Raw genomic sequence first — 100,701 nt, 5'->3', positions numbered from 1 at the left:
CGAAACCGCTAAAAATATGCTATTCACCTACATGAACTATTTTTCCTAAATGATTGGTTCTGACTTTAATAATCTTCGAAAGTGGTTCTAAACTTTTTATTTGATGGTAAGTTATACCCTTCATTACTTTATTCTCGGTCGCTATTGTCTCTAAATGATGCTTAAATTTAAAGTCTCTTATTGTATTATTACCATACCTAACAACAGATAGTGTTTGCACCCTAAACAAATTAGGACTTATCAAACAATAGTTATCCGTATTTAACAAGTCCACCTCATTAGGATTAAAGTCATCCGATGGAAAAACAAACATCTCGTTTTGTTTCATGGTAAACAGAAACGACCAACCTTTTTCATGTTCCGTTTTTATAATGGGAACACCTGCATTAACCCGAGCGACAGCCTCGTAAAACGAAACTACTTCTTCCTGTAGATTCCCTTTTTCATCTTTGTAAATAGCGACATGATGGTTGTTACCGGTATTAACAAAGTCAACCGGCACATTTTGACCATTATCATCAGTAATTGGCTTTCCTAAATGGTCGCTTTTTACATGTAACGCTTCTGCATTATTAATACCTGAAATAGTTACCCTCTTTATAGCAATACCTTTTTCTTTGTTTAACCAGATTGGGTTCTTATCTAGATTTGAAAAGGCTTCTTTTGTATTTCCTCCAAATGCCTCAAGTCTTTTCTTCAATAAATTCTGAATTCCCTTGTCGATTACTTTATCAATTTTTAAATCAGGAGTAATATCTTTTCTGATTGTATATTGCTTATCAAGCCATACCAGCTTTACTTTTTCGGGCACCTTGGTATTGTTAGCACATACAACCGGATTCTTTTTAAGACTGTTCTTACCTCCAAAAGCTTTCTTGGGGTCATTGCCATTTCCCGCCAACCTTTTCAACAAAGCTTCACGATAGATTTTATTGGCAACCATTGCAATAGTATCAGCATCAAACTTAGTACCTACAGCCACTTCTTTTGTTTGGTATTTAAGTGATTTACCGTAAACAGTTTCCAGATGTAACTGCCCACGGGGAGTCAATGCAGTTTGTACAATATCACTACCTTTTATTTTATTTTTATTTCGGGTAACCACCTTGTTTTTGGCCTTATGCGAAATAAGAATATTGTTTAAATGCTCCCTGGCTTGGGTTCTGAAGTGAGGCATCGGCAAATTAAACTTCTTTTTCCCATTCTCATCACGGCAAAGCTCTTTTTTCTCAATGGCTATAATATTACCATGCTTTTTATGATGTTCGTTTTTTCGAGCATGTAAATTATTCAAATATTGAATATGATTGTGCTTAGTAAAGGCAACCGTTAAAGCATCCATAGCATGATGCCGATGGTCGTTACGCTTAGTCCAGTCTTTAATGCGCTCTATCTTTTTACCATCTCTGTTTTCATGAACCTCTGTTAATCCTAATGCTTTGTATTTATCGAGATTCAATTCTTTCATGGTATTTATCAATCCCCAATCTTCTCGTAAGGTATCGGTAATACTACCTGTTGTTGAAACTACCGTACGACACAGCTCCTGCAACATTTCTTTTGCTTTCTTTGCTATGTACTGGCTTTCCCGTAGATCACGTTCAATAAAGCCTTCACCTATTTCATCACTTGTTTTTAAAAGCTTTTGATATTTTGCCTTACTTATCTCGTTTAGCTTATATAAATTATCCACCCTGTTTTTATAGTTTTCCAAAGCCGCTTCTCCAAAATTATCCAATACAAAATCATAGGCTGTTTCATCACTCTTATCGATATTAGCTTGACGGAATTCAAGCGTTTTATTAGAAAAACTATCGTCGTACAATCGTGCTTTAGGGATTATATGCTCTATATCTATTTCTTTTGAAAAGAGCTTTTCGGGCGAAATATACTGATTGGTATAAAGCGTTTTAAAACCTTGGCTTTTTAGCTCCTGATATAGCCTGTACCTGATAATATCATTTCGGGTAGGATTGGCTATACTAAATTCATTCTGCAACTTCTTTCTTATAGACTCATGCTCAATTTTAGCTTTATTGATATTTTGAGTCATCTCGGCTCTTTCCTTGGCATTTTTCTTTAATTCCCTTGCCAGTTCAATTCTTATTTCATCTGGTTTGCCCAATTCTTCGTCATCAATAATGGCATTGATAACATTAACCATTTGATTCAATATCTTTTCCACAACAGGATTACGCAGCGAGTTTTTAGGTAGCAACTCCAATCTATCTTTCAGCTTACGCTGTTCGTTCTCGTCTTTGGTTAACGATTTAGAGTGATTATACCCCGACAAGGCACAAGCTTCGCTATAATTGTTTTCTTTTATATAAGGGAATATTTTGCGAATAGATTTGGTAGACAGGCTTCCATAGTCGTCTTGTAAATCTATATTAATCAGATATTGGGCATGTTCCTTTTTAAACCCGAATTTCTCTTCTAACTTTTTGTACAAAGAATCATTCCCAGTATTGGAATTATCTCCTTCGTAGGAATATAACAAATGCCAAAGTTGATAAAATGGTTGATTCACAAATACTTTCCCATCCAACTCAGCGTTAAAACTTAGTATTTCGGTTCTTATACCTAATGACGAAAAAATAGAAAACACTACATTTTTTATTTCTGACGCACTTAATTTATTAAAATCGAGAGTATCATTTCCTTCGTGACGTAAAATAGACTGGTACGTTTCGTAAAATGCCTGATTGGTTTTATTACCCTCAAGCATTCTATAATTTAAATCCCACTTTTTAGGGTTATCAGTTATTAAGTCAAGCGCTTGAGCCTTTGACAAACCACCCCTAATATTAAGCTCATCAAAAAGAAGTTGTTTTTGCTCTTGATTTAGGTTTAGTATCTCTTTGGTTTCTTTATTTTTTGCTTCAACATTGGCGAGAATCTGCCATATTTTAAACTCCTGAAACAAAGGAGATGATTTGGGTGCAACACGCATCCCTATCGTTTTAACTTTCTTCTTTCCTTCAATTTCAACCTCAATCTGTTTACTTTCAAACTCACAGAAACTAATCAAGCCTTTTTGGGACTTTAACCTACGCTGATAAAAAATAATCGTATCTCTAATATCAGATTTTAACGTTTCTGTTAATTCAGAATGAAATTGTTTCTGCGTTTCCCAAATTCTTTCAAATTCATCTAAATAATCCTGACGATAAAACACCTGACTTTTCAATCGTGTATGAGGATTTTGTTGTATCTGGTGAAATAAGTTCTGTCCAACCGTTTCTTTATTAAAATACAGTTCCTTACTACGATCGCTGATGGCTCCCAAATAACCACTCGATTTATTCAAATCGTTATTGATTTCTGTTAGTACATAAGCCACTTCACTTAATTCTAACCTGTTATTCACCGCCTGACTTCTCCAAGTATACGCAGTAAATTTCTTACCTTCTCGCGTTCCCTTATTATCTGCTGTATAAATATTTTTTATGGCCAAGAATCTCTTACGTGTATTTTGCATCCCTTGACCTTCTATAGCCTTATAAAGCTCATTGCTTAATACTTCAGGATAATGCTCTTTTTGAAAATTCCATATTTCATCAAACTCAGCCTTTAAATCGGAACGATAAAAATCAGGCATTACTTTTTTACCCTTTTGCAACAGTCCCAGGCAAAACTGTCCCGGCGTCTGCCTATTTTCATAAAGCTGCATAGCCACCTCCATACCATCAATCACAGCACCTTCATCCTCACTTTTGGCTTTACGACTACTCTTATATCCTCTTTTTTTATTGATTGCCAATAAAACCCTTGCTAACTCTTCTTTCTCGATTCTTTCAGTAGCCGCCTTTGCTCTTAACTCTAAAGTTTGATGAGTAGTAAACCTTCCATACTCTGTTAGAATGGTATCTTCATTTATCAGTCTCGCATCAGTCAATAACTTAATCAACTCATCCCTTCTTTGCTGGTATCTATCCAAATTCCTACGAGCCCCACGCTTTAAAGTTCTGTCTGCATTAACCGTAACACTCTTCCCTTTCTCAAAATCTTGCTGTTCATCTGTAGTAAGTGGGTTTACTCTGACGCCTAACCTAATTATTTTCGATTCCTCATTTTTGTTTTCTGCTTCGTTAACAAAGGCCCACCCAATAGATGTGGTACCCAGATCTAAACCTAATATTTTCTTCATTACTTATATACATTTAGAGTTAGTCGCAATAATTATTATGACTAATGTAATAAAACTTAAGCAATTATTTAGGCAAATATGGTATTGAATTATTGTAAGGCCATATTTGGATAAGAAAATTGTAACAACTACATTTGAGATACAATTTGAAGCAATTCACAATAAGGATTATTCCGTTGTGAAAACATTTAAAGCGGCCTTAACGGGTCGCTTTTGTTTGTTATGTAGACCACACCTTTCAACTTTTAAACTTCTCAACTTACAATTCACCAATCCAACAGTTTATCGATTTAACATTTTCTCTATCTTTACTCAAAACTCACAGCATGCACACTAAGTCACTTTCCAATTACCTTATACAAAAAGCTTCGGGCGAGCAGGTTTATTTCGAAGGGCATAAGCTGGTGGATTCATTGGTGCGTTCGGGTGCCAGCGAGCCTCTGGCCAAACAGATTTTACAAGCTATCAGCCTGGAATTGCACGATGGCATGTTGACAAGAGATATTTATACCAAAGCTTACCGCATGCTGCAAAAGCAGGAGCGAAAAACAGCCGTTAACTACCGTTTAAAACAAGCTGTATTGCAACTGGGGCCGTCGGGTTATCCTTTTGAGCAGTTTGTGGGCGAGTTGTTTAAAGCCCGCGGTTTCAAGGTTGAAGTGGGCAAACTGGTCAATGGCTATAGTGTAAGGCATGAAATTGATGTGGTGGCCACCACTGAGCACAAGCATATTTTTGTTGAGTGTAAATTTCATAATTACCAGGGAACCAAAACCAATGTTAAAGTGCCCATGTACATTCGCTCTCGCTTTGATGATTTAAACCGCGTCCGTCATTTTGACGAGCAATTGAAAAACACCAATACGCAAGGCTGGATCATTACCAACACTCGCTTTACAGAAGATGCCATTAAGTTTGGCCGCGATTATGGTTTAACACTTCTGGGCTGGGATTATCCTGAAAAAGGGAACCTTAAAGACTGGATTGAACTGGAAAACCTCCACCCTATTACCTGCCTGTCAACCATCACCCGTAAGGAGAAAACAGCATTGTTAACCAAAGGTATTGTCATGTGCCACGATTTATACAATAAACTCAACAATAGGGTGACTCTACCCATTAAACCACGCAACCAGCGAGCATGCAAAAGAGAGTTGAGAGATTTTATTGAATAAAATCAGAGTTGAGTTAGACATATCATATCAACTTATCAACGGTTCAAATTACAACTTCAGTTCAAACTGTCCTCCAACTTTTTCAAATCCTACTCTCTGCAAATATTTAATGTGCATTTCGTTGTTTGAATGTGCATTCAATTGAGTTAGGCCTTTATCTACCATCAGCTGTCTGAATTTCTTTAGAAGGTATTTACCGGTTTTATAATCGCGATACTGCGGGGTGACATAATCCAATAACACTTCTGCTGTTCCGTTTTTATTATCCGACAACAACATAACACCGGCTACATTCATATCGCGCACCGCCATAAGTATTTGCGACGATTCAGCCTGCTCTGTTTTAAAATCCGGAAAGAACCGTTGAATATCCTTTTTATGATAATTTAGAAACAAATGTAAGTATCCATCGGGCTTTTCGGACCAGATGCCTTCAAATACTTCTTTTTTAAACAGAAGCGAACGCAAATAGTAAATATTGAACAAACAAATAACAAAGTTCATAATACCAACGGGCAATGCTCCTATGTAAAAACCATAAAACGAGAATATGGCTGACCCAATCAGGTTAAATATTCGCAGCTTAACAATGGATGAGAGGCTTAATGAAATCAGTACAATGGTTGAAGCAATATAGCCTATCCATTCGATAAGCGGTAATTCAAAATAGATGGTATTCATAAATTAGGTTTTAGCGCGTGGTGCCAACTGCACTGTGCTCAGTTAAAAAATGGGCAACGAATTTAGTAAAATAATTGGGTTTAGAAAGCCTATTATTTACGTATTTGCTTAATTGTTGATTTGGAAGGTTACCGATTATTACTCCCTATCCCCGCACTTGTTCTCTTTATTCTCAAATACAAAATACTACAACTCATTTATTTTCCATTCTTCTCCAATGAGCGCAGAAATAAGAAGATGCTGGAACCTGTGAGCATCATAAAAATGATACCAATAATAATAAAAGCCTGGGCTAAGGTTAAACGGTCGGTCATATACCCAAACAAAGGCGCTAGTATAGAAAAGTTGGCACGAATGATAAGGCTTCGTAAAGACAGTACTGTCGCCCGAATATCGGATGATGTAATGCGGTTGATATAATCCTTCAACACAGGTGTGGCAATGCCTCTTGAGAAATAAAAGAACACCAGCACTGGCAATACATATAACGAATGGAGCAAGCCAGCTGCTATAAAAGCACCGGTTATGACCAATGTCGTTCCCCACACGGTTGATTTAGGCCGTAGCTTTTGTTCTATTTTATAGGCAAATAAAGTGGTCATGCCTACAACCAGATTCAAGACCGTACTGGCCGAACCAATATGAATCTCACGAAAACCAATTTCCTTTAAATAAAGCGGATAAACCCAGGCCATGGTGAGTGTGGCCGAACCAATGATGGACGAATAGATGATATTATACCGTAAGCTCTTATTCTCAATCATGGCATATTTCACCACATTCCAAATATCTTTCCAGGTGGCTTTTTGTGTGCGCGTATAGAGCTGTGGTTCTACCAGCATAAAAGCGGCCGGCACAGCAATAAAAGCGATTCCTGTTTGAAAAAAGAAAGGGGTGCGTAAACTGATTTCGGCTAATGCTCCTCCCATAAAACCGGCGATAGCTTCACTAAAGTTACCAACAGAGAAATTACGCCCTTCGTATTTCAGGTAATCGTTTTCGCGTCCATCGGCCTTTAAACTGTCGTATAACAAGGCTGAATCGGCTCCACTAATAAAACTTTGCCCAACGCCCAGAATCAGCTCAGCAGCTAAAAAAGCGTAGAAACCTGAAGTGAAAGAGTAAATAGCAAAACCCAAAGTGCCCAATATACTTCCGATGATTAAAGTACGTTTTCGCCCCAGCACATCAGCCGCATAACCCGACGGAATTTCAAATACAACAATGGCAATACTGTAAATGGCTTTTAGCTGAAACGACTCCTCAACGGTAAAACCTAAATCCTGGAAAAAAAGCAGCAGGATAGGCATGGTTAGCATAAACCATTTGGCTATTTTAATCAGGTAAAGCTTTGTAATATTGCCAGCGTACATATTTAATGGTTAATTGTAAATGATTAATGGTCAATTTATCTTGCGTCTTGAATCTTATATCTTCCGTCCCCTATCCTTTCGCATTTACTTTTATTTTCTTCTCCGAATAGATCATTAATAGTATAGCGAATATCAACAACACAATACCAACAGCATAGGTAACACTGAACCCGTACCATTCATAAAGTTTAATGCCGATGATTGGCGCAAACAAGGCTCTGAAACCTGTTAAAAACAAATGGACTGATTGGTAATCGGCCGCCTCGTGTGGCTTACAAAAATAGCTACTGCCAATACCCCACAAAATAGGCATACTTCCCATAAACACGCCGTTAAAGAATAGGGCCACCAAAAACAGGTAGTAAATCTTATAGTTCCACACCTCAAAGTAATAGGGAAAATACTCGGTTAAGGCCGTAAACACGATAAAAAGCATCAAGGAGCCAAACGTTAATATACCAAAACGGCGCGGGTCACGGCTACCTATCAGCTTGCCAAATAACGGCAATAACACAATCGCCACCAGGTTAAACAAAATGTTATAAAAGGCTACCGTTGGATAGTTAACATCCAGTGCTTCTTTATAGAAAATGGTTACCACCGCATGCGTACTCATCCAGGCAAAACCATAGAGGATAAAACCTATCTCTAAATGACGGAAGGGTTTGTTATTTCTCAGTATCTCCAAAATTCGCCTGAACGAATCGCCCACTGCATGCCAGATAGGTTTGGTGATCGTCTCAGCTTTTTGAATAAATTCAATCTTTGTGAGCTGGTAAACAGATATCACACCTAAGACCCCCACGACCGGGTAGAAAAGCTTGTATGAATTAGGATTAAGGTGCAGCAACTCACCCACTAAAAAGGTAGATAATAGCACGCACACTTTATTGAAGGTGGTGGCATAGCCAAAGAGTTTTCCAAACAACTCGTGCCGGTAATTGCCTTTCAAGTATTGATTGATTGAAGGCACCACGGCTATCTTAGAGGTGTGAAATAGTAAAAAGACGGTTAAAAAAATCAGGTGATAAATGGGCTCTAAGCCGTTCTCTCCGGTAACATTGGGGAAGAAGGCGAAACCAACCAGTGGAAGGCGCGTGATAATGCCGGTTATGCGTAAAAAGCGTTGACGATTCGAAAAACGACGCATCACTTCATTGGCCAGCATGGCAAACAAAAACACCACCATGCTAAACTGAAATAAAAAGGCCAACTGCACATTAGAACCTTTCAGCGATTTAATAAAGATAAACTCATTCAGAATCAATGCACCACTGGCAATCCCATCAATACTGCTGTAAAACAAATGCAAGCGTAAAGTGCGCGCTTCATTGCCAGTGAGTCCTTTAAATAGCTTCATAGCGCGCAAAGATACATTGATTTTGGGGATTTGAAGAATTTAAAAAATCCGATGCTCGGAGTCCGGTGAGGGTTTACTGTTTGGGGTTCTGGGTTTGGGGTTCAAGGTTCAAAACCCGAAACCAGAAACCGGTAACTCAAAACTGGAAACCGAAACTCTAAACTACTAGCATCTAATACTCCATCTCCAGCACCAGGTAGTCCAATCCCGGTATAATAAGCTCGACACCAGTACTGATTATCTCTTCGCTCCCGGCCGTCACATTCCTGGCACTATTCAAGTCTTTAAAGTCAATTTTTACCGGACGAGGAATACCCAATGTTTCTAATGCATGGGCAGGAAATTGCACAGAAGCCTTTTGTTCTGCAGTGTCAAAATTAGCTACAATCAATAGTTTTTGCTGCTTGCTATAACGCAAAAATGCATACAGTTTATCCGAATTAAACGCATCATTATCTGAATTATGCCACATTACATCATAGAATAAGCCTTCTGTAATGGCCGATTCTGCACACAACATATTAATATTAATATATTCCTGTCGCAATAGGCGCTGGTTCGCCGATAATAAAGCCCCATCAAACAAACCATTATTCATCCATTTCTGATGCTCGGGCATATGCCAATAATCAAAAATGGTGGTTCTGCCATCGTCACCACTATACCCTGTTGGCCCCTCGCCTATCTCACCCACTTCCTGACCGTTATAAATCATCAATGGTCCCTGGTGCATAAAGGCAGATACGGCCATACCCGGTATTGCCCGCTGTGGATCGCCCGCAATAAACCGCGATGCCAGCCGCTGCTCATCATGGTTCTCCAAAAAGCGCAACATATTCCTGTCTAATCCGTCTAATTGCTGCCAGCATTCTGAAATATCTTTTGCAGAACGATGGCCTCTTATTACCCCTACCAATGTATCGTAGAGGCCAACCTTATCATATAAGTAATCAAACTTCCCTTGTCGAATGTAAGCGCTGTACAACTTCGGATTGTATACTTCACCAATAAAAATCAACCACGGAAAGGCGTGTTTAATTTGTGGTATGACCCAATTCCAGAATTCAACCGGCACCATCTCTACCATGTCACAGCGGAAACCATCAACACCTTTTCCTGCCCAATAGTGCAAAACATGTTTCATCTTCAACCAGGTATCAGGAATGGGCTCAAAATATTTTTTGCCTCCCGCTGAATAGTCTATACCGTAGTTAAGCTTTACGGTCTCGTACCAATCGTTGATACCGGGAGAAGAGGTAAACTGATCGTTACCGGTTGCTCTAGCCACTTTTTCCTCATACGTCACACCAGGGAAACGGCTTTTTATCTCATCGGACAATTGCAGGGATTTACCTGGCAGGTAATAGAAATTATTTTTCACATCAAACAATTTTGATGTATCATCATCAACACCAAAATCGTTCAGTTCTTCCGGTTTGGCGTCTGAAGCATACTCTCGCGCCAGGTGATTGGGCACAAAATCAATTATTACTTTTAAACCTGTTTTATGCGTGCGGTCAATTAAAGCCTCAAATTCATCCATACGGGTAGCGACATCTTCGGCCAAATCAGGATCAACATCGTAATAGTCTTTTATGGCATAGGGCGAACCCGCTTTCCCTTTTATTACCAGCGGATTACCAGACGGGATACTATTTTCCGGATAGCCTTCAACGACAGCATGTTCAATCACACCGGTATACCACAGGTGCGTAATGCCCATTTTTTTTAGTTCACGCAAGCCCGAGTTGTTAATATCGATAAACTTACCGCTTCCATTCTCACTTCTACTTCCATCAACCTTCATTTGGGTTGTTTTATTCCCAAATAATCGCGGAAAAAGCTGATACACTATTACTTTTTGACTTTGCATATTAAAATAAGCTTTTGGGTGGTGTATGTTTTAGAACAAGCGCTGTTCGGTTCGGCAAATACAAATGCACACGATGCCTGCTCGACATTTGTGCTTCGGGTCGTGTGTAATAATCAATACTTTCATCAACCCGATTGAAACCACCAAAAGCAGCATCATCAGAGTTGAGAATAATATTGTATTTACCAGCTGCAGCAGGTATTCCATAAAAAGTAAACGACTCTGTTGGGTTTAGGTTGAATACAAATAGTAGGTTCTTTCGACGTATGGCGAGTACCTGATCTCCATCATTTGCTTCCAAACAATCAATATGAGCTTCGTTAATAAACTGCTCATGGTGCTGCAAGGCAATCATGGCTTTATCAAATGCATCAAGCAATACAAATCGCAACTCCGGGTTATCGACCAAACTCCACTGGCGACGGGCATATTTGTAGGACCAGTTGTTGCCCTCACGCGGAAAGTCGATCCACTCGGGATGGCCAAATTCATTGCCCATGAAATTAAGGTAACCATTGCCGGCACAGCAAAATGTTAATAAACGAATGATTTTATGCAGTGCAATACCTCTATCGATGGACAAGCTTGTATCGTTTTTGCTCATGGCCCAATACATGTCTGCACCTACCAGTCGGAATATGATCGTTTGATCACCCACTAAAGCCTGGTCGTGCGACTCAGCATAACTAATGGTTTTCTCTTCAGTCCGTTTGTTCGATAATTCGTAGAAAATATGGCCTACTGACCATTCTTCATCTTTTTGCTCTTTAATCAGCTTAATCCAGAAGTCAGGAGTTCCCATGGCCAGGCGGTAATCAAAACCTATTCCTCCTTGTTCGATTGGAGTTGCCAGCCCCGGATAACCACTCATCTCTTCGGCTATGCTAATGCTGTTTTGATTACATTGCTTCATTAGCTTATTGGCCAGCAGTAAATAAGTCAAAGCATCTTCATCCTGACCACCATCAAAATATTGCTTATAATCGGTAAAACTGCGCTCCAGGCCGTGGTCGAGGTACAACATACTGGTGACTCCATCGAAACGATAGCCATCGAAATGAAATTCCTCCAGCCAATATTTGACATTGGACAACAACAGGTGTAAAACTTCATGTTTGGCATAGTTATAACACAACGAATCCCATGCCACATGCTCTCTACGTTCATTATCATGAAAAAACTGGTAGGGCGAACCATCGAACAAGCCGATGCCTTCCAACTCGTTTTTAACCGCGTGCGAATGCACAATATCCATTATCACAGCTATGCCCATACCATGAGCCGTATCAATCAATTCTTTTAATTCATCGGGCGTACCAAAGCGTGATGAGGGAGCAAACAAACTGGATACATGATAACCAAAAGAACCATAGTAAGGATGCTCCTGTATGGCCATCAACTGAATGGTATTATAACCTGCTTTTTTAACACGAGGTAAAGTCTCTGCAGTAAATTCGTTGTACGTTCCAACACCCTCTTTTTCGGTGGCCATACCAATATGTGCCTCATAAATAAGTGGTACTTCTACCTTTTTTCGCTGGTTATCGTTCTTCCATTCATAGGGCTTATCCGGATTCCATAGTTGTGCTGTAAACAATTTAGTTGTTTCGTCCTGCTTTAATCGCGTAGCCCAAACCGGAATACGTTCTCCACTGCCATTGGGCCAAACGACCTTTAACTTGTATAGCATTTGATGTGAGATAACACCTTTGCCAACATGTAATTCAAATACATCGTTTTCGATCCTATTAAACAGGAAAGATTCATCTTCTTCCCAATTGGAAAAATCTCCAATCAGATAAATAGCGGAAGCATGTGGAGCCCATTCGCGAATTACCCAACCATCAGCATCGAGATGCAAACCAAAATACTGATAACCATTGGCAAAGTCATACAAAGAAGTATCGATCAGTTTATCTTCTTTTTCTAAAGCAGCTTTAACTCGGTTATCTATTGTGGCTCTATACGGTTCAAGAAAGGCATCAATTTTAGCGATATGATTTGGCATAAGCATATTAATTCAAAGGATTTGAATTGCTGAAAGGGTATGATAAATATACGATTAATATTAATTGGTTTCAGAGCTTTTGTGTTAAAGAATTTTGAATAAAAAGAAAAGCCCTCATCAAACCAATGATGAGGGCCTTAACTTTAATATTATATCACCCTAAAAGTGGAAATACAACGAAAAAGATAAGTTTGTTGCATCTAATCCCAGAAACGAGGTACTAATATCTTCTAAAGCATCACTATCATAGTTTCTACTATAGAAAGATAATAACGGAGTAGCCGCTGCTAATGACCATTTTGGAGTAAACCAATACTGCACTCCAGGCCTCACTTGTATTTGAAACATGCTATAATCATCATTTCCACCAAATGCTACAGCTCCATCTGCAAAGAATTTAAAATTATCTGTTATACCCATGTAATAGCGGAAATAGGGTTCAACCATCCAATCATCATCTGTTAGGATTAAATTAGCTCCAAGTCCCATATTTTCATTAAACATCATTCCCCATTGCGGGCTTAGGTTCCAACCATCAGCATCACCACCATTTAAACCAAAACCACCACCAATCCACATTCCTTTGCTTTCTTTTTCTTGAGCTCCGGCAATCACTACAACCATTGCCATCATCATAATCATTAAAACTTTTCTCATAACTTATACTTTTCTTGGTCAATTAATAGGTTCGTTATTTGTCTTTTGTTCCGTTGAGCAAAATTCACTGCAATTTATGTGAAAAAAAACCTATTAGTCAACAGTAAAAATTAATTGTTCATTATCAAAGCATGAAATATTCACTTTGAATTATTGTCTAATCAAAAAAAAAGCGCCGTAATGCTATCATTACGGCGCTTGATTTATTTAACTTCAAATCTGATTATTCCACTAAATCGTACCCTAAATCTTTTCCTTTCTTAACAGCTGGCACACCATCGTGCATCCACACTGGCATTGGCTCTCCTTTAAGGTAGTGATTAAAGAACTGCATCATACGAATGCTTAAATCCTTAGAATTAGCTCTTCGCGTCAGGTTGTGTTCTTCATCGTTATACACCAACATCCAAACTGGTTTTTCCAAACGACGAAGGGCCATGTAATACTCAATACCCTGATACCAAGGCACCGCACCATCATTATCGTTATGCATCATTAGCAGAGGTGTTTCCACCTGAGGAGCAAAGAATACAGGTGAGTTTTCGATGTACTTACTGGTTTTATCCCATAAAGTACCTCCAATACGGCTTTGAGTTCTTTCGTACTGAAACTGTCGGCTCATACCTGTTCCCCAGCGAATACCGCCATAGGCACTGGTCATGTTACTAACCGGGGCTCCAGCCATTCCGGCTTTAAACAGGTTGGTACGCGTTACCAAATAAGCTACCTGGTAGCCACCCCAGCTTTGTCCCTGGATACCCATGTTTTCACGGTCTATAAATTCGTAACGATCGGCCATGGCCAAACAACCACTTACAATGGCTTCATAAGCGCACAAACCAGGATCACCATCGCGGTAGAAGATATCCGGCACAAAAATAACGTATCCATTAGAAGCATAGAAATTCCAGTTAACCGTTGAACGACTTGGAGCTGGTGAGCGATAGCCGTGCAGGTTATCAGAATAGCGCTCGTAGAAATACGATACCATCGGATATTTCTTATTAGGATCCATATTTTCAGGTGTGATCAATAAGCCCTGGTGTTTCAATCCATCTGAAGCAATCCAGTCAACCAATTCAATATTACCCCAAATGTAGTCCTTCTGCTGTGGATTGGTATTACTAATTACTTTCGAATCGTTTAAGTTCCCACTACAAATGAGCAACTCCGGATATTGAGTGTAGGTTGACTTGCGCCATGCCATCACATCGGCATTTTTAGCTTTAATTGGAGCATAAACACGGTAATCACCCATCATGATTTCTGTAATGGTATTACCTGACAAATAGGAGAAACCAGCTTGTTTGTTGACATCGTTAAAAGTCTCCAATAGTAATTTTGAACCTAAGTCGATGTACTTTTCTTCTTTATCCAACTTTACATAGCGATACTCGGTGGTATTTTTTCTGCCTTCACCGTTTGTCAGGCATACAGCGTTGGCCTTTCCTGTTAAATCTAACTTCCATAAATCGTAACGGTCGGCAACAATTACAAATTTACCATCAGCAGAAAATCCTTCAATACCATAGGCATTAGCTTCATTTGGCGTATCATGCAATTCATCGGCAAAAACTACATTGGTTCCTTTAGAAATCAAGCGCTTAGTAGCTGTTTTGATATCAACAGAGTAATACGCATCCTCGGTCGGATTGTAGTAAACAGCCCATTGACCATTTTCAGATATTTCTACTTCACCAGACTGATCTTTTAGTAGCAACTTGCGCTCTCCGGTTGTCACATTAACCGTATAATAGTCGGTTGTCCAACGTCCCGAAAAAGTACGTGCCCAGCGATAAGGCGTATTATCTGTACCAATAGCAATATTGCCATTACCCTTTTCTAATAAGCGGATAGATTTCAAACTTTCACCGCCCAATTGTACCACACGCTTTTTCTTGATGTGATACACGCAATCGTAAGTTGGATCTTTCTCTCGCTTCAGATTTTTTTTCTGCATTGGCTGAATATCCAAATCTTTCCAGTTCCAGATATCAACGTGTGTTTTTTCATCAGTTGTTAAAGTATCTTTGGGTTCTTCAGCCGGACGCTTACCTGCTTCAAAAAACAAGCGCTCACCATTTTTAGAAAAGCTCAAACTTCCTTTTGTACGAGCCGACCATTCGGCAGGCATAGCAGCATGCATGGTATCAATAATCATTTGGGGCGCTTTCATCTTCAAACCCAAATGATACAAACGATAGACTTTTGTTTCAGCAGTATCAGGCGAAAAGAAGAAAGCACATTGCTGGCCATCGTAGGCAGTGGCAATTTTCTCAATCTTACCAATTTCTTTAAAAAGCGTATCAACAGTAAAGGTTGTTGGGTTAAATTTCAGCACCTTCGACACTTCAGTTGTATCGCCAACACTTTGCACTACATAAGCAGCCGAACCATCTTCGGCCAATACATAATGATTCACTTTTTCGAGATACAGACTATCCTTGCTTGAAGGACGGTAAAATACAAGCGGCTTGCCTTTCGACTTGAATGACTTTTTCTTCTTGTCTTTACCCTCTTTTTCCTTTTTCTCTTCCTTCTTCTCTTCTTCGGCCTCCTCTTCTACCTTTGTGGTATCTTTAGGCTCTTCTTTCTTTTTGGCTTCTTTTTCGAGCATATAAGCCAACCAGTCGCCACCTTTTTTAGGGGCACTCCATTTATTTATTCCCGCTATGGTAGTGATTTCTCCAGTGGTCAAATGGCGAATAAACAAACTATCCTTCGGCATTTTGTCCTTCTTCGTTTTCTTTAATTTTAAAGCACGAACTGAATCAGCCTGAGCCTCAACACGAAAAGCTAAAAACTGATTACTCTCAGAGAAAACAGGCGATTTACCACGTGGAATTGAATCCAGCTCTCCTGTCTTTACATTGTATAAGTATAGATAGCTATCGCCTTTTTGCGGTTTGATAACGTAAGATACAAACGCACCATCATTGGATATCGAATATCCCCTGTCAATTGATTTCCACCCGTCATAAACGGAAGCATCCAGTTTCTTTTTTTCATCGGCTACCGATGGGCTGATTATCAACCAACTCATCATTGCCATTAAGGTTATTTTCACTAATGATTTATACATGATAACGAATTATTTAAGGCTTTGAAGATAAGAAAAAAACACAGAGAAGTAAGAGGAAATACACTCCTGAATAATTCAATAAAACATTCGATTAATCAATGAATATATTGTAATCACAATCTGAAAGGCTTCGTTAATCAAATGTCTCAAATTAATAGATAATATGTATTTATTTTTACGAATAAGATTTGACAAATCTTGTAATCAAAGCACCCTAAAATGACTATTTTGAATCAACTAATTTTGCCAAGTCGGTTTTGGTATATTTTTTTGCCAGGTATTTTCATATTGTTTTGTGGTAACTCTGCTCCTGCCCAAACAAAAAGCAAATCAGAGCTGATTTGTGACACCATCCGATTAACACTTAACGAGGCTAGTAATGATACAGCCAAGCTGCATGCCGCTTTAACTAAAATAAGACGGTGCAGGCGAAAAATTGGCAATAACTACGAACCTTTTTTAGAAGATTTTATACTTAAAGCCAGCCATGCAGACTATCAGTATGGCTTAATGAAAGCCTATGATTTCCTGGGACTTCAGAAGCGATACAACGAGTCGTATGATGAAGCGATTATGCTCCACCAGCGCTCCTTGGAAATCGCCAAATTACTGGGTGACACTCTACAAATGTGCTACAACTATAACAACCTGGGACAAGCCTATCGCAAGCAGGATTTAAACATCCTGGCGTTGCCCTATTTCCATAAAGCACTAGCGATGCAGGAGCTTCTGGGCAACGACAAATCAGCTTCTTTTACACACAATACTTTAGGCGCCACTTATCTCGCTCAAAACGAACTTGACAAAGCCAGTTATCATCTTGAAAAATCAAACCAGATAGCAGAACGTCGAAATGACAAACGAACCATGGCCTTTAACTATGGTATGTTAGGTGAAATACAACTGATGAGAAATGAACCTGATGAAGCCTTACCTCTGTTCGAAAAAGCATTAATCATAAAAGAAGAACTTAACTACGATAAAGGCATTGCTGTCACCTTGCACCTGATGGCGCAGGCTTATTATCAAAAAGGAGATTACAAAAAAGCTGAATCAATATTTAACCAGGCCATTGCTATTCATAGGCGTTATAAAAATAAACGTTACTTGTCGCTTTGTTATGCTTACATAGGTAAAATTCAAATAGCTCAACAAAAATACTCTCAGGCCGAAAAATCCTTGACTAAAGCGAAGGATATGGCAAATGATGTTCACTCAATTGAGCAATTGGTACTCATCCATGAGGCGTTTACTCAGTTGTACAAAACAAGTGATAACTGGCCCCTGGCCTACACCCATCTCAAGGCAAGTAATGCGTGGAAAGACAGTTTGAATGCAGCTAAATACCAAAAACAAATTCAGAACCTTGAAATAGACTATCAGACGCAGCAAAAAGAGCAGCAAATTGAAATACTTTCATCGGCCAATGAAATAAAGACACAACGCATCCGTCTGGGCATTGCTATCATCGCCTTACTGTTAATAAGTCTGGCTTTTGTGTTTTACATGCTATCGGTACGCAAAAAAAACGCCCAACAACAAGAAGAGAAACTTCGTCAGCAGTTATTGAAATCACAGATGAATCCGCACTTTATTTTTAATGCGCTAGGCAGCATCCAAAACTACATGTACAGGAACAAACCCGAAACAGCAGCTCGTTACATGGGCAACTTTGCCAAACTAACACGCTCTATTCTTAACAATTCGAGCAATGATAAAATTACTTTGGATGAAGAAATTGAAACCCTGACGCACTACCTGGAATTAGAGCAAATGCGCATGAAAGACACTTTTCAATATCAAATAAACTTCTCTGAAGACCTGGAAACAGAATTGATACATGTTCCGCCCATGCTCCTTCAGCCATTTATTGAGAACTCCATCAAACACGGTATTAAAAACATGCATGAAGGGGCGCTAATAACCCTGTCATTCTCGGAAACAGATGACTTTATTTGTGCCAACATTGAAGATAATGGCATTGGCATCAATCAATCCGCTAATAGCAATAATAAACTACATAAATCGCTGGCTACTGAGATATTTAAGCAACGGATGGCAATAATTAAAAACAACTATCCGGCATTACCACAACCGGTTATTAAAGATTTAAGCGACGAAAACAAAAGTGGAACGCTGGTAACAGTTTACCTGCCAATATTAAATTAAGTATGATTAAAGCAGTTATAATAGACGATGATGCCCAAATGCGAGAGCTAAACGCCCGCTTGTTAAAAGATAACTTCCCACACGTAAACATTGTAGGTGAAGCAGATGGTGTTGAAGCTGGCATTCAACTCATTACTAATGAACAACCCAATCTTGTTTTGCTTGATATCGAAATTAAGGGTGGTACAGGTTTTAATGTTTTACAACAAGTAAAGCCATACAACTTTAAAGTTATTTTCATCACTGGATTTAATGACTTTGCCATTAAAGCTTTTAAGTTTAGTGCCATCGACTACATTCTTAAACCTGTTAACGAATTTGAGTTTACCCAAGCTATCGAGAGGGCTTTATCGCAAATAAACGCAGACGAAGCAGAACAACAATACGATACCTTTCTGGACCATTACGAAAAGAAAACACAAAGCAAAAAGATAGTTTTAAGAACAGCTGAAGCCATGCACCTGGTAGATATTGCCAGCATTATGTATTGCAAAAGTGACAACAGCTACACCACTTTTGAGCTAGAAGATGGCAACAGTATCATTGTTTCCAAGCCAATGAAAGAATACGCGGCTTTATTGGAAGAATACCATTTTGTGCGACCTCATCAGTCTTTTCTGGTCAACCTGCATTTTATTAAAAAAATTGATAAAAGTGACGGTGGTTTTGTAATTCTGAACAACAAAAAAGAAATTCCCGTTTCAGCACGACGTAAGCAGACATTGCTTAATTCACTTGAAAACATCCACTAACCCATGCATATTCCTGAATAAAGCAGACACTTTCAAAGCCATAGGCTACGCATTCAAATGCCAGTCTTAACGCAGCTTTCAGAACTTTAATTTTGAGCCATAATTAAACGTAATCTTTAAAATGAGTTCAAAATGAAACAATTATTCTTATTAATTGGCTTAGTTACAATGGTGTCGATAGCTTCGGCACAGGAATCAAAAATTATGGCAGGTGGTGGCCTTACTTATGCTACGGACATCGACAACATTGGTATCAACATTAAAGGCCTCTACATGATTAACGAAACCTGGGAGGCCGATGGTGGTTTCACCTATTTTTTCGAAAAAAACAATATGAACTACTCGGCGCTCGATTTCAACGGACACTATGTATTTATGAACAATGAAGGAACTTGCCTTTATGGTTTAGCCGGTATTAATATTACTTTCTACAAGTTCGATTATGGCAACGCTGTTAGCAGTGCTTATAATGAGTATGTCGATGAATACAGTGAATACGCTGAATACATTGGTTATGAAGGTTATTCTCCATTAGGCTTAACTGGAGAATCGAAAGGAAGCGAATTTGGCTTTAACATTGGAGCTGGTGGTCGTATGCCAATAAGCGATGCTTTATTTTTAACCGGAGAAGTTAAATACACATTAGGCGATTTGGATTACTTCAGCATTAATGCAGGAATTATGTACCAGTTCTAAACTATTCAATTTATAGTTGCAAGCCACTCCGAAATATCAGAGTGGCTTTTTTATGCTCCACTGATTATCTGCGACACTCAGTGGACAAAACTTTGCTTGCAAAGCAAGCCTCTTAGTTAGTTGTTATTTAATGCCCAATCTTAAAAAATAAACGGAAAATCCATTTGCTAATACTATTCTTACAGGAATCTCTTTTGTTATAAAAGAATATTACCATAATTATTAATGTATCCCTTTTTTACCAATGAATGCCATCTTTAATTACAACGTTTTATATGTTGGTAGATACGTGTTAAATAGTTTCAGTTTATGATTATACTTTAAATAACAAAAGCCGGAGTCTCCTCCGGCTTGCCCATTCCCACAACATGAAGCAGTTATTTAAAACTGCATCTTCTTTTCTATTTCCAATAACTCGTTTTTCGATAGATCGGGCACACCTACAATGGTTATATACATGTCGTATTTAGGATATTCAACGACCAAAGCTGTTCCATCATCATCTGTTTCGCCATAAAAACATTTGTGTCCGCTTGAAGTGAAGGCTTCAAAGCTATCGTGTTCACCAGGTTCTGCATTCTGGCGCGAAGTAGCCACCACCATTAAAGCGCCCAGGCCTTTCATAAAGTTTGCAGCATGAATACCTTCCATCGAGTTGGTTCCTAAACATTTATAACCAGGATGAGAAAAACTGTTAATCACACTTTTAAACTTCTCAAACGAATAGTTGACCGGCACCATCGCTTCATCTTCCTCCTCATCGTCATCGCCCATATTCATTTCCATTGCACCAAACATCCCTTGTGACATGGCATTTAAGTTGTCGTACTTAACATCTTTAGGTGCAGAGAACTTACTTGCCGAAACACTTGTTCCCGGTTTAAAATCAATGTATTTCTCATTGGCTTCGATGCCCATTATTTTGGCTTCTGTTTTTAGAGCAATGCCTTTATAAATCCATGATTTGGCCCCCATCACCGTAAACACTTCGCAGTTGTAGTTACCCACCTTTTCCTGTCCCAGTCTTTGACCGCCCATACCTTCGAGCACACTATTCGCAAATTCTTCCTGCTCCTTTTCGCTCATTAAATTGGCAAACTCCTGCGCATCCTGATAGCCAGGCACGGTACCCGTTGTGCCGGTTCCTTCGATATAATCGCGCACCCAATAGCGATCGTTAACCAAAATGGTGAGCATATGCTTTTTTTCTTCGCTCTTCATACCAAATAGCTTGGTTACACTGGTTGATTTTTCAAGCTCAGAGGTTTTATTGCCGTAATTGTCCCACCAAATTTCTTTGGTGCCCGTTGTGTTTCCAGTTAACTCAAGCTTGATATAACCCGATTTAATCGCATAACGCTTAGCTTGCTGTCCATTGGCACCGATTCCGATTAAAATCAATGCAATAATTAATAAGTTTCTCATAATTATAAGTTGAAGTTGATTTTAAGATTTATAGTGGTAGCTTGTTGGCTTTTTCAATATTCATGATATGACTGTCAGCGTTTAACGACACGATATATCCTTTTTTATCGCCAAAAGACTCGTCGCGCACAAAGAGCCATTGCCCCTCTTGCTGTATGCATTGAATATGTTTTTGTGCAAAAGTTCCAGGAGGGTAAAGCGTATTTAAAGCATCCTGAAACAAAATGGCATCCTGTTCATTAGCGATGGTAAATTGGGGTGGTATTAATTCCAGCAACTGAGCCTCCGTTTTTAAAACATCATACTGACCATTGTGCGAAAAAGCAATAAAATGGTCTTCCATGCGGCTGTATTCATCCATATGAATCTGCTCGGTAATGGAGTAAAAACAGGCATCAAAAACCTCATTTAAAGCATTGGATTGCAGCTTCGTTTTGATATATGAAGTAAGATTGTTGTAATGCTCTTTAATGCCTGCCATCATTTCATCACTTACTGTTTGCGGCTTTTGCGTGCAAGGCTCTTTTACATTATAGAAAAAAACTTTCCCCTTACCCTTGGCTGCCAGATAAGTAGAATTCATTCCGAGCAAGGTTCTCAGCTCATCCCGATTAGCCAAACTGCTATAATAGTCAGCCAATCCTGGCCGTGTCGCTATTGAAAAGCCCGAATGAGGAAAACCTGTTTGGTCATAAGCCGCTTTAGCCCAATTATAATCTGCATTCGAAATCGTTAACCCGGGCATACGGTTCTCATCTTTCTTAGTTGACATCACCATACGTGAGTCATAGGTTCCTATTTGCTCACTGATTTGTCCTGCTTCATTTCGGCAATATACCGGGCAAGTATCATCATCACTCAACTCACTTTCGCGCATAACGATGCACGCCTTGTTGGCATCTGATGCAAATAACAGACGTAGGTTTGCATCTTCAGAAAAAGGCTCAAAACACTTTGTTTGCACATTAAAAACACGTGGCTGTTTGGTAAATGGGTTGCCCGACAGATACATTTTAATTCGCACCAAAGCTGCAGACGGCATCGTTATATCTTCCGTTTCTTCGTAAACCCTTACAATCCTATCCTTTTTGTACGAAAAGGCATAAATGGCATCAAACAATGGGCGTCGTTGCCCTTCTTTTTGTTTGGCAGTCAATATGTATATCATTCCATCGTCGCAAGGCAAGAGTTGGGTAATCTTCTTATCTGGCAAAGGGGCATTAAAAGTTTGAAGGCACTTCTTCTCTTCTATATGATAGAATGCCAACTGATTTCGTTCGCCATTATTGATGATAGCAATAGCCATTGGTTCGTCATTTATCAAACTCAGGTTCAAGCAATCATCAATACTAACTATCGGATAGTTTTTTTGTGCGCTCACCATGAATGACAGGTACAGCAGAAGCACAATTGTATATAAGTTTCTCATGGCATTAAAGTGTAAGATTATCGGAATAGGTTATTGTCTGAATTTTGCCATCTGCGTCAAGCGCAACAGTATAACCTCGCTTTTCGCCAAACCACTCGTTTTGAATCAAAATCCAGTGGTTCTCTTTTTGAAGCAGGCTTTGCTCCCGTCCGCTTCCTTCATCCAACAAAAGGGTCAAAGATGCTTGTAAACGCTTTGCATCCTGCTCATTTTTAATCACAAATGAAGTATTCAGGTAAGGCATAAGTTCTGAAGCCCCAACAACTTCAACCAGGTCATCTGTGGTTTTCACAAATAAAGCTTCGGTATATGCTCCATTACCTTTAAACTGAGGCATCCTTTTCACCTTGTAAAATTGGGCACTGAACACTTGCTTAATGGCTGAAGAACTTAACTCATCAGCTTCAAAAATAACTTGCTTATTAATCAATTGGTCGAGCGCTGCATTTTCTTCTTCTGACAATTGAGCCTGCGCCAGTGCCAAACAAGTCAGTGCCGTTATCAATAAAAATAGTCGTTTCATGTTGTAAATATTATACCTGATTAACTCTCAAGCAGTGCTCCTAATAAGTTACCACTCGATTCTTTTTTACTATTATTGCCACTGGTTGATAACTGACCAATTAGTTTACGTATTGGCATTGACTGAATCCAAACTTTTCCATGACCGCTAAGGGTTGCCAAAAACAAGCCTTCGCCACCAAAAAGCATAGATTTCATGTTACCGGCTTTTTCGATGCTAAAATTGATACCTTCCTGAAAACCTACAACACATCCGGTATCGATGCGCAAAGTTTCGCCATTAAGTTCGTGTTCAATTAATGTTCCTCCGGCATGAATAAAGGCTTTACCATCGCCACTAATCTTTTGCAGGATAAAACCTTCACCGCCAAAAAATCCGGCTCCCAGTTTCTGATTAATGTGCATACTGATTTTCGTTCCTAAGGCTGCACATAAAAAAGCATCGCGCTGCACAATAACAGAGCCTCCCAACTGATTTAAATCCAAAGGAACAATCGTTCCCGGATACGGTGCTGCAAAGGCCACCTGACTTTTACCACTTCCGCGATGTGTAAAATGTGTGATAAAAATAGATTCGCCGGTAATTTTACGTGCTGCGGCCGAAAACAATTTACCCATCAAGCCTTTATCCGGTTCAGAGCCATCTCCCAACTTCGCTTCAAAATGAATGCCCTCTTTCATATACAGCATTGCTCCTGCTTCGGCTATAACGGTTTCTTGTGGGTCCAATTCAATTTCAACAAACTGGATATCGTGTCCTTTAATTTGATAATCAATTTCGTGTGACTGCATTTTTCTCTATGTTTTAGGTTAATATTAATCGAAATACGCGCTTGATACTATTCAAAACCATTAGCCCTGCTATTACGCAGAAACTTAATGGCGCATACAGGAGGAGGTTGATCCAAAAACTTTTCCCAGGTTGCAAAACCGAACTGGCTGGCAGTTCTGGGTCGTAATACACTTCAACAGAAGCACCAACAGGATAGGCTTTTACTTTTTTCTTAACCGATGACTGCACACTTGTAGAACCATCCATCAGGCTAATCTGCTTGCCGGTATAGTCTTTTCCTGAAACGGTATATGTATAACGTATATCTGGTGAATACATGGTATTTCCTTCCGAGGATCGGGATGTCTTGATATTGGCGTAGGTTATTTCACCTGATACAACCGGCCATTGCTCGGATGCCTCTGCATCTTCAACAATAGGCTTTGTAACATGTTGATAAGCAAACCATCCAGCGACACCAAAAATAATGGCAAACATAAATGTGCTTAATATGGAGGATTGTCGTTTCATAATACACTGATTCGTTTAACAAGTTTGATAATTATCACTTCGTTTTGGGGTCCTTTAGTTGGTTATTCACCGCCATCGCGACTCCGCTCGATGATCAGGTACGATGGAGAAACATGGGGAACAGCTTGGCTCTGCTGCCTTTTCTCAAATTACTCACTACGTTCGTCATTCGTTCCTCGTTCGGCAAAGCCCAAGCAAGCTTGGCTCTGCGCTCACTTCCTCACGAATTCAACCCGGCGATTATTCGCTTTTCCTTCCGGGGTAGTATTGTTGTCTAATGGTTGACTTTCGCCAAATCCTTTGCTGGACAAACGATCGACTGAGATACCCATCGCCACCAACTGCTGCATTACAACTTTAGCGCGTTGCTCTGACAGACTTTGGTTTTTATTATCGTCACCATCGCTGTCGGTATGGCCTTCCACACTGAATTTTAAGTCTGGTTGCTTTTGCATTAATTGGCATATCTTGTTAATTGGGCCCATACTCTCAGGCTTTAAAGTGGCTTTGTTGCTGTCAAAACGAATACCATTACAAATAATCTTTCCATCTTGCATTACACGGTCGTAATACTTAACACCACCTTTGGCTATACGCACATTTTTGACAAAATAACCGAGCCCTTCGCCGTGGTTCGCAAAATAGGCATTTAGCGTAAACCCTGTCGGGTTTGCTTCGTAGCGTGGAATATTAATCAGACGAACATCGTCCATGTACATTTTCAGCTTGCCTTTGGTGAATGCTATTGATATGTGCATCCATCTGCTTTTGTCTTGCCAGGTATAATCCAAATCCGGATGTTTAGCCTCAAAATCGCCACAAGAGATGTAGTTATAACCTATTGTAATCTCTTTATTGTCATTAGCACGTTGGTTTTTAGTATCGTAAAGTTGACAGAAAAAACGGTTGGAGCCGGCTGCCCTGTACAAATCAAACTCGATGGTAAATACATCGGGCAAATAATCCTCTTTGGCATTTTTCAGGTAAGGCATAATTCTCGGATTGCCATCAATAAACAAAATCACATTTTCTCCGTTAACATCAGCTATTTCGGTTTGCCCACTATCGGTATCCCATCGGCTGGGAAATTCACCATTTTCTTCCATAATATCTGGCCCATCAGTGAAAATAACCTCGTCACCCGGCACAAAATCAAACTTACTCCAGCTCACATTTATAGTTGCAGGAGCCGTAGTTCCATCGCCGGTAGTAAACGTACCACCTCCGCCAGGCATATATTGGCCGCTTGAGCTTTGTCCCACATATTTCCAACTATAGGTTGTATTCGGGAGTAGATTTTTGCATGTAAATTCACCTTTACCCGGGCCTCCAATCATTTTCATCGGATTCGTTTCTCCTTCTTCCAGATAAAGTTCATAGCCCTTCGCTTTAAAATCACTGCTATTCATTGCCTGCCATTTTAAAGTTACAGGAAGAGGCACATCAGTTGCACCTTCAGGAGGGTAGATGCCATGTTGTGCAAACAACTGTTCAGCGTCTTTTCCTTGTACAGAATTGGCAGAACTACCTGTGCTATTTGCACTCGTGTTATTGCTTTCTGATGATGTACTTTTTTTCTTTTTCTTTTTGCCAAATAAGCTGCCAATGCCTTCTTCAATCTTGTCAAAACCTTTATCAACACCTTCCTCAATATGATTATTGGCCCGATTGGTCCCTTGACGTTTTGCTACTTGTTTGGGGTCGTTCACTTGCGCATTGACACTTGCTACCAATAAAAGAAAAGCAGCCAGTGCCGTTGAAGATATAATTTGCTTCATAGTTGTAGGTTTTAATTTATAAAACAAATGTATAGAAGTAACGTGCCTCCTATTATTACAACTTTGAAGTCGTGACTATGGAATTTGTATTCGTAGTGATTGGCCTAGAAAACGTATTAACCTTAGTTCGATATAAAATTAATTCATTATTAATCGATTTATGGTTCGATTTTATATGCTCCACATTGATAAGAAAGGACGGATGAGAGCGAACAAAGCGTTTGTCAGTCAATAAAGCTTCCACCTTTTTTATAGAGACCGAAACTGTTATAGATTGCCCATCATGCAAATAGAAGGTAGTAAGGAATTTTCACTTTTACAATAAATGAGTTCTTCCAGGTTGACGATGTAAAATAATCGTAGGTAGAAAGCAAAAGTTTATCATCGACTTGTTTTATTGAAATAGTTTGTGTTAAAAGTATATTCCAATTTAGCAATGAAAATGGCTTAGTGCTTCGATGAATTTGAATAGTAGCTACTTTGCTTTGAGTTCGTTGGGTACATAATATAAAAAAAGAGGTTACCCGAAGGTAACCTCTACAATATTATTCGAAAAACTATTAGGCACCTAAAGTAGCTACCATAACAGCTTTAATAGTATGCATACGGTTTTCAGCCTGATCAAATACGATTGAAGCAGGAGATTCGAACACATCCTCAGTCACTTCCATACCGTCTAAACCAAACTTCTGGAAAATTTCTTCTCCAACTTTTGTTTCACGGTTGTGGAATGCAGGTAGACAGTGTAAGAACTTACAAGCTGGGTTACCAGTTGCTTCCATCGTTTCTTTGTTGATTTGGTATGGCTTCAACAGCTCAATACGCTCTTTCCATACTTCATCAGCTTCTCCCATCGATACCCAAACGTCAGTATATAGGAAGTCACATCCTGCAACACCTTCTTTCACATCATCAGTGATAGTGATCGTTGCTCCTGATTGTTCAGCTATCTCCTGGCACTGCTTTACTAAGTCAGCATCTGGCTGTAATGAAGCCGGACCTACGATGCGAACATCCATTCCCATAATAGCACCACCCACTAATAATGAGTTAGCCATATTATTACGTGCATCGCCAAGGTAAGCATATGATACCTGGTTTAATGGTACACTACTATGCTCCATCATGGTTAAGAAGTCAGCCAAAATCTGTGTTGGGTGAAATTCGTCAGTTAAACCGTTCCAAACAGGCACTCCAGCGTACTCAGCCAACTCTTCAACAATAGCCTGACCGTAACCGCGGTACTCGATACCATCGTACATACGACCTAATACACGAGCCGTATCTTTCATTGACTCTTTGTGTCCAATCTGCGAACCTGAAGGTCCAAGGTAAGTAACGTGTGCTCCCTGATCGTGAGCTGCTACTTCAAAAGCACATCTTGTACGAGTAGATGACTTTTCAAAAATCAGAGCAATGTTTTTACCTGTCATACGAGGCTGCTCAATACCAGCATATTTAGCTGCTTTTAAGTCCTGCGACAATTTCAATAAAAACTTAATTTCTTCCTGTGAGAAATCTAACAACTTCAGGAAGTTCCGATTTTTAAGATTGAATGCCATAATTCTGTGTTTTATTTATTGTTACTAATTACTTATTGTATTTCTTTAAATCAGCTTCTTCATACTCAGCTGTAATCTTAGTACCGTAAGCCTTATCTTCTAATTTTGTGGCTTCGGTAATCACACTCATATCGCCGCCGCCTTCAACAAATTGCAGTGCAGCGTTAATTTTGGGTGCCATGCTACCTTCGCCAAAAGTACCGGCCTCCATATACTTTTTGGTATCCTCTACGTTTAAGAACTCCAACACCTTTTGATCAGGCTCGCCAAAGTTAGTATAAACAAATGGTACATCCGTTAAAATATAGAAACGATCTGCATTAATTTGACGTGCCAGTAATGAGTTAGCTAAATCTTTGTCGATAACAGCTTCTATCGGACGGATATCACCCTTCTCGTCGGTATAAACAGGTACTCCTCCTCCACCAACAGCAATAATGATGGTTCCCTGGCGAGCATTTTTTTCAATTACTTCCCAGTTACCAACTGTTTTTGGCTGTGGCGATGGTACCACACGACGGTATCCGCTGGTTGTTTTCTTTTCTTCTTTAAATGTCCACCCTTTTTCGGTCGATAGCTTATCCGCTTCCTCTTTACTGACAATCTTTCCTATTCGTTTGGTTGGATTTTTAAAGGCTTCATCTTCCGGATCTACCTCAACGGTAGTCATCAGGGTTAATACGTTGCGGTCAATACCATGCTTGCGCATCACATTTTTTAAGGAGCGTTCAATCATGTACCCGATTCCACCTTGTGAATCGGCGACACATACATCTAACGGCATCTGAGGAATATTATACATTTGCTCGCCTGCATCGTTACGCATCACAATGTTACCAACTTGTGGTCCGTTACCGTGTGAGATAACAATATTGTAGCCTTCCTTTAATAGAAATACGATGTTTTCTAAGGTATCTGTCGTATTTTGCTCTTGCTCTTCAATAGTACCAATCTGGTTGTCACGCAACAGAGCATTTCCTCCAAGTGCAATAACTGCTAATTTGCCCATGGTTTTCTAGATTTTAGTTACTTGGTTTATAAATAATAGGTCTTCGTTTTGCGATATAACAAACTTTAATTGATTTAATACATGATTATTATCATTCCTTTGGTATAACCTGTTATTAAGCATATTTCAGAGCTTTCAAATTAAAAGTACCTATCATTCAGTCACCCAAAATCCTGATTAATTATTGCCCTTAATTTTTTGCCACTATCTTTTTTTTGACCAACTACAGCTTTTATGCTATAAACAGTTATTGTGGCTCTTTGATTAATTATTACTTTTGGCTCATTGCTTTTTTAAGGCAAGAACAAACTAAATCACCATGCGATATTTAATTTTTGGTCTGCTTCTTACATCTCTGATGACAGCTTGCCGGATAGGCGAACCATCAAGAAAAGATGAAGGGGTGATTACATACAAAGTATTATATCCGGAGGAAGTTCAAAAAAGAGGATTTGCTGCTTTTTTGCCTACCAAAATGATTAGCACTTTTAAAGGCAAAGATTATAAGGTGTCAATAAAAGGTGATTTGAGTTTGTATCAACTCGACTATATTTCAAAATTTAATGGAGATAGCACTACCACTCTTTTCCGCATCTTTGACAAACGGATGTACCACGACCATGATAAAGGAGAGTACCTATTTTTATTTGAACGGGTTGACGAAACACGCCTGGAGTTTATTGAAGGACAAACTAAGACTATTGCCGGGATAGAATGTAAGAAAGCCATTGTGCATTTTAGCAACCCTGACCTACGCAATATTATTGTTTATTATACCGAATCTATCAACATCTGTCGCCCTAAGGAAAATAGCCCCTTCGATGATATCCCTGGAGCTTTAATGGAGTTTGAACTCAACTTCAGAGGCCTTGAACTTAGGTGCATAGCTGAAGATGTTCAGATTAAGAAAATCAATTCTAAATCGTTTATTGTTCCTGATAACTACACACAAAGCAACCATGGTGAAATAGACGAATTGGTTAGTTCACTTATTCAGTAACTGTTAGTTTCCATATTGGTTTCTAGTCAGGCAATAACGGATCTAATTTCTAAAAACTAAGCAAGTATTGACTTTATTGGTGGGGGTTTTATTATTTTTGTCTCTAAACACGACCTCTGACAATCAAACAATATATGGCTAAGAAGAAAACCAAGACCAAATCAAAAAAAACTACATTTAAAGAAAAATACGACAGTTGGCGTAATAATCTAAAGGATTTTAAGTTCCGCTTCATATCAGGAATAGCAACCATTGGTATTGCCTTTTATTTTCTGCTGGCATTCTTTTCTTTTTTATTTACCGGTTTTGCCGATAAAAGCAAGTTTGACATCAGTTTTTGGGAACTTTTCAAAAATTCTGATATAACTGTCGAAAACTGGACAGGTAAACATGGTGCTTACCTGGCCGACCTTTTCATTAATCAAGGCATTGGTATCGCTGCATTTGCCATTGTGTTATTATTGTTTGTGATTGGCTTCCGTTTATTAGGGGCGCGCATTTTGCCGCTTCGTAAAGCAATAGCACACTGTATTATTATTAGTTTATGGCTATCAATAACATTAGGATTTATATTCATCAGCTCTATCAACGATCAGTATCTGCTGTTGGGTGGTGCACACGGCTACTTTATGAGCAAATGGCTGACAGCTTCTATTGGAGGTGTAGGAACAGTTATTCTGCTAATAGTTAGTTTAGTCACCTACCTGTCTGTCACTTTTGAGTCTTTTTACCGAATGGTTAGTCGTCCATTAGATAAAAACAAAGAAGAAGAAGAAGCGTTTGTTGACAAACCAGAAGAAACAGCGACCGAAACTGAAGCTGCAATCAGTCAACCTGAGGCAACAGAAGAAGAAACACTGTCATTCGATAAAGAAATAGAAGTAGAAATAAATAGTCCTGAACCAATTGAAGAACCAATCGCTGCATCTGAAGCTGAGAAAGGTTCGACGTTAGAGTTTTCGCCAACTGTAGATGCTCCTGTTAATGATGAGCCCAACCTGGACTTGACCATAGAAAAAAGTGAGGAAGAAGAAATCCTTGAATCAATCGGTAATGAACCTCTTGGCGATTATGATCCAACCTTAGATTTATCATCTTACCAACTTCCTAACATTGAATTATTAGACGACCACAGTGCCGACAATGCCGAAGTTTCGATGGAAGAATTGGAATCGAACAAAAACCGCATTGTTAAGACCCTTGAGGATTATAAAATTCAGATTAAAAACATTAAAGCCACAGTTGGTCCCACTGTCACCCTATATGAAATTGTGCCTGCACCGGGTGTTCGCATTTCCAAAATCAAAAACCTGGAGGATGACATTGCGCTATCATTAGCTGCTCTAGGTATTCGCATCATTGCTCCTATTCCAGGCCGTGGGACCATCGGTATTGAGGTTCCCAACTCAGAACCAGAGGTGGTGGCCATGCGCTCGATTATCAATGCAAAAAAATTCCAGAATACGAAGTATGAACTACCAATTGCCTTAGGTAAAACTATTTCGAATGAAACCTTTGTGATCGACTTAGCCAAAGCACCACACATGCTGGTGGCCGGTGCTACAGGACAAGGTAAGTCGGTTGGTTTAAATGCTATCATTTCATCTTTGCTCTATAAAAAGCATCCATCGCAACTAAAATTTGTAATGGTTGACCCTAAAAAGGTAGAGCTGAATATTTATTCGAAAATTGAGAAACACTTCCTGGCTAAAATGCCGGATGAAGAAGATCCGATTATCACCGATGTACAAAAGGTAGTAAATACACTTAACTCCCTGGCTATTGAAATGGACAATCGTTACGAGTTACTTAAAACAGCACATGCTCGTAACATTAAAGAGTACAACCATAAGTTTGTTAAACGTCAGCTTAATCCGGAAAAAGGACACCGTTTCTTACCTTACATTGTTGTAATCATCGATGAGTTTGCCGATTTGATTATGACTGCCGGCAAAGAAGTAGAGCTGCCAATTGCACGTATTGCTCAGCTGGCTCGTGCTGTGGGTATCCATATGATTGTGGCCACCCAGCGTCCTTCAACAAATATTATTACAGGTGTTATCAAGGCTAACTTCCCAACTCGTGTAGCCTTTAAAGTAGCATCGATGATTGACTCACGTACTATTCTTGATTCTCCTGGTGCTAATCAATTAATAGGACGAGGGGATATGTTAATTTCACAAGGCAGTGACCTGGTGCGTGTTCAGTGCGCCTTCGTCGATACGCCTGAAGTGGAACGCATTAATGACTTCATTGGAGGTCAGCGCGGCTACACATCGGCCTTTTTACTTCCTGAGTATGTGGGTGAAAACAGCACTGATCAGGCGGCCGGTGAAGTGGATTTAAGTAAACGCGATGCCATGTTTGAAGAAGCCGCTCGAGTGGTGGTTGCCAATCAGTCAGGCTCCACCTCATTGATTCAGCGTCGTTTCTCCATTGGCTACAATCGTGCCGGCCGTATCATTGATCAGCTGGAAGCAGCGGGTATCGTTGGCCCATTCGAAGGTAGTAAAGCGCGCCAGGTTCTGATTCCTGATGAACTGGAACTGGAAAAACACTTAAGCCAATTTAACTAGGCATCTTTTTTTGGAACAGTTATTGAAGAAGACGTACATCTAACGAATTAGAAAATGAAAAAAACATATAAAATGAAATACACGTTAACATTAATTTTAGCAACATTCAGTCTGTTTAGTTTCGCCCAGTCTCAAGAAAAGGCAAAAGAAATACTAGACCAGGTGTCTGCTAAAACAAAAGCTTACCCATCGATTGTGGCCGATTTTTCTTTCTCACTGGAGAACATGCAGGAAGACATAAACGAAGTGTACGAAGGTCACATCATTCTTAAAGGCAACAAATACAAAGTAAACCTGATGGATGTGGATACATATTTCGATGGTGAAGTACTTTACACACATATGATTGATGCAGGTGAGGTAAATATTACAGTGCCCGATCCTGAAGACGAAGAAACATTAAACCCTGCAACGGTATTTACTATATACGAAAATGGTTATACATATAATTATGTGGCAGAAGGAACCATTAACGGTAAAGCTTGCCACGAAATTGATTTGTATCCGGTTAACCGCGATAAACCTTTTTCACGTATCAAACTTTTGGTCCTAAAAGATAATCTTCAGTTGTACTCTATTCGCCAGGTGGGTAAAGACGGCAACAACTATACTGTTGTTGTTAAAAACATGACAACGAACAAACAAATTGATGACAAAACCTTTGTATTTGACAAAGCTGCTAATTCTGATGTTGACGTGATTGACATGCGATAAACACTAAAAATATATGAATAGAAAGTCCGGCTATCACCGGACTTTTTTTGTTTATAACATTCTGCATTAAGTCTCAATACTATAAAACAATATCGTTTAAAATAAGCCTCCCATTGCTGAACATTTACCTCATCAAAAGGTTATTATTTGCAAGTAGCGAATAAAAGATGTTTAAGTATTATACCAGTATTGATAATAAATCAGAGGAATTTGTCCGTAACCAAAAGCTAAACAAAAGCTTGGCTGATAATTACTTTGAAAAACTGCGCGATGTATTCAAAGGAGGTGGTGAAAAAGCCATTTTAAAACACACCAAAAAAGGTAAACTAACGGCACGCCAGCGAATTGATTACCTGATTGATAAAAATTCCTTTTTTCTGGAGCTTTCAGCCCTGGCGGCTAATGGGCAATACGACGATGCTTTCCCAGCCGCTGGTATTATAACCGGAATTGGCCAGGTACATGGTCAAAAAGTGATGCTAATAGCCAATGATGCCACGGTTAAAGGTGGCACCTATGTATCCGAAACCATTAAAAAGCATTTAAGGGCACAGGAAATTGCACTGCAAAACCAATTGCCTTGTGTGTATCTGGTTGATAGTGGTGGCGTTTTCCTTCCCCAGCAGTCAGAAGTCTTTCCGGATAAAGATGATTTTGGGCGTATCTTTTTTAACCAATCGCGTATGTCGGCACAAGGAATCGCTCAAATAGCCATTGTAATGGGTTCTTGTACGGCCGGAGGGGCTTATGTACCAGCTATGAGTGACGAAACCATAATCGTTAAAAATCAGGGTACCATCTTTTTGGCCGGACCACCACTGGTTAAAGCAGCAACCGGAGAAGATGTCAGTGCTGAAGCCTTAGGAGGAGGAGCTGTTCATACTCAGATTTCTGGTGTGGCCGATCATCTGGCAGATAACGATGAGCACGCCATTCATATCTGTCGCAACATTATTGAAACATTGCCCCCAAAGAAGACAAAAGTTGTTGAAGCCAAGGAACCTGCTTACGATATACATGATATTACAGGTTTAATTCCTGAGAGTGGCAAACCCTTTCCGGATGTGCGGGAAATAATTGCCCGACTGGTTGACGAAAGTGCCTTTCATGAATTTAAAAGCGAATACGGTACGACCCTTGTTACAGTTTTTGCCAAGATTGAGGGACAGCAAGTAGGTATACTAGCCAACAATGGTATTCTGTTTTCAGAATCAGCCTTAAAAGGCACTCACTTCATACAGCTTTGCAACGAGCGCAATATCCCCATGTTGTTTTTGCAAAACATTACCGGCTTTATGGTGGGTAAGGACTACGAGCACAAAGGCATAGCCAAAGATGGTGCTAAAATGGTGAATGCATTGGCCAATTCAACAGTTCCATACTTCACGATACTAATGGGAGGTTCTTATGGTGCTGGCAATTACGCCATGGCAGGTCGCGCCTACGATCCTCGTTTTTTATTTATGTGGCCCAATGCGCGTATCTCGGTGATGGGTGCCAAACAAGCAGCACAAGTACTCACTACCATAAAACGCGATCAGGCGGCTGCTCAAGGTAAAAACGTGGATGAAGAACAATTGGAACAAATAGAAGCATCTATACTCGAAAAATACGAACGTGAAGGTTCGCCTTACTACAGCACCAGTCGACTGTGGGACGATGGTATTATTCTACCCGAATCGACGCGACAAATAGCTGGCCTGGTGCTTCGAATTATTGATAACAACGAAAAGAAGGATACGAAATATGGCATCTACAGAATGTAACAATAAAGACCTGGTGCAATTAAACCAATCCAATGGCATTAGTCGTATACTTCTTAACGATACGACCAGAAAGAATGCACTGTCTAAAATCATGTTGCAATGCCTGATAGCTACATTAGAAAAGATAAAAAATGACAGCAAGCAGAAGGTGCTTGTGCTGCGCGGAGCTGGTAATGTCTTTTGCTCCGGTGCCGACTTACAATGGATGAAACAAGGTCTTAATCAGACTGATGAAGAAAACCGAGCTGACGCAGCATTGTTTTATCAGCTTTTTGAGATACTTAACAACTTTCCCAAACCTGTTCTCGCTTGGGTTGAAAAGTACGCCATTGGTGGTGCATTAGGCTTGTTGGCTTGCGCCGATTATGTTGTTGCCGAATCGAATGCGAAACTATCTTTTTCGGAGGTTAAACTCGGATTAGTGCCAGCTACAATTGCACCGTTTGTGGTTAATAAAATAGGTGTTTCCCAAGCAAGAGCATTGATGTTAAGTGCCGAGCTTTTTAATGCTAAAAAAGGAAAAAAAATAGGATTGATACATGACGTATTACCAGCCAAAGCCATTCAGCAACACATCGATGAAATGTGTGAACAATTCAAAGCCAATAGCCTTTTAGCAATGAACTCAACAAAAGAATTACTTAGTCAGCTATCAATTCAAACAAACAACAAAGAAATAAAAGAGCTGTGCATCAACTCAATTGCAGAGTCAAGAAAATCAGATGAAGGTCAGGAAGGCGTAAAAGCCTTCTTTGAAAAACGTCGTCCCGAATGGTAAAAATGAGATGGAGATGAGGAAAGTTTTAATACCCAATAGAGGAGAAATTGCCGTTCGTATTATCAGGGCAGCCCATCAGCTGGGTTTGAAAACAATCGTGTTACTTTCGGAGCTGGAAAATGACACCTTACCAGCCAGCTTAAGTGACGAAGTACATTTTTTTGAGCATGGACCGTTCAAGGACAATTACCTGAACATTCCGTTTGTGATGGAGATGGCTAAACGCTACCAGGCCGATTGTATTCATCCTGGTTATGGCTTTATGTCCGAAAACAACGAGTTGGCTGAAGCATGCGTTCAAAACAACATCACATTTGTGGGCCCATCTGCCGATAATCTTATGCAGATGGGTGATAAACAAAAGGCACGTTCCATTGCCCAATCAGCTGGTGTGGCTTTAACCCAATCGTGGGAAGGCAACTTACAAAGCATCCTCTCCGAAGCCGAAACGATGCCCTACCCGGTATTGGTAAAAGCAGCCATGGGTGGAGGCGGTAAAGGCATGCAAATTTGCTACACTAAAGATGAATTACTGCAGCAATTACCCATTCTTAGCACACAAGCCAAGCGTTATTTTGGCGATGAGCGCATTTACGTAGAACAATACATCGGGCAAGCACGCCACATTGAAGTGCAGGTATTAGCCGACAATGACGGTAACACTGTTCATTTGTTTGAACGCGAATGTTCTGTCCAGCGACGCTTTCAAAAGATCGTTGAGGAAGCACCTGCTCATAACCTGGATAGCTCCATTAAAGAAAAACTATACAAGGATGCCTTAATGCTTTGTAAAGCCATCGGCTACAAAAGTGCAGGAACCATTGAGTTTTTGATTGATCACAATGGTCAGCATTACTTTTTGGAGATGAACACCCGAATCCAGGTGGAACATTGTGTAACGGAAGAGATAACTAACATTGATTTGGTGCAATGGCAATTCAGAATAGCGAATGGTGAACAGCTCACTTTTAAGCAAGATGACATCCTCCAGCAAGGCCATGCCATTGAATTGCGCATTTGTGCCGAAGATCCACTAGATAATTTCCAGCCTAGCCCGGGGCAAATAAAGTCTTTACTTCTACCTCAACAAGATGACGTGCGATTAGAGATTGGTTTTGACAGGGCGATTGAGATTCATTCGCAGTTTGATCCAATGATTGCCAAGCTGATTGCACATGCCAGCAACAGGGAGCAAGCTATTCAGAAAGCCATAGATGCCAATCGGCAATTGATCGTTCGTGGCATAAAAACCAATGCCAGCTTTCATGACACCATTCTTCAAAGTGATGCATTTGGCGATGCAACTATTCACACACGCTTTTGCGAAGAGAAACATGCCGAATTAACTCGGAACACAAAACTTGATACAATAATGGCGAGCCTGTCCTATACCGCTTACAGGTATCAGCACCTTCAAAATCAATTCTGGCGTCAATTACCACTTTTTGAATTTTCTATTGACGGACAAAGCTACTACGCCGAGTATCATACAATCCCAAATGGTTTAGGAATTAAACTGGACAAGGATGTATATTACATCACAGATATTCAACTTGATGATCATCACCTTCAGTTTGAATTGAATAGTGAACAACTTCACTTTTATTGTTTCGAAGAGAATGATAAACTGGAAGTGATTCATCAGCTAAAGAGCTGCATTGTAAAAGCTCATGACTGGTTGCCTGATTTTGAACCAGTGAAGAAACATGAAGAGGTATCAGATAGCAATTACTATTCTGCCCCTATCCCATCACAAGTAATGAAAGTACATGTGAAAGATGGCCAGAAAGTTAAGAAAGGAGACCCTTTACTGGTATTGGAAGCCATGAAAACAGAGAACCACATAAAGGCCTGGAAAGATGGTACAATTGAAAAAGTATATATCTCAACAGGAGAGCAAGTAAAACTAAATCAAGCCTTATTGGCCTATCAAACTAATATTAACAGATAGCTAACAACCTTTAGCTGATAGCTAGAAGCATAACAAAATGTCTATACTAAGTACAGAACAACACGAAGCTTTCCGCCAGAAAGTCAGAGCTTTTGCTGAAAAAGAAATCAAGCCATTGGCTGCTCAACTCGATGAAAATGAAACATTCTCAGTTGAACTAACTCAAAAAATGGGACAAGCCGGTCTTTTGGGAATTGATATCCCTAAAGAATATGGTGGACAAGGAATGGATACACTTTCCTACATCATTGCTGTAGAAGAGTTGGCCCGTGTGGATAGCTCTCAGGCAGCAACCATGTGTGCCCATAATAGTCTCGGGCTTGCACCGATATTTAACTTTGGAACAGAAGAACAACGCCAAAAATATATACCAATGTTGACTTCAGGTGAAGGCTTGTGGGCCTTTGGTTTAACCGAGGTAAATGCTGGCTCCGATGCACAAGGCGTAGAAACAATAGCCAAAGAAAATGGTGACTATTGGATAATTAACGGCTCCAAGCGATATATTACTAATGGCAGCAATGAACTAATGAAGGGTATTACAGTGCTGGCTGTTACCAATGAAGAAAATGGGAAAAAGCGATTCTCTACTATTTTGGTCGACAGAGATAGTAAGGGCTTTGAAACCAAACGCATGCTGGGTAAAATGATGTGGCGTGCTTCTGACACAGCCGAGCTGAAGTTTAGCAACATTAAAGCTCCTAAAGAAAACCTGCTCGGAAAAAAAGATAAAGGTCTGGGTCAGATGCTTAAAACATTGGATTCTGGACGATTATCTATTGCCGCCATGGGATTGGGCCTCGCCCAGGGAGCATTTGAAATGGCCTTGGAATATTCTAAAAAAAGAGTGCAATTCGGTAAAGCTATTTCTGAATACCAGTCAACATCATTTAAACTGGCCGACATGGCTTTAAAACTGGAATTGGCTCGAAACACCTTGTACAACGCATGCGAATTAAAGGATACCGGAAAACCATTTAGTAAAGAAGCTGCTATGGCAAAATTATATTGTAGCGATATCGCGAAAGAAATCTCTGATGAAGCTGTACAAATCTTCTCAGGGCAAGGCTTGTTGAAGTCATCACCCATTGAGCGTTTTTATCGTGACCAGCGTATTTTGCAAATTGGTGAAGGAACATCCGAAATTTTGCGCATTGTTATAGGTAAGCATTTGGGATTGGTATAAGTTCAGCTTATTTTTATCCTGATTAAACAGAATTCATCCAATGGAAGACAGGAAACGCGATCATATAGACCTGGCATTTAGCTCACGATTAGAAGGTAAGCACGTTGATAACCGCTTTGATTATGAACCGTTGTTTGGCACACATACCAAGCAGGTAAAGGAATACTATTTTGCCGGTAAAAAAATGGTCTTACCGCTATGGGTATCCAGCATGACAGGTGGCACCCAACGTGCCGGTACTATCAATAAAAACCTGGCGCAGGCTTGTGCTGAGTTTGGATTAGGAATGGGATTGGGTTCTTGTCGCATCCTGCTCGATTCACCAGAGCATTTCAATGACTTTAACGTTCGGCCAATTTTGGGTGATGCTGTTCCTTTGTTTGCCAACATTGGTATTTGCCAGCTGGAAACCATGCTTGAACAAGGTAGCACTGATAAGCTGGGTGAATTAGTCGATAAGTTGTCTGCGGACGGCTTAGTTATTCACATCAACCCATTACAAGAAGCTTTTCAGCCAGAAGGTGACCAGCAAAAAAGACCGGCCATCGAATTAATTCAGGATTTCTTAGAAAAGTCGAAACTAAAAATCATTGTAAAAGAGGTTGGCCAGGGTTTTGGTAAAGAAAGCCTTCGCCATCTGCTTCAATTACCCATTGAAGCCATTGAATTTGCGGCTATGGGTGGCACCAATTTTTCGCTAGTTGAGCTAAACCGTTCCAATGCTGTTGCTGCCGAGGTGTTTAATCCGTTCATACACGTGGGACACACTGCCGAAGACATGACACACATGGTGAATCAACTCGTGGCTGAACTACCTGCAAACGACATTAAAGTTAAACAGCTCATTATCTCAGGTGGTATTTCAAGCCTCTTAGACGGTTACTATTTAACTTCAATTGCAAAACTTCCTGCGTTATATGGTATGGGTTCTGCCTTTTTGCGTCACGCCATGGGCGATTACAGCAAACTCAAAGCCTATGTTGAACAAATAGAGCATGGCTGGAGTTTGGCCAACAATTTTCTTAAAGTAAAACAGGTATAATACCGATTATTTAATGAACTTAGCCTTAAGTTCGCATACTCCTTAAAGCTATTCATTAATATATCGGCATTTACCAAGTTCTAGAGTCATCGTAAAAATAGTTTAATATGCGTTCAATTTTAAAAGGATTCTCCAAGTTAGATCGTGAAGAAAAGGTGAAACTCTTACTTGAACAGCAAGAGCTAGCACCCCAACTGGCAGAATCTTTTCAGGAGTTTTTACATCCAGGCAAGCAAGATTTATTTAATGACATTTCGGAGAATATCATCTCAAATTATTATTTACCTTTTAGCATAGCGCCTAATTTTCTGATTAATGATCAGCTCTACATGGTACCCATGGTTATTGAGGAAAGTTCTGTTGTAGCAGCGGCCTCCAAAGCCGCCAGCTTTTGGGCCAAAAATGGCGGTTTCAAAACGAAGGTGATAAATACACTTAAGAATGGGCAAATCCATTTTACCTGGACGGGGAATTGTGCTACTCTCAATTCGTTTAAAGATGAAATGCTTGAGCTAATCAATACTGTAACTGAGAGTATAACTCAAAAAATGCGCGAGCGTGGTGGTGGCATTGTAGACATTGAGTTTAAATCCATCTCTAACATGGAAAACACTCATCAGGTCTTAATAAAGTTTAAAACAGCCGATTCGATGGGTGCTAACTTTATTAATACCTGCCTGGAAACCATTGCCCCTCACTTAATGGATTTTATCAATAAGCACGAAGAGCTCAAAAAAGATAATGAGGCAAAAACCATCATGTGTATTTTGAGTAATTACACACCTGATTGCCTGGTTGAATGCAGTGTCTCGTGTGATATTAAGCAATTAAAACCCTATGCTGGCGACTATTCTTCACCCGAGTTTGCGACCCGCTTTAAAACGGCTGTAGAAATTGCCATTAACGACCCTTACCGCGCAGTAACACATAACAAAGGTATTTTTAATGGTATAGATGCGGTGGTTTTGGCAACCGGCAACGACTTCAGAGCTATTGAGGCCGGAGCTCAAGCTTATGCAGCTCGTTCAGGAAAATATTCTTCCTTAACATCAATAGACATTAATAATAATCAATTCACCTATACATTGAAAGTACCCTTGGCACTAGGAACGGTTGGTGGTTTGACCAACACCCACCCTATGGCTAAAGCGGCTATGCAAATATTACAACATCCATCGGCTGAGCAACTGATGCAGATTGTTGCAGCTGCTGGTCTGGCCAATAACTTTGGAGCCGTAGCATCTTTAGTTACAAGTGGTATTCAAAAAGGTCATATGAAACTGCATTTGAGCAATGTTTTGAATGCCTTAGAAGCATCTGAAGCTGAAAAGTCATCTGCACTCAAACATTTTAAAGATACGGTGGTTAGTTACTCAATGGTTGAGCAGTTTTTAAACGAATCGAGAAAATAATGCACGGGGAAAGCACACTGTCATATTATGCGCATGGGAAATTATTACTAAGCGGTGAGTACCTAGTATTATCAGGTGCTAAAGCTTTGGCAATACCATTAAAGTTTGGACAATCGTTAAAAGTTTACTCACATCAAAAAAACTATTTTAAATGGGTAGCCACACACATCAATGGTCATTGGTTTGAGGTAGAGTTTGATGACAACCTGAACATTATCCTCACTGACAACCTGGAATTAGCTAAAAAACTCTCATTGATTCTTCAAAAATGCATCAACTACCGCGATGACATTAAAACCATAATTTCAAACTCTCTAGCTGTTACCAAGCTTGAGTTTAATCCGAACTGGGGTTGGGGAAGCAGTTCTACACTTATCTCTTTGTTATCACAATGGCTGGGAATTAATCCCTATTTGTTACTTGGTGAAACCTTTGGTGGTTCAGGTTATGACATTGCCTGTGCGACAGCCAACAGTGCCATCATATATCAGTTAGTAGACAATGTACCTAAAATATCACCAGTTGATTTTAATCCTCCATTTAAAGAAAATATCTGGTTAATTTATTCGGGCAATAAACAAAGTAGTAAACACGAAATTAAACGGTTCTCAAAGCTAAGAGTCAGAGATGCATCCATTGAACAGATCAATTATTTAACGGACGAAATGCTGAACAGCAAAAATATAAAGCACTTTGGAGAGATGATGGAGCAACATGAAAGGATTATTAGTCAAATTGTTCAACTAAACGCAGTTAAGGATGAACATTTTAAAGAATTCGAAGGTTACATTAAAACATTAGGTGCCTGGGGTGGTGACTTTATGATGGTTATATCAGAGGAACCTGAAAACTATATAAGAACCTATTTTAAAGATAAAGGATTAACAAGCATCTTTAAATTGAATGACATTAAAGCAAACCAATGACAACATCTGACACAAAAATAATCTATAAAGCCAAAGCTTTTGCACCCTCCAACATTGCCATCGTTAAGTACTGGGGCAAAAAAGGTCTTCAGGAACCTGTTAATCCAAGTATTAGCTTCACGCTTTCAAAATCAGTTACCAATACTCGTATTGCTTATTCGCCAAATAACAGTGATTTATCCATCGAATTTCTGTTTGAAGGCCAACCTAAAGACGCTTTTATTCCCAAACTCAATGCCTTAAGTCATCGACTAATAAACTATTTACCTTTTTTAAAAAAAGGCACACTCAAAATTGAAAGTTCAAATACCTTTCCTCACTCAAGTGGCATAGCCTCATCTGCGAGTTCTATGGCATCAATCGCTAAAGCCTTTTATGATATTCAGGTGCAGATTGAACCCGATACTATTAAAGAAACCGAACAGGAATTCATTTCTGAAATGGCGCGCTTAGGTTCAGGTAGTGCTTGTCGGTCTGCAATGCCTGGCTGGGTGTTATGGGGAGAAACTCCATTGATATCAAAAGCAAGTAACCATTACGGAGTTTCTATCAATGAATCAGTACATCCTGTTTTTAATGATTTGCAGGATACTATTCTGGTGATTCGCAAAGGTGTAAAATCGGTCAGTAGTAGCGTAGGGCACCAATTAATGGACAATCATCCCTATCGCGAAGGTAGAATTAAACAGGCCAACAACCATACAACGCAGCTATTAGAAGCCCTTAAAAACGGTGATTTTGTGACATTTGCTAAAGTTTGCGAGGAAGAAGCGCTCAGCCTTCATGGTTTGATGATGAGTTCTTCTCCGGCATATACGCTTATGGCACCGGAATCGCTCAGGGCTATTAAACGAATTATTAAATTCAGGGAACATCATCATATACCACTAACGTTTACCCTTGATGCCGGACCTAACATCCACCTTATTTACCCTGAATCACAAAGTAAAATTGTACTGCCATTTATTGAAGAACATTTGCGCGTATTATGTGATAATAAAGAGGTGATTTTTGATAAAATATCATTACAGTAATCAATTACAGAGCATTTTGATGCAAGACAAGAAAGATATATACTATTCAAAAGTGATGCTGTTTGGAGAATACAGCATTATAATGGGTTCGATGGGCTTAACTATCCCTTATTCACATTTTAATGGAGAATTGCGTTTTATTAATAATGATAGCTACACCAATTTAAACTTCGCTAAGCATTCGAATTTGCAATTAAAGGAATTAGCCGGTTACCTGTTTGAACTGAATGAGAAAAACCAGCTTAAAGCTCAATTGGATACCCAAAGTTTATGGAAGGATTTAGAAAAAGGTCTTTACTTTGAATCCTCTATACCTGAAGGCTATGGTCTGGGGAGTAGCGGAGCTTTAGTGGCTTCACTCTATAATCAATACGCCATTGATAAAATAGAAGCACATGCCACTATTAGTGATGAAGAATTATTTGAACTAAAAGCCATTTTTGCACAAATCGAATCCTTTTATCACGGCACAAGCTCGGGCATCGATCCATTGATTTGCTATCTGAAACATCCAATTGTTCTGGAGAATGCCCAACATATCTCATCAGTAGGCATTCCGCGCCGCGACATTCTTAACGAAGATGCTATTTTTCTACTTGATGCTGAAACAACTGGCAAAACGGCTCCTCTTGTGAAGCGATTTATGGATAAAACACAAGATAATTCTTTCAAAGAGAAGATTGATAACGAGTTAACACCAACAACCAACAAGTGCATACATCACTTGCTCAATGGCAATCTGGATTGCATGTTTCATCACTTAAATGTGCTTTCAAAATTCCAATTAGAACATTTTAGTGAAATGATTCCCACGAATATACAATCATATTGGCGCAAAGGGCTCGACAACCAACTATACACCCTTAAACTTTGCGGTTCAGGTGGTGGTGGTTTCTTTCTGGGATTTACGCGCAACTACTCACAAACCAAAGCATTCTTTTTAAACCAAGGGAAAGAGATTATCCCGGTGTATCAGGAAGTTTAGCTATCGCCTGATAATACGCTTGATGTATATGCGCCATAATGGTTCATTTTTATTGCCCTGATACCGGAAACGCATGTACGCCTTTTGTGGAAAAAACTCATACCACAGAAGCTTAACTTTTGTAGAAAAGCCAGGCACCTTTAATAGTTGCCTTAAATTTATCCACCTATACGATTTTGAATGATCATCATTTTGCACCAATTGAGCAATCCTATCAATCATGCAATCAACATTATGCCCTTGTGACATTACCTGGTTGGGTAGTAATAACAGAGCCATATCGATCACACTTTGCATTTCCTTCTTCTTTTCGGGTTTTATAGCGAAAATATCTTTTAAAAATGAATGCTCTTCTTGTTGTGAATGAATCAATAACGCAATGTCCAGCAGCCATCCCAATCGCAAACCGCCCATTTCAATACCTTTAACAGCATGTGCAATAAGATGATACCCCATCCAAATTGCATCTAACTGCTTTAGTTTGATACCTTGCTTCTCTATCTCCACTGTATGCGTGAAAAAATCAACATTACGCGTATAATAATCACTACCTAACGAAAAAAGTCGCTGGTGTATTTCAACCATAATACCATCAACCTTCACTCCTCGTACGTGGGCATCCGACTGCTCATGATAAGGTGAACGGGGCACAAAAAGTGGTTCAGCCTCAGTTTGCAGTATTACCTCAAGAGCTTTCATGCCCATACCTTCCGGCACTAGAATGTCGATATCACCCATTGGACGCAAACCATCATCTTTATACAAGTGACTGGCTAAAGCAATACCTTTTAAGGCAATCACCGGAATACCTGCTTCGCTTAGGTATTTGCTAATTTTATTAAATACGGCCAGATAACGTTGGTAATTAATGGTATTAAGAAAATAAACCGACTTCCAATTGCTTAATGCAGCCTCTCCAACTCCACTCAAAGCCTTTTGCTGACACTGCGCGAAGCACCAGGCTCCCAATCCGTTATCATTACAAAAACGCATAAGTTCATCCGAAACTGGTTCTTTAACATCAAGAGCCACATCTTGAATACGACTCAATTCAATTGCGCTCTTAACCAATCGCTTATAATCGATACAACTCATGCCACTTTCGCTTTTAATGCAACTCTTTTAATTCGAGTAACGAATAAAATCAATGATAAAAGGCCACATGCTATTCCAACCACAATGCCCAATTGTGCATCTATAGCTAATCCACCATTTTTATGGGGAGCAACCAATAAATAACTTGCACAAACAATGGTCATAAAAACAGCGGGTAAGGATAAATACCAATGCGCCTTATTCTGTTTTGCCAGGTACATGGCACCAGTCCAAAGTACTACAACTGCTAATATTTGATTGGAAAGTCCCAAGAATTTCCAAATCTTATCAAAATCCATTTGCGATAATATAAAACCAACTGCAAAAAGCGGAATGCTAATTATTAAACGCCTTTTGATATTGGATTGATCAAATTGAAACACATCGGCAATGGTCAAACGAGCACTTCTAAAAGCAGTATCTCCCGTTGTTATTGGGCAGGCAATAACGCCAACGATCGCAAAAATTGCACCAATACTACCTAGCCAGGCAACACTAATTTCATTCACTACCCACGCTGGATTATGCCCATCGTATTGCATGGTTGTATTTAAGCCTTCTGCTCCTCCGAAAAATGTCATGGCTGCTGTGGCCCAGATAATGGCCACAATACCTTCAGCTATCATCGCGCCATAAAACACATATCGCCCATAACTTTCTTTTTTAATAGTGCGAGCCATCATGGGAGCTTGAGTGCTGTGAAAACCACTTAAAGCACCACAGGAAATAACAATAAACATCATCGGAAACAAGATGTTTTCAGTTGGATGATGATGCCAATTGGCTAAACTGGCAGCAGATAACTCGGGCATTACTACCAAACCTGAAAAGCCTCCAACGAGCATGGCGCCAGCAATAGCCAAAGCCATAATTATTAACGCTGCACCAAACAAAGGATATATCTTACCTATAATTTTGTTGATTGGTAAAAGTGTTGCAATCAGGTAATAGGCAAAAATAACATACAACCAAATGGTTAATCCCCCACCCGTTAAATTAGCCAATAAACCTGCCGGACCAGAAACAAAAGCCACCCCAACAAATATCAACAACAACAAGGTGAAAACGCGTAAAAAATTCTGAAACCCTTTGCCAAGGTATTTACCAACAATCTCAGGAATACTGGCACCGCCATGACGAATAGATAGCATTCCGGAAAAATAATCATGAGTGGCTCCCATAAAAATACAGCCTAACACAATCCACAAATAGGCTATTGGCCCATACATAGCACCCAGTATAGCACCAAAAATAGGCCCCAATCCGGCAATATTTAAAAACTGAATGGTAAACACCTTCCAGGTAGGCATCGGTGAAAAATCAACTCCATCGTCCTGTTTAATGGCTGGCGTGGGATTGGAATCATCCGCACCAAAGAAACGCTCCATAAACCGACCATAAAACACAAAGCCAAGTATCAAGGCTAATATTGCACCTAGAAATGTCCACATAATTTGAAATTGATATTGTTTGTCGTAACAAAACTAGCGCTTTATGGTAGCCTGACAAGATTATTCAATCATAAATTAGAAATTATCCTGATTGAAACTTGAATAAAAACAGCGATTTATTAAATTCGATTGTCAATCGATAAAACCTTAAAATGAAACAGCTACTAGTTTGCCTTACGCTTGTTGTATGTCAATTGAGCATGGCTTCAGATATTCATGATTACCTGCTACCTGCCCCAAAATCAATTGAACTGACAGGCCAACGACTGCAAATATCAAAGGGTACCATCTATATTCAGTCAGATGCAATACAACTAAGTAAACCTCTGCTCGCCATTTTAAACAATTTTGAACAAACGAGCATTCAGTCAAATCTATCTCCTGTCATTACCAACCCATACAATACACTTTTATCCGCTACTATAAATAACAATCTAAGATCACAAGCCTATCAGTTAACTATTGACACTTCACAAATTCAGTTGATTGCAGGCAGCGAAACCGGACTCTTCTATGGTCTGTTAACCCTTCAACAAATAGGACGATTTGCAATTGAAAACAATTATTGGCCTACTGTTAACATCACCGATGAACCTGATTTTATTCGTCGTGGTGTGATGCTGGACATCAGTCGTGATAAAATACCTACCATGAAAACACTCTATGGTATCGTTGATAAACTGGCTATGTGGAAAATTAATGAACTGCAACTGTATACCGAACATACATTTGCCTATCAGAACCACGAAACTATCTGGAAAGACGCGAGTCCTATGACAGCTGAACAAATTAGAGAATTGGATGAATACTGCCGCCGCCATTTTATTGATTTAGTGCCCAACCAAAACTCCTTTGGCCATATGAAACGCTGGCTAAAACACACGGAATATGAACATTTGGCTGAACTACCACAACCAGGCAAAACCATTTGGGGCATGATGTCGCGCACCAGCCTGAGTCCTGTTGAACCCGGCTCTTTAGAATTAATGAAAGAATTATATGCCGAGTTATTGCCCAATTTCTCCAGTCAGTATTTTAATATAGGCTGCGACGAAACGGTTGAATTAGGCGTTGGAAAATCAAAGGATATCTGCCAGGAAAGAGGCAAAGGAAGGGTCTACCTTGATTTTGTGATGGAACTAAAAAAGGAAGTAGATAAATACGATAGAACGACTCAGTTTTGGGGCGATATCATATTACATCATCCGGAACTCATACCAGAGTTACCCAAAGATATGGTTGCACTAATATGGGGATACGAGGCTGATTATCCGTTCGATAAAAATTGTCCTCAGTTTCAAAAAGCTGGACTACCCTATTATGTTTGTCCGGGCACTTCAACCTGGAATTCAATAATTGGCCGAAACAAAAATGGCTTTGCTAACCTAAAAAATGCCGCTATCAATGGAAAAAAATACGGCGCTACCGGCTACCTTAACACCAACTGGGGCGATCAGGGCCACTGGCAACCACTAGCGGTTTGCTACCCTACCCTGTTATATGGAGCGGCACTCAGCTGGAGTGTTGAAAGCAATACCGATATCGACATTGCACAACACGTTTCGCTGCAAGTGTTTAATGACACCAGTAGACAAAGTGGAGCAGCACTCGTCAACCTGGGCGATGCCTACTTAAAAATGCAGGCTCCAACGAGTAACAGTAGTATTTTTCATCAGTTGCTGAAACGTAACAGCAGATCCATTAAAACCGACCGATGGCTTAAGCAGGTTAATAAACCCAATACTAAAGCAACCATTGCTTTTATTGAGCAACAACTCGCCGCATTTCAGGCTGCGCCTATCCAATGTGCCGATGCAGATATTGTCCAGCAGGAAGTGGAACAGGCTAGTATGCTTGCATTACACGCCTGCCACTTGGCTTTAGCCAAGATTGGAACGGCGGATGGCTATTTTGCAGGTATCCCAGCAGCTAAGAAGGCCGAACTAAAACAGGAACTGGAAGCGCTTATTTTACAGCACCAAACCATCTGGCGGATGAGAAACCGTGAAGGAGGCCTGGTTGATTCGTCCAATAAGATGAAAGCCGTACTGAAGACATACCGGTAAATTAATTTCCTTCTTTGGATGACATAATTACCAAATCACTTAATTTTTTAACGCTGATTAACACTAAAAGCACTTACTTTTGTGCCCAATCTTTGGCGACTTTAATACATTGATGATCGACATTTCAAAGCTTCTCACCTTGAAGCCCAAAACCTCGTTTTGCAAGCCTTGAATGTTGCAGGTGTATTAAAGGGCAAGGTCTCGCCCGCATTATTATTTGTTTATTTTATTTGATTATGAAGCGATACTGGCGTTTGTTTCGTCCGCACTATGCCGAAACACGAAGATTAGCGCTACCTGTTATTATTGCGCAGGTAGGACAAATAACAGTTGGGATGGTTGATAACATGATGATTGGCCATTTGGGTAAAACAGAATTGGCAGCCGCCGCCTTTGCCAACACCTTATTTTCATTACCACTTATTTTTGGAATGGGTTTTGCCATGGCCATCACCCCATTGGTAGGTAAGGCATTTGGTAAAAAGCAGTACGAGCATTTGCATTTTCTAAAGTATGGAGCTTATACCACCAACAGCCTGATGGGCATCATCCTGGCGCTCACCTGCCTGGCATTATACTATGCCATGCCCTTTATGCATCAGCCCGAGAGTATAATTCAGCAATCACAAACCTTCTTTAACATCATCAGCCTGTCCATTATCCCACTGATGCTGTTTTTAAGTGGCAAGCAACTGGCCGAAGGCCTTTCAAACACACGCCTGGCCATGGTCGTTACGCTAATAGCGAATGTGATGAATATACTGGGCAACTACATCCTCATATTCGGAAAGATGGGGGCGCCCGAACTGGGCCTGTACGGAGCCGGCTGGTCAACACTTATTGCGCGGGTGGCCATGGCTGTTATCATGACCGCGTTCATCCGAAACTATAAGCCGCTGAAGACAGCTGCTGTTAAGCTGTCTCTTTATAGGATACTGCAAACGGTTAAATCAATTGTCAAATTAGGTGTTCCTATGGGCTTACACCTCTTTTCTGAGGCTTCGGCATTTATTGTGGCGGGCATCATGATTGGCTGGTTGAGCGATACTGGCCTGGCTGCTCATCAGATTGTTATCAGCCTCTCTACTTTTGGTTTTATGCTTTACCAAGGCATTGGTGCAGGTACCACTATTCGCATCAGTCAGTTTTCGGCGCGTCAGGTGCCAGCACTAATTAAACAGGCCTCACAGGCCTCTTTTCAGATTGTTATTGCGATGGTAGTGGTTATATCTTCCGCATTTTTACTGTTGCGCAACTGGCTACCACAGCTTTTCACCAACGATGCTGAGGTAATTGCCCTAGCATCTAAAATGATTGTTGTACTGGTCATCTTTCAACTTTTTGATGCCATACAAATCATCTACTCAAGCATATTGCGAGGCATGGCCGATGCCACAATTCCCGGCATTTTAACCATTATCTCCTACTTTGGCATTGCCATCCCTTTTAGCTACTGGGCTGCCTTTAAAGCTGGATTTGGCGAAATTGGTATTTGGCTCGGTTTTCCCATCGGGTTAGGCGTTTGTGCCTTGCTTTTTCATTTTAGACTTCAGAGGCTGAATAAAAAAGCGGTTCAAATTTCAACTTAATAGTATTAAATATTAAAAAGTGTCAATTATAAACAAACCCCACATCAAACCACAAAATCCATAACTTAATTGACAATTTCTATAATACACCCCTAATTTTAAGACTGATATTGTCTAATTTTTACTTTTTCAGGTACATACCCCCTATTTTTGGATACTAAACCAAAGCAATTAGCAACTATTTCATCACCACACCCCTAATTTTAATGTTGATTTTACAATTTTTTAACACTTTTACTCTTGCAACCCCCAAAATAATCCCCATCTTTGTAATGGATTTTTTCATAAAACTTGGATTTAGTTAGCTGATTTAAGGGTAAGGACAGATAAACGTATCTGTCCTCTCTTTTTTTAAAGACCTTTATAAACTGAACCCATAAAAAAGACCAACACATTTCTGCATCGGTCTTTTAAAGCATTTTCTATTTATCTCTATTCATATTCGCCCATTAATATACCTGATATATTCCAGGCACTAAAACTATTACCTGCACGTTCACCTAAAGGAATAGCCACCTTCATCTGATGCTTACCCGGCTTTAAATTGGGCAACTCAACATACTCCGGATTTGTGGCTGTGCCAGGGCACCAACCACTTCGGCTCAGATCGGAAGATGAAATACCATTCCAGAAATTACCTGAGACAGGATTATGCTTGCGATAAGCAGCACAATCTGTACGCCACGGTGTAAATACAAAAACACGCTCGCCATCAATGAAAACCTCATTTTGCTTAGGGTTGAACTCATCGCCACCGCCCCAACCACCGTGGCCAGTTGTAATATAACGTAACTTCAAGTTCTTCACACCTTCCGGAACTGTAAAATCAATGGTCAAACTATCATTTTTAAACATAGTACCATAGCGCTGACCACCCATTTCCATCACGTTGCATGTATTAAACAGAGGTTGAGTAAAGACTTTTTCTTTGTCTTCTTCAGCCCAATCATAGCTTCCCGGATAGGCTTTTATATCCAATGTTAATTTATGCCCTCCCTTATCGTAGTTTCCAATAAAAGCACCAACTAATACTTCGCCTTCTAAATAAGACTTCAACTCGCTCACATCCTGCTTGTAAATCGTATGGTTTTCCCACTCAATGTCTTTTATCTTCACCCTGTCGTTAAAATGACGTACACCAAAAGTTGTGAAGAAGCGCACCAATTCCACTACCGGCTCATAATTATCCTCAAGCACAACACCCTGATAATCTACACTATCAGCATCGTAATAAATTGGTAAAGTATTCATTCCATTTTTCAGTCCATCCCAAAAACTCTGCTCACGATTGGTTGGAATAACAAAAACAGAACCCGTACGATCGTACGCATCACCATTGCTGTACTGCTTTATCTCGGCAAAAATCGAATAATGGTCAGGTGTAGCGGGCAACTTTACTTTTTTAACAATTAGAGTCCCTCCTGCAAAATGATACAAAGAATCCAGAAGAGGCTCATTCACTTCCATCTTGTCTTTACCCCAACATATTTGCTCATCATCAAACACACGGGTGCTGATAATCATTTTTTCGCGTTTAATATCGCCTAGCTCATAACGCGACACTTCTTTGCCTAAATCCGAAGGCATCAAAGAGCTTTTAGCTTTTTTTCTTTTGATGTTTATTTCCGAAGCCAAGGTTTCATAGTTACCATTTCGTACCACACTTAACACCAATCCGGGTACATAACCCACTTTTGGCTGTGGCGATCCTTGTATGCCAGCTTCGGTAGTGTACCAAACATCAATATGATTTGAATTAATAACTGTTTGGGCATGTTGGCAAGTATAGCCCTTTATTTCCCGGGTTTTATCTGTGAATTCCAACTTTGGTAAATCATCCATTGAAGCCACTGAATGATACACTTCACCATCATCAAATTGAGCCAATTGAAAAATCTGCTTACCAGAATAATCAACATAGCTGGCTTCGTGGGCATAACCTGGAATTAGCTGCTTTACTTCAGGAGCATCGCGCCAAACCTTTGAACTATTGTTGGCAAATTGCACATATAACAGTGGCATATCACCACGCTCATTGCCATTATACAATACTTTATAACTAACCGAGCCTTGCTTTTTAAACTCCTGGGCCAGGCTATTACTAGCAATCAATAATGCAAATAGTAAAAAATAAAATGTCTTCATGTGTATTGAGTTAATTTGAGATTGACTGCAAAGTTAACTCAGTGCCTTATGTGAGGCTACCCACACATGTTCAAGAAAGGGCGTAAATGATTAATCGAACCTGGCTTCTGTTTCACTCATAGTGGCCAATTGCTTACGGATAGCCCGCATCACTCCGTTATCATCATTACTTTGGGTGATGTTTCGGGCAATGGATTTAATATCCGGATGCGCATTTTCCATGGCATAACTATGATGCACAACCTGCAACATTTCATAGTCGTTAAGATAATCACCAAAAGCCATCGTTTCTTCAGGTGAGATGCCCATTTCTTTTTGCAACAACTGAACAGCATTTCCTTTGTTCACCCCTATCGACATCACATCGAGCCAAATAGGGCTAGAAGTACTGATTTGAAATCCTTGTTTGAATAGAGCCTTAACTTTAGGATAAACAACAGTTTCCAGTTGCTCAAAGTTATTAATGGCAATTTTCAGGATGTCATCTTCCACGTCCAGTAAATCGGACACCACACTGTGCCTGGCATAGTATTTTGCCAGCTCTTCCATGAACTTATCTGAAGGCTGCCCCTCAACATAAGCTCCCTTCTGCCCACACAGTACAATATTGGTCTCAGGAATCTGACGAAGCTGTTCAATCATGGCCTTGGCGTCGATTGCTTTCATGGGTTTATTAACTCGTGTTTCGTTATCCCAATTAATATAACCACCATTTTCTGCCACAAAAGCTATGTCATGATCAAAATGTGCAAACTCATCTACCAAAGTATAATACTGACGTCCGCTGGCAACTACAAAACGAATCCCTGCTGTTTTCATCAGCTGATACACTTCAACAAAATCACTTGGCAAATGCTTATTTGAGTTAAGCAAAGTTCCGTCCATATCGGACACAATCATTTTAATCATAATCACTTATTTAGAGCAGCAAATATAGCAGGTTTGATTATGAAAAAAGTAGACGAAATGTTAATAAACCGCAAACAAAAGCAAGTCAATCGCCAACCGACGAGTACCACAATAAATAAACAACAAGCATCTGCGCACTTGTCAGAAGACTGTTTTCATTCGTACCTTTACAGCTTATTTTATCACTAGCCACTAATTCAATGCTACAGCCATGGAACCTCATCAATCTATGGACGAACAGTTTATTTCGAAGGTGCATGAAATCATTGAACAAAACATTGATAATGAAGATTTCTCAGTTGAAAAACTCGCAACAAACGTTGGCTTAAGCCGTTCAATGTTACACCGAAAACTTATTAAAGTATCCGGTAAAAATGCGAGTGAAACCATAACCGAAATTCGTTTATTAAAAGCGAAGCAGCTGCTTGAAAGCAATTGCACCACTGTTTCAGAAACAGCCTATAAGGTTGGCTATAAAACCCCCAGTTATTTCAATCGGGTATTTAAACAACATTACCATGTTTCACCAGGCGATGTAAAACGCCATGCCCAAGAACATCCATTCATTAAGTCGAAATTTAAGCTCCAAAGTAACAATGCACCAAGACCAAAAAAACTTTTATACATCACCTTTCTAAGCTTGATTATATTGGGACTTTTTGTAATATCCTTTTATGTTTTTAACCCGACTATCAAGCCCAAGTCCATCGCTGTTTTACCACTAGAAAACCTAACTGGAGATACCAACAACGATTACATTATAAACGGCATTCATGATGCCCTCATTGGTGAGCTTGGCCGACTCTCTTCGCTAAGAGTGATATCACGCAAATCGACACTTCACTATCAAGAACGTAACATGCTATTGCAAGACATTGCCTCAGAACTGGATGTTGATAATATTATTGAAGGCTCTGTTGTTTCAAGTGGGGATAGCATTCATTTAATCATACAGGCCATTAAAGTCTTTCCTCATGAACGACACCTGATGGCAACCAAATATCAAGATAAACTTGGTAATATCCTGCATTTACAATCCAACGTTGCCAAGGATATTGCAAAAACAATAAAAGCTCGAATATCAGACAAAGAACTTCAACAAATGACACAGACACGTCAGGTCAACCCTGAAGTGTATCGTTCATATCTACGTGGCATATATGCACTTCACCAAGGCAATCACAAATGGCTTAAAGAAGGGATTCAACATATGCAAAATGCCATCAGAATAGATCCCGGCGACCCATTGGCTTATGCCGGTTTAGCACTTGGCTATGCCACCATGGGACATGGACAGCTTGACGCTGAAACATCATTTTCGAGAGCTGTTAGTGCTGCCAACAAAGCCATTAAACTCGACCCAACCATTGATGAATCCTATACTGCTCTGTCTTTGCTATACTTATATAGCGATTGGAATTGGCCTTTAACAAAAGTGTCATTTGAAAATGCTCTTGAGGCAAATCCCAATAACGCCATTGCCCATGCACATTATGCCTGGTACCACTTTTTATTTAACGACATGGAGCAATGTATTAAACACGCTAAACAAGCTACATTATTAGACCCATTATACCCAGCTTACCACGCCTGGCTTGGCTTGCTCTATTGCAACAACAACCAATACGATGAAGCTGTAAACGCTGCTAAAAAGGCATTAGCTTTAAATGAAAATACCAGTTATGCTCATTTGGTACTTGGTTGGAACTTCATTCATAATAATCAATTTCAGCAAGCAATAGAAGTATTTGAAGGCCTGCCTCAAACCATGCAATGGGATATGCACCGGGTTTATTGTTACACCCAATGCGGTCAAAAAGAAAAAGCTTTAGCCATATGGAACCACTACCTCGAAAAAGCAAAAACACAGAACATTAACGACTGTTACAATGGCATGATGGCAGCCTGTTTAGGATATAATGATGTAGCTTTTGAGTGTTTCAATAAAGCAATTGACAAAAAAACTTACCCAATTACTTACATCAACTATAATCCTGCGTCACAAAGCATTAGAAATGATGCGCGTTATACCCGTCTTTTGCAAAGAATGAACTTATTAAAAAAATAACGCGGGGCAAAAACTCTAATACTACCAACTGGAATATCACAATTAATAACTCCATTTTTCGGTAAAGCAACACCATTATCAAAACGAAACAATTCTATCATCATTCCAGCAAGTAAATGCAACTTAAGTGCTATGTTGCCGGACCACATTGCTCGTAAATTAGCTCATGTATTTTTAAAGTATAACGCTCTTCTATTGTACTTACTTATTAAATACCACAACTATTCATTTAATCTACAAGCCATGAAAAAGATGTTATTATCAATCGGAATTTGTTTTTTTGTTCTTGGCTTAGTTGCACAAGAACAAGGTTATGCTTGGATGGAAGGTTCAACTGTTGTTCCTCCACAATTTAAAGGAACTGAATCGGCACAAAAAGAAGATGTGAAAAAATCACCCATTTGCTGCTACCTTATGGAGAACCTGGAGATCGAAAGCTCAGTTAACACGCCAGCAGTTGAAGGTACAGTAGTAATCGAATTCACCGTTAATACCGATGGTTCTCTCTCTAATTTTAAAGTTATCAACCACGTATCTTACGATCTTGAATTTGCAGTAATCGACTGTATTAGACAAACAGAGGGCATGTGGAAACCTGGTAAAGTTGACAACAGGCCATCGTCAATGGAAAAACGTGTACAAGTTAGATTCGATGCTCCTGATAATCCTTCTTTTGAAGAAATTGCCCGCAATTACTACAGCAATGCATTACAACGATTTATGAAAGCTGAAGACATTCAGAAAAGTAAATTGTTAAGCCAAAAAAAGATAGAACGAAAAGCTAACCGCAGGTACAACCAGTCACTTAACCTCCTGGAGGCAGCGACCGTTTACATACCTAACGATCCTACCTTAGCGTTTTGGAAAGCCAGAAACTACGAACAACTTGGTATGTATAGTGAAATGCAGGATATGCTAGACTACAGAAAAGCACTTTTAAGCATGCAGATATCGGAACAAAAGTATAGTAAAAATTACGATATGGCTATTATCACTTTGAAATAGTCAATTAAGAAACTTACTGACAAAAAAAATCCCGCCAAGGCGGGATTTTATCTATATTTTCAATTAAACCTATTTAATCTGAAATTCAAACTCTACATCAGTTGGAGGCAAACAAGTCTCATTGTCGCAACACATAAAAGTTAAATAGCCTTTTACAGTTGCCGGACGCTTAGTGATACGCACATTTTGCGAAATTGTAGCTTCGTGCTTGAAAAATGGCACTTCCATATCGAATACCTCATCGTGCTTAACAGTTGGTTTAGTTACCTCTACAGGCTTTTTCAATTCTTTGGCATTCACCATGTCTTCAAAAGTAAACTCAGTAGCCACCGGTCCTCCTTCTGGCACATTTAAACCGTAAGTTTTCCAACCTTCTTCAATAGTAGCATGCGCCACCACCTGAACTTCAAATTGGTTAATTTCTTTGATTTCAAACTTCCACTTTACTGGCTCTTGCATCTGAGCACTGACACCTATTGCTCCAAAAATAAGAAGCATCATCAAGGCTAAAATGTTTTTCTTCATCATCTGCTTTAGTTTTTATTAATGAGACCACCTAAGTAATCCCAACACGTTTTTAGGAATTAAACAAATATACGACCAAAATTGCCTCTCGTTGCCTCAAAAGCAAAATTTGGTAAAATATCATGTTTATACTAAAGACACTCAAATCTACAATATGGGTGACACCCGGCAACGGTTTAATTCATCCAAACAAATACCAGGCTTGTTAACGGCTTGTTAAAGCCTCCTTTAAATGCTAAAATAATTAAGTAAACACAATTCTTCTTAAAGGCATTTATGTAGATTTGTTTCCAGATTTACAATAATAAATCAAGACTAATCAACAAATTAAATTATCTGCAATGAAGAAAATCTTAAGCCTGGCAATACTAGCTGCATCGCTTGTAGCCTGTAATTCAACCGCAAAAAAATCGAACACAGAAACGAAAGAAACAACTACTATCCAAACGGTATCGGTTGATAACCTGTTAGCTCAAGCCGAAGAGTTAGTAGAAAAAAACATTAAAGTAAAAGGTCACGTTACCCACACATGTAAGCACTCTGGCAAGCGCTGCTTTTTAGTTGGTGACAATGAACAATTTACCATTCGTATTGAAGCCGGAGGTAAAATAACAGGTTTCAACGCCGATTTGGTTGGAAATACCATTTTGGTTGATGGCATATTAAAAGAACGTCGTCTATCGCAAGAATACATCGATCAGATGGAACATGACGTGCAGGAAAAAGCCAAAGAAGATGGTACGGCCGAAACATGCGCTACTGAAATGAGCAACATTAACGATATGCGCGCCTGGATGAAATCGAACAACAAAGACCACTACTCTATATATTTTGTAGAAGGATTATCGTATGAAGTGGTCGAGTAAGGCAGTAAGAAAATGGCTACGCATTATCCATCGCGATTTGGGTTATGTAATGGTTGGTATAACAATTATTTACGGTATTTCTGGTTATCTATTAAACCATATGGATGGAACGGACCCTTCGTATGAAACCATTGAAGGCTCCATTCAATTAGCAAGTGGATTAGATAAAGCCGGTTTAACAAAAGCCTGGTCGTTACAAAATGACGTGCCTGAAATGAAGCGCATTTTACCCATTGATGAAGAACATTATCGACTAATGCTGGATGGTGGCATTGGGGTTTATCAAAGTACCAATGGAGAAGTAGTTTATGAAGAACACCGTAAAAATCCATTTATTTATTTTATCAACAAACTGCATTACAACAAAGTAGGTGGATGGACCATTATGGGTGATATTTTTGCTTTCTCGCTTATCTTTTTTGCCTTATCAGGCTTATTTATGGTCAAAGGTAAAAAAGGGCTGGCCGGAAGAGGCAAATGGTATCTCCTGCTGGGGTTAGCCATACCAATTATCTATTTGTTTTTGATGTAAATACTATATAGCCTCATCTTCGGATGGGGCTTTTTTTATAACTTTATTCACAAAACAACTCAAACTATGAAACGCGTACTTCTATTTCTATGTCAGGGCTTCGAAGAGCTGGAAGCTGCCGTATTTACCGATGTGTTGGGCTGGACCCGCATGGAAGGTGACTATCCGGTTGAAGTTATAACAGCTGGTTTTCGCCCTAAACTCAAATGCACCTGGAACATGATAGTTGAACCGGAAATGAAGTTTGAGGATATCAATGCAGATGATTACGATGCCTTGGCAATTCCTGGTGGTTTTGATGGTGCCGGCTTTTATGAAGATGCTTACGATGTGCGCTTTTTAGAGCTTATCCGTCAGTTTGACAAAAAAGGGAAGTACATAGCATCGGTATGTGTTGGTGCCATGCCAATTGGTAAAAGCGGTGTTCTGAAAAACCGCACTGCTACAACCTATGATTTATCCGGCGGGCATCGACGAGTTCAGCTTACCGGGATGGGTGTTAAGGTACTTGACCAACGCATTGTAATTGATAAGAATATCATAACTTCAACAGGTCCGGCCACCGGCCTGGATGTGGCTTTTACCTTACTTGAGAAACTCACTTCGCACGAACACGCGTTAGAGATGAAACGGCATATGCGTTTTATTGATTAAACAACTTTTCACTAAACAGCCTCCCTTGCCAGGTATCCCGTTCGGCTAATCGTTTTTCAACTTTGGCCACAAACTCAAAGTTTTTGAGACCCCAGCGTGGTGCCATCAATAAATCGTGTGGTGCCTGGCTGATAAAGCGTTCCATCACTATACGCGGGTTCATCAGCTCCAGAAAATCAACTACCAAGTCGATAAATTCATCTGCCGCTAACAGGTTAAAATAATCTGGATGTTCATTATAAATCTCACCAAACTGACTGCCTTTAACAATTTGCAACTGGTGCAGTTTTAAGAAGCTAATAGGTAACCTTGACACTTCAGTTGCATGTTCCAACAACCGTTTTCTATCCTCACCCGGCAAACCCAAAATCATATGCAAACCAACGGGGATACCCGCTTTTGATATTCGCTCAGCTGCATCAATCGTTTCCTCGTAGGTATGCCCCCGATTAATTTGCTCCAGCGTTTCATTGGATGTTGATTCGGCACCCAATTCAATGGCAATGTAATAATCCTTTGTCCACTCCTTCAATACCGCCAATAAATCATCTGAAATACAATCAGGTCTCGTTCCAAGTACAATACCGGTTACCTTGGGATGCGACAAAGCTTGTTTGTATTGAGCAATCAGGTGCTCTGTCTCACCATACGTATTACTGTAGGCCTGAAAATAGGCCAGGTACTGTTGTGTTTGGTATTTGGGGCGAAAAAAAGAAGTGCCTTTTTCTATTTGCTCCAAAATGCTCAGTTCCGGTCCGCAATAGGATGGATTAAAGGTGCTGTTATTACAGAATGCACATCCTCCCACACCTTTTGAACCATCACGATTAGGACAAGTAAAACCGGCATTGATGGAAACCTTCTGCACGCGCTCACCAAAAGTGCGCTTAATGTATGAACTGTAATCGTTGTATCTTTTATCGTGCCCCCAGGGAAATTGCATGTCTTTGTGTTTTGAGGCGCAAAGATAGGAAAAAGGTGATTAGGTCAATAGGTTATTAGGTCAGTAGGTCAGTAGATAAATAGCACGTAATACCCTATTGATCTACTTATCTATCGACCTAACAACCTATAAATACCCACGCTGTTTAGCAATTAGACTATTGAGCATTTTTACAATTTCCAGGCCTAGGCTTTCTAACTCATTCAACTTTTCGTTATTAATAATGCCTTTTCGCTCCAATAAGTTTAAAATCGTTATAGATTCATACAATGAACCACGTATATATACAAAAAAATGAATGTATTCTTTCGTGGAAACACGTCCATTGCCTTCTGCAATATTTTGAGTAACAGATGCAGAAGCAGCTTCTAATTGCTCACAAAGCCGATAATGGCCATTAATACCTTCTACAATATTTAAACAATGTTCAGCAAAATCCATGCTTTTCTGCCAAACCACTACTCCTTAAAAGAAAAACTCATGATAGATATTATAGAAACTAATTAGCTTATAAACAACTCTATTTTCTATCGGTCTATTGACCTAATTACCTATCAACCTAATAACCTACCAACCAATCTACCCATTAAAACACAAACCGGACTACTCGCTTCTATCTCACTTTTAAAACTTAACAAACCACTTGCTTCATCTCGCTTAAAAACAACCAAATTATTAGAGCGCTGGTTAGCCACCACTAAAAAATGCTCATCAGGTGTTAAAGCAAAGTTGCGAGGCCAGTCACCATTAACTGACTCGTGACCAATCAGCTTCAGATTTTTCCCTTCCTCTTCGATTTGATAAATAGCTATGGAGTTATGTCCACGGTTAGAAGCATATAAAAAACGTCCATCATTGGAAATATGAATATCTGCACAATAACTATCATTGGAATAATCGTCAGGTAGGGTTGAGATAGAAGATAATAGCTTCCAATCACCTTCGGCTTTTGCCACAACGGATACTGTGCTGTTTAATTCATTTATAACATAAAGCACTTCTTTATTTGGATGTATGGCCAAATGACGGGGTCCTGCACCAGCTTCCAACATCAGGCTATCTGTTTGTAACAACTGGTTATCATTTAATTGATAAAAAAGCAATTGGTCGATGCCCAAATCCACAGCCACAGCATGGCTCTTATCCATAAACCAGATAGAATGAGCATGAGGAGCTGCCTGGCGACTGGTAATACTACTTCCATGATGCTGGGCAGTGTAGAGCAAATCACTCAATACCCCTTGCTCATCAATTTTCACCCAGCCAACATTACCTCCCGAATAATTAGCCATCAGCACATCACCCGTTTCATTAACCGATAAATGACAAGGATGCGCGCCTCCACTAATGGATGAAGAGAGGCGTTTTAGTCCCTTATCCACAACCTGGTACGACTCTACAGTCCCTGTTCCTTCCACATCTACTTCACCAACAGCTAACAGATACTTTTGATGATGAGCGAAACTCAAAAACGAAGGATTTTCAGTTTCTGCCACCAAGTTCAAAGAATCCATGGTACCATCAGCATTCAAAAAACCCTGATAAATTCCTTTACTGTCTCCATCGGTGTAGGTGCCTAAATAGAAGGCATACCCTTGTTGTTCTTTTTCTAAACCGCAACCCCAAGTCATTGTCATCAAAGCAAATAGATATAATAATCTCTTCATTTTCATCGTTTAAAATGCTCAGCTAAGATACTGAATTACCGTTAATTTAAAGGTCAAACAGCTTAATATGACGATTGTTTGCTGTTGAGATAATGTGTTTTACTATTTTTACCTCAAATGATCAAGTTAAAAAAGTAAATTCTCATGAAGAAACATCTGTTATTGATTGCCTTTGCAATTGTTTCGATAACAACATTGCAGGCACAAAGCATATTTGAGCAAAAAAACGACCCGTATTTCGGCGAAAGCTGCACCAGTATTATGGTGGCTAAAGGCGCCACTACCGATGGCTCGGTAATTACTTCGCACACCTGCGATGGCCGCTATCGTACCTGGCTGACCATTGAAGAAGCCCAGACATTTGATAATGACACAACCACTCCTATCTATAAAGGCAAACTAAGAACCGAAACACCTTGGGACATGCGCAAGGTGAAGCAGGTGGGTACAATTCCGCAAGCTAAACAGACTTATAGCTTTTTAAATACAGCATATCCATGTTTGAACGAAAAGCAACTGGCAATCGGCGAAACGACTTTTGTGGGTCCTGAGGAGCTGGTGAATGAAAAAGGCATGTTTCTGATTGAAGAGTTAGAGCGCATTGCCTTAGAACGTTGTTCAACAGCTCGCGACGCCATTAAGCTTATTGGTGAGCTAATTGAAGAATATGGCTATGGCGACTGGGGCGAGTGCATCACTATTGCCGATAAAAAAGAAGTGTGGCAAATGGAGATTGTTGGTGAAGGTCCTGATAAGGTTGGTGGTATTTGGGCAGCGCAGCGCATTCCTGACGGCCATGTAGGTGTATCGGCCAATATATCACGCATTGGCGAAATCAACTTTAAAGACAAAGACCACTTTATGGCCTCGAAAAATGTGAAGTCGGCTGCTAAGAAACTAGGTCGATGGGATGGTAAAGAGCCCTTTAAATTCTGGAAAGCTTATGGCGATACGGATAAACCCTTTAAAATACGTGAATACTTTATCTTAAACGCATTAGCACCTTCATTAAGCCTTAATTTTGAAGCCGATGAAATTCCTTTCTCGGTTAAGCCCGACAAGAAAGTATCGGTTCAGGATGTGATGGCATTGTATCGCGAAACATACGAAAACACAGAGTATGACATGACACAGAACCTGTTGGTAACAAAAAAGAAATACAACGACCAAAGAGAAGAGATTGGCGTTGATACCATTAAGTCGTCTATTGCCAACCCATGGATGGGACGTGGCGAACGCAACCTATACAATCAACTAAAAGAAGGAACCGTTGAGTTCCAGCGCACAGTGGCTGTTTCGTGGTGTTCTTACTCAGAAATTATCCAGTTACGCGATTGGTTACCTGATGAAATTGGCGGTATCGCCTGGTTAAGCTTCGACAACCCAGGTCAATCGCCTCGCATACCTATTTATTCGGGCGCCACTGAATTACCAGAGAGCTTTAACTTCTGTGGTCAGAAACGCTATCGTGAAGATGCGGCTATTTGGCAATATCGCAAGGCCAACAAGCTGGCCACCCTAGCATGGCAATCAACCAAAGATGACTTTTTGAAAGAGATAACTTACTTTGAAGAAAAAGGTCAGACAGAAACCAAAGAATTAGAAGTGCGCATTGAGCAACTTATAAAAGATGGCAAGCGAAAAGAAGCCAAAGTGTTGTTAAATCGTTATACCAAAGACTTTGCAGGCGCCACCATGTTGCGCTGGAAAGAGTTGGAAGAAATGTATTGGGCGAAGTTTGGATTAGGTTTCTAAGCTCCATTTAAAACAAAAAATTTAAGAGGGTGTCCAAAAACAAAAGTCCGTTCATCGAGCGGAGTCGAGATGAAATTTAAATAAAGCTGATTTTCAATGCATAATCACTTCGACTCCGCTCAGTGACCGTATTCCTTTTTTGATTTTCGGACACCCTCTTATTTTTTCAGAAGGTCCGTTTAAAAATCATTCAGACTCACGTTTTTTTCATGCAAGTCCACTTAAAAATCATTCCAGACCATTTACAAATCACTGAAGACCGCCTTTTAATGGCTACGACCCCCAATCAAATCACTTGTGCCCTCTCAGGAATCATTCAAGACCACATTAATTTTATTCAAGCCCGGTACTTTGTCATTTTGAGGCAGGATTGTGTCATTTTTGAGTGGGATTGTGTCATTTCCGAGCGGGATTGAGTCATTTTCGAGAGAGCTCCCGACATTTCTTAGCGGGCAGCAATCAAATTGAGATAAGACCGGATTGTTTTTACATTGGCCACTGCCTTTTGCTTATGGGTATGTATCAAAACTGAGCCTATTCTTTAGACAACAACTTTGGCCCGAACGTTTTAATACCAATAGCACCTAAAGGCGCTGTAGTCACAATACTTAATACGGCCATGGCCAATATCACCTGGCCAGTTTCCATAGAAACATTGCCCAATTTACCAGCTTCAATCAGGGTCAAAGGAACAGCGCCAATAGCGGCCTGAACGGTTGCTTTGGGCCAATAAGCAATCACACTGAAGAGTTTCTCTTTGTTATTCAATGCTGAACCAAGCAATGAAATCCAAACACCTATACTTCGTGCTGTTAAGCCCAACAGTAAAATTAGCAACCCACTACCCACCAACGATGCATCCAGTTGGTTAATCTGTACTTCGGTACCGATATAAACAAACAATAATATCTCCGACAACACCCACACCTTGTTAAATTTGGCTGATAGTCGCTTGGCCAGCTTATCGTATTTCTCCAGGATGATAAAACCAATAGCCATAATACCCAGCAAACCAGCCAGTGGAATAATGGCTTTCAGGCTTTCCATCTCGGTAATCTCATAAAACACAACAGCCACTATCATAAAGATGATAACCTTCTTAGTATCACGAATATGAAACTTCTTGAAAAACCGCACCAATGCAAAACCCAGAGCTACACCAATTAAAGCACCCAGTATAATACCAGTTGGCACACTCCAGAGAATACGACCGATATTAATGGACGAACCGGCTGCTAAACCTGTAAAAACACTAAAGATAGTGATGGCAAACACATCGTCAACCGAGGCTCCTGCCAATACCAGCGTTGGCACTTCCTTCTTTTTACCAAAGCCTTTGTCTTTCAGGTCGAGCATGGTTGGCACTACCACTGCCGGTGAAACAGCAGCAATAATAAAACCCAGCATACCGCCTTCAATCCAGGTAAAATCAAAAATAAAATGCGCAATAGCCATTACAGTTGAGCCCTCAATCACCCCGGGAATAAAACTCAAATTAATGGCTGGCCGCCCAACTTTGTGCAAAGTATCACGGTTAATGCCTAAGCCTGCACGGATGAGAATAACAATCAAGGCAGCTGTTTTCAACTCTTTTAGCAAAATCGCTACTTCCGGATCAACCACATTAAGGGCGCTTGGCCCCACCAGAATACCGGCAGCTATCAGCCCCAGAATACCCGGTAATTTCACCAACGAGAAAAGGTAATAAAGAACTAAAGCAAGTGTGAGAATTAGGGCGATATTAAGGAGCATTTATAAGAAGTTTAATAGTTGAGGAGTTTATAAGTTGAAGAGTTGAGTAGTTGAAAAGCTTATGGGCTTACTTATAAACAGAAGATAAATCCCCCCACATTAAACTCATAAACTTCTCAACTGCTAAACTAAAGTTATCTAATTTTTCTTAACGTACTTCGTTAAAATATAAATATGCTGTCCATTTACTTTACCTTCAATGTGTTCAGGGTCGCCATGCGACAATATGATGTTACGAACAGCCGTTCCGCGTTTAGCCACAAAGCTGCTTCCTTTTACATTCAAATCTTTAATCAACACTACTGTATCGCCAGCCTGCAACTCAGCCCCATTGCTATCGATGTATTTAACTACTTCATCATCTGATAAACCATCGCCATCGGCTTTGGCCCATGCCATGGTTTCGTCATCCAGATACAACATATCCAGCAGGTCCTGCGTCCAGTCAGCCTTTAAACGGTTCAGTAATCGCCAGGCCATCACCTGAACAGCCGGTTCGGTGCTCCACATGCTATCATTCAAACAACGCCAGTGGTTGGCATCCATGGTGTCCGGATTCTGAATCTGCCCATGACAAGTACTGCAAACCAATACACATTCTGATGCTTCACCTGAATTAACAGGTGGCACCTGGTAAACGGTTAAACCTTCTTCACTACCACATAACTCACATTTTGAACCGCTGCGGCTCATCAAGGTCTTTTCTACGCTCATTCGTTTATTTCTTAAATAATTCGTTTAATACACTTTTCACATCCTCCATAGCAGGTGTGATATCAAATACATGTGAAGGTTTAAGATAAACAATCTCCTTTTCCGACTTAAAACGCTCTTCACCTCCACCGGTAATATTCAGCATGATACAGTCATCCTTCTGAACCAGGCCATCGCGCACCGCATTCATTAAAGTAGCTGTTGCCACGGCTGCTGCCGGATGAATATCATTACCTTCTGTTTCTTTAAATAATTGACCAGCCGCCTCAGCTTCTGCATTGGTTGCTAATAACACATCACCGCCTGCTTCTTTCATGGCATCGTACAAACCACCACAAATCGGATAAGGAGGCTTACGGTTCGACAATACTTTCGCATCGATTGCTTCTACCTGCTTGCGCGCCACATCATCTTCCAATGGTAGCATAGCACGTGAATCGGCTTTCCAGGCATCGTGGATAGGTACGAATGGTGTATTTTGCGAAACCATTAGTTTCATGAAGTTAGAACCAAAGCGACCATCTTCAATCAGACGCTTGTTGGCTTCCCAGGCAGCAATGGCTCCTGTTCCGCTACCAACAGCCTGAAAGTAATAATCTGGAATGCGGCCAATGGTCGTCACGGCCGATAAAGTAGTGGTGCCCATACCATCGCGGCGTGCCACATTTTTAGCACCGCCCTCGGCTATGAAACCATCCAGCTCACAAGCCATATTCGACAGGTGAATAGCATCGAAATAGTCGCTGCCCGACTTGGTCACCACCAGTTTTACATTGTCTTTTATGGGCTCGTCGAACCACAAAGCATTGATATTATCCTCAGGCACACACAATAACAAAGGAATATTATTGTCGGAACAAACACGGGCAAAAGCGCGCGCTGTATTTCCGGCAGAAGCCACCACCAAAATAGTGCCGTTATCCGTTTTTAAGCGTCCTCCCACAGCAAAAGCCTCGGTCTCTTTAAAGGAGCAAGTGCGGAAATTAGAACCTTTCTCAGGCCAGTAACCACTAAAAGTGATGTGTAAATCAGATAAGCCAAGATGTTTGGCCAAACCTTCACTTTTATAGGTCACAGGTGCCGAAGAGCCTTCCAGCATTTTGTGTACCGGCAGCCAGTCGGCAAAACGAAAGACGCCATACGACGCATCCTTCACATCAATCTGTTTTTTGTTATAAATGGCTCTGATTAAACTTGGTTCTTGTTCGTTCGGCGCATCAAGAGTCCAACCTGCATCATTAAATTGACTACCGGTTTTAACAGACTCCAACTGATACGGAGTGGCTTTGAATTCTTTTGTCATAGTTATGTAGTGATCTTTGAGCCACAAAAATAGAAGTTTTGACCGGCTTGATAGTAAATAATTAAGAAAAACATGCTGTTTTATCTGTCTGCTTCATGACGTGCTTGCACTTTCTCCCTGGTGTAGTTGTTAAAAAATAGTCATATTCCTCGCAAAGGGCGCCAAGTAAAAAATCGCAAAGCACCCTAAGTCTTCAAGATTAGTATTCAATCTTTTGCGGCTTTTACGACATTCTTACCGGCCTTAGCGTGAAACTTTATTATCAAACATCCTTTTTTCTCTTCAAAATAGGACTACAAACCCAATGGATCGGATAAGAACCTGCCAAGTACCAACAAAGGGTCTTCTTCGGGATCAACCTCGCTGGGAGCGTGGTTAAGCCGAAGGTGGTACGACGAAGCCACGAAGAAGGTACGAAGCAAGGGCAAGCAACTCCCAATGAACCAATAAAGAACTTCCTTAGCCTCCCCATGCCAGGTAAAAACGCTACCGAAGAAGACTGATAAGCTGAAAATACGTCTCATCAGCTCTAACCCAGCACTAATCAATAACAAAAGGCCTTTTATCAACATACGCCTGTTTGTTACATAAATAATTATAATTTAGTATTCACTATTCGGGAAATACCGCCCCACTGCCAGGTGAGAATGAGAATCGAGAAAAAGGGTGGTTAAGTTTTAGGGTTAAATAATTGTATTGGCATATAGCTGTCAATACAAAAGGATATAGTAGTTATATCTGCATATTGGTGAATGATATTGGGCATTATTGTGCGGTTAAAAATAAGTTATCACCCATATTATAGAGACACAGAACAAACTAAAACTGAATGATAAAAAAACTATTTCTAAACGATAAATTTATCCTCGCACTAATTCTTTTGAATTCAGTCATATTGTTCATGGGTGGATATTTTCCATCGGGAAACGACAAAGAAATCCTTACAATTACTGATAATTTAATAACGGCACTTTTCATTCTTGAGTTATTTGTAAAATGCGGAGAATACGGACTAAAAGGTTATTTCAATTCAAACTGGAATAAATTTGATTTTACGCTTATCGTACTTTCAATTCCAGCTCTGATAACTTTTATTTTCAATTTAGATATTGTGGACTTTAGTTTCTTACTTGTATTCAGGATAATGAGAGTTTTTAAAGCATTCAGATTCTTTAAATTCATCCCAAATATTGGACAGTTGGTTGCAGGTGTTCAACGAGCTTTAAAAGCTTCTGTATTTGTATTTATAGGTTTTGTAATTTACATTTTCATTATTGGAATACTTTCATTTTACCTCTTTCAAGGTAGCGGTTCAGAATATTTCAGCAATCCAATGATTTCACTTTACTCAACTTTTAAAATATTTACAGTTGAGGGATGGTTTGAAATCCCAGAACGAGTAATTGGAGCTTACTCAAAAAGCGCAGCCTTTTTCACTTACCTTTATTTCATCTTTGTAGTACTCTCTGGAGGCATTTTTGGACTATCTCTTGTAAACTCAATATTTGTAGATTCGATGGTAAGCGATAACAACGATGAACTTGAAGAAAAAATCGATAAGCTTAATTTAACGGTGACAGAAATACTAACAAAAATCAATAAAAATGAAACTGGAAAAAATTCTTGACAATGTTAATTCGCTTGAAAAAAACTCTTTTTTAAAAATAGTCGATAATATAAAATCTTGTAATCCCAAAAACAGTAAACAAATAGACAAGATTCTTTCCGATAGTAGCAACAACTTAAAAAGTGTTGACAGTATTAATATTTCAAAAGTTTTCGGTTTTATTAAAGAGGAATTCGCTGAGACAATCAAAGCTGAATTTGTAAACACAACTTCACAGTTAGATATTTTAATTGACATTCTAATTAAAGATGGAAACAACATATTAAAACAAGACTGGCTTGCCCGACTTTATGAAAAAGAACTTTTAAACATTAAAAAACGGACAAGGTTATTAAAAACTCAATTGGAATCGGAAAAGTCTGAAATTGACACAAGTAGAAAACGTGATTACAAAATCTACAAAGCTTGTGTAGAAAAGGCATATACAAACGATAGTGAAAATAATCGTGATTCGAAAATTACAGATGATGAATTGTCGATTTTAGTAACTCTCACACATCAATTAGAACTTTCGCAAGAGGAAGTTAAACTTATAAACTATTTAATAATTCCGCCAGAGAAAGCAGATATAGATTCAGTTATAACATTCTTGAAAAACATTGGCGTAATTTTCTATTCTAAGAAAAATAATTTGGTTTACGTTGCCGATGAAGTGGTTCGTGTTTTACGTAAAATAAGGGAAAAAGAAATTGCCGACAAATATTTCCGAAGAGTTTTAAAAACATTCAGGGAATCACAAATAAATATGATTTGCAGAAAACACAATATTGATGTTAAAGACCTTGACTATGAATCGAAAATCAAACAAATAATTAAAGAGGGAATTTCATTTACAAACCTTTTAGCCAATGGGATTCATAAAGATGGGACTACTTTAACCGATAGAAAGAAATTTGTTAATGATTTATGGAGTAAAGGATTAAAAGCGTCTGGAAACTTGAAAGGTGTAACGCTCGAAGAAAAAATTGAAAATATAATTACCCATTTTGATGAGCTTGAAAGGGATGAAAAAGTTGGTATTTCAGTTGAGGGATATGAAAAACTTGTAATCGAATTAAACGATGAATTAAAGTCTTTCAGAAAATTAGTACTTAACGAATTTGAAATGCCCGAAGAAACTGTTCTTAACAGTAGCACGCTTTTAGATTTTAATATCAAACCTCGTGATGTACTTGACATTTTACCAGTAGAAGACTTGAAAGCGTTCATTGCTACAAAAGAACTAAAGTCGCGTGGAGATTTAGTTCTCAATATTTTAGATGCTTATAAAGATGCTGAGAATTTACTCGTTGAGAATTACGAAGCAATTGGATTTAGAAACTTAGCAGTATTGAAAGAAAATGGAATATCCCTAAAAGAGAGTGAATTGGGATTAAAGTTTGAGGATATTACTAAAAACATTTTTGTGCAGTTAGGTTTTAACGTAGACGAATCGTTGAAAAAGCAGTTAAATACTGCTAAAAACAAAATTGACCTTATTTTAAACCTTGGTAATAATGATGTAATAATTGTCGAGTGCAAAACAGTTAAAGAAAGTGGTTACAATAAATTCAGTTCCGTTTCAAGACAAATAAAATCATACGTTGACTTAGCAAAAAACAGCGGATTTAATGTTGTAAAATCATTACTTGTTGCTCCTGATTTTAGCGATGATTTTGTAAATGATTGCGATTTAGAATTTGAAGTAAATTTATCTTTGATAACAGCAGGTTCTTTGGTAAATATCTTAGACGGATTTAGGGAATCAAAACACAAACAATTTCCATATCAGTTACTAATGAAAGACGTATTGATAAAAGAAGATAGAATAATGAAAGCAATTAAAAAATAAAATATCCTCTATTAAGCGTAGCGTCTCGCTACGCTTACTTTTCAAGCGAATAATCCCTCAATCTTATGACAGCCCATAAACCTATTATTAGTACCCTTACTATTTTAACACTAAGCTTAAGCTCTTTTGCACAAAGCCACTTTAAAATACAGGCAGGCGCTGCTGTGCCATTGGCTAAGTTTGCCAAGTTTGATAATGGTGCTGAAGGCAATGGCGCTGCCGTCACTGGTTTTAGCCTTGGGCTGCAGTATAATTACGATATTCCACAAAGCCGGCTGGGCACTTTTATTGGAGCTGATATTCACTACAATGGCCTGCAGGACGAGTACAAAAAAAACTTCGAGCAATTCAAGCCATTCTATCCTGACACTTACTATGCTCAATTTTCGAAGTACATCAATATTCCTTTATCGGCTGGTTTAATCTACACCAAAGGTTTTGGTCATAGCTGGGGTGTTACCAGCGAAGCCGGCCTTGTGTATAACATTTTTAAAATTACCGATACGAAGTTTAAATACGACACCCATGCTTTCTACCGCGAAACTGATTTAGCTACTAACCTGGGTTTCCGCTTAGGGCTTGGCCTGACATGGCATCAGCGCTACTATGTCAGCCTTAATTACTTTGGGCTTGGCCAACATGAGATAAGCGGTCATTTCACGGCAGACGGGGAAGCGGGTGAATTTGAAGCCAAACAAACCGTTGACCTATTAGCTATTTCATTGGGTTTTAGAATTTAATTTTCAATTAATTATGGCGGAAAATATTAAATTTGAGTAGACTTGAATGGATTGACAAACTAAACCTACACTATGGAAGCTAAATCGAATATTGAGAAACTTAAAGACTTTGCCCGAAAAACCAACCGTGAGATTGACTACCTGGAAGAGCAGTACCCGCTGCCCTCGTACCGCAAAATACCCAAATACAAACGCTGGGTTGTTATGCCTTACGATAGTTCACGGCAGCTTTTTTTGGTGCTATTCAGCGATTTCTATCAAAAGATTGGCGAGCACACTATTTTCTGTGGTATTTACTTCAAAACCAATATGTCTAAAGACGCTCAGCTTAACTTCAGGCCAAAGAACATTTTGGATAAACTGAACCCCTTTGGGTCGAAGGACACCATTAAAAGCGACAGCCGCTTTTTTGATTCGAAAGTGGTTATTTCAGGTAATGGAGAGAGCGTGATCAACCGTTATTTTAAGCACTCGGTATTGCAGCGTTTGATGATAGAAAGCATGGATAGTAAACACTTCCTCACTTTCTCAATTAACGAGACTAATGTGGATTTTGTGCCCGAATTAGCTGGCGAATCACACTTTGCCCTACTCGACTCGCAAGAATGGGTATTGGATGAGCAAACCATCGAAAGCTGGTTTCAGAAGATGAAGCAGATAAAGGCGATTTTTGATAAGAAGGAGGAGGTTTAAATTGAGTCAATAAAACAGTTTCACTACATCTTTGTTAACCTGATGAACGAAGAGCCAAAGGGAATTGTGCATAAGAGCATCTTTTTGTAAGCTTGCCGCATTGATTCAGGGCTGTACTTTTAGTTCTAAACATTTTAATAACAAAGCATGAAAGATTTTTGGGACGACAGATATAGCCAGGAGCAGTTTGCCTATGGCGAAGCACCAAATAATTTTATAAAGGAACAGTTACCCTTGCTGATACCGGGTAAAATCCTCTTTCCGGCTGAAGGTGAAGGACGCAATGCCGTGTATGCGGCTCAACTGGGATGGAATGTTTCGGCCTTCGACTTTAGCTTCAAAGGTAAAGAGCGGGCTAAACAACTGGCTGCTTCTAAACAGGTCTGTATCGACTACCGTGTTTGTAGTTTTATGGAAGAAGACTATCAGCCGGCTGAATTTGACGCCCTGGGATTAACCTTTGTGCATTTTACACCCAATATTAAATCGGCTATGCATCAGCGACTCAATAGCTATTTAAAACCAGGTGGTCATATTGTGTTTGAAGCCTTTAGCAAAGAGCATCGCGAACTGAATAAAGTAAATCCTGCTGTTGGTGGTCCTCCTGACGCCGAGATGATGTATTCCCTCGAAGAAATTGAGCACGACTTTGCCAACTATGAAGTGCTCCTGCTGGAGAAAAAATTAACACACCTGGAAGAAGGTTTTGGTCATGTGGGCGAAAGCTCTGTTATTCGGTTTGTTGGAAAAAAGATGAGATAGGTTAATGATATAAGCCAAGTATTAACAAAGGCCTGACCAACCGCTATAATTTATCGGGCTAAGTGTGCCAAACATAAAGAATTAGCTTTTTTGTTTTTTTGCGGTCCTTGCTAAATGATATAACAATCAAGAAAGACTGATTAGCACCTAAAAACACATATCGCCACCTATTTGATTTTTTAGCATCTATTTAACTCAGCAAATATGTGGAAGTTTGTGGCTGTTGATCATTAAGTAGAAAATATGACCGCATACAAACAAAATAAAAGACATCCGGCTCTTTGGATTCCAACCGTTTATTTTGCCATGGGGCTACCTTTTGCCTTAGTTAGCATGGCATCTGTTCTTATGTATGAAGACCTTGGCGTTAGTGATGCCCGGATTACCTTTTGGACCGCCCTCATTACTTTACCCTGGACCTTTAAACCTTTTTGGAGTCCCTTGCTCGAAATGTTTAAAACCAAGAAACATTTTGTGCTTATCACGCAATGGATAACGGGTATTTCATTGATGTTTGTTGCTTTTTCATTGCAGCTGCCATCGTTTTTTCAATACTCCATTGCCTTCTTTGCCATATTGGCCTTTAGTGGTGCTACCCATGATATAGCTACCGATGGTGTTTATATCAATGCTTTGTCAAGTGAGGATCAGGCTAAGTACATTGGCTGGCAGGGAGCTGCCTATAACATTGCCAAATTCTTATCCATGTCGGGCTTTGCCTACCTGGCCGGTGAGCTAAGCAAAACAATGGGACCAGCTACTGCCTGGATGTGGGCCATGGCAGCCTGTGGTGCTTTAATGATAATTTTAGGCTTCTATCATCTAAAGATGCTTCCCTCCGGCGGCAGCTCTGAACATCAGGTTTCAACTCTGAAGGAAGGTTTCAGCACTTTATTTGAGGTTATCCGTTTATTTTTTCAGAAGAAATTTATCATCTGGCACATTGTGTTTATTGTACTGTATCGATTTGCAGAAGGATTAGCTTTGAAGATAGTGCCTTTGTTCTTAAAAGCACCAATCGAAGATGGGGGTTTAGGCTTTGATACTTCTACCGTTGCATCGGTATATGGAGCCGGTAGTATTTCGTTCGTCGCCGGCTCACTGCTTGGCGGCTACTTTATCTCGAAGCGTGGTTTAAAACGTTCGCTGATGTACCTGGCCTTTGCCTTTAACATACCCTTTGTTTGTTATTTTCTTTTATCACTTTTCAGACCTGAAAACATCTCCTGGGTGTATGCCTCAGTTTTAACCGAATGGTTTGGTTATGGCTTTGGCTTTGTTGGCTTAATCCTGTTTATGATGCAACAGATAGCACCCGGCAAATACAAAATGGCGCATTATGCTTTTGCTTCAGGCATTATGAACCTGGGGATTATTCCTTCAGGTATGTTTAGTGGACAGATGAGCGATTGGTTAGGCTATAAAGTATTTTTTATATGGGTATTAGTGGCCACTATTCCTGCATTATTAGCAGCTAAATTCGTACCTTTTATCTATCCGGATAAAGAAGGCTAGACATAAGACCTAAGATTCAGGACCTTAGACAATAGATTATTAATAAGATATGAGTAGTGAGAGGTGAGAGGTGAGATGATTGACACGGTGCCAAAAACAATTAAACATCAATCTTATATTCATAACACAATCACATAAATATCAAAGATTAGATTAAAACATAACACAAACTTGAAAAACCATTATCATGACACAAAATATAACGCCAATTCCGTGGGAAGACAGACCCGAAGGCTGTAAAGATGTAATGTGGCGCTACTCGAATAACCCGATTATCGGGCGCTACGATATTCCATCCTCCAACAGCATTTTTAATAGTGCCGTTGTGCCATTCAAAGATGGCTTTGCAGGCGTTTTTCGTTGCGACAACAAAGCGGTGCAGATGAATATTTTTGCCGGATTCAGTAAAGACGGCATTAACTGGGACATCAACCACGAGCCCATCGTGATGCAGGCAGGTAATACCGAAATGATTGACTCGGATTACAAATACGACCCACGTGTTTGTTTTATTGACGACCGCTACTGGATTACCTGGTGTAATGGCTACCATGGACCAACCATAGGTATCGCTTACACCTTTGATTTCAAAGAGTTCTTCCAGTGCGAAAATGCCTTTTTGCCCTTTAACCGCAACGGCGTTTTATTTCCTGAAAAAATTAATGGCAAATACTGTATGCTCAGTCGTCCAAGCGATAATGGGCACACGCCTTTTGGTGATATTTATCTGAGCTACAGCCCTGATATGAAATACTGGGGCGAGCACCGCTGTGTGATGAAAGTAACGCCTTTTGAAGACAGTGCCTGGCAATGTACCAAGATTGGCGCCGGTGCTGTGCCTATCAAAACCAAAGATGGCTGGCTGATTTTCTATCACGGGGTAATCAATACCTGTAATGGTTTCCGCTATTCGATGGGCGCTGCTTTATTGGATTTAGAGCAGCCTGATAAAGTGCTGTATCGCACGCAACCGTATTTATTGGCTCCTGCAGAACAATATGAACTGGCTGGTGATGTACCTAATGTGGTATTCCCTTGTGCCGCCTTAAACGATGACGATAAGGTTGTTGTATACTATGGTGCTGCCGATACTGTTGTTGGTGTGGCCTTTGGTTATATGGACGAGATTATTGATTTTATTAAGAATAACTCGTTGTAGGAATCGACTAACAGATTAAAAAATTAAAGAAGACCTAAGGTTTTTAAAACCTTAGGTCTTCTTTAAATCTATTAAATGTAAGATTCACCTCCTCCGCTCCTGCGGAGTACTCCCCCTTTAAAAGGTGGAGTACTGATTTACAGCTTATAAAATATTCTCTACTTTCAGAAAGTATATCACCTACAACGTTTTACTTATCCACTACTCCCCAATTTTTATTTGGTTTATCACCCATCTCCAACTCCAACTTCCCTCCTTTTAAAAGCTCGCTGGCAGGAAATTTAAAGTCTTTCAACTCGACTCCATTCAACTTCGCCGACTGCACATATTTATTCAATCGAGAAGCATTTTTCGCTTCTATCACAAACTGTTCACCTCGTCCATATTGACCACCAAGATTGATGATTACTTGCTTGTATAAAGGACTGGCTATTTCATAAACCGGCTCCGTGTTACAAGCTCCATCCGTTTGAAATAAGCCCAATGCCGCCATCACCAACCAGGCACTCATCTGTCCCTGGTCTTCATCGCCTAGGTAAGCATTAGAAATACCATAACCATAATAACGTTCCATAATAGCACGACTCCACTTTTGAGTTAACCAGGGCTTACCTACCCAATTGAACAAGAAAGCAAAATGCATCGACTGCTGATTACCCTGTACCACCGGATAGTTCCAATACTGGTCATTCATGCCATTAAAACGTGTTTTATCACTCTCTTCAAAGCCCCAGTCCAGGCGTTCGATAAAACGATCTTTGCCAATCATATCGGCCAATGCTGGCACGTCCTGAGGCACAAAGTAAGTTAACTGCCAGGCATTACCTTCCACATAATGGTGGTTAGCGCCTGATTTATATGGGTCGAAATCTTTCTTCCACTGACCTTTTGAATCTTTCAAGCGGGCATAACCCATATCCGTATCAATGACGTTCTTCCAGTTGTAACCACGCTTTAAAAAGGTTTGGTAATCTTCTTCCTTGCCCAATGATTTAGCAAACTGAGAAACCGTCCAGTCATCAAAGGCATACTCCAGGGAATTAGAAAAACGTCCCTCGTCATAAGGCACATAGCCATGTTTTAAATATGTCACTAAATCACGGTTTCCGGCAAAACCACCACCTACTTTGCGAGCTGGTGTTGTCTGCATTTTCTTAACCGCTTCAAAGGCTTTCTCCACGTCATAATCGCGAATGCCCATCTGGTAAGCACCCACTATTAAAGGAATTTCGTGCTCAGCTACCATCACCGGCACATATTCCATACCGGCAGGACCTTTCGCCAGCCACCCGCTGGCATCGTACATGGCCAACTGCGATTTCACCCAGTTACTGCTCCATTCGGGCGTTACAAGGCTCCAGAACTGATTCAGGTTCCAGAAGGTATTCCAAAAGGCATCACATCCTAAAGCTGGCGACAATGGGTTTTCCATTGTACGAATCACCTCATCGGCATCGCACCACTCGCCATTGACATCACTGTAAATATTACGACTACACAATGAACGATACATACTGTTGTAGAAGCGTTTTTTCTCCAACTGATTATTGGTCGAAATCTGCACGCGGTTCAGCAGCTTATTCCACTCCGTCACATGATTAGCACGAACCTTATCAAAGCTCCAGTCAAAAGGCTCTGTAATCTCTTTCTGCAAGTTTTCAGCCGCATTCTCAATACTTACATATGAAATACCCGTTCGAACCTGCACTTGTTTGTCAGCACTGGTATCAAACTGCACAAAACAACCAGCGTCTTTGGGTGCATCAACTTTGATGCTCGTTACCTTCTGGACTTTATCATTCACCCAGGTTCCCATATCCGCAATTGGCTTATCAAATTCAATCACAAAATGAATGATGTATTCCTGGTCGATTCCTCCTGCCCAGGTATTTTCAGTTAGCTGATGACTGTATCCTTCTATTCGATAATCGCTCACTTTCTCTAGCTCTACCGCCAGGTTCTGATACGTATATTCAGCTGGTATCTGTAAGTCAATCAACACGCGCGACTCATTATTATCGGGAAATGTATAACGCTGAAAACTGCATCGCGTGGTGGATGTTAACTCGGCTTTGATGTCATAATCACTCAGTTCAACACCATAATACCCAATTGGGGCAACTTCAGTGGTTTTATCAATGCGAGAACGATAACCACTGTCCGGGTCGCGTTCATCGCCTACTTTGATTTGTAGTTTTCCATTTGTAGGCAACATACCTAAACCTGCCAATGTCCATTCGTGAATATGACTAAAGCAACCGATGGATTCAAAATTAGGCTCATAGCCACCTTGCCACGATGCGTTCTGATTATCCGGACTCAGCTTTACCATGCTAAAAGGCATCCAGGGCCCGGGTGCAATCATCCAACGCGAGTGACCCGTTCCCATCTTGGTATCCACATACTCTGCTACAGCTCGCTCTTTTTGAGGACTTCTGCTTATCTCTCCAGATGCAACTTCTTTCCCATCAATAAATAGTTCATACTGGCTTTTAACGGTGCTATTTACTTTCGGCATAGGAGCTTCAAAAATATAACGTCTCTGCTCCACTGTTTCCTTAAAAATTTCCTTTCCATCCAGAAGAACTTTCAACTCAGGCAGACCTTCTAAATGCTCAACATCAACTAATAACGGCTGTGAACCTTCCAATTCATAATCTGCTACCTCAACATTTCGTACATGTACTTTATCCGGTTGTATAAGAGTCGTCTTCTCAGGACCTTCCAGTTTGATTTGGTCAAACTTTATCCACGATCCTTCAATGGTTGTCAGGATAACTTCATTTCCACCCAAGCATAGTTCATCGCTTCGCAAAGGAATTTCAATCAGGTAACCAAAAGAATCTACTGGTAAACTATCAATATGGCTTTCTATATCTCTGCCCGGCAGCTGAAACTTTCTTTCTGTTCCGTTGATAGTTATCTTAAACAGTGGTTGGTCCTTAGAGTTATAATCCAAAATATCAACCACCAACGTCCAATCGCCTGATTTGGGTAACTCATCAATCCCAAACAAGATATTAAGTGTACTCGAACGCCAACCTGAGGTACCCCAGGTTCCGCCCCAGGTATCGCTGATGCCCGGAATAATGTATGGCCAGTCTTGTGATTCTTCGGATTGACCAATCAGGTAATACTTATCCTCCCAACCAAAATCATTCGCAATAAAATCATTATATGCATTATCTGACAAAGCAAACTCTGCCCCAGAGTTATTATTTTCTCCGATTTGCCAGATAACTTTGTTTTGCTGTGTACAAGAGCTTACTAACACAAAAACTGCTACTAGAGCTAAATAAACGATCCTCATATCCTATTTATTTTGTTCTGCCCATTCGTTAAACATTTCAATTGATGTAGCCAATACACCTGCCGAGCCTTTAAAGTCTGCCGAGCCTGCTGGTTTACCATCAATTGTATACCATTCGTAAAAACCATTATTTTTCACAACTCTATCCATCATTGGCTGAGCCAATTCATAAGCTTCTTCTATAAAGCCATTGGCAATCAATTGCTGAATAAACCGTCCTCCAAACCAGGTCCAGTCGCCTCCATTCTGATACTCATATGGTGCGCTAATATTCTTACCCAATACCTCTTGCGGATAAGCCGGGTACAGTGTTAAACCTATCGATTGTGCTCCCGATCTTTCAACATTTCGTTTGAAATGTAAGATAGTCGCAGCTATTTCATCTTTGGTTAAAACGCCAGCTTCAATGGCTACTGCTGTTCCTCCGTGGTAAAAGATTTCATTTTCGTTGAAATCAGCCGGGAATGGCGAGCCATCGGTGTAAACATGCGGAATAAACTTTTGCTTATCTACATCCCACAAGTATTTTCTGATATTAGCAACTATACCTGAATGTAACGATTGCCAGTATTCTTTCTCTTTACTATCTGCTGCAAGTTCTGCCAGGTTATCCAGTGCAATTGCAAACATCGAATTATCATACACATCAATACTCCAATGCGTTAATGAATCTACATCCACCACAGCACCGCCTTCAACCTGAACATCGCCCCAGTCAAAAGTAGTAGCACCAATTATCAGCTGATACGGCTTCGAATAGCGCTCTGTTAATAAATAATCAACAGATAATTTAATCCGTTCTGAAACAGTCTTTCCTGCAACCTTTTCGGATAAAATCGTTTTATCACCTGTTTTTTGAATGTATTTATAGATGGCCTGTATCAATGACGTTTCCTGATCAGTTTCAACCGTATTTTTAAAACCAATATGCCCGGGAGCAGTCTCTGATTCATAGGTGTTGGGATCGTGCCAGGTAAAGGCCTCGCGCGGAACATAGCCATCCAGCAATTCACCATTTTCCTGCTGAAAGTGGAAAAACATCAACAGGTTCTCACGAATAACGCCATTGTCATACTCTTCACACGATAGTTCAATAAAGGTATTTAAATCACGACTCCAAACCATTTGATAGCCTGAACCAGCGTAAAAACCTTTTTTCATCAACTGGCGAGCCATCGAATCAACTTTTGGAAGATTGACATCTGTTAGAATTTTATTTGCCAGTTCCTGATTAGTTTTATCCTTAGTTTGGCATGCAAACAAGAGAACGGTCATAATTAGAAGAATCGGTTTATACATCTTTCTTCATTTTAAAAAGTTACTTCATAAATGCTTTGACTACCATCGCTTCCTGTCCTGATTCATTGGTGATTTTATAAGAACCAGCCGCTGCCGGAATCACAAATGTTTCGGCATAGTTAAAACGTTGCTTCATGCCATTTTGAGTTTCAACAATAATGCTGCTGCCTTCCACCAAAGAAAGCACATGGCATTTGTTATTGGTTTCAATGCTCAGCTGCGAATTAAAATGGTAACGTTCAACATCATATGTGTGCTTTTCGTGCGTGGCCAGATGATACTGCGTCCAGTCTGCACCTTTGTTTATAAGTGCAGGCTTAGCTATCAATTTATCTTTCACATATTGACCCTTCCGCTCGAAGTTAAGGTTCTCCATACCTCGTTCCACATTAATTGGTCGCGGTTTACCATCTAAATCGAGTCGCAACCAATCATACATTTTAAAAGTGAAGATGTATGGTGTTGTACTGATTTCCAGCACCAGGTTCTCGGTTCCTGAGCCATGGATGGTTCCTGGAGGAATCAGGAATAAATCGTGCTTGTGTGAGTCGTGTACCTGAACATGTTTGGTTATATCAATGGCTTCCTTGTCTTGAAAACTATGCATTAAATCAGCTTCAAAGGCCTTTGGGTTAATATCCTCCTGAAAACCCAGGTAGCACTTGGCTTCTTTGCCAGCATCTAAGATATAATAGGTTTCTTCCTGAGTGATGGTTTCACCAAAATGCTTTTTGATATAATTTAATTGCGGATGACATTGAATGGAAAGGTTACCGCCATCAAACGTATCCAGAAAGTCGAATCGAATAGGAAATTCATAGCCATATTGCTCGGCATGTTTTCCCATAACAGAACTGTTTTCCTGGAACATCAGGCAGTCAAATGATACCTCCAACAATTTACCATCACTTTCAAACAACAAACCATTTTCGGGCACAATCAGCTCAAAGGACCAGGCATAGTTAATGACATCATTATTCAATGATTTAATACGGTCGCGGATCCACTGACCTCCCCAGGCTCCAGGCTCAAACCAAGGACGCACACGAAACACATTACTAGCCATTAACCGCAATCCCTTTCGTAAATCATCACCTGTCATCCACACCACGTCATCGGTTTGCTGGCCATCAATCACGATATCGATTTCTGATAGAATTTTCGCTTTATGAGCGTTTAATACGACCCAATCGACAAAATAGAAGCGCTTGTACATGGGTTTAATGGCATCCGGCTGATCAGCTCCCAGGTTACAAACTGATTGAGCACGGGCTCTGAATTGCAACTCATTTTTAGGTAAATCAATGTATACCAACTTTCCATTCCAACTGCTCAAGCTCGCGCCAACACCATAAATAATATTGATATCTGCATCAGTCGATTGCTGCAAATTGGATAACTTGCTATTGTCAAAAAAATCGGACAGTTGAAGGCTTGTTCGCTTACCAAAAATTGGGTCATCACCTCCCAAAAATGGCTTTACCAACTCATCAATTTCATCACTTGCTTTTAAGGCGTTGTCAACCGACACGCTATTTACCCGCTTCCCTTGAGACTGTAGCTCTGATGTTAAGCGCTTCACGATGTCATCGAAAAACACGCCCACATAGCCATCAATTACAATAGTGGATTCATTGGCAAGTGCATTAGCTAACAACTTTATATCATTGCGTATAACACCTTCTGTTAACCTAAGGCTTGGATAAATATCATAGGCTCCCTTTTCAGCTAATTCTTTATTAACAGGCAGTAAAAACTGCTTCGTCTCTCTAATCTTCCCCATTATTTCTCACTTACATTTTCCAACATTTCAATCGCCTTATATAACACGCCTGCTGAGCCTCTGAAGGTTCCCGAACCTGTAGGCTCATTATTCACTGTGTACCACTCAAAAAAACCATCATTCTTTTGCACCCGTTCGGTCATGGGCAGTAATTGCTCATATGCCTCCTGGTAAAAACCATAATTGACCAATTGCTGAATCATGCGGGCTCCAAACCAGGTCCAGTCACCTCCATTTTGATAACCATAAGGATACATACCTTTATTCTCAAAAGCCCAATCGGGATAAGGTGGATACATGGTTAAACCAATAGAGCCAGCACCTGATGCTTTTACATTGGCAATCATCTTATCCAATGACACTTTAATCTGCTCACGATTTAATAAACCTGCTTCTATGGCTACAGCTGTGCCACCATGATAGTAGATCTCATTTTCATTAAAATCATCCGGATAAGGTGAACCATCCAAATACACATGCGGAATAAACTTTTGATTGGCTTCATCCCACAAGTATTTCATGGTGTTTTCGGCCATTTTATCACGCACAGGCTGCCATGTTGCTTTTGTTTCAGGCAATAACTCTATGATATTGTTTAAAGCAATAATCATCATGGCATTATCATAAATATCGAGGCAATACTTGGTATCATCGGTGATGTAAACACCCCACGGATGACTATGCTGTACATCACCCCAATCGGCCGTTGTAGCACCCCATATCAAACCATATTCTTTGCTCCAGCGATGATTCATTAAAAATTCCATGGACCATTGTAAGCGCTCAGCAACCGTCTTATCACCTATTTTCTCCGATAAAAATTCTGTATCGCCGGTTTTAGTCACATACTTGTAAACTGCCTGTACTAATGATGACTCATGGTCGGTTTCAACCGTATTTTTATGCCCGCAATAGTTAGGTTCTAATTCACTGTAGTGATATTTGTAGCCACCTTCGGTATGCACAGCTTTACTTTGTGGTATAAAACCATCCAGGATGTTACCATCATCTCCCTGTAAGCGCATGAATACACGCAAGTTCTCTTTCAACTCCTCTTTTGGATACACTTCGGCTGATAATTCAATAAAAGTATTGTAATCGCGAATCCACACCTCACCATAACCATCGCCGGCATTAAACCCGGTTTTGACAACTTCCAGTGCCTTCTGTTTGACAAAGGCAAAGCTCTCATTGCTTTCAATTGAGGCTTTTAATTCTTTACTGATTTTTGCATTTGGTTTACACCCCAATAACAGGATGACTATCCCTAAGGTGAAAAAACTAGTTCTCATTGCTATATAAATTATTTGTTGATTGCTTTTCGAAATCTAAAGTGGCGCCATTGACCAACTCATTAAAAGGCACTTCTACTTTTACTACGTGTCCATTTAGCCTCACCGATTTTACCAGCAGGTTTTCAGGAGAATTATTCTTCACCCTGATTTTGATACTCTTTCCCGGAAAATAAGCTTGATTAAGCTTGATGTCAATTTTATCAAAAGCCGGACTTCCAATCTGCATCGTAGGATTTTCATTGGTTAATCCTGCCACATCAAACAACCCGATGGATGCCATCACATACCAGGCTCCAAGCTGTCCCTGATCTTCATCTTGTCCAAACCCATAGCCATGAATCGGGTCAGTACCATAAAATTCGTTACAGATGGTTCGAGTCCAGTACTGTGTTTTCTCCGGTTGCCCTGACAAATTATACAACCAAGGAATATGCAGACAAGGCTGATTGCCATGGTTATACAAAGCCTCAACACCAGCAAAAGCATCTATTTTAGTTCCGCCTCCAAAGCCCATTGTTTGCGATGACAAAAAAACAGAATCCAGACGATGATTAAACTTGTCAACTCCAATTCTTTCGACCAGTTTGTTTGGATGATGAGGCACATAGAAACTGTATTGGCAAGCATTTCCTTCCTGGAAGCCTCGCCAAGCTTGTAATGGGTTAAAGTCTGTAATAAAGTTTCCCGCGCTATCTTTTGGGTGGATAAACCCATTTTCTTTATTAAAAATGCTTTCCCAGGCAAAAGACAGTTGATGTAGCTTTTTATATGCTTCTTCCTTACCTAAAGCCTTAGCGAATTGCGCTACCGCATGGGCTCCAAACGAATATTCTAATGTATGCGACGCTGAAAACTGGTACTCCTCAGGAATATCGCTTGTTGGTGCATCAGAGTGATGTAGGTAACCACTCTGTACAAATTCCTTAACATCTAACTTCCCGGCACCATACGGGCGATTTTCCCAGCCTAATTCGTTTTTAAGAGCTGCCTCAAAAGCTAAATCAACATCGTAGTTGCGAATACCACAATTATAAGCAGCAGCAATGATTAATCCGACATAATTGGTTCCAACACCAGAAACATATCGACTATTAGCCAGTCCATCGCCAAGCCAGCCGGCATCTTTATAAACTAACAAATGCGATTGCACATAATCGTTGTAATACTCGGGCCACACCAAAGCCCATAGCTGAGTCAGGTTCCAGAAAGCACCCCACACTGCATCTGTATTGTAAAAAGAAAACTCAGGCTCTCCATTTTCATCCAAAGGAATTTGCCCGATGCTGCCATCGTTTTTAGGATAGGCACCATTGACATCGCTGGCTATACCTCGTCCTAACAAAGCATGATAAAGAGCGGTGTAAAACTTAATATGGTCTTCCTCTATACCTCCTTCAACCGAAATTTTACTTAACTCATTCGCCCATATTTCACGGGCATTTTCTCTGGCTTTATCAAAAGATGTTGTTTCAGCTGCTAAATTCTTTCGCGCATTTTCAACAGACGTATAGGAAATCCCCACTTGCACTTCCACTTGTTCAGCCTTGGTGGTTTCAAACGACACATAAGCCCCTGAACCAATTCCAGAAACAGATACCTCATTGGGCATAATGGAATCGTGAATAAACACGCCGAAATTATCTATTGGTCGATTTAACTTAGCCGAGAAATAGATATCAATCCATGCACCTTTCTGATATTTCTTGACGTACTCCGGCTCCGTTCGTACCCAACCTTCAATGGTATTTGCATCTACTTTGGTCACATTAGCATCCACTACCTTTCCACTCTCACCTTGACGTCGTCCAATATCAAAAATAAGGTTTGCTTCTGCATTTTCAGGAAATGAATAACGATGAAAAGCCACTCGCTTTGAAGCTGTCAACTCGGCTTTAACCTTGTAATCATCTAACATAACACTGTAATATCCAGGTTTTGCCACCTCTGTTTCTTTAAAAAAACGTGAGCGATAGCCTTCATCAGGCTTTTCCAACTTGCCAGGTGTAGTTATTAATTTTCCGGTTGTTGGCATCAGTGCAATACCACCAATCTGAAACTCATGTGTATTAACAAAACCTTCGATGGAGGAATGCCTGTCGTCGTAGCCAACCGCTTCCCAACCCCATTTATTACCATAATGACCGTTAGTTGAGGGAGCTGGTTTGGCCATGCCCCAAGGCAATGCTGCAGGTGTATAAAAGAACCACCGACTATGGGCTGTTCCGATGTTTGGATTAACGTAATCAAGCGGACTTGTCTGCTCCTTACAACTTACCACTAAAATCGTAACAAGCAGAATTATCCATGCCCTGGAGGAGCTTGTTAATATGTTTGAACATTTGATTAAATGCATGTTTGAAATATTTATCATGGTTACGAAGTTTTAACCCGGGTAAGAAAAAGTATAAACACCAATAATGCGAATATGACCCAAAGGCCTCCATTCAGATGGTATTCCATAGCCAGGCTCACTAAAAATGGAAAGATGGCTCCGCCTGAGATAGCCATCATCATTAAGCCTGATATTTCGTTGGAGCGCGTTGGATAGTGCCCCACTGTTATGGAAAAGATGAGCGGAAAAACGTTGGATACGCCCAAACTTATCAAGCCAACCAATACCCAGGCTGCGGTTGCATTCTCCACCATTGTGAGGGCTAAAACAAACAACAAGGCCAAAACACTTGATACTTTCAAAAACTTGTTGGCTTCGCCTTTCAACAAAATGATACCACCAACAAAAGTGCCTATCATTTTGGCAAAGAAATAGACGGTTTTTCCATACTTGGCCGCTTCTTCTCCTACACCGATTTTCAATTGCAAAAAAGCACCAATATTGGAGTTAATGGCAACATCAACACCAACAATGGCAAAAATACCCAAGACCATTAAGGCAATGTATTTATTCCCCAGAAGCTGCAAACAGGACCGAAAGCTCACCTGTTTATCATCCGCTTTTGTTTCTTCGATAGTGGTAGAGTTCAACCATACAAAAGCCACTAAAGATATTGCTCCAAACAAGTATAAGGCAAAGCGCCAGGTTCCCTCTCCCTCAAAACCAACTATCTGAGCTATAAAAGGACCAACAACAGCAGCCACATAAGGTCCAGTCATGGAACCTAAGGATTTTATGAATTGTGAAAAACTTAAAAAGCCGGACGCTTTTTCTTCCGGTACCACATCCATTAATAATGGGTTTGCTGACACCTGCATGATGGTATTTCCAATGCCTAACAATGAGAATGACAGCAAAATAACAGGTAGTGTATTGCCTAAAATAGGTACAAACAACCCGATGGCTGTTACTAAAATCGAAATGTTTAATACTTTCTTTTTACCTACTTTAGCTTGCCAGACGCCAGCCGGGACAGACAATAAAAAGAACCAGATAAAGGCCACAAATGGAATCAATTGCAGCAGATAGGCAGGCGTTTCGCTGCTTTGTTTTAATTCATCAACACCTGTTCCCACCAAATCGACAAAACTGACGATAAAGAATGAGAACAGAACAGGTACTAATATTTTTCCTTGTATTTTCTTCATGGAACTGAATTACATTAGTTTTAACTGCTCCTTTATCGATTGATAGAAATCATTGTCCAGCAACATGGCTGCTCCCATAAAGGCAGAATCTTCCAGCTTGGAGGATGGATTGACAATAATCTTTAGGTCAGCCTCTGCTAGCCCTTGCTTAAAAGCATCTTCGAACAAAGTGAAAGCACGTGAAATATTTCCACCAATCACCATTTTATCGACATTAAACTTTTGTAACCACGGCTTTAGAAACAGAGCCAGTTTAGTACCAAAATCGGTAAATACTTGTTGAGCCATCGCATCAATAGCATGCAACTCTGCAATCTGCTTAACACCCTCCACTTCTTTCTCCGACAAGTATTTATATCTACTTACTAAGCCACGGGTCGAGAAATAGTCATCGGCTATGGTTTGATCAAATGATAAATGCCACAAACAACCACCTTTAGGCACTCTGTCGTCCTTGATAACCGGAATGCCTTTATCGAGAAAAGCAGCGCCAAAACCAGTTCCTAAGGTAATGGCCAGGCTTCTATCGCTTCCTGATAATTCGCCTTTAAAATACTCGCCCACAGCAAAGGCAGTAGCATCATTAATAAACCGAATATGTTCTTTATCAATACCTAATCGTTTACTAAGCTCAGTTCGGATGTTTATTTTATATAAACTCAGATATTTAGAGTTATCTCCCCTAAAAAGAGCAATACCTTGCTCGTAATCTATCGGCCCAGGAAAAGCTAAACCAATACCTACAATATTTGATACTCCTACATTTTCAATGGGCTGTTTTAATAATGTTTCGAAAGTATCGAAGATGCTATCTTTACTTCCTCTACTATTAATTGGTAATGCTTTAAAACTCCTTTCAATAAAGCTCTTTGAACTCAAATTAAATATCTTACAACTAATGTGGCTACCACCAACATCAACACCTATGGCATATTTTTTCATTTGTTTGCTTTTAGCGATTAATGGTGATTGAATAGGTAAACTTCTCGGCATTGTAAAAGCCAATATTATACTCAATTGGTCGTCCGCCAGGATCAGATACAAATCGCTCCCTGACTAATACTGGTTCACCCACTTTAATTTTTAGTCGGTCAGCTGTAATCTTAGAAGCAGATTTTGCTTTTATCTTCTCTCGTGAAGTAGTTGGAACCACATGAAAATCGTTTTCCAGGAGTTCATACAGTGGACGCGTAAAATCCACATCTTTGCTTAAGCCAATTCTTGGGTGAAAATAACTTTCGAAATAGACAAAAGGCCCCTCTGAACTACCTCGTAAACGACACAAACATAAGAGTTCAGTTCCTTCATCAACACCAAAAAAAGTAGCTATTTTGGCATTGGCCTTTGTAACTTTAACCTCAGAAGAAAAATTAATAAACTGCACCCCTTTTTCTGACATTTCCTGGGTAAAACTCAACCAACTATCAAGGTTAGTAGATATCTCCTTCTCAGCCACTTTAGTACCCACTCCCTTTTTTCTGATTAACAATCCTTCATACTCCAGCTTATTGGTTGCTTGTCGTAATGTATTGCGCGAAATGCCCAAGGTTTTTGCCAAATCAACTTCTTTAGGAAGAAAGCCTCCATTCTTGTATTCAGGCCACTCAATAAGTTCCCTCAACAGTTGTTCGACCTGTGCATGCAGTGGCAGCGGACTATTATGATCTATCTTTAATTTCATTATTTGTGCATATGTTTGAACATACAAGTTTATGCAATGATTTTTTAATATCGATACCGGCTGAATAATTGACACCACTTATTGCACAATAGTCCACCAGATAAAACCCACAAAACAGAAAAGAAACGGTTTAAGGGTTAATTGCTAAGGCCTACTTATACTTCCCCTTTTCTAAACGAAGCAGGTGTGATTCCAAACTTTTGCTTAAACTTTTTAGACAGGTATTTAGGATCTTTAAACCCCACTTCAAAGGCGACTTCCGATACATTTAAGATGCCTTCTTTTAATAATCGGGCAGCTTCTTCCAAGCGGATATCCCTTACAAACTCACTGGTTGTTTTGTCGGTTAAATTTTTGATTTTGACATACAGCATGGTGCGGCTCACATTCATCAATTTTACAAACTCATCAATATTAAATGAGCAATTGGTATAATTCTCCATAACGACCTGGCGCGCACGTTTCAGAAATAATCGATCGTATGAATCGCTGTGCATATCGTTAACCAATGATTGGTTTTGCTTATAAACGACACGCAAATGCTCCCGACTATTGATTAATGCCTTCAGCTGGGCCAAGAACACGCGTTGATCAATGGTCATCTGAAACAAGGCATCGACACCAGCCTGTAAACATTCTATTTGCTGCTGATTCGACATTTCTGATGCTATAAACACAATAGGGATATGCGCTGTAAGCGGGTTGTTTTTAAACTTTCTGATATCGTTAATATCTTCTGTTAATATTCTAAAAGAAGTAAACAAAACCAACTTTGGTAAAATGGCCAATGCATTTTCAAAACCTAATTGATTAGAATAGGTTTTTACCAGATTGAATTCCTTCTCAAGCCCATCAGGGATATAATCTCTACCCAATTTGTCAATGACCACAACATGATGCTGAGAATTAATCGATAAAGGACCCGGTTGTAATTGATTCCACTGAGAATTAGATCCTGAATAAGCTAGCTGTTGCATAAGGAGTTGTTAGTATCTGCCTGTAAGCTAAACTTGGGAAGGTACTTACAGGCAGATTATTAAGAAGATAAAATAAGGGTGTCTAAAAACGAAGTCCGTTCATCGAACGGAGTCGAGATGTAATTTAAATTGATTATCAATATTCAATCACTTCGACTCCATTCAGTGACCAAGTCCTTTTTAATTATTAGACACCCTCATTCTTAAGCTTTAAGCTCTAATTACTTATTCCACTTTATACCACGCATCTCGCCCTGGTAGTTGCCGGTTACGTCGTTAAACTTAACACCAGCCACTTTATCGAGTGGGAAATAAGCATTCAAACCAGTTTCGGTTCCTGTGATGTCTGCATTCAATTCGGCAGCGTCACGGGCTACATCCCACAAGCGAAAATCCTTGATATATCCATCCATCTTGCCCCAGCCATTACCGAGCCACATTTCGCCCCAGCCAGAAACATTAGGCGCTCCTATATCTTCGAATGAAGCTTTCTCTTCACCATCGACAAATATCTTGGTTGTACGAGCGGTGTTATCATGCACCAAAGCGACATGCTGCCATTCGCCAGTTTTCATAACAAGTGGATCTGTTTTCGGACCTTGCCAACCGTTACCTGCATTGGTAAAGTTCCACAAACCACCAGATGCCAATATATTCTCTTCGGTTAATTCTTCATAACCGTATACCCAAACACCATATTCGCCATTGTTAAAGAACTCACCCGTTCCATAGCCAAATAAAGACTTTACTTTCACTTCGAACTCAACCGTATAATCACCTTGAGGCGTATAATTAGGCGTAATTCTTAATCCTACTGCATCACTATCTTCGCGATCAATAAAAACACCTGTAGCATCCGCCACCAACATACTATTAATAACTTCAATTTTTGAGGTCAACTGGGCTACTTTATCATCAATCTGATCCTGACGGTTCGCATTTTCTTTTGTTGAATTGGCTTCCGCTATCAGTTCATCCACATAAGCAATAGTTCCTACCGGATAATCACCGTTGGCTGTTCCTTCTGTTACAGTTGACTTAAAGGTCTCGAGAGCAGAAATGGCCTCATCCAAGGCTGTATAATCAAGCACTATTTCAGGAGGTGTACCATCCAGCTGCCATTCAATATCACCAATCATTTTGGCAGTGTACTTACCTGTTACATCTGTAAAACTATCACCCAGATCGGTTTCCAATGGGAAGAATGCCTCTAAACCATCTTCGTCACCATTGATAACGGCATCTTTATTATCTGCAATTTGTTGTGCCGTGCGCACCCCATTCCAGAGTCGGAAATCGCGCACCATCGTATTACAAACACGGTCTGTCCACATGGGGCTATTACCAATCACAAATGGCTTATCAGCAGCCAACAAGTGCGTATTACTGTTGGTAGCCACTTCAACCCCATCAATATACATCACCTGGTTTGTACCATCATTCGATAAAGCAACATGCATCCATACACCGGCTTTCATGGTACCGGCACCAGCCTGATTACCTGTATCTATCCAATTATTATTACCAACAACTGTCTGAATATTTCCATCGCTAAAATAACGCACACCAAATCCACTATCCGGACCGCTTTGCTCACATGAGAACAGGTTATTGGAATAACCACGTGTATTGAGATCGATAATGTAACATTCAATTTCAATGGTCCAGGCGCCACTTAATACGGGCTTAATATTATCTGAAATCTGAATATAAGTATCCGATGTTTGTTTAATCCATGGAATTGCCAGAGCAACGGTGTTATTCTTAAACTTGTTAATGTAAATCTGTAATTTATTGGTGGCATCAGTTATATCATTCTGACTATCGGAGTTATCCACTTTCCATTTACACCAATTAACACACTCTTGCAACTCTTGTTTGGCACCCGGTTTAAAATCCCCCGGATTACCGCCTTCTTCTGAAGAAGCAATCAAACTTTCCGCTTCAACAATTAAAGCATCCAAAGATGTTGTATCCCATGGGCCACTGGTCTCATCGTCTTCACATGAAACGAACCCAATTGTCAATGCGGACAAAAGCACTGACAAAAGCATTAATCTGTAATTATATAATTTCTTCATTACAATTCGGATTTAGTTGAAATTTGTACTCATTAAACCACTGCTTTTGGTTTTAGTGTCTGCTGTATCCCACCAAACTTTAATATCCATCCTGTCAGTGTCTTCCGAACGCATCCCTTCCGGCATATTTTCTTCATTCTGACGGTGCTCATTATCCGGGTAGCGCACACGTTTTACCCATGTACTAGCAGCCACGGTAGAACTACCGCTAACGCCTTCAAAAGGTAAGGTGATATCCGGGTAATCTGTACGACGGAAATCGGCCCATCCTTCAGGACCATTAGGGAAGTTAGCAATCCACTTCTGGGTGATGATACGCTTTAATCGGGCCTCATTATCAGCTGTAAAAGCAGGTAAACCATCAACATAAGCTGTTGCAGCTGCAGCATCAACACCAACATAATCCATTGATGCCTCAACGCCTTCTTTGTAAAGCATTTCAAAATCACCTGAAGCCCAACCACGAAGGGCAGCTTCTGCTAAAAGAAACTTAACTTCAGAAAAGAACATGACCGGACAATACATTTTATCTGCACCATTGCCAACAAAATCCTCATAACCACCTTCAAGATTAATGGTTGCATAAATTTCTTTAGCATTAGCCGGAACAATATTGTAGCCATTCTCAATACCCTTGTATTCCGCTTCGCCTACTTCCTCTTTTGTTTTTGGAACTGCCTTATCATTTTCCGTACGCTGGTAGGTAAACCATACCGGTGTTCTGGGATCTTCTCCAACGCTCGACTCTGAATACAAGTAATCAGACATGGTTTTTGACATACGAATATTGTTCCATGCCCAAGCCATTTGGTGCAGGTAATCGTACCATCCTTCGCTCCACATGGGCACACGAGCTACATCATCATTGTTTAACAACAGGCCGCCTGGTCCTTCAACAGCTGCTTTCACTTCAGCTTCGGCACGAGCAGGGTCGACATTGGCAATACGCATCGCCAAACGCAAACGTAAAGAGTTACCGAAACGCTTCCATTTCTCAACATCGCCATTGTAAATCAAATCGTATTCCGAACCATAGCTATATTGCTCCGTACCACCGGTAATGACATTAACGGCCGCATCCAAACGTTTCAATAAATCATCGTAAATCTCACTCTGAGCTGTATATGGAACCGGATTTCCCTTACTGGCTTCAAAATATGGAATATCACCATAGGTATCGGTCATGCGCGACCACCAGTAGCACATCCAGATATCGTTAATAGCTAAGGCATCCACATAAAATTCATTTTCACCAAACTGGTCGATGATGGCTTGTGAGCTTCTTAAATGACGCGTGTACATCTCGCTCCACTGGTTACCAATCCACCCATCAACATATTCGTAACGAGGCGAACCAAAGCTGGACACTGTATTCGCCCAATATTGGCTATATAAATCAGGATATAAATTGACATTACGCTGGTAGTTAGCAAACACCTCCTGTTGCATTTTATTAAGGAAGAACTTGGGTTCTACAGTCGTTGTCGCATCAGATGGCACGTTCATATCGCCAAAATCATCGGAACAACTATTAGCTGTTACCACAAGCATGATAGCCAGTAGTGCTGTATATATATTTTTCATTTCTTTCATCTTTTAGCTAATTAAAAACCTAGGTTAATCGAGAAACCATATGTTCTGGTTGAAGGCACAGGCGCAAAGTCAAACGCTTGCGCTGCATAGGCTGAACTATAAGCACTTGCATCGGGCACAGTACCCGGTGTATCTTTGTATAAATACCATAGGTTGCGGCCCACCAGTGATATGCGCATCGACTGAATCGGGTTATTGGCTGAAATTCTTTCTAACAATGATTTGGGCACATTGTAACCCAAAACAATTTCTTTCAGTTTCATATGCGAGGCATCGTACATAAATTCCTCATCCACTTTGGCTACCTGGCGCCAGTATTCTTCTGCACTCACCATCACATTATTGGCTCCACCATCGGCTGTCACACCATCAACAAAGAAGGCCATACGGTCATTCGCATCGGTGCGTTTGGCAGTACCTGCTGAGGTCGCTCCTCTTTCTGAACTTGATAAGATGTCTCCCCCTTGCTGAACTGAGAATAATGCCGACATATACAGACCTTTGTAATCGGCAGTCAGGTTAATGGAACCAGTCCAGTCAGCCTGAATATTACCAAGCACATGATCACTCCCTTGTGCCAATGTTGGCAAACCTTTATCATCAACAATGATTTGTCCCTGTTCGTTGCGTGCATAAACAGAACCTCGGATATCGCCTAATTGACCACCTTCAACAGCCCAAACATTGCTGCCAAAATCATACTCTTTCAGATCTTCGTGTAATTTTTCAAGAACACCTTCATTTTTCGAGAAGTTAAAATCAAGCCCCAAAGTAAAATCACGTGTTTTAACCGGTACTGTTGACAACATCAATTCGATACCTTTGTTACTAATTTCACCGGCATTGATGTACTTGGTTTTATAACCAGAGCTTTGAACCACCTCAATGTTAACAATCTGGTTTTTAGTCAACTCATTATAATAGGTAAAATCCAGTCCAAGACGATTGTTAAAAAAGCGTAAGTCTAAACCAGCTTCCCATGAGGTCGAAATCTCTGGCTTTAAGTTTTCAATGACCGCATCTTCAGGTACGATACCCGTTGTTAAACCATAGTTCCAGCTCTCTAATTTATACAATTGACTGGTGTTATACGGGTCCGTGGCTTTACCTACCTGTGCCCATGAAGCTCTTGCTTTGGCAAAGGATACCCACGAAGGCATATCAATCATTTCGGAGATAAGACCACTTAAACTCAACGATGGATAAAAGTATGAGTTATCGTAGTCAGCATCGGCCGATGTTAGCGTCGATGACCAATCGTTACGACCTGTGAAATCGAAGAAAATCATATTGCGGTAGGCCACCTGACCAAATCCATAAACTGAACGCACTTCTGATTCGGTAATGGATTCCGTTGCATTGATATTGGAACCTGCTCCTAGGAAATAGTCTCCTTCCGATGATAAACGACCTGAGGTGCCTCGCAGCCTTTTATCCATACGCGACATATTGTTTGCTCCAAGGTTTAAACCAATTGCCCAATCGTCATTAAATGTTTTATTATAGGACAGTAAAAACTCGTAGTTTTCTTCCTTGAAATTGCTTTGTTCTGTATTGTAATTAGGTCGTGATGAATCCACATTATCGGCATACAAATACCCTTCAACAGCATTAAACTGATAGAAATCCAAACCATACTTAAACTTGGCTTTTAAATTCTTGTGTAGTTTAATATTAGCAGCAATATAACCAAAGGTTCGGTTCTTACTATCGCTATTATCGGTTTGTGCCTGTAAAAAGTATGGGTTACGATTGTTGGCATTAACAGTCGTATATAATTTTTCAACATGCTCGCCAGAAACGATATTATAACCAGGCTTTAAATCCTGATTACGGATATTTCTTGGCATTGAATTGAAATAAGAAACATAACTGTAGTTCCCAATTTCAGGACGTTGATCGCCATCTGTTACAAAATAAGATAATTTCGTATCGATGTTTAACCACGAATTGATGTTATAATCGCCTCTGAAATCAAACGTTGTTTTTTCAACTTTGTGGTCTTCATATATACCGTTCATTATGTCTTTACCCACTGACACACGGAAGGTACCATCCTCATTACCACCAGTAAAAGCCACGTTGTGTTTATGACTTAAGCCTGTTCGGGTAAAATCTTTTAAACGGTTTTTTTGAGCCGTAAATGGAATCGTTTCGCCAGTCCATGCCTCCAGATCCTGCCCTTTCATTTCAGGTCCCCATGACCATTCACTATCCTTGTAATAAACGCCATCAGTTCCTTGTCCATAGCGATCTTGCAAATCGAGCATATAAGAGGCTTCAGAGAAGGTAACGCCACCTGCGTATGAGATACCTAAACCTTTACGGCTTTTTCCTTTTTTAGTTGTTACAACAATGACACCGTTACCACCGCGCTCACCATATAAAGCCGCCGCGTTAGGCCCTTTTAGGATAGAAACAGATTCGATATCCTCGGGGTTCAGATCAAAAGCACCTCCTGCACGTGAGGTTCCACCCCAAATACTACCATCGCGCTCATTACCATTATCAAATGGTACACCATCAACCACCCACAAAGGCGCGTTGTTATCGGTTAATGAAGAAGCTCCACGAATATCGATGCGTGACGTACCGCCAATACCGCCACCTGACTGGTTAATTTGCACACCTGCTACTTTTCCTTGCAATGAGCTAATCAAATCAGCATCACCTGCCTGTGTTAATTCTTCCGATTTAACATCCTGAACCGCATAACCCAAAGCTTTCTTCTCCCGCTTAATACCAAGAGCAGTTACTACCACTTCATCAATATCTAAAGCATCCGACACCATTGTGACATTAATGGTATTTCTTCCGGCTAAATTTAATTCCTGATCGGCATAGCCAATAAATGAAAACTTAATAACAGCTTCAGTACCGGATACATTTAACTCATAACTACCGTCGATGCTGGTAATGGTACCATTGGTGACATTATCTTTTTCAAAAACATTAACACCAGGTAACGGTTCGCCTGTATCATCCGTAACGATACCGCTTACTTTTAGCTGTTGTTGACCTGCAGAAGCGTCAAGTGTCTGATAGCGTTTTGTAATAATGATATCCTGATCGATAATGTGATACTTGTATTCGTTTAGATTTAATACTTTATCAAGTATTTCTTCAATATCTTTATCACTGGCATTAACATCAACAAGCTGATTTTCATTAACATCTTCCTTGCTATAGAACACATTAAAATCAGATTGATTTTCAATCTCATCAAAGACTTTGGATAGAGTAGATTTCTTTAAGTTGATGGATACTTTAGCACTTTGCCCATACGAGGCAGCGCTTATCTGTATCATCCCAACTATCATAAATAGAACACATAGTTTCATAATACGTGCTAGTTTCTTTAGCTGGTTCCATGGGATACCAACTATGGTTTTGTTTTTTTTCATAAATTTGTAATGCTTAATTATACACTTTATAATTAGTTAGGCCGGTTTGCAGACCGGTTGTACCTTACATCGGGAATAGTTGCAGCTATTCCCGTTTTTTGTTAGCTGTTTTTGATTTCAACCTAAGGCAAAGCCTCAAAGTCTTTTGTTCATAGCCTGATTCGTTAATTAACTATTTAGATTTAAGGGTTATTGTTTCTTCATTCACCTCATAATTAAGGTTGGTTGTGATGCTAAAACGTTGCAGCGTTTTGAGCACGGATTGTTCTTTTTGAATCACACAACGGTAACGTTTGTGTTTTAATGCTTCATCAGCAATAACAATATCAATATCATATAATGAAGACAGTTGAGAAGCAATTTCTTCTAAAGTTGCATCTTTAAATTCGTAACGTCCAGTTGTCCAGTCTGAAATTAAGTTAACTGATTCGATGTTTTTCACAGATGCTTGCCCCAGATGATCAACACTAAACTGTTGTCCTGGTTTTAAACGGGCTATTTCATTGTTCTGCTCGTTTAATATGCCTACCGAACCTTCGCGCAAAGTCACTTCGCAGGTTTTAGTTTCTTCATCGGACACCATATTAAACTCGGTACCATATACTTTCACTGTGTGATGATAGCCTTTCACTAAAAAAGCCTGATTTGGATGATGCGCAATATCAAAAAAGGCCTCTCCTTCAATGCTGGCTAATCGGCTATCGTTCTCAGCATCGTATTGATAAATCAATTCAGAAGAACTATTCAACCATACCGTACTTCCATCGGGCAATTGAAAATTAGCCGGACCACTTTCGGGTGCCATAATTTTAAATTCGCTGGCCAATAGTTCGTTTTTGTGATTAATGCTGGTATTGAAATACACTGAAGAAGCCAACAAAGCGACTACCAATACAGATAGTGATGAGTAAATAAATCCTTTAACTTTGTTCGATTTATGAATCAAATGATTGATGACGCCTGTTTTGGTTTTCTCGCGCGATTGAGCAAGTGCTTGAGGTGTAAAAATCAACGATTGCGCTTTAAATAGCTCTACTTGCTTTTTGTAGTGACTTTTATTTTTGTCACTCTCAGCCATCCAGGCCTCCAACATTTGCAGCTCTGCCGCATCAATCTCACCATTGACCTGTCGTAATATTAAGAGTTCTATTTTTTCTGCTTTAATCATTTCGTCATTGTTTCTACTGTGAGAACGAAATAAAAGCAGGCGACCCTGACACGTTTTTTAACTTTTTTTGAAAAAAAAATTACCTTTCGAACATACAAGCCTGATTTAATGAATATTAAACACTCAATAAAACAAGTCTACACCTGTATTCTTAAAACAATAAACCTGGTAAATACTCCGACAAGGATGTGCGAAGCTGTTTTAAAGAGCGTGAAATTTGTGTTTCAATGGTTTTTTCAGATACTGATAAACGTTGTGCTATTTCACGATAACTAAGACCTTCATCACGACTCATCAAGAAAACCTGACGACGTTTTTCAGGCAATTGCATCAACGCATCGTTGATATGCTTTTCCAGCTCTTCTTCCAAAATGGGATTACTAAATGGAATTATCGCGTCTTGGCCTTCAGGCGAATCAACTTCGCTACGTTGCTTAATTTTATTTTTACGCTGTACATCAATACAACTATTGAAGACTGCTTTAAACAGATAACTTTTTACAGAACCATCTATTGACTTGAGCTTTCCTTTAGACCAAAGACTGATAAATAATTCCTGCACGGCTTCTTCGGCATCCCAACGATTACCCAGTAGTTTGGTGGCAAACAAGACACACCTTGGGTAATACAAATTAAAAATATCATCAAATGTTATGTCTTTGATGTTTTCTTTCATGGATTCAACTATCTAACCGATTTAGTAAAGGCAAATATATACATTTATGTTGCTCAATCAAGCAACTCTTTGTAACCATCTGCTTTGATTAAATCATTCATTACAACATAAACTCAACTTATTCAATTACATACAAGCTATGTGAAACCTATCACATTATCCTTATAAAATGTGATAATCTTAAATGTGTAGTAGTAAAAAGGAAGTCTGCTTTTCAACTTCCTTCCCGTCCTTCGGCGATGTTGGCTGCCCCCAAGCAAGCATGCATGGAACTGGCTCGGCACTTATTTGGCAGTTCTTCGGTTCTTCTTCGCTTACGCGCGTAGTCGACAAATTGCCGAAGCGCTTCCGGTAAAACACCATTGCAGATAGGTATTTGACTCCTATTCAGTCCACGTAAAAGGCAAAAAGAGGCATTTTTTTAGCTAAACCGCACTAAAAACTTCCTTAAAGGACTAAATCAAATATTTTGATAACGCTTGAATAGATAGGAACCCTGCTTCTGGCCCAAAAGCAAATACCTATAGGCTTGTATTTCTGAACATTAAACAAACCGCCAATCACAATGCAATTACAGTCATTGACTTCAATGCGTTGAGTGCTTATGTTTACTGTAAAAACAAGACGTATGACTTCAGCCTTAACTTTTTATCTACAAAAAAAGGGAGTCTTTCGACTCCCTCTTGCATTTGCGTTTGTGTATCAATAATGATAATCGGGAATTATATACCGGAGTCCGGCGTAAAATTTTGAACTCAGGTTAGTAAACTAAAGTATGAATGCCATGAGCTGGTATCTCCAATTCTGTTTGTTGCTCACCAATGATCACCTTATAGTTGATGGGGTCTTCAGTAGAATTCATCACCACAGTCACCATGCTACCGTCAGTATTAAGGAACGATGTGCTATTGATATGACTACGACTGGTAGTGGTGCTGATACGCTTGGCGCCAGGACGAATAAATTTAGAAAAGTGACCAATGTAATAATACGATGGCGTGAAAATCAACTCGTCGGTGCGCGTATCGGCATGTACTGGTGCAAAGCAGAAATTACCTACATGGTTAGGGCCACCGGTATGGTCAAGAAGGATGTTCCAGTCGGTCCAGCCGGCTGTACCACAGTTGAAGTCATTAATCATGGACGTACCGTAGCGTTCAGCATTGGACCAGCGCTCATATTCCTTCTCGTCAAAAGCTTCAATACAACCTTCGGTAAACAACAGTTGCTTATCCGGGAACGACTCCTTTACGTTACGCAGGTTGCGCCACATTGATTCTCCACCGGCCCAACGCTCATACCAGTGAAAGCCAATACCCCAGGCATATTTAGCAGCTTCAGGGTCGCCAAAAATGGTATTGGCCCGCTGCGAAATTAAATCGCGGTTATGGTCCCATACCACGATGTTTTTATCTCCTAGCCCTTCTCTCTCCAATGTAGGCCCCAGGTAATTTTTCAGAAAATCGCGCTCTTCTTCGGCTGTATAAACACACGATTCCCATGTTTGCACGGCCATTGGTTCGTTCTGTATCGTTAATCCCCATACAGGCATGCCTTCAGCCTCGTAGGCTTTGATAAACTTCGCGTAGTAATTGGCCCACGACTGGTAAAATTCGGGTAACAACTTACCACCTTGTAACATATGCTCACGACCTTTCATAAAGGCTGGCGGACTCCATGGAGTTACATAAAACAGCAACGGTTGGGAGGCCTGCGCCATGGCACGTTTAATCATTGGAATACGTTCCTTCTGGTCATGTTCAATAGAAAAGGTCTTCAGCTCTTTGTCGCCTTCTTCGATATACGTATAACTTTTACTGGCAAAATCGCAACTGTGAATGGTTGTGCGCAACAAGGTGTAATCGATACCATCGGCGCCATAATAGGCATCCATCAGTTGTTTTTGATTTTCTTCCGACAGCTTATAAAACACTTCAGCAGAAGCATCGGTGATAGCACCTCCAATTCCAATAAAAGTCTGAAACTGTTTATCGGGATTAACAAAAACGGCTATTTCCGTTTCCAGGGGTTGTCCAGCCATACCAAAGTTTTTTGTTCCTTTTAAAGCCAAACGTTCGTCTCCTGCTTTTGATGTTTCATAAACAGTCAGGTTCTTATTTTCCAGGCTGAAGTTCAAATTCTTATTCGGTTCAG

General features: G+C 40.0%; 74 protein-coding genes (1 of these 74 only partly in view). 31 read left to right on the top strand and 43 right to left on the bottom strand.

What is annotated here, in order from left to right:
- Positions 1-19 precede the first annotated feature (19 nt).
- On the bottom strand, positions 20-4,150 hold the full coding sequence (cas9, locus tag J1N10_RS06505; protein WP_262325877.1) for a type II CRISPR RNA-guided endonuclease Cas9: 4,131 nt from the start codon (positions 4,148-4,150) through the stop codon (positions 20-22).
- Positions 4,151-4,476: 326 nt separating this feature from the next.
- On the opposite strand from cas9, the gene J1N10_RS06500 reads away from it, so the two are divergent.
- Complete coding sequence (locus tag J1N10_RS06500) at positions 4,477-5,325, top strand: restriction endonuclease (protein ID WP_262325876.1); 849 nt, start codon at positions 4,477-4,479, stop codon at positions 5,323-5,325.
- Between the two features lie 48 nt (positions 5,326-5,373).
- Here the strand turns inward: J1N10_RS06500 and J1N10_RS06495 are convergent, their stop codons facing one another.
- From J1N10_RS06495 to J1N10_RS06465, 7 genes are all read right to left on the bottom strand, one after another.
- Positions 5,374-6,006 (bottom strand): GNAT family N-acetyltransferase, encoded by a 633-nt coding sequence (locus tag J1N10_RS06495; RefSeq protein WP_262325875.1) that lies wholly within the window; start codon positions 6,004-6,006, stop codon positions 5,374-5,376.
- A 197-nt stretch (positions 6,007-6,203) separates the two neighbouring features.
- Positions 6,204-7,379: an MFS transporter gene (locus J1N10_RS06490; protein ID WP_262325874.1), complete on the bottom strand. Its 1,176-nt coding sequence runs from the start codon at positions 7,377-7,379 to the stop codon at positions 6,204-6,206.
- A 70-nt stretch (positions 7,380-7,449) separates the two neighbouring features.
- Entirely contained in the window at positions 7,450-8,739 is a 1,290-nt protein-coding gene (locus J1N10_RS06485) for an MFS transporter (RefSeq protein ID WP_262325873.1), read from the bottom strand.
- Positions 8,740-8,911: 172 nt separating this feature from the next.
- Positions 8,912-10,612, bottom strand: a complete 1,701-nt coding sequence (locus J1N10_RS06480; protein WP_262325872.1) for an alpha-amylase family protein — start codon at positions 10,610-10,612, stop codon at positions 8,912-8,914.
- A gap of 1 nt (position 10,613) precedes the next feature.
- Positions 10,614-12,620 (bottom strand): alpha amylase C-terminal domain-containing protein, encoded by a 2,007-nt coding sequence (locus J1N10_RS06475; protein ID WP_262325871.1) that lies wholly within the window; start codon positions 12,618-12,620, stop codon positions 10,614-10,616.
- Positions 12,621-12,779: 159 nt separating this feature from the next.
- A complete protein-coding gene (locus J1N10_RS06470) occupies positions 12,780-13,277 on the bottom strand; it encodes a hypothetical protein (protein ID WP_262325870.1) in 498 nt (165 codons plus the stop codon).
- A gap of 223 nt (positions 13,278-13,500) precedes the next feature.
- Entirely contained in the window at positions 13,501-16,359 is a 2,859-nt protein-coding gene (locus J1N10_RS06465; protein ID WP_262325869.1) for a S9 family peptidase, read from the bottom strand.
- Between the two features lie 228 nt (positions 16,360-16,587).
- Between J1N10_RS06465 and J1N10_RS06460 the strand changes: the two genes are divergently transcribed.
- The 3 genes from J1N10_RS06460 to J1N10_RS06450 all read left to right on the top strand — a co-directional run bounded on the left by J1N10_RS06460 (position 16,588) and on the right by J1N10_RS06450 (position 19,976).
- Positions 16,588-18,528: a tetratricopeptide repeat-containing sensor histidine kinase gene (locus J1N10_RS06460; protein WP_262325868.1), complete on the top strand. Its 1,941-nt coding sequence runs from the start codon at positions 16,588-16,590 to the stop codon at positions 18,526-18,528.
- Between the two features lie 2 nt (positions 18,529-18,530).
- Positions 18,531-19,280: a LytR/AlgR family response regulator transcription factor gene (locus J1N10_RS06455; protein ID WP_262325867.1), complete on the top strand. Its 750-nt coding sequence runs from the start codon at positions 18,531-18,533 to the stop codon at positions 19,278-19,280.
- Between the two features lie 132 nt (positions 19,281-19,412).
- Complete coding sequence (locus tag J1N10_RS06450; protein WP_262325866.1) at positions 19,413-19,976, top strand: porin family protein; 564 nt, start codon at positions 19,413-19,415, stop codon at positions 19,974-19,976.
- Between the two features lie 381 nt (positions 19,977-20,357).
- On the opposite strand, the gene J1N10_RS06445 is transcribed toward J1N10_RS06450, so the two are convergent.
- The 9 genes from J1N10_RS06445 to arcC all read right to left on the bottom strand — a co-directional run bounded on the left by J1N10_RS06445 (position 20,358) and on the right by arcC (position 29,004).
- A complete protein-coding gene (locus J1N10_RS06445) occupies positions 20,358-21,401 on the bottom strand; it encodes a hypothetical protein (protein WP_262325865.1) in 1,044 nt (347 codons plus the stop codon).
- Between the two features lie 28 nt (positions 21,402-21,429).
- Entirely contained in the window at positions 21,430-22,830 is a 1,401-nt protein-coding gene (locus J1N10_RS06440; protein ID WP_262325864.1) for a hypothetical protein, read from the bottom strand.
- A gap of 4 nt (positions 22,831-22,834) precedes the next feature.
- Positions 22,835-23,353 (bottom strand): hypothetical protein, encoded by a 519-nt coding sequence (locus J1N10_RS06435; protein WP_262325863.1) that lies wholly within the window; start codon positions 23,351-23,353, stop codon positions 22,835-22,837.
- 20 nt (positions 23,354-23,373) lie between these two features.
- On the bottom strand, positions 23,374-24,144 hold the full coding sequence (locus J1N10_RS06430) for a TIGR00266 family protein (RefSeq protein ID WP_262325862.1): 771 nt from the start codon (positions 24,142-24,144) through the stop codon (positions 23,374-23,376).
- Between the two features lie 13 nt (positions 24,145-24,157).
- Positions 24,158-24,655 (bottom strand): DUF3592 domain-containing protein, encoded by a 498-nt coding sequence (locus J1N10_RS06425; protein WP_262325861.1) that lies wholly within the window; start codon positions 24,653-24,655, stop codon positions 24,158-24,160.
- Positions 24,656-24,867: 212 nt separating this feature from the next.
- The gene (locus tag J1N10_RS06420; protein ID WP_262325860.1) at positions 24,868-26,433 is read right to left on the bottom strand and encodes an OmpA family protein; all 1,566 of its coding nucleotides are present in this window, start codon (positions 26,431-26,433) and stop codon (positions 24,868-24,870) included.
- 55 nt (positions 26,434-26,488) lie between these two features.
- The gene (locus tag J1N10_RS21290) at positions 26,489-26,722 is read right to left on the bottom strand and encodes a LytTR family transcriptional regulator DNA-binding domain-containing protein (RefSeq protein ID WP_410053437.1); all 234 of its coding nucleotides are present in this window, start codon (positions 26,720-26,722) and stop codon (positions 26,489-26,491) included.
- A 271-nt stretch (positions 26,723-26,993) separates the two neighbouring features.
- Complete coding sequence (locus J1N10_RS06415) at positions 26,994-27,995, bottom strand: ornithine carbamoyltransferase (protein WP_262325859.1); 1,002 nt, start codon at positions 27,993-27,995, stop codon at positions 26,994-26,996.
- A 28-nt stretch (positions 27,996-28,023) separates the two neighbouring features.
- Positions 28,024-29,004 carry a carbamate kinase gene (arcC, locus tag J1N10_RS06410; RefSeq protein ID WP_262325858.1) on the bottom strand — a complete coding sequence of 327 codons (981 nt, stop codon included), beginning with the start codon at positions 29,002-29,004 and terminating at the stop codon, positions 28,024-28,026.
- 319 nt (positions 29,005-29,323) lie between these two features.
- Between arcC and J1N10_RS06405 the strand changes: the two genes are divergently transcribed.
- The 12 genes from J1N10_RS06405 to J1N10_RS06350 all read left to right on the top strand — a co-directional run bounded on the left by J1N10_RS06405 (position 29,324) and on the right by J1N10_RS06350 (position 44,374).
- Positions 29,324-30,004 carry a hypothetical protein gene (locus tag J1N10_RS06405; RefSeq protein WP_262325857.1) on the top strand — a complete coding sequence of 227 codons (681 nt, stop codon included), beginning with the start codon at positions 29,324-29,326 and terminating at the stop codon, positions 30,002-30,004.
- A 134-nt stretch (positions 30,005-30,138) separates the two neighbouring features.
- Positions 30,139-32,580, top strand: a complete 2,442-nt coding sequence (locus J1N10_RS06400; RefSeq protein ID WP_262325856.1) for an FtsK/SpoIIIE family DNA translocase — start codon at positions 30,139-30,141, stop codon at positions 32,578-32,580.
- 72 nt (positions 32,581-32,652) lie between these two features.
- On the top strand, positions 32,653-33,294 hold the full coding sequence (locus J1N10_RS06395) for a LolA family protein (protein ID WP_262325855.1): 642 nt from the start codon (positions 32,653-32,655) through the stop codon (positions 33,292-33,294).
- Positions 33,295-33,461: 167 nt separating this feature from the next.
- Entirely contained in the window at positions 33,462-35,060 is a 1,599-nt protein-coding gene (locus tag J1N10_RS06390) for a carboxyl transferase domain-containing protein (protein ID WP_262325854.1), read from the top strand.
- Complete coding sequence (locus J1N10_RS06385; RefSeq protein ID WP_262325853.1) at positions 35,041-35,838, top strand: enoyl-CoA hydratase/isomerase family protein; 798 nt, start codon at positions 35,041-35,043, stop codon at positions 35,836-35,838. Before J1N10_RS06390 ends, J1N10_RS06385 begins: the two co-directional genes overlap by 20 nt.
- Before the next feature lie 13 nt (positions 35,839-35,851).
- Positions 35,852-37,789: an acetyl/propionyl/methylcrotonyl-CoA carboxylase subunit alpha gene (locus tag J1N10_RS06380; protein ID WP_262325852.1), complete on the top strand. Its 1,938-nt coding sequence runs from the start codon at positions 35,852-35,854 to the stop codon at positions 37,787-37,789.
- Between the two features lie 37 nt (positions 37,790-37,826).
- Positions 37,827-38,975 carry an acyl-CoA dehydrogenase family protein gene (locus tag J1N10_RS06375; protein WP_262325851.1) on the top strand — a complete coding sequence of 383 codons (1,149 nt, stop codon included), beginning with the start codon at positions 37,827-37,829 and terminating at the stop codon, positions 38,973-38,975.
- Between the two features lie 40 nt (positions 38,976-39,015).
- Positions 39,016-40,017: a beta/alpha barrel domain-containing protein gene (locus J1N10_RS06370; protein ID WP_262325850.1), complete on the top strand. Its 1,002-nt coding sequence runs from the start codon at positions 39,016-39,018 to the stop codon at positions 40,015-40,017.
- 107 nt (positions 40,018-40,124) lie between these two features.
- The gene (locus tag J1N10_RS06365) at positions 40,125-41,429 is read left to right on the top strand and encodes a hydroxymethylglutaryl-CoA reductase (protein ID WP_262325849.1); all 1,305 of its coding nucleotides are present in this window, start codon (positions 40,125-40,127) and stop codon (positions 41,427-41,429) included.
- On the top strand, positions 41,429-42,355 hold the full coding sequence (locus J1N10_RS06360) for a GYDIA family GHMP kinase (protein ID WP_262325848.1): 927 nt from the start codon (positions 41,429-41,431) through the stop codon (positions 42,353-42,355). Before J1N10_RS06365 ends, J1N10_RS06360 begins: the two co-directional genes overlap by 1 nt.
- On the top strand, positions 42,352-43,389 hold the full coding sequence (locus J1N10_RS06355; protein ID WP_262325847.1) for a diphosphomevalonate decarboxylase: 1,038 nt from the start codon (positions 42,352-42,354) through the stop codon (positions 43,387-43,389). Before J1N10_RS06360 ends, J1N10_RS06355 begins: the two co-directional genes overlap by 4 nt.
- 19 nt (positions 43,390-43,408) lie before the next feature.
- On the top strand, positions 43,409-44,374 hold the full coding sequence (locus J1N10_RS06350) for a mevalonate kinase family protein (protein WP_262325846.1): 966 nt from the start codon (positions 43,409-43,411) through the stop codon (positions 44,372-44,374).
- On the opposite strand, the gene J1N10_RS06345 is transcribed toward J1N10_RS06350, so the two are convergent.
- Together J1N10_RS06345 and J1N10_RS06340 are read right to left on the bottom strand one after the other, a co-directional pair.
- Positions 44,375-45,469: a nucleotidyltransferase family protein gene (locus tag J1N10_RS06345; protein ID WP_262325845.1), complete on the bottom strand. Its 1,095-nt coding sequence runs from the start codon at positions 45,467-45,469 to the stop codon at positions 44,375-44,377. It abuts the gene before it with no gap.
- Positions 45,466-46,920, bottom strand: coding sequence for a carbon starvation CstA family protein (locus J1N10_RS06340; RefSeq protein ID WP_262325844.1), 1,455 nt, complete (start codon positions 46,918-46,920; stop codon positions 45,466-45,468). Before J1N10_RS06340 ends, J1N10_RS06345 begins: the two co-directional genes overlap by 4 nt.
- A gap of 152 nt (positions 46,921-47,072) precedes the next feature.
- On the opposite strand from J1N10_RS06340, the gene J1N10_RS06335 reads away from it, so the two are divergent.
- Both J1N10_RS06335 and J1N10_RS06330 read left to right on the top strand, forming a co-directional pair.
- Positions 47,073-48,986, top strand: a complete 1,914-nt coding sequence (locus tag J1N10_RS06335) for a beta-N-acetylhexosaminidase (RefSeq protein ID WP_262325843.1) — start codon at positions 47,073-47,075, stop codon at positions 48,984-48,986.
- Between the two features lie 236 nt (positions 48,987-49,222).
- Complete coding sequence (locus J1N10_RS06330) at positions 49,223-50,575, top strand: MATE family efflux transporter (RefSeq protein ID WP_262325842.1); 1,353 nt, start codon at positions 49,223-49,225, stop codon at positions 50,573-50,575.
- A 432-nt stretch (positions 50,576-51,007) separates the two neighbouring features.
- Here the strand turns inward: J1N10_RS06330 and J1N10_RS06325 are convergent, their stop codons facing one another.
- Together J1N10_RS06325 and J1N10_RS06320 are read right to left on the bottom strand one after the other, a co-directional pair.
- Positions 51,008-52,720, bottom strand: coding sequence for a PNGase F N-terminal domain-containing protein (locus tag J1N10_RS06325; protein WP_262325841.1), 1,713 nt, complete (start codon positions 52,718-52,720; stop codon positions 51,008-51,010).
- A gap of 90 nt (positions 52,721-52,810) precedes the next feature.
- The gene (locus tag J1N10_RS06320) at positions 52,811-53,629 is read right to left on the bottom strand and encodes an HAD family hydrolase (protein ID WP_262325840.1); all 819 of its coding nucleotides are present in this window, start codon (positions 53,627-53,629) and stop codon (positions 52,811-52,813) included.
- A gap of 211 nt (positions 53,630-53,840) precedes the next feature.
- Between J1N10_RS06320 and J1N10_RS06315 the strand changes: the two genes are divergently transcribed.
- Positions 53,841-55,697 (top strand): helix-turn-helix domain-containing protein, encoded by a 1,857-nt coding sequence (locus J1N10_RS06315; RefSeq protein WP_262325839.1) that lies wholly within the window; start codon positions 53,841-53,843, stop codon positions 55,695-55,697.
- 243 nt (positions 55,698-55,940) lie between these two features.
- On the top strand, positions 55,941-56,702 hold the full coding sequence (locus J1N10_RS06310; RefSeq protein WP_262325838.1) for an energy transducer TonB: 762 nt from the start codon (positions 55,941-55,943) through the stop codon (positions 56,700-56,702).
- Positions 56,703-56,771: 69 nt separating this feature from the next.
- Here J1N10_RS06310 and J1N10_RS06305 read toward each other — a convergent pair whose 3' ends face one another.
- Positions 56,772-57,230, bottom strand: coding sequence for a protein-disulfide reductase DsbD N-terminal domain-containing protein (locus J1N10_RS06305; protein ID WP_262325837.1), 459 nt, complete (start codon positions 57,228-57,230; stop codon positions 56,772-56,774).
- Positions 57,231-57,568: 338 nt separating this feature from the next.
- On the opposite strand from J1N10_RS06305, the gene J1N10_RS06300 reads away from it, so the two are divergent.
- The 3 genes from J1N10_RS06300 to J1N10_RS06290 all read left to right on the top strand — a co-directional run bounded on the left by J1N10_RS06300 (position 57,569) and on the right by J1N10_RS06290 (position 59,279).
- On the top strand, positions 57,569-58,093 hold the full coding sequence (locus tag J1N10_RS06300; protein ID WP_262325836.1) for a putative periplasmic lipoprotein: 525 nt from the start codon (positions 57,569-57,571) through the stop codon (positions 58,091-58,093).
- On the top strand, positions 58,077-58,625 hold the full coding sequence (locus J1N10_RS06295; protein ID WP_262325835.1) for a PepSY-associated TM helix domain-containing protein: 549 nt from the start codon (positions 58,077-58,079) through the stop codon (positions 58,623-58,625). Before J1N10_RS06300 ends, J1N10_RS06295 begins: the two co-directional genes overlap by 17 nt.
- A gap of 66 nt (positions 58,626-58,691) precedes the next feature.
- Positions 58,692-59,279, top strand: coding sequence for a DJ-1/PfpI family protein (locus J1N10_RS06290; RefSeq protein ID WP_262325834.1), 588 nt, complete (start codon positions 58,692-58,694; stop codon positions 59,277-59,279).
- On the opposite strand, the gene J1N10_RS06285 is transcribed toward J1N10_RS06290, so the two are convergent.
- The 3 genes from J1N10_RS06285 to J1N10_RS06275 all read right to left on the bottom strand — a co-directional run bounded on the left by J1N10_RS06285 (position 59,269) and on the right by J1N10_RS06275 (position 61,889).
- Complete coding sequence (locus J1N10_RS06285; RefSeq protein ID WP_262325833.1) at positions 59,269-60,222, bottom strand: TIGR01212 family radical SAM protein; 954 nt, start codon at positions 60,220-60,222, stop codon at positions 59,269-59,271. The genes J1N10_RS06290 and J1N10_RS06285 overlap by 11 nt on opposite strands.
- Before the next feature lie 126 nt (positions 60,223-60,348).
- Positions 60,349-60,663: a four helix bundle protein gene (locus J1N10_RS06280; protein ID WP_410053436.1), complete on the bottom strand. Its 315-nt coding sequence runs from the start codon at positions 60,661-60,663 to the stop codon at positions 60,349-60,351.
- A gap of 113 nt (positions 60,664-60,776) precedes the next feature.
- Positions 60,777-61,889: a lactonase family protein gene (locus J1N10_RS06275; protein ID WP_262325831.1), complete on the bottom strand. Its 1,113-nt coding sequence runs from the start codon at positions 61,887-61,889 to the stop codon at positions 60,777-60,779.
- A gap of 144 nt (positions 61,890-62,033) precedes the next feature.
- On the opposite strand from J1N10_RS06275, the gene J1N10_RS06270 reads away from it, so the two are divergent.
- Positions 62,034-63,644 (top strand): dipeptidase, encoded by a 1,611-nt coding sequence (locus J1N10_RS06270; protein ID WP_262325830.1) that lies wholly within the window; start codon positions 62,034-62,036, stop codon positions 63,642-63,644.
- A gap of 534 nt (positions 63,645-64,178) precedes the next feature.
- Here the strand turns inward: J1N10_RS06270 and J1N10_RS06265 are convergent.
- The 3 genes from J1N10_RS06265 to J1N10_RS06255 all read right to left on the bottom strand — a co-directional run bounded on the left by J1N10_RS06265 (position 64,179) and on the right by J1N10_RS06255 (position 67,413).
- Positions 64,179-65,396, bottom strand: coding sequence for a cation:proton antiporter (locus J1N10_RS06265; protein WP_262325829.1), 1,218 nt, complete (start codon positions 65,394-65,396; stop codon positions 64,179-64,181).
- Between the two features lie 138 nt (positions 65,397-65,534).
- On the bottom strand, positions 65,535-66,110 hold the full coding sequence (locus J1N10_RS06260; RefSeq protein WP_262325828.1) for a PhnA domain-containing protein: 576 nt from the start codon (positions 66,108-66,110) through the stop codon (positions 65,535-65,537).
- 4 nt (positions 66,111-66,114) lie between these two features.
- Positions 66,115-67,413, bottom strand: a complete 1,299-nt coding sequence (locus tag J1N10_RS06255; RefSeq protein WP_262325827.1) for a cysteate synthase — start codon at positions 67,411-67,413, stop codon at positions 66,115-66,117.
- An 829-nt stretch (positions 67,414-68,242) separates the two neighbouring features.
- On the opposite strand from J1N10_RS06255, the gene J1N10_RS06250 reads away from it, so the two are divergent.
- The 7 genes from J1N10_RS06250 (at position 68,243) to J1N10_RS06220 (ending at position 75,740) form a co-directional block, all read left to right on the top strand.
- Positions 68,243-69,040: an ion transporter gene (locus J1N10_RS06250; protein WP_262325826.1), complete on the top strand. Its 798-nt coding sequence runs from the start codon at positions 68,243-68,245 to the stop codon at positions 69,038-69,040.
- Positions 69,018-70,871, top strand: coding sequence for a hypothetical protein (locus J1N10_RS06245; protein ID WP_262325825.1), 1,854 nt, complete (start codon positions 69,018-69,020; stop codon positions 70,869-70,871). Before J1N10_RS06250 ends, J1N10_RS06245 begins: the two co-directional genes overlap by 23 nt.
- Positions 70,872-70,936: 65 nt before the next feature.
- Entirely contained in the window at positions 70,937-71,611 is a 675-nt protein-coding gene (locus tag J1N10_RS06240) for a hypothetical protein (protein ID WP_262325824.1), read from the top strand.
- A gap of 72 nt (positions 71,612-71,683) precedes the next feature.
- Positions 71,684-72,304, top strand: coding sequence for a hypothetical protein (locus tag J1N10_RS06235; protein WP_262325823.1), 621 nt, complete (start codon positions 71,684-71,686; stop codon positions 72,302-72,304).
- 147 nt (positions 72,305-72,451) lie between these two features.
- On the top strand, positions 72,452-73,066 hold the full coding sequence (locus J1N10_RS06230) for a class I SAM-dependent methyltransferase (RefSeq protein ID WP_262325822.1): 615 nt from the start codon (positions 72,452-72,454) through the stop codon (positions 73,064-73,066).
- Positions 73,067-73,309: 243 nt separating this feature from the next.
- Positions 73,310-74,581, top strand: coding sequence for an MFS transporter (locus tag J1N10_RS06225; RefSeq protein ID WP_262325821.1), 1,272 nt, complete (start codon positions 73,310-73,312; stop codon positions 74,579-74,581).
- Positions 74,582-74,768: 187 nt separating this feature from the next.
- Complete coding sequence (locus tag J1N10_RS06220) at positions 74,769-75,740, top strand: glycoside hydrolase family 130 protein (RefSeq protein ID WP_262325820.1); 972 nt, start codon at positions 74,769-74,771, stop codon at positions 75,738-75,740.
- A gap of 190 nt (positions 75,741-75,930) precedes the next feature.
- Here the strand turns inward: J1N10_RS06220 and J1N10_RS06215 are convergent, their stop codons facing one another.
- From J1N10_RS06215 to J1N10_RS06145, 15 genes are all read right to left on the bottom strand, one after another.
- Positions 75,931-79,050 (bottom strand): GH92 family glycosyl hydrolase, encoded by a 3,120-nt coding sequence (locus tag J1N10_RS06215; RefSeq protein WP_262325819.1) that lies wholly within the window; start codon positions 79,048-79,050, stop codon positions 75,931-75,933.
- Positions 79,051-79,053: 3 nt separating this feature from the next.
- Complete coding sequence (locus J1N10_RS06210; protein WP_262325818.1) at positions 79,054-80,349, bottom strand: GH36-type glycosyl hydrolase domain-containing protein; 1,296 nt, start codon at positions 80,347-80,349, stop codon at positions 79,054-79,056.
- Positions 80,350-80,368: 19 nt separating this feature from the next.
- Positions 80,369-82,132: a class I mannose-6-phosphate isomerase gene (locus J1N10_RS06205; protein ID WP_262325817.1), complete on the bottom strand. Its 1,764-nt coding sequence runs from the start codon at positions 82,130-82,132 to the stop codon at positions 80,369-80,371.
- Positions 82,132-83,424, bottom strand: coding sequence for a GH36-type glycosyl hydrolase domain-containing protein (locus tag J1N10_RS06200; RefSeq protein ID WP_262325816.1), 1,293 nt, complete (start codon positions 83,422-83,424; stop codon positions 82,132-82,134). The genes J1N10_RS06205 and J1N10_RS06200 overlap by 1 nt, the downstream gene beginning before the upstream one ends.
- Entirely contained in the window at positions 83,414-85,798 is a 2,385-nt protein-coding gene (locus J1N10_RS06195; protein WP_262325815.1) for a GH92 family glycosyl hydrolase, read from the bottom strand. Before J1N10_RS06195 ends, J1N10_RS06200 begins: the two co-directional genes overlap by 11 nt.
- A 2-nt stretch (positions 85,799-85,800) precedes the next feature.
- Positions 85,801-86,967, bottom strand: a complete 1,167-nt coding sequence (locus tag J1N10_RS06190) for an MFS transporter (RefSeq protein WP_262325814.1) — start codon at positions 86,965-86,967, stop codon at positions 85,801-85,803.
- 9 nt (positions 86,968-86,976) lie between these two features.
- Positions 86,977-87,909 carry an ROK family protein gene (locus tag J1N10_RS06185; RefSeq protein WP_262325813.1) on the bottom strand — a complete coding sequence of 311 codons (933 nt, stop codon included), beginning with the start codon at positions 87,907-87,909 and terminating at the stop codon, positions 86,977-86,979.
- A gap of 10 nt (positions 87,910-87,919) precedes the next feature.
- Positions 87,920-88,648 (bottom strand): GntR family transcriptional regulator, encoded by a 729-nt coding sequence (locus J1N10_RS06180; protein ID WP_262325812.1) that lies wholly within the window; start codon positions 88,646-88,648, stop codon positions 87,920-87,922.
- Between the two features lie 155 nt (positions 88,649-88,803).
- Entirely contained in the window at positions 88,804-89,625 is an 822-nt protein-coding gene (locus tag J1N10_RS06175) for a response regulator transcription factor (protein WP_262325811.1), read from the bottom strand.
- A 221-nt stretch (positions 89,626-89,846) separates the two neighbouring features.
- Positions 89,847-91,706: a LamG domain-containing protein gene (locus J1N10_RS06170; protein WP_262325810.1), complete on the bottom strand. Its 1,860-nt coding sequence runs from the start codon at positions 91,704-91,706 to the stop codon at positions 89,847-89,849.
- Between the two features lie 12 nt (positions 91,707-91,718).
- Positions 91,719-93,290: a SusD/RagB family nutrient-binding outer membrane lipoprotein gene (locus tag J1N10_RS06165; protein WP_262325809.1), complete on the bottom strand. Its 1,572-nt coding sequence runs from the start codon at positions 93,288-93,290 to the stop codon at positions 91,719-91,721.
- A 20-nt stretch (positions 93,291-93,310) separates the two neighbouring features.
- On the bottom strand, positions 93,311-96,703 hold the full coding sequence (locus tag J1N10_RS06160) for a SusC/RagA family TonB-linked outer membrane protein (protein ID WP_262325808.1): 3,393 nt from the start codon (positions 96,701-96,703) through the stop codon (positions 93,311-93,313).
- Between the two features lie 172 nt (positions 96,704-96,875).
- On the bottom strand, positions 96,876-97,871 hold the full coding sequence (locus J1N10_RS06155; RefSeq protein ID WP_262325807.1) for a FecR family protein: 996 nt from the start codon (positions 97,869-97,871) through the stop codon (positions 96,876-96,878).
- Positions 97,872-98,022: 151 nt separating this feature from the next.
- A complete protein-coding gene (locus J1N10_RS06150; protein ID WP_262325806.1) occupies positions 98,023-98,547 on the bottom strand; it encodes an RNA polymerase sigma-70 factor in 525 nt (174 codons plus the stop codon).
- Between the two features lie 760 nt (positions 98,548-99,307).
- Positions 99,308-100,701 carry the 3' portion of a glycoside hydrolase family 30 protein gene (locus J1N10_RS06145; protein ID WP_262325805.1) on the bottom strand. Its footprint extends 73 nt past the window's final position, so the window shows 1,394 of its 1,467 coding nt (coding positions 74-1,467); its start codon lies off the right edge, out of view; the stop codon is at positions 99,308-99,310.

The organism is Carboxylicivirga litoralis, assembly GCF_025499605.1.
Taxonomy (GTDB): domain Bacteria; phylum Bacteroidota; class Bacteroidia; order Bacteroidales; family Marinilabiliaceae; genus Carboxylicivirga; species Carboxylicivirga litoralis.
This window is presented reverse-complemented; position numbering and strand designations above follow the sequence as displayed.

Coding starts and splice junctions, on each gene's coding strand:
- cas9 (WP_262325877.1), bottom strand. CDS start 4,150: ATGAAGAAAATATTAGGTTTAGATCTGGGTACCACATCTATTGGGTGG.
- J1N10_RS06500 (WP_262325876.1), top strand. CDS start 4,477: ATGCACACTAAGTCACTTTCCAATTACCTTATACAAAAAGCTTCGGGC.
- J1N10_RS06495 (WP_262325875.1), bottom strand. CDS start 6,006: ATGAATACCATCTATTTTGAATTACCGCTTATCGAATGGATAGGCTAT.
- J1N10_RS06490 (WP_262325874.1), bottom strand. CDS start 7,379: ATGTACGCTGGCAATATTACAAAGCTTTACCTGATTAAAATAGCCAAA.
- J1N10_RS06485 (WP_262325873.1), bottom strand. CDS start 8,739: ATGAAGCTATTTAAAGGACTCACTGGCAATGAAGCGCGCACTTTACGC.
- J1N10_RS06480 (WP_262325872.1), bottom strand. CDS start 10,612: ATGCAAAGTCAAAAAGTAATAGTGTATCAGCTTTTTCCGCGATTATTT.
- J1N10_RS06475 (WP_262325871.1), bottom strand. CDS start 12,620: ATGCCAAATCATATCGCTAAAATTGATGCCTTTCTTGAACCGTATAGA.
- J1N10_RS06470 (WP_262325870.1), bottom strand. CDS start 13,277: ATGAGAAAAGTTTTAATGATTATGATGATGGCAATGGTTGTAGTGATT.
- J1N10_RS06465 (WP_262325869.1), bottom strand. CDS start 16,359: ATGTATAAATCATTAGTGAAAATAACCTTAATGGCAATGATGAGTTGG.
- J1N10_RS06455 (WP_262325867.1), top strand. CDS start 18,531: ATGATTAAAGCAGTTATAATAGACGATGATGCCCAAATGCGAGAGCTA.
- J1N10_RS06450 (WP_262325866.1), top strand. CDS start 19,413: ATGAAACAATTATTCTTATTAATTGGCTTAGTTACAATGGTGTCGATA.
- J1N10_RS06445 (WP_262325865.1), bottom strand. CDS start 21,401: ATGAGAAACTTATTAATTATTGCATTGATTTTAATCGGAATCGGTGCC.
- J1N10_RS06440 (WP_262325864.1), bottom strand. CDS start 22,830: ATGAGAAACTTATATACAATTGTGCTTCTGCTGTACCTGTCATTCATG.
- J1N10_RS06435 (WP_262325863.1), bottom strand. CDS start 23,353: ATGAAACGACTATTTTTATTGATAACGGCACTGACTTGTTTGGCACTG.
- J1N10_RS06430 (WP_262325862.1), bottom strand. CDS start 24,144: ATGCAGTCACACGAAATTGATTATCAAATTAAAGGACACGATATCCAG.
- J1N10_RS06425 (WP_262325861.1), bottom strand. CDS start 24,655: ATGAAACGACAATCCTCCATATTAAGCACATTTATGTTTGCCATTATT.
- J1N10_RS06420 (WP_262325860.1), bottom strand. CDS start 26,433: ATGAAGCAAATTATATCTTCAACGGCACTGGCTGCTTTTCTTTTATTG.
- J1N10_RS06415 (WP_262325859.1), bottom strand. CDS start 27,995: ATGGCATTCAATCTTAAAAATCGGAACTTCCTGAAGTTGTTAGATTTC.
- arcC (WP_262325858.1), bottom strand. CDS start 29,004: ATGGGCAAATTAGCAGTTATTGCACTTGGAGGAAATGCTCTGTTGCGT.
- J1N10_RS06405 (WP_262325857.1), top strand. CDS start 29,324: ATGCGATATTTAATTTTTGGTCTGCTTCTTACATCTCTGATGACAGCT.
- J1N10_RS06400 (WP_262325856.1), top strand. CDS start 30,139: ATGGCTAAGAAGAAAACCAAGACCAAATCAAAAAAAACTACATTTAAA.
- J1N10_RS06395 (WP_262325855.1), top strand. CDS start 32,653: ATGAAATACACGTTAACATTAATTTTAGCAACATTCAGTCTGTTTAGT.
- J1N10_RS06390 (WP_262325854.1), top strand. CDS start 33,462: ATGTTTAAGTATTATACCAGTATTGATAATAAATCAGAGGAATTTGTC.
- J1N10_RS06385 (WP_262325853.1), top strand. CDS start 35,041: ATGGCATCTACAGAATGTAACAATAAAGACCTGGTGCAATTAAACCAA.
- J1N10_RS06380 (WP_262325852.1), top strand. CDS start 35,852: ATGAGGAAAGTTTTAATACCCAATAGAGGAGAAATTGCCGTTCGTATT.
- J1N10_RS06375 (WP_262325851.1), top strand. CDS start 37,827: ATGTCTATACTAAGTACAGAACAACACGAAGCTTTCCGCCAGAAAGTC.
- J1N10_RS06370 (WP_262325850.1), top strand. CDS start 39,016: ATGGAAGACAGGAAACGCGATCATATAGACCTGGCATTTAGCTCACGA.
- J1N10_RS06365 (WP_262325849.1), top strand. CDS start 40,125: ATGCGTTCAATTTTAAAAGGATTCTCCAAGTTAGATCGTGAAGAAAAG.
- J1N10_RS06360 (WP_262325848.1), top strand. CDS start 41,429: ATGCACGGGGAAAGCACACTGTCATATTATGCGCATGGGAAATTATTA.
- J1N10_RS06355 (WP_262325847.1), top strand. CDS start 42,352: ATGACAACATCTGACACAAAAATAATCTATAAAGCCAAAGCTTTTGCA.
- J1N10_RS06350 (WP_262325846.1), top strand. CDS start 43,409: ATGCAAGACAAGAAAGATATATACTATTCAAAAGTGATGCTGTTTGGA.
- J1N10_RS06345 (WP_262325845.1), bottom strand. CDS start 45,469: ATGAGTTGTATCGATTATAAGCGATTGGTTAAGAGCGCAATTGAATTG.
- J1N10_RS06340 (WP_262325844.1), bottom strand. CDS start 46,920: ATGTGGACATTTCTAGGTGCAATATTAGCCTTGATACTTGGCTTTGTG.
- J1N10_RS06335 (WP_262325843.1), top strand. CDS start 47,073: ATGAAACAGCTACTAGTTTGCCTTACGCTTGTTGTATGTCAATTGAGC.
- J1N10_RS06330 (WP_262325842.1), top strand. CDS start 49,223: ATGAAGCGATACTGGCGTTTGTTTCGTCCGCACTATGCCGAAACACGA.
- J1N10_RS06325 (WP_262325841.1), bottom strand. CDS start 52,720: ATGAAGACATTTTATTTTTTACTATTTGCATTATTGATTGCTAGTAAT.
- J1N10_RS06320 (WP_262325840.1), bottom strand. CDS start 53,629: ATGATTAAAATGATTGTGTCCGATATGGACGGAACTTTGCTTAACTCA.
- J1N10_RS06315 (WP_262325839.1), top strand. CDS start 53,841: ATGGAACCTCATCAATCTATGGACGAACAGTTTATTTCGAAGGTGCAT.
- J1N10_RS06310 (WP_262325838.1), top strand. CDS start 55,941: ATGAAAAAGATGTTATTATCAATCGGAATTTGTTTTTTTGTTCTTGGC.
- J1N10_RS06305 (WP_262325837.1), bottom strand. CDS start 57,230: ATGATGAAGAAAAACATTTTAGCCTTGATGATGCTTCTTATTTTTGGA.
- J1N10_RS06300 (WP_262325836.1), top strand. CDS start 57,569: ATGAAGAAAATCTTAAGCCTGGCAATACTAGCTGCATCGCTTGTAGCC.
- J1N10_RS06295 (WP_262325835.1), top strand. CDS start 58,077: ATGAAGTGGTCGAGTAAGGCAGTAAGAAAATGGCTACGCATTATCCAT.
- J1N10_RS06290 (WP_262325834.1), top strand. CDS start 58,692: ATGAAACGCGTACTTCTATTTCTATGTCAGGGCTTCGAAGAGCTGGAA.
- J1N10_RS06285 (WP_262325833.1), bottom strand. CDS start 60,222: ATGCAATTTCCCTGGGGGCACGATAAAAGATACAACGATTACAGTTCA.
- J1N10_RS06280 (WP_410053436.1), bottom strand. CDS start 60,663: ATGGATTTTGCTGAACATTGTTTAAATATTGTAGAAGGTATTAATGGC.
- J1N10_RS06275 (WP_262325831.1), bottom strand. CDS start 61,889: ATGAAGAGATTATTATATCTATTTGCTTTGATGACAATGACTTGGGGT.
- J1N10_RS06270 (WP_262325830.1), top strand. CDS start 62,034: ATGAAGAAACATCTGTTATTGATTGCCTTTGCAATTGTTTCGATAACA.
- J1N10_RS06265 (WP_262325829.1), bottom strand. CDS start 65,396: ATGCTCCTTAATATCGCCCTAATTCTCACACTTGCTTTAGTTCTTTAT.
- J1N10_RS06260 (WP_262325828.1), bottom strand. CDS start 66,110: ATGAGCGTAGAAAAGACCTTGATGAGCCGCAGCGGTTCAAAATGTGAG.
- J1N10_RS06255 (WP_262325827.1), bottom strand. CDS start 67,413: ATGACAAAAGAATTCAAAGCCACTCCGTATCAGTTGGAGTCTGTTAAA.
- J1N10_RS06250 (WP_262325826.1), top strand. CDS start 68,243: ATGATAAAAAAACTATTTCTAAACGATAAATTTATCCTCGCACTAATT.
- J1N10_RS06245 (WP_262325825.1), top strand. CDS start 69,018: ATGAAACTGGAAAAAATTCTTGACAATGTTAATTCGCTTGAAAAAAAC.
- J1N10_RS06240 (WP_262325824.1), top strand. CDS start 70,937: ATGACAGCCCATAAACCTATTATTAGTACCCTTACTATTTTAACACTA.
- J1N10_RS06235 (WP_262325823.1), top strand. CDS start 71,684: ATGGAAGCTAAATCGAATATTGAGAAACTTAAAGACTTTGCCCGAAAA.
- J1N10_RS06230 (WP_262325822.1), top strand. CDS start 72,452: ATGAAAGATTTTTGGGACGACAGATATAGCCAGGAGCAGTTTGCCTAT.
- J1N10_RS06225 (WP_262325821.1), top strand. CDS start 73,310: ATGACCGCATACAAACAAAATAAAAGACATCCGGCTCTTTGGATTCCA.
- J1N10_RS06220 (WP_262325820.1), top strand. CDS start 74,769: ATGACACAAAATATAACGCCAATTCCGTGGGAAGACAGACCCGAAGGC.
- J1N10_RS06215 (WP_262325819.1), bottom strand. CDS start 79,050: ATGAGGATCGTTTATTTAGCTCTAGTAGCAGTTTTTGTGTTAGTAAGC.
- J1N10_RS06210 (WP_262325818.1), bottom strand. CDS start 80,349: ATGTATAAACCGATTCTTCTAATTATGACCGTTCTCTTGTTTGCATGC.
- J1N10_RS06205 (WP_262325817.1), bottom strand. CDS start 82,132: ATGGGGAAGATTAGAGAGACGAAGCAGTTTTTACTGCCTGTTAATAAA.
- J1N10_RS06200 (WP_262325816.1), bottom strand. CDS start 83,424: ATGAGAACTAGTTTTTTCACCTTAGGGATAGTCATCCTGTTATTGGGG.
- J1N10_RS06195 (WP_262325815.1), bottom strand. CDS start 85,798: ATGATAAATATTTCAAACATGCATTTAATCAAATGTTCAAACATATTA.
- J1N10_RS06190 (WP_262325814.1), bottom strand. CDS start 86,967: ATGAAGAAAATACAAGGAAAAATATTAGTACCTGTTCTGTTCTCATTC.
- J1N10_RS06185 (WP_262325813.1), bottom strand. CDS start 87,909: ATGAAAAAATATGCCATAGGTGTTGATGTTGGTGGTAGCCACATTAGT.
- J1N10_RS06180 (WP_262325812.1), bottom strand. CDS start 88,648: ATGAAATTAAAGATAGATCATAATAGTCCGCTGCCACTGCATGCACAG.
- J1N10_RS06175 (WP_262325811.1), bottom strand. CDS start 89,625: ATGCAACAGCTAGCTTATTCAGGATCTAATTCTCAGTGGAATCAATTA.
- J1N10_RS06170 (WP_262325810.1), bottom strand. CDS start 91,706: ATGAAGAAATTATATAATTACAGATTAATGCTTTTGTCAGTGCTTTTG.
- J1N10_RS06165 (WP_262325809.1), bottom strand. CDS start 93,290: ATGAAAAATATATATACAGCACTACTGGCTATCATGCTTGTGGTAACA.
- J1N10_RS06160 (WP_262325808.1), bottom strand. CDS start 96,703: ATGAAAAAAAACAAAACCATAGTTGGTATCCCATGGAACCAGCTAAAG.
- J1N10_RS06155 (WP_262325807.1), bottom strand. CDS start 97,871: ATGATTAAAGCAGAAAAAATAGAACTCTTAATATTACGACAGGTCAAT.
- J1N10_RS06150 (WP_262325806.1), bottom strand. CDS start 98,547: ATGAAAGAAAACATCAAAGACATAACATTTGATGATATTTTTAATTTG.